The 113,842-nt window shown below is 67.2% G+C and carries 96 protein-coding genes, 1 tRNA gene and 1 pseudogene (2 of these 98 only partly in view); 47 read left to right on the forward strand and 51 right to left on the reverse strand.

Annotated features, from left to right (window positions below):
• Positions 1-2,292: the 5' portion of an aminomethyl-transferring glycine dehydrogenase gene (gene gcvP / locus DLM85_RS08845; protein ID WP_111477747.1), read on the reverse strand. 636 nt of this gene lie to the left of the window's left edge; only the first 2,292 of its 2,928 coding nucleotides appear in the window; it begins with the start codon at positions 2,290-2,292; the stop codon falls past the left edge of the window.
• Positions 2,293-2,619: 327 nt separating this feature from the next.
• Between gcvP and DLM85_RS08850 the strand changes: the two genes are divergently transcribed.
• From DLM85_RS08850 to DLM85_RS08865, 4 genes are all read left to right on the forward strand, one after another.
• Positions 2,620-2,928, forward strand: a complete 309-nt coding sequence (locus DLM85_RS08850; RefSeq protein WP_111477748.1) for a hypothetical protein — start codon at positions 2,620-2,622, stop codon at positions 2,926-2,928.
• Positions 2,929-2,944: 16 nt separating this feature from the next.
• On the forward strand, positions 2,945-3,913 hold the full coding sequence (locus DLM85_RS08855) for a DUF6745 domain-containing protein (RefSeq protein ID WP_111477749.1): 969 nt from the start codon (positions 2,945-2,947) through the stop codon (positions 3,911-3,913).
• 337 nt (positions 3,914-4,250) lie between these two features.
• Positions 4,251-6,101, forward strand: coding sequence for a vWA domain-containing protein (locus tag DLM85_RS08860; protein WP_111477750.1), 1,851 nt, complete (start codon positions 4,251-4,253; stop codon positions 6,099-6,101).
• Positions 6,102-6,340: 239 nt separating this feature from the next.
• A complete protein-coding gene (locus tag DLM85_RS08865) occupies positions 6,341-7,570 on the forward strand; it encodes an NAD(P)-dependent oxidoreductase (protein WP_111477751.1) in 1,230 nt (409 codons plus the stop codon).
• A gap of 82 nt (positions 7,571-7,652) precedes the next feature.
• Here DLM85_RS08865 and DLM85_RS08870 read toward each other — a convergent pair whose 3' ends face one another.
• The 4 genes from DLM85_RS08870 to DLM85_RS08885 form a co-directional block, all read right to left on the reverse strand.
• Entirely contained in the window at positions 7,653-8,492 is an 840-nt protein-coding gene (locus tag DLM85_RS08870; RefSeq protein ID WP_111477752.1) for a DUF1206 domain-containing protein, read from the reverse strand.
• 50 nt (positions 8,493-8,542) lie between these two features.
• The gene (locus DLM85_RS08875; RefSeq protein ID WP_111477753.1) at positions 8,543-9,121 is read right to left on the reverse strand and encodes a DNA-binding protein; all 579 of its coding nucleotides are present in this window, start codon (positions 9,119-9,121) and stop codon (positions 8,543-8,545) included.
• Between the two features lie 127 nt (positions 9,122-9,248).
• Complete coding sequence (locus tag DLM85_RS08880; protein WP_111477754.1) at positions 9,249-9,467, reverse strand: CsbD family protein; 219 nt, start codon at positions 9,465-9,467, stop codon at positions 9,249-9,251.
• Between the two features lie 81 nt (positions 9,468-9,548).
• Positions 9,549-10,157 (reverse strand): hypothetical protein, encoded by a 609-nt coding sequence (locus DLM85_RS08885; RefSeq protein WP_111477755.1) that lies wholly within the window; start codon positions 10,155-10,157, stop codon positions 9,549-9,551.
• Positions 10,158-10,364: 207 nt separating this feature from the next.
• On the opposite strand from DLM85_RS08885, the gene DLM85_RS08890 reads away from it, so the two are divergent.
• On the forward strand, positions 10,365-11,918 hold the full coding sequence (locus DLM85_RS08890; protein ID WP_111477756.1) for a hypothetical protein: 1,554 nt from the start codon (positions 10,365-10,367) through the stop codon (positions 11,916-11,918).
• Between the two features lie 60 nt (positions 11,919-11,978).
• On the opposite strand, the gene DLM85_RS08895 is transcribed toward DLM85_RS08890, so the two are convergent.
• Positions 11,979-12,269 (reverse strand): hypothetical protein, encoded by a 291-nt coding sequence (locus DLM85_RS08895; RefSeq protein ID WP_111477757.1) that lies wholly within the window; start codon positions 12,267-12,269, stop codon positions 11,979-11,981.
• Between the two features lie 160 nt (positions 12,270-12,429).
• Here DLM85_RS08895 and DLM85_RS08900 point away from each other — a divergent pair, with 160 nt between their 5' ends.
• Positions 12,430-12,831 carry a DUF6799 domain-containing protein gene (locus DLM85_RS08900; protein ID WP_111477758.1) on the forward strand — a complete coding sequence of 134 codons (402 nt, stop codon included), beginning with the start codon at positions 12,430-12,432 and terminating at the stop codon, positions 12,829-12,831.
• Positions 12,832-12,854: 23 nt separating this feature from the next.
• Here the strand turns inward: DLM85_RS08900 and DLM85_RS08905 are convergent, their stop codons facing one another.
• A complete protein-coding gene (locus DLM85_RS08905) occupies positions 12,855-14,894 on the reverse strand; it encodes a WG repeat-containing protein (protein WP_111477759.1) in 2,040 nt (679 codons plus the stop codon).
• 141 nt (positions 14,895-15,035) lie between these two features.
• On the opposite strand from DLM85_RS08905, the gene DLM85_RS08910 reads away from it, so the two are divergent.
• Entirely contained in the window at positions 15,036-15,437 is a 402-nt protein-coding gene (locus DLM85_RS08910) for a hypothetical protein (protein ID WP_111477760.1), read from the forward strand.
• Between the two features lie 92 nt (positions 15,438-15,529).
• Positions 15,530-16,540 (forward strand): hypothetical protein, encoded by a 1,011-nt coding sequence (locus tag DLM85_RS08915; protein ID WP_111477761.1) that lies wholly within the window; start codon positions 15,530-15,532, stop codon positions 16,538-16,540.
• 211 nt (positions 16,541-16,751) lie between these two features.
• Here the strand turns inward: DLM85_RS08915 and DLM85_RS25040 are convergent, their stop codons facing one another.
• Complete coding sequence (locus tag DLM85_RS25040; protein ID WP_133256980.1) at positions 16,752-17,282, reverse strand: RlpA-like double-psi beta-barrel domain-containing protein; 531 nt, start codon at positions 17,280-17,282, stop codon at positions 16,752-16,754.
• Between the two features lie 381 nt (positions 17,283-17,663).
• Between DLM85_RS25040 and DLM85_RS08925 the strand changes: the two genes are divergently transcribed.
• The 9 genes from DLM85_RS08925 to DLM85_RS08965 all read left to right on the forward strand — a co-directional run bounded on the left by DLM85_RS08925 (position 17,664) and on the right by DLM85_RS08965 (position 28,163).
• Positions 17,664-18,851, forward strand: coding sequence for an SMP-30/gluconolactonase/LRE family protein (locus DLM85_RS08925; protein WP_111477763.1), 1,188 nt, complete (start codon positions 17,664-17,666; stop codon positions 18,849-18,851).
• A 231-nt stretch (positions 18,852-19,082) separates the two neighbouring features.
• Entirely contained in the window at positions 19,083-21,935 is a 2,853-nt protein-coding gene (locus DLM85_RS08930; RefSeq protein ID WP_111477764.1) for a 2-oxoglutarate dehydrogenase E1 component, read from the forward strand.
• A gap of 162 nt (positions 21,936-22,097) precedes the next feature.
• On the forward strand, positions 22,098-23,762 hold the full coding sequence (gene odhB / locus DLM85_RS08935; RefSeq protein ID WP_111477765.1) for a 2-oxoglutarate dehydrogenase complex dihydrolipoyllysine-residue succinyltransferase: 1,665 nt from the start codon (positions 22,098-22,100) through the stop codon (positions 23,760-23,762).
• A 426-nt stretch (positions 23,763-24,188) separates the two neighbouring features.
• Entirely contained in the window at positions 24,189-24,899 is a 711-nt protein-coding gene (locus DLM85_RS08940; protein ID WP_111477766.1) for a Crp/Fnr family transcriptional regulator, read from the forward strand.
• Between the two features lie 397 nt (positions 24,900-25,296).
• Entirely contained in the window at positions 25,297-25,677 is a 381-nt protein-coding gene (locus DLM85_RS08945) for a hypothetical protein (protein WP_111477767.1), read from the forward strand.
• Between the two features lie 232 nt (positions 25,678-25,909).
• On the forward strand, positions 25,910-26,344 hold the full coding sequence (locus tag DLM85_RS08950) for a hypothetical protein (protein WP_111477768.1): 435 nt from the start codon (positions 25,910-25,912) through the stop codon (positions 26,342-26,344).
• A gap of 79 nt (positions 26,345-26,423) precedes the next feature.
• Positions 26,424-27,092 (forward strand): carboxypeptidase-like regulatory domain-containing protein, encoded by a 669-nt coding sequence (locus DLM85_RS08955; protein WP_111477769.1) that lies wholly within the window; start codon positions 26,424-26,426, stop codon positions 27,090-27,092.
• A 38-nt stretch (positions 27,093-27,130) separates the two neighbouring features.
• Positions 27,131-27,559 (forward strand): hypothetical protein, encoded by a 429-nt coding sequence (locus DLM85_RS08960; protein ID WP_243635905.1) that lies wholly within the window; start codon positions 27,131-27,133, stop codon positions 27,557-27,559.
• A gap of 151 nt (positions 27,560-27,710) precedes the next feature.
• A complete protein-coding gene (locus tag DLM85_RS08965) occupies positions 27,711-28,163 on the forward strand; it encodes a hypothetical protein (RefSeq protein ID WP_111477770.1) in 453 nt (150 codons plus the stop codon).
• Positions 28,164-28,262: 99 nt separating this feature from the next.
• Here DLM85_RS08965 and DLM85_RS08970 read toward each other — a convergent pair whose 3' ends face one another.
• The gene (locus DLM85_RS08970) at positions 28,263-28,667 is read right to left on the reverse strand and encodes a group III truncated hemoglobin (RefSeq protein ID WP_133256981.1); all 405 of its coding nucleotides are present in this window, start codon (positions 28,665-28,667) and stop codon (positions 28,263-28,265) included.
• Between the two features lie 221 nt (positions 28,668-28,888).
• Entirely contained in the window at positions 28,889-31,639 is a 2,751-nt protein-coding gene (locus DLM85_RS08975; RefSeq protein WP_111477772.1) for an MGH1-like glycoside hydrolase domain-containing protein, read from the reverse strand.
• Between the two features lie 155 nt (positions 31,640-31,794).
• Here DLM85_RS08975 and DLM85_RS08980 point away from each other — a divergent pair, with 155 nt between their 5' ends.
• A complete protein-coding gene (locus DLM85_RS08980) occupies positions 31,795-32,283 on the forward strand; it encodes a DUF4126 family protein (protein WP_111477773.1) in 489 nt (162 codons plus the stop codon).
• Positions 32,284-32,380: 97 nt separating this feature from the next.
• On the opposite strand, the gene DLM85_RS08985 is transcribed toward DLM85_RS08980, so the two are convergent.
• The 3 genes from DLM85_RS08985 to DLM85_RS08995 all read right to left on the reverse strand — a co-directional run bounded on the left by DLM85_RS08985 (position 32,381) and on the right by DLM85_RS08995 (position 35,461).
• Positions 32,381-33,157: a LytR/AlgR family response regulator transcription factor gene (locus tag DLM85_RS08985; RefSeq protein ID WP_111477774.1), complete on the reverse strand. Its 777-nt coding sequence runs from the start codon at positions 33,155-33,157 to the stop codon at positions 32,381-32,383.
• Between the two features lie 3 nt (positions 33,158-33,160).
• Complete coding sequence (locus tag DLM85_RS08990; RefSeq protein ID WP_133256982.1) at positions 33,161-34,189, reverse strand: sensor histidine kinase; 1,029 nt, start codon at positions 34,187-34,189, stop codon at positions 33,161-33,163.
• 309 nt (positions 34,190-34,498) lie between these two features.
• Complete coding sequence (locus DLM85_RS08995) at positions 34,499-35,461, reverse strand: EamA family transporter (RefSeq protein WP_111477776.1); 963 nt, start codon at positions 35,459-35,461, stop codon at positions 34,499-34,501.
• A 301-nt stretch (positions 35,462-35,762) separates the two neighbouring features.
• Here DLM85_RS08995 and DLM85_RS09000 point away from each other — a divergent pair, with 301 nt between their 5' ends.
• The 4 genes from DLM85_RS09000 to lpdA all read left to right on the forward strand — a co-directional run bounded on the left by DLM85_RS09000 (position 35,763) and on the right by lpdA (position 42,512).
• Positions 35,763-36,551, forward strand: a complete 789-nt coding sequence (locus DLM85_RS09000; protein ID WP_111477777.1) for an SDR family oxidoreductase — start codon at positions 35,763-35,765, stop codon at positions 36,549-36,551.
• A 184-nt stretch (positions 36,552-36,735) separates the two neighbouring features.
• On the forward strand, positions 36,736-38,415 hold the full coding sequence (locus tag DLM85_RS09005; RefSeq protein WP_111477778.1) for a M1 family metallopeptidase: 1,680 nt from the start codon (positions 36,736-36,738) through the stop codon (positions 38,413-38,415).
• Positions 38,416-38,521: 106 nt separating this feature from the next.
• Entirely contained in the window at positions 38,522-40,978 is a 2,457-nt protein-coding gene (locus DLM85_RS09010) for a T9SS type A sorting domain-containing protein (RefSeq protein ID WP_111477779.1), read from the forward strand.
• Positions 40,979-41,105: 127 nt separating this feature from the next.
• A complete protein-coding gene (gene lpdA / locus DLM85_RS09015) occupies positions 41,106-42,512 on the forward strand; it encodes a dihydrolipoyl dehydrogenase (protein WP_111477780.1) in 1,407 nt (468 codons plus the stop codon).
• A 90-nt stretch (positions 42,513-42,602) separates the two neighbouring features.
• Here lpdA and DLM85_RS25045 read toward each other — a convergent pair whose 3' ends face one another.
• Both DLM85_RS25045 and DLM85_RS09020 read right to left on the reverse strand, forming a co-directional pair.
• Positions 42,603-43,160, reverse strand: coding sequence for a hypothetical protein (locus DLM85_RS25045; RefSeq protein ID WP_133256983.1), 558 nt, complete (start codon positions 43,158-43,160; stop codon positions 42,603-42,605).
• Between the two features lie 373 nt (positions 43,161-43,533).
• The gene (locus DLM85_RS09020; RefSeq protein WP_111477781.1) at positions 43,534-44,382 is read right to left on the reverse strand and encodes a DUF5694 domain-containing protein; all 849 of its coding nucleotides are present in this window, start codon (positions 44,380-44,382) and stop codon (positions 43,534-43,536) included.
• Positions 44,383-44,559: 177 nt separating this feature from the next.
• On the opposite strand from DLM85_RS09020, the pseudogene DLM85_RS25945 reads away from it, so the two are divergent.
• The 5 genes and pseudogenes from DLM85_RS25945 to DLM85_RS25425 all read left to right on the forward strand — a co-directional run.
• Positions 44,560-44,652 (forward strand): annotated as a pseudogene (locus tag DLM85_RS25945) (hypothetical protein); the annotation flags it as partial.
• 195 nt (positions 44,653-44,847) lie between these two features.
• Positions 44,848-45,279 (forward strand): hypothetical protein, encoded by a 432-nt coding sequence (locus DLM85_RS09030; RefSeq protein WP_111477783.1) that lies wholly within the window; start codon positions 44,848-44,850, stop codon positions 45,277-45,279.
• A 114-nt stretch (positions 45,280-45,393) separates the two neighbouring features.
• Positions 45,394-45,795: a hypothetical protein gene (locus DLM85_RS09035; RefSeq protein ID WP_111477784.1), complete on the forward strand. Its 402-nt coding sequence runs from the start codon at positions 45,394-45,396 to the stop codon at positions 45,793-45,795.
• A 144-nt stretch (positions 45,796-45,939) separates the two neighbouring features.
• On the forward strand, positions 45,940-46,173 hold the full coding sequence (locus tag DLM85_RS09040) for a hypothetical protein (protein ID WP_111477785.1): 234 nt from the start codon (positions 45,940-45,942) through the stop codon (positions 46,171-46,173).
• A gap of 334 nt (positions 46,174-46,507) precedes the next feature.
• The gene (locus DLM85_RS25425; protein ID WP_165822070.1) at positions 46,508-46,669 is read left to right on the forward strand and encodes a hypothetical protein; all 162 of its coding nucleotides are present in this window, start codon (positions 46,508-46,510) and stop codon (positions 46,667-46,669) included.
• Positions 46,670-46,744: 75 nt separating this feature from the next.
• On the opposite strand, the gene DLM85_RS09045 is transcribed toward DLM85_RS25425, so the two are convergent.
• The 6 genes from DLM85_RS09045 to DLM85_RS09070 form a co-directional block, all read right to left on the reverse strand.
• Positions 46,745-47,350, reverse strand: coding sequence for a hypothetical protein (locus tag DLM85_RS09045; protein ID WP_111477786.1), 606 nt, complete (start codon positions 47,348-47,350; stop codon positions 46,745-46,747).
• Between the two features lie 224 nt (positions 47,351-47,574).
• Positions 47,575-48,147, reverse strand: coding sequence for a dihydrofolate reductase family protein (locus tag DLM85_RS09050; protein ID WP_111477787.1), 573 nt, complete (start codon positions 48,145-48,147; stop codon positions 47,575-47,577).
• A gap of 76 nt (positions 48,148-48,223) precedes the next feature.
• Positions 48,224-48,664 (reverse strand): VOC family protein, encoded by a 441-nt coding sequence (locus DLM85_RS09055; RefSeq protein ID WP_111477788.1) that lies wholly within the window; start codon positions 48,662-48,664, stop codon positions 48,224-48,226.
• Positions 48,665-48,980: 316 nt separating this feature from the next.
• A complete protein-coding gene (gene rlmF, locus DLM85_RS09060; RefSeq protein WP_111477789.1) occupies positions 48,981-49,967 on the reverse strand; it encodes a 23S rRNA (adenine(1618)-N(6))-methyltransferase RlmF in 987 nt (328 codons plus the stop codon).
• A 172-nt stretch (positions 49,968-50,139) separates the two neighbouring features.
• The gene (locus DLM85_RS09065) at positions 50,140-50,997 is read right to left on the reverse strand and encodes a DUF922 domain-containing protein (RefSeq protein ID WP_111477790.1); all 858 of its coding nucleotides are present in this window, start codon (positions 50,995-50,997) and stop codon (positions 50,140-50,142) included.
• A 421-nt stretch (positions 50,998-51,418) separates the two neighbouring features.
• Complete coding sequence (locus tag DLM85_RS09070; RefSeq protein WP_111477791.1) at positions 51,419-53,650, reverse strand: beta-1,3-glucanase family protein; 2,232 nt, start codon at positions 53,648-53,650, stop codon at positions 51,419-51,421.
• A 514-nt stretch (positions 53,651-54,164) separates the two neighbouring features.
• Here DLM85_RS09070 and DLM85_RS09075 point away from each other — a divergent pair.
• On the forward strand, positions 54,165-54,710 hold the full coding sequence (locus DLM85_RS09075) for a DUF1697 domain-containing protein (protein ID WP_111477792.1): 546 nt from the start codon (positions 54,165-54,167) through the stop codon (positions 54,708-54,710).
• A 181-nt stretch (positions 54,711-54,891) separates the two neighbouring features.
• On the opposite strand, the gene DLM85_RS09080 is transcribed toward DLM85_RS09075, so the two are convergent.
• Complete coding sequence (locus DLM85_RS09080; protein WP_111477793.1) at positions 54,892-55,404, reverse strand: cold-shock protein; 513 nt, start codon at positions 55,402-55,404, stop codon at positions 54,892-54,894.
• A 152-nt stretch (positions 55,405-55,556) separates the two neighbouring features.
• Here DLM85_RS09080 and DLM85_RS09085 point away from each other — a divergent pair, with 152 nt between their 5' ends.
• On the forward strand, positions 55,557-57,602 hold the full coding sequence (locus tag DLM85_RS09085; protein WP_111477794.1) for an amidohydrolase family protein: 2,046 nt from the start codon (positions 55,557-55,559) through the stop codon (positions 57,600-57,602).
• Between the two features lie 61 nt (positions 57,603-57,663).
• Here the strand turns inward: DLM85_RS09085 and DLM85_RS09090 are convergent, their stop codons facing one another.
• From DLM85_RS09090 to DLM85_RS09095, 3 genes are all read right to left on the reverse strand, one after another.
• Positions 57,664-58,575 carry a DUF3037 domain-containing protein gene (locus tag DLM85_RS09090; protein ID WP_111477795.1) on the reverse strand — a complete coding sequence of 304 codons (912 nt, stop codon included), beginning with the start codon at positions 58,573-58,575 and terminating at the stop codon, positions 57,664-57,666.
• Positions 58,572-59,411, reverse strand: a complete 840-nt coding sequence (locus tag DLM85_RS26340; RefSeq protein WP_424321691.1) for a HipA family kinase — start codon at positions 59,409-59,411, stop codon at positions 58,572-58,574. Before DLM85_RS26340 ends, DLM85_RS09090 begins: the two co-directional genes overlap by 4 nt.
• 281 nt (positions 59,412-59,692) lie before the next feature.
• Complete coding sequence (locus DLM85_RS09095; RefSeq protein ID WP_111477796.1) at positions 59,693-60,610, reverse strand: carboxypeptidase-like regulatory domain-containing protein; 918 nt, start codon at positions 60,608-60,610, stop codon at positions 59,693-59,695.
• Between the two features lie 558 nt (positions 60,611-61,168).
• On the opposite strand from DLM85_RS09095, the gene DLM85_RS26190 reads away from it, so the two are divergent.
• Entirely contained in the window at positions 61,169-64,276 is a 3,108-nt protein-coding gene (locus DLM85_RS26190) for an SBBP repeat-containing protein (RefSeq protein WP_111477797.1), read from the forward strand.
• An 87-nt stretch (positions 64,277-64,363) separates the two neighbouring features.
• On the opposite strand, the gene DLM85_RS09105 is transcribed toward DLM85_RS26190, so the two are convergent.
• The 7 genes from DLM85_RS09105 to DLM85_RS09135 form a co-directional block, all read right to left on the reverse strand.
• Positions 64,364-64,909, reverse strand: coding sequence for a GNAT family N-acetyltransferase (locus DLM85_RS09105; RefSeq protein WP_111478045.1), 546 nt, complete (start codon positions 64,907-64,909; stop codon positions 64,364-64,366).
• Between the two features lie 80 nt (positions 64,910-64,989).
• The gene (locus tag DLM85_RS09110) at positions 64,990-66,477 is read right to left on the reverse strand and encodes a TPM domain-containing protein (RefSeq protein ID WP_111477798.1); all 1,488 of its coding nucleotides are present in this window, start codon (positions 66,475-66,477) and stop codon (positions 64,990-64,992) included.
• A gap of 129 nt (positions 66,478-66,606) precedes the next feature.
• Positions 66,607-67,203 (reverse strand): pseudouridine synthase, encoded by a 597-nt coding sequence (locus DLM85_RS09115; RefSeq protein WP_111477799.1) that lies wholly within the window; start codon positions 67,201-67,203, stop codon positions 66,607-66,609.
• Positions 67,204-67,227: 24 nt separating this feature from the next.
• Positions 67,228-68,499: a porin family protein gene (locus DLM85_RS09120; protein ID WP_111477800.1), complete on the reverse strand. Its 1,272-nt coding sequence runs from the start codon at positions 68,497-68,499 to the stop codon at positions 67,228-67,230.
• 129 nt (positions 68,500-68,628) lie between these two features.
• Entirely contained in the window at positions 68,629-70,266 is a 1,638-nt protein-coding gene (locus DLM85_RS09125) for a hypothetical protein (RefSeq protein WP_133256984.1), read from the reverse strand.
• Between the two features lie 212 nt (positions 70,267-70,478).
• Positions 70,479-71,150, reverse strand: a complete 672-nt coding sequence (locus tag DLM85_RS09130; RefSeq protein ID WP_111477802.1) for a head GIN domain-containing protein — start codon at positions 71,148-71,150, stop codon at positions 70,479-70,481.
• Between the two features lie 286 nt (positions 71,151-71,436).
• A complete protein-coding gene (locus DLM85_RS09135) occupies positions 71,437-72,771 on the reverse strand; it encodes an alpha/beta fold hydrolase (protein WP_165822071.1) in 1,335 nt (444 codons plus the stop codon).
• A gap of 169 nt (positions 72,772-72,940) precedes the next feature.
• Here DLM85_RS09135 and DLM85_RS25050 point away from each other — a divergent pair, with 169 nt between their 5' ends.
• Both DLM85_RS25050 and DLM85_RS09145 read left to right on the forward strand, forming a co-directional pair.
• Positions 72,941-74,191 carry a S41 family peptidase gene (locus DLM85_RS25050; RefSeq protein WP_165822072.1) on the forward strand — a complete coding sequence of 417 codons (1,251 nt, stop codon included), beginning with the start codon at positions 72,941-72,943 and terminating at the stop codon, positions 74,189-74,191.
• Positions 74,192-74,290: 99 nt separating this feature from the next.
• Positions 74,291-75,154: an SDR family oxidoreductase gene (locus DLM85_RS09145; RefSeq protein ID WP_111477804.1), complete on the forward strand. Its 864-nt coding sequence runs from the start codon at positions 74,291-74,293 to the stop codon at positions 75,152-75,154.
• A 230-nt stretch (positions 75,155-75,384) separates the two neighbouring features.
• Here DLM85_RS09145 and DLM85_RS09150 read toward each other — a convergent pair whose 3' ends face one another.
• Positions 75,385-75,888, reverse strand: coding sequence for a GNAT family N-acetyltransferase (locus DLM85_RS09150; protein ID WP_111477805.1), 504 nt, complete (start codon positions 75,886-75,888; stop codon positions 75,385-75,387).
• 183 nt (positions 75,889-76,071) lie between these two features.
• On the opposite strand from DLM85_RS09150, the gene DLM85_RS09155 reads away from it, so the two are divergent.
• Positions 76,072-77,526 (forward strand): pectate lyase family protein, encoded by a 1,455-nt coding sequence (locus DLM85_RS09155; protein ID WP_243635907.1) that lies wholly within the window; start codon positions 76,072-76,074, stop codon positions 77,524-77,526.
• Between the two features lie 212 nt (positions 77,527-77,738).
• Here DLM85_RS09155 and DLM85_RS26195 read toward each other — a convergent pair whose 3' ends face one another.
• Positions 77,739-77,867 carry a hypothetical protein gene (locus DLM85_RS26195; RefSeq protein WP_279387743.1) on the reverse strand — a complete coding sequence of 43 codons (129 nt, stop codon included), beginning with the start codon at positions 77,865-77,867 and terminating at the stop codon, positions 77,739-77,741.
• A gap of 216 nt (positions 77,868-78,083) precedes the next feature.
• Here DLM85_RS26195 and DLM85_RS09160 point away from each other — a divergent pair, with 216 nt between their 5' ends.
• Entirely contained in the window at positions 78,084-78,737 is a 654-nt protein-coding gene (locus DLM85_RS09160; protein ID WP_111477807.1) for a T-complex 10 C-terminal domain-containing protein, read from the forward strand.
• A 513-nt stretch (positions 78,738-79,250) separates the two neighbouring features.
• Here the strand turns inward: DLM85_RS09160 and DLM85_RS09165 are convergent.
• Together DLM85_RS09165 and DLM85_RS25430 are read right to left on the reverse strand one after the other, a co-directional pair.
• A complete protein-coding gene (locus tag DLM85_RS09165; protein WP_111477808.1) occupies positions 79,251-80,429 on the reverse strand; it encodes an MFS transporter in 1,179 nt (392 codons plus the stop codon).
• Between the two features lie 207 nt (positions 80,430-80,636).
• A complete protein-coding gene (locus DLM85_RS25430; RefSeq protein WP_111477809.1) occupies positions 80,637-81,788 on the reverse strand; it encodes a hypothetical protein in 1,152 nt (383 codons plus the stop codon).
• A gap of 263 nt (positions 81,789-82,051) precedes the next feature.
• On the opposite strand from DLM85_RS25430, the gene DLM85_RS09175 reads away from it, so the two are divergent.
• Positions 82,052-83,785, forward strand: a complete 1,734-nt coding sequence (locus DLM85_RS09175; RefSeq protein WP_111477810.1) for a T9SS type A sorting domain-containing protein — start codon at positions 82,052-82,054, stop codon at positions 83,783-83,785.
• Between the two features lie 117 nt (positions 83,786-83,902).
• Here DLM85_RS09175 and DLM85_RS09180 read toward each other — a convergent pair whose 3' ends face one another.
• Both DLM85_RS09180 and DLM85_RS09185 read right to left on the reverse strand, forming a co-directional pair.
• On the reverse strand, positions 83,903-84,331 hold the full coding sequence (locus tag DLM85_RS09180; RefSeq protein ID WP_111477811.1) for an STAS/SEC14 domain-containing protein: 429 nt from the start codon (positions 84,329-84,331) through the stop codon (positions 83,903-83,905).
• A 331-nt stretch (positions 84,332-84,662) separates the two neighbouring features.
• Entirely contained in the window at positions 84,663-85,196 is a 534-nt protein-coding gene (locus DLM85_RS09185) for a GNAT family N-acetyltransferase (RefSeq protein WP_111477812.1), read from the reverse strand.
• 203 nt (positions 85,197-85,399) lie between these two features.
• Between DLM85_RS09185 and DLM85_RS09190 the strand changes: the two genes are divergently transcribed.
• From DLM85_RS09190 to DLM85_RS09200, 3 genes are all read left to right on the forward strand, one after another.
• Entirely contained in the window at positions 85,400-86,836 is a 1,437-nt protein-coding gene (locus DLM85_RS09190; protein WP_111477813.1) for an aldehyde dehydrogenase family protein, read from the forward strand.
• A gap of 309 nt (positions 86,837-87,145) precedes the next feature.
• Positions 87,146-89,215: a GMC family oxidoreductase gene (locus DLM85_RS09195; protein WP_111477814.1), complete on the forward strand. Its 2,070-nt coding sequence runs from the start codon at positions 87,146-87,148 to the stop codon at positions 89,213-89,215.
• A gap of 95 nt (positions 89,216-89,310) precedes the next feature.
• Positions 89,311-90,399, forward strand: coding sequence for a flavin-containing monooxygenase (locus DLM85_RS09200; protein ID WP_111477815.1), 1,089 nt, complete (start codon positions 89,311-89,313; stop codon positions 90,397-90,399).
• Between the two features lie 334 nt (positions 90,400-90,733).
• Here DLM85_RS09200 and DLM85_RS09205 read toward each other — a convergent pair whose 3' ends face one another.
• The gene (locus tag DLM85_RS09205) at positions 90,734-91,114 is read right to left on the reverse strand and encodes a T9SS type A sorting domain-containing protein (protein WP_111477816.1); all 381 of its coding nucleotides are present in this window, start codon (positions 91,112-91,114) and stop codon (positions 90,734-90,736) included.
• Positions 91,115-91,311: 197 nt separating this feature from the next.
• Between DLM85_RS09205 and DLM85_RS09210 the strand changes: the two genes are divergently transcribed.
• The 4 genes from DLM85_RS09210 to DLM85_RS09225 all read left to right on the forward strand — a co-directional run bounded on the left by DLM85_RS09210 (position 91,312) and on the right by DLM85_RS09225 (position 95,214).
• Entirely contained in the window at positions 91,312-92,454 is a 1,143-nt protein-coding gene (locus DLM85_RS09210; protein WP_243635908.1) for an NAD(P)/FAD-dependent oxidoreductase, read from the forward strand.
• Positions 92,455-92,750: 296 nt separating this feature from the next.
• Positions 92,751-93,866 carry a type III polyketide synthase gene (locus DLM85_RS09215; RefSeq protein ID WP_111477817.1) on the forward strand — a complete coding sequence of 372 codons (1,116 nt, stop codon included), beginning with the start codon at positions 92,751-92,753 and terminating at the stop codon, positions 93,864-93,866.
• Between the two features lie 114 nt (positions 93,867-93,980).
• Entirely contained in the window at positions 93,981-94,703 is a 723-nt protein-coding gene (locus tag DLM85_RS09220) for a methyltransferase domain-containing protein (RefSeq protein WP_243635909.1), read from the forward strand.
• 31 nt (positions 94,704-94,734) lie between these two features.
• Entirely contained in the window at positions 94,735-95,214 is a 480-nt protein-coding gene (locus DLM85_RS09225) for an OmpA family protein (protein ID WP_111477818.1), read from the forward strand.
• A gap of 10 nt (positions 95,215-95,224) precedes the next feature.
• Here DLM85_RS09225 and DLM85_RS09230 read toward each other — a convergent pair whose 3' ends face one another.
• The 3 genes from DLM85_RS09230 to DLM85_RS09240 form a co-directional block, all read right to left on the reverse strand.
• The gene (locus DLM85_RS09230; protein ID WP_111478049.1) at positions 95,225-96,127 is read right to left on the reverse strand and encodes a histone deacetylase family protein; all 903 of its coding nucleotides are present in this window, start codon (positions 96,125-96,127) and stop codon (positions 95,225-95,227) included.
• Positions 96,128-96,197: 70 nt separating this feature from the next.
• Entirely contained in the window at positions 96,198-96,596 is a 399-nt protein-coding gene (locus DLM85_RS09235) for a hypothetical protein (protein WP_111477819.1), read from the reverse strand.
• 78 nt (positions 96,597-96,674) lie between these two features.
• Entirely contained in the window at positions 96,675-96,947 is a 273-nt protein-coding gene (locus DLM85_RS09240) for a hypothetical protein (protein WP_111477820.1), read from the reverse strand.
• Positions 96,948-97,202: 255 nt separating this feature from the next.
• Here DLM85_RS09240 and DLM85_RS09245 point away from each other — a divergent pair, with 255 nt between their 5' ends.
• Complete coding sequence (locus tag DLM85_RS09245; protein ID WP_111477821.1) at positions 97,203-98,537, forward strand: RICIN domain-containing protein; 1,335 nt, start codon at positions 97,203-97,205, stop codon at positions 98,535-98,537.
• A gap of 48 nt (positions 98,538-98,585) precedes the next feature.
• A complete protein-coding gene (locus DLM85_RS09250) occupies positions 98,586-100,280 on the forward strand; it encodes a T9SS type A sorting domain-containing protein (protein ID WP_111477822.1) in 1,695 nt (564 codons plus the stop codon).
• A 317-nt stretch (positions 100,281-100,597) separates the two neighbouring features.
• Here the strand turns inward: DLM85_RS09250 and DLM85_RS09255 are convergent.
• Positions 100,598-100,672 (reverse strand) — tRNA-Val (locus tag DLM85_RS09255).
• Between the two features lie 196 nt (positions 100,673-100,868).
• Here DLM85_RS09255 and DLM85_RS09260 point away from each other — a divergent pair.
• Both DLM85_RS09260 and DLM85_RS09265 read left to right on the forward strand, forming a co-directional pair.
• Positions 100,869-101,570 carry a porin family protein gene (locus DLM85_RS09260; protein WP_111477823.1) on the forward strand — a complete coding sequence of 234 codons (702 nt, stop codon included), beginning with the start codon at positions 100,869-100,871 and terminating at the stop codon, positions 101,568-101,570.
• A 126-nt stretch (positions 101,571-101,696) separates the two neighbouring features.
• The gene (locus DLM85_RS09265) at positions 101,697-102,206 is read left to right on the forward strand and encodes a DUF6992 family protein (RefSeq protein WP_111477824.1); all 510 of its coding nucleotides are present in this window, start codon (positions 101,697-101,699) and stop codon (positions 102,204-102,206) included.
• 82 nt (positions 102,207-102,288) lie between these two features.
• On the opposite strand, the gene DLM85_RS09270 is transcribed toward DLM85_RS09265, so the two are convergent.
• The 7 genes from DLM85_RS09270 to DLM85_RS09300 all read right to left on the reverse strand — a co-directional run bounded on the left by DLM85_RS09270 (position 102,289) and on the right by DLM85_RS09300 (position 110,854).
• The gene (locus DLM85_RS09270) at positions 102,289-102,843 is read right to left on the reverse strand and encodes a type 1 glutamine amidotransferase domain-containing protein (protein WP_111477825.1); all 555 of its coding nucleotides are present in this window, start codon (positions 102,841-102,843) and stop codon (positions 102,289-102,291) included.
• A 118-nt stretch (positions 102,844-102,961) separates the two neighbouring features.
• The gene (locus tag DLM85_RS09275; protein ID WP_111477826.1) at positions 102,962-103,495 is read right to left on the reverse strand and encodes an acyl-CoA thioesterase; all 534 of its coding nucleotides are present in this window, start codon (positions 103,493-103,495) and stop codon (positions 102,962-102,964) included.
• A 78-nt stretch (positions 103,496-103,573) separates the two neighbouring features.
• Positions 103,574-104,113, reverse strand: a complete 540-nt coding sequence (locus DLM85_RS09280; protein ID WP_111477827.1) for a hypothetical protein — start codon at positions 104,111-104,113, stop codon at positions 103,574-103,576.
• A gap of 122 nt (positions 104,114-104,235) precedes the next feature.
• Positions 104,236-105,354, reverse strand: coding sequence for a DUF3616 domain-containing protein (locus DLM85_RS09285; RefSeq protein WP_111477828.1), 1,119 nt, complete (start codon positions 105,352-105,354; stop codon positions 104,236-104,238).
• 13 nt (positions 105,355-105,367) lie between these two features.
• Positions 105,368-105,793: a hypothetical protein gene (locus DLM85_RS25435; RefSeq protein WP_165822073.1), complete on the reverse strand. Its 426-nt coding sequence runs from the start codon at positions 105,791-105,793 to the stop codon at positions 105,368-105,370.
• Positions 105,794-105,864: 71 nt separating this feature from the next.
• On the reverse strand, positions 105,865-109,455 hold the full coding sequence (locus DLM85_RS09295) for a PAS domain-containing protein (RefSeq protein WP_111477829.1): 3,591 nt from the start codon (positions 109,453-109,455) through the stop codon (positions 105,865-105,867).
• A 37-nt stretch (positions 109,456-109,492) separates the two neighbouring features.
• Positions 109,493-110,854, reverse strand: coding sequence for a sigma-54-dependent transcriptional regulator (locus tag DLM85_RS09300; RefSeq protein WP_111477830.1), 1,362 nt, complete (start codon positions 110,852-110,854; stop codon positions 109,493-109,495).
• Between the two features lie 321 nt (positions 110,855-111,175).
• Between DLM85_RS09300 and DLM85_RS09305 the strand changes: the two genes are divergently transcribed.
• Positions 111,176-113,341, forward strand: coding sequence for a T9SS type A sorting domain-containing protein (locus DLM85_RS09305; RefSeq protein WP_111477831.1), 2,166 nt, complete (start codon positions 111,176-111,178; stop codon positions 113,339-113,341).
• Positions 113,342-113,489: 148 nt separating this feature from the next.
• Here the strand turns inward: DLM85_RS09305 and DLM85_RS09310 are convergent, their stop codons facing one another.
• Positions 113,490-113,842, reverse strand: the end of a protein-coding gene (locus DLM85_RS09310; RefSeq protein ID WP_133256986.1) for a hypothetical protein. 1,324 nt of this gene lie beyond the right edge of the window; only the last 353 of its 1,677 coding nucleotides appear in the window; its start codon lies beyond the right edge, outside the window — the gene reads right to left on this strand; it ends in the stop codon at positions 113,490-113,492.

A 113,842-nucleotide genomic window follows, 5' to 3' on the forward strand; every position in this document is an offset into this window, starting at 1 on the left:
CAGGATGCTGGCCGAGCCCCAGGGCGCGGCCGACACGGCCCCGCCCGAGCGGCCGTCGGCATCCACCACCACGTGGCCGGGCAGGTAGGGCGCTAGGTCGGCCACCACACCGATGGGGCCCACGCCGGGGCCGCCGCCGCCGTGCGGGATGCAGAAGGTCTTGTGCAGGTTCAGGTGGCACACGTCGGCGCCGATGTTGGCGGGCGAAGTCAGGCCCACCTGGGCGTTCATGTTGGCGCCGTCCATGTACACGCGGCCGCCGTGCTCGTGAATCAGCTGGCAGATGTCGATGATGCTTTCCTCGTACACGCCGTGCGTCGAGGGGTAGGTCACCATCAGGCAGCTCAGGTTGGCCGAGTGCTTTTCGGCCTTTTCCTTGAGGTCGTCGAGGTCGATTTCGCCCTGCTCGGTGCTCTTTACCACCACGATGTTCATGCCGCACATGGCCGCCGAGGCGGGGTTGGTGCCGTGGGCCGAGGCCGGAATCAGCGCCACGTTGCGGTGAAAGTCGCCGCGGGCTTCGTGATAGGCCTTAATCACCAGCAGACCGGCGTATTCGCCCTGGGCGCCCGAGTTGGGCTGCAGGCTCACCGCGTCGAAGCCGGTTACCTCGCACAGCCAGGCTTCCAGGTCCTTGAAGATTTCGGCGTAGCCCTGGGCCTGCTCACGCGGGGCGAAGGGGTGCAGTTGACCGATTTCGGGCCAGGTCACCGGAATCATCTCGGCGGTGGCGTTGAGCTTCATGGTGCAGGAGCCCAGCGAAATCATGGAGTGCGCAAGGCTCAGGTCCTTGTTTTCCAGCTGCTTCATGTAGCGCAGCAGCTCGTGCTCGGCGTGGTGGGTGTTGAACACCGGGTGCGTGAGAAACTCCGAGGTGCGAATCAGCGACTTCGGCCAGTTCAGCTCCAGATCGGCCGGGGCCTCTACCAGTTCGGCCGCGGCCGGGGCGGGCTTGCCCAGCACCTTGGCGAAGGCGCGCAGGATGTCGGCCACGTCTTCGGCTTCGGCTTTCTCGTGCAGCGAAATGCCCACGCTGCTCTCCCCGAAGTAGCGCAGGTTGATGCCGTTGGCTTCCAGCTCCGTCTTCAGGGCCTGTCTCAGCTCAGCGCTTTCCAGCGCGAGGCTCACCGTGTCGAAGTAGTGCTCAGCGTTCAGCTCCAGGCCCAGCTCCTGCAGGCCGGTGGCCAGCTGGCGGGTGAGCAGGTGCACGTTCGAGGCAATCTGGGTGAGGCGCTGCGGGCCGTGATACACGGCGTACATGCCGGCAATGACCGACAGCAGCACCTGCGCGGTGCAGATGTTGCTGGTAGCCTTCTCGCGGCGGATGTGCTGCTCGCGGGTCTGCAGGGCCATGCGGTAAGCCTTGTTGCCGGCCGCGTCGACGCTCTGGCCGATGATGCGGCCGGGAATCACGCGCTTGTAGGCATCCTTGGTGGCCAGGAAGCCGGCGTGCGGGCCGCCGTAGCCCAGCGGCACCCCGAAGCGCTGCGAGTTGCCCACCACCGCGTCGGCGCCCATTTCGCCGGGGGGCGTGAGCAGGGTGAGGGCGAGCAAATCGGCGGCCACGGCTACCATAATGCCGTTGGCGTGGGCCTGGGTGATGAAGTCGGTGTAGTCGAACACCTCGCCGTCGGCGGCGGGGTACTGCACGATGGCGCCGAACAGGGCTTCGTCGGCGAGGTCGGCCGTGCGGTGGTCCCCCACGACCAGCTCGATGCCCAGCGGCGTGGCGCGGGTGCGCAGCACGTCGATGGTCTGGGGCAGCACCTGCTCGGAAACGAAAAACTTGGTGGCGTTTTTCTTCTTGGTCAGGCCGTGGAACATGTGCAGAGCCTCGGCGGCGGCGGTGCCCTCGTCGAGCAGGCTGGCGTTGGCAATTTCCAGACCCGTCAGATCAATTACCATCGTCTGGTAGTTGATCAGGGCTTCGAGGCGGCCTTGGGCAATTTCGGCCTGGTAGGGCGTGTAAGCCGTGTACCAGCCGGGGTTTTCCATGATGTTGCGCAGAATCACCGGGGGCAGCTGCGTGTCGTGGTACCCGAGGCCGATAAAGGAGCGGAACACCTTGTTCTGGCCGGCAATCTGCTTGAACTTATGCAAAAACTGCCGCTCGGTGAGGGCGGCAGGCAGGTTCAGCTCGTGCTTCAGGCGGATGCGGGCCGGCACGGTTTCGTTGATGAGCTGGTCGACCGATTCGACGCCGATGGTGCGCAGCATCTCGGCCACGGCCGCCGCGTCGGGACCGTTGTGGCGGTCAACAAACACGTCGGCGGGCTTGAAGGACAACTTCATATGGGAAACGGATGGGTTGGCGGGAAATGGGCCCGTGGGTGACGGGCCCGACAAAGGTAGGCCGAAAAGGCTTCATGCTTAAACCATTCTGGCGGCAAAAAGTGCAGCGACTCTGCACTTCTATGGAGCGATTCGGCTAATGACTTCTACTAATGAAAATAGTAACGGCAAGGGTGATTATTATATGCTGTAAATCAATATTATAGATAGGTCAGGGTACAGGGCATAACCTTTTGCTAAAATTTATAGTAAATTAGGGTGTTGTTAGGGGGCAGAAGCTCTCTTGAGGACTGCATTAGGGCTGATAACCAACCAAATTTTTTAGCAATGAACACTCCGCTCTACCGCCACGGCGACGTCCTAATTGGGGCCGTGGCCGCTCTACCCGCCGGGGCCGTACCTCAGTCCGGCCTCATCCTCGCCCACGGCGAAGCCACCGGCCACGCCCACCGCATCCGCGAAGCCGGGGCGGCCCGGCTGTTCAATCACGGCCGCCTGGTTTACTTGCAGGTAACCGCGGCTGCGGCCACGCTGATCCACGAAGAGCACCGCCCCATCACGCTACCCACCGGCGTGTACCGCGTATGGCAACAGCGGGAGTACTCGCCCGACGCCATCCGCACGGTGGTCGACTAACCCAAACGCCTCTGCCATGTTCCGCATCACCGCCCGCGGCCGCCAGACCGCCCGCCCCGCCACTGCCACGCCGCCCACGCTGCCGCCCGCCGCGCCCGCGCTGCCGGTAGCTATGGAGCCGCAGCCAGCCTTCCTGCGGCCCCCGGTAGCACCGGCAGGCAGTGCGGAGGCGCCGTTGGTTGTGGGCCCCGACCAGGTGCGGGCCCTGCTGCTGGCGGGCCGGATGCCGGCGGCGCTGGTGGTGAGCGGGCCGGTGCGGCTGCGCGGCGAAGCGCGGCTGCGTGAGCTGCCCCGCTCGCTGGAATGCACCCAGCTCGACGTGCGCGACTGCCCCAACCTGGACCTGCTGCCCGAGCGCCTGCGTGCCGTGAACGTGCGGGCCTCGGGTACGGCCGTGCGCGAAATCGACGGCGACTGGCTGGTGCGGGAACACCTCGACCTGAGCAACAACCCGCGCCTGAACCGGCTGCCGGAGCGCCTCACCGCCCGCTCGCTCGACGTGCGCAACTGCCCGCAGCTGCGCCAGTTGCCCGCCGGGCTGCACCTTACGCACTGGCTGGAAGTGGCCGGCAGCGGCCTCAGCGGGCTGCCGGCCGGCCTGCGCGTGCCCCTGCGCTGGCAGGGCACTTCGGTGGACGAGCGCACCGCCTTCCGCCCCGACGAGCTACGCGCCATCGACCTGCTGCAGGTGCGCAACGTGACGCACCGCCGGGTGCTCATCGACCGCATGGGCCTGGAGCGGTTTGTGCAGGAGCTGGGCGGGCTGGTGCTCGACCGCGACCGGGACGCGGGCGGGGAGCGGCAGCTGCTGAGCGTGCCCCTCACCGACGACGAGCCCATTCACGCCCTGAAGGTGAGTTGCCCTTCCACGGGCCACCACTACGTGCTGCGCGTGCCGCCGCACATCCGTACCTGCCGCCGCGCCGCCGCCTGGCTGGCCGGCTTCGACAACGAGCAGGACTACCGACCGCTCATCGAAACCTGAGCGGGTCGGCATGATTTAGCGCGGGCCTGGCTGCACCGACCTTCGGTTTCGCCCGCCTCCGCTCGTTCGATATTGTAGAGCGGTAGTCCGTCTGACGAGAAATTACTATCGGGCGGACGCGGGCTGCGTAGCCAAGCCCGCGCTACAACTGCGGCCAGCTCCCGGCGTCAGGCCGCTTCGCAACGTGATTTATATAGTAATAGCGCTATTTCCTGCGGAATACCGTTCTTGGCCGCGCTACGGTCGGGCTTAACCCCCGACCCGGTCGTTCGTACGTGAAAACTACGCCGCCCCGCCGCGGGCGGCTGCGCCTCTTTTCCACCCCAACACCTTGCCCATGCAGATTACCCAGCAACCCGCGCAGGCCGTGCTGCTCGAAAACACGGCCGACTCCACCAGCCTGCTGCTGAGCTTCCGCGAAGACGTGCCCAACCCCCAGCGCCGCCCCCTGAACGTGGCCCTGGTGCTGGACCGCAGCGGCTCGATGGCCGGCGTGCCCCTGCGCTACGCCCAGCAGGCCGCCGCCAACTTCGTCGACCGCCTGCAGCCCGAGGACCGGCTGAGCATCGTGGTGTACGACGACCAGGTAGACACCCTGCTCGATGCCCAGCTCGTCACCGACAAGGAGGCCATCAAGCGCATCATCGGCGGCATCCGGGCCGGCGGCCTCACCAACCTGAGCGGCGGCTGGCTGCGCGGCTGCGAGCTGGTGGCCCGGCACCTGACCGACAACCAAGTGAACCGCGTGCTGCTGCTCACCGACGGGCAGGCCAACGCGGGCATCACGCAGTCGAAAGTGCTCATCAGCACCGCGGCGAAGAAGGCGGAGGAAGGCATTTCGACCACCACGCTGGGCTTCGGGGAGCATTTCGAGGAGGACTTGCTGATCGGGATGGCCCGGGCTGCCGGCGGCAACTTCTACTTTATTCAGTCGCCCGACGACGCGGCGGAAGTGTTTGCCGCCGAGCTGGACAGCCTCAAGGCCGTGGCCGCCCAGAACCTGACCGTCACGCTGGCGCCCCTGGCCGGCGTGAAAATCGACGATGTGCTGAGCCTGGCCCGCACCGAGCCCCAGGCCGACGGCCAGCTGCTGGTGCGCCTCGGCGACGTGTTCGAAAACGAGGACAAGCTACTGGGCTTGCAGCTGAGCATCCCGGCCCTAAAAGCCGGCCCGCACGACCTGCTGAAAGTCAGCTACCGGGCCGACGTGGTTCGCAACGGGGCGGTGGAGGCCGTCAGCGGGGAGTACACGGTGCAGGTGACGGCCGGCGCCATCGAGGCCGTGGCCGCCGCCGCCGACAGCCGCGTGACGCTCGACCTGGCCCTGCTGCGCATCGGGCGCGACAAGGAGCGGGCCGTGGACTTGGCCGACGCCGGCCAGCACGCCGAGGCCGAAGCCCTGCTGCGCCAGGTTATTGCCGACCTGACCGCTGCTGGTCTGCACGAGCACTTCGACATTGCCGAGGAAATCGACCAGCTCACGCACTACGCCGAGCGCATTGCCAAGCGCCACCTCGACAACGCCAGCCGCAAGGAGCTGCGCGACCAGGCTTTCCAGGGCCGCCAGTCGCGGCAGGCGCTGGCGGGCCGGGGCGTGAGCGTGGACGCCGCCGCCTACGCCCTGCCGGTGGTAACCGACGCGGCCGGCGGCGGCGTGGAGCTGGTGTGCTTCCGCGAAGGCGGCAAGCTGCGCATGAAGGTGATGAGCGACGGGTACGCCGACCTGAACGTGCAGTTTCCCCGCGACCTGCGCGCCGAGGGCGCCCACTATTTGGTGGAGTCGCTGGAAACCAGCCAGGACGGGACCTTCTACCGCGCCAAGGGCACCATCACCCGCCTCGTGCGCCCCGGCGAAACCGACCCGCTGGCCGGCCGCTCGGCCGGGGGCAGCGGCCGCAGCCGCTCCAGCAGCGCCTCCGCCGCGGTGGCGCGCACGCCCAAAACGCTGGCCGACCTGCAGGAAACCGACACGGTGGGCGGTGGCATTCTGGTGCAGGTGGTGAAGGATAAAAGCAAGCTGCGCGCCCGCGTCGTCAGCGACGGATTCGAGCCGGACTGGAACATGCGCTTCCCCCGCGACATCCGCCAGGAAAACACGCTCTACGTGGTCGACCACGTGAACACCGCCCCCGACGGCAAGTCCTACATTGCCAGCGGCGACATCAAGCGCTTCGTGCAGCCGGTGTGAGCAGGGTTGTCATGTCGAGCGAAGCGAGACATCCGGGTGAAAACGTCAGGCGTCCTGGCCCAGATGTCTCGCTTCGCTCGACATGACAGTTCTTCATGGATCGGTATACCCAAAAGGCCCCGCCCGACTCGGTGGGGCCTTTTTCCTGTGCTACCATTCGGTTAAGGTCGGACCTCGGCCAACCTGCTCCGGGCAAAAATTCTAGTTTTGTCTTTCCCCACTCCGACTCTGCATTCCCCATGACTACCCTCAAGCTCGGCCTGATCCGCGAAGGCAAGATTCCCGTCGACCGGCGCGTGCCGCTCACTCCCAAAAAGTGCGCGGAAGTGCAGCAAACCTGGCCGCAGGTGCAGGTGGTGGTGCAAAGCAGCGACATTCGTAGCTACGCAGACCAGGAATACCGCGACCTGGGCCTGCGGGTGCAGCCCGACGTGGCCGACTGCGACATCCTGCTCGGGGTGAAGGAAGTGCCCGTGGAGCAGCTGATTGCGAATAAGACGTACATGTTCTTCTCGCACACCATCAAAAAGCAGCCGGCCAACCGCAAGCTGCTGCGGGCCGTGCTCCAGAAGAACATCACGCTCATCGACTACGAGGTGCTGACCAACGCCCGCGAGGAGCGCATCGTGGCCTTCGGCTACTGGGCCGGGGTGGTGGGCGCCTACAACGGCCTGCTCACCTACGGCCGCAAGCACGGCCTGTTCCAGCTCAAGCCCGCCTACCTCTGCACCGACCTCGACGACATGCAGGAGGAATACTTCAAGGTGAAGGCCCTGCCGCCCATCAAGATGGCCGTGACGGGTTCGGGCCGCGTAGCCCAGGGCGCCCTGCAGGTGCTCGATAAGATGGGCATCCGGCGGGTGAGCGTGTACGACTACCTCTACCACGACTTCGCGGAGCCCGTGTACACCCAGCTGCGCTCCTCCGACTACAACGCCCGCAAGGACGGCCGCGTGTGGGACACGCCCGACTTCCACCACCACCCGGAGGAGTATATGTCGACGTTCGACCGGTACCTGCCGGTGACGGACCTGCTCATCGCCTGCGCCTACTGGGACCCGAAGGCCCCCCGGCTCTTCACCGAGGACGACACGCGCCGGCCCAACTTCCGCATCAACACCATTGCCGATGTGACCTGCGACATCGACGGCTCCATCCCCGTCACCAAGCGCAGCACGAGCATCCCCGACCCGGCCTTCGACTACAACCCGCGCACCGGCGAGCTGGAGGCGGCGTACTCGCATCCGCTGAACCTGACCGTCATGGCCGTGGACAACCTGCCCTGCGAGCTGCCGCGCAACGCCTCGCGGGACTTCGGCCGCCAGCTCATCGACAACGTGTTTCCCCACCTCTTCGGCCCCGACCCGGACGGCATCATCGAGCGGGCCACCATTGCCCGCGCCGGCCAGCTGACCCCGCGCTACGCGTACCTGCGCGACTACGTGGGCGCGGACGTGCTGGCGCTGTAGGGGAAGAGGGTATGGGGGTAGGAGGGTATGAGTTACCGAGCACAACTCATACCCTCCCACCCCCATACCCTCTTACCTTATCTTATACTCCGCGCAGAATCGGGTACTTGGCCCGCACCAGCATGTAGAGGCCGTAGGCCACCAGCCCCAGCGCCACGATGAGCAGCGGGGCCCGGCCGATGGAGGCCAGGAAGTCAAACGCGCCCTCGGTGCCTTCGGCTTCGTTGGCGTTGGCGTGGCGGGCGGCCTGCACCAGGAAATAGCCCAGAATGCCCCACACAATGCCCCGGGCCGTGTAGCCGAGCTGGCCCACGCGGTACACGAGGCGCTGCTGCGCGGCCGGCAGCTGGCTGTGGTTGACGTGTTTGGCAAACGAGCCCGAATAAGCCCGAATTAGCTGGTATACGCCCACGCCGATGACGAACAGCCCGACGGCGCCCACCAGCCACTGCCCGTAGGGCTGGGCCAGCAGCGTAGCCACGAAGGTCTGGCGGGTGTCGCCGCCCCCGGCCGCGGCGCTGGTGTTTTCGAAGGCGGCCTTGCCAGCCACGAAGGCCAGCGCCGCGTAGCCCAGGGCCGAGCCCGCGTAGCCGAGGCGAGTGGCAATACCCTTGGCGCTGTTGCCCTTGCCCTCGGTGTCGCGGATGGCCTGTACGAAGCGCCACACCACGTAGCCGGCCAGCCCGAAGGCCACCAGGCCCAGCAGCCAGCGGCCCAGCGGCATGGCCTGAATGGTTTGCAGCACCTGCTGCTTGTCGGCGGTGCGGCCGCCGCTGACGTTGGTGGCGGCCATGACGGCCAATGCACCCAGGATACCGTACACCACGCCCTTGGCCGCGAAGCCGAAGCGCGCCAACGCGCGCAGGCCGTCGGACGGAGAGGTGGGCAGATGCGCCGGAATAGAAGAGGAAAGCGTTGCCATGGAAACGAAGGAGCTAGGTTGGTCCTTCCGGCATACGCAAACCGCGGCCTTTATGGCTGAGCGGGCCGCGGCGCGTGGCCCAGCACCCCGCCGGGGCGGTACAGCCGGGCGCCCCGGGCCAGCAGCGGCTGATTCTCGGGCAAATCGAGCGTCAGGATGGGCTTTTCGCGGATGGTGTCGGAGCGCAGCAGCCGCTCCAGGTTGCCGCCGGGCGCCAGGTAGGGAATAAAGAACTGGTCGGCCAGATCGGCGATGAGCAGGTTGCGGATGTCGGCCGTGTCCTGGGTGACGGAGTGCACGCCGGGCTCGAAAGGCGTGACGAACAGCAGCTGGCCGGCCGCAATGTCGGCCTCGTACTCAAAGCGGGTGCCGGGCTGAATGCCCCGCCCCAGGGCGTAAATTACCGGCTGCCAGTGGCCCTGCAGCAGGTAGCGCAGCACGGCCTGCTCCAGGCGCGAGTGAAAGCCGGAGACGACGCAGTGCCCGCGGTAGCGCTGTTCCATGGCCCACAGAAACGTCGGCCGCTCAATGGCCGCGGGGTAGTCGCGGGAGCAGAAAAAGGCGGTTTTGGGGAGCTTAAACAGGGCTTTGTTGCCCAGGGTATAGAGCTCGGCGGAATCAATGCGCATGAGGTACCGGATAGCCGGAGGAATATACGCGTCGGGTGGGCAGGGCGCACCGCGCCGGATGAAAAAAACGCCCCGCAGCACGGGCTACGGGGCGTTGCAACGGGTTGTCGGTGACGACGAACCGCGCTTAGAACGTACGGCGGAACCAGTTCTTGATGTCGTCGATGGTTTCGCCGGTGCGCTCCTGCAGGCGGCCGAACCACTCGTCCTGGCGGCCTTCCTCGTAGGTCAGGTCGTCGTCGGTGAGCTGGCCCCACTTCTGCTTGGTCTGGCCCTTGATTTCGTTCCAGTTGCTGCGGGCGCGCAGTTCGGTTGCGTCGTCGATGTTATTGTTGTTCAGATCCATGGTTGGTGTGGTGTTTTGGGGTGAGGAAAGATGGTAGCCGGTGTACGCAATGGTCGAGCTGGGGGTTGTGGCCGGCCGGGCTCAGCCCCCGAAGCTGATGCCCCCGCTGAATAGGGCAACCAGGGCCACGGTCACGGCCACCATTGCCGTAGTGGCACCCACGCCCCAGCCCACCAGCGCCCGGCTCACCTTTTTGTTGCTGGCCTTGCGCACGTAGCCGCGCTGGTAGTCGGCGTCGCGCAGCAGCTGGGGCCGCGGGGCACTGGCCCGGATTCGTTCCGGGCTCGGCCCGACGGCCCCCAGCACCGCCACGCCGCCCAGCGGCAGCAGCACGGCCGGGTTGGCGGTGACGATAAACGCCGGCGGCGTGACAAAGCCCGCCCCGAAGCTGCCCCAGAAGATGGCCCTCGACGGGCGAAAATGCCGCTTGGCGTCGGCGCGGCCCCGCTGCTCCCGCGCCGCTGCCGATAACCGCTGCAGGGCTGCCAGGGCGGTGTCGGGGGCGCTCAGGGCCACCCGCGGCGTATCGGGTAAAGCCGCCGCGGCGACCAACGCCGCGGGCGGCGACGGGACGGCGGCGGCCGGCAGCGCCGCGACGACGGACGTTGCCGTGACGGTAGAATCGGGGGGGGCTTGGGCGCCGGCCAGCAGCGGCAGGCTCAGCAGCAGGAAGGAAAGCCGAAGATGCATGGATACGGGAGGGCTGATTACCATTGGGAAGCTACCGGGGCCGGAGCGGCTTCGGGCGCCGAAATGCCCGGTAGTCTGACTTTTCAGCAAAGTGTTTTTTCGTACTGAATGGTTGTCTGGCTCACATTTATATGTGGTGGCAGGGACATCAGGTTTTTTCGCCCCGCTTGCCTTCGGGCGGCCGCAATGCCGTAGTTTGGCAGTGTCATGGACGACTTACGCACCACCCTCGCCACCTTCTCGCCCGACGACCGGAAGGAATTCCTGCGCTTTCTGCAGCGTCAGCGCCGCAAAGAGAAGGGCCGCAAAGACGCGCAGCTCTGCGAACTGCTCTGGCACAAGCAGGAGTACAGCACCGCCGAGCTGCTGGCCAAGCTCTACCCACCCGCCGAGCCCAACGCCACCGCCTACTACGCCCTGCGCAAGCGTCTGCTGCGGCAAGTCACCGATTTCCTGCTCCTGAAGCAACGCGACCAGGACCTGACGGCCGCCAGCACCGTGCGCGGGCAGCTCAGTCTGGCCCAGTACCTCTTCGACGCGGGCATTCCGCGCCTGGCCTGGGCCACCCTGCGCAAGGCCGAAAAGCTGGCCAGCCAGAACGAGCAATACGAGCTGCTCAACACGGTGTACAACCTGCAGATCGAGCACGCCCACGGGGAGCACGCCGAGCCGCTGGAGGAAATCATCCGGCGCCGCAACCGCAACAAGCCCGCCGCCGAGGAAGAGGAGCGCGCCGCCATTGCCTACAGCCTGATGCGCGCCCGCCTGCGCCAGGCCCGCACCCAGGGCCGCTCGGGCGGCGTGGTGGCCTTCGACCAGATCATGCACGATATCCTGCGCGAGTACGACCTGCAGGACGCTTTCGGCCGCCGCCCCTCGCTGCTCTACCGCCTGCTCTCCATTGCCCGCTCGGCCATGCTGGTGCGCCGCGACTTCGCCTCCTTCGAGCCCTTCGTGCGGCGCTGCTACCACCTGATGGAGAAACGCCACGGCTTCCAGCCCGCCCACCGCGAGTACCAGCTCGGCCTGCTCTACATGATTGCCCACGCGCAGTACCGCAACCGTCGCTTCCCCGAGTCGGTGGAGTCGCTGCAGCAGCTGCGCGGCCTCATCGAAAGCGGCCCGCGCAGCCACTACAACGAGTTTTACCCCCGCTACATCTTCCTGCTGGCCGCCAACCTGGCCTTCCTGCGCCGCAACGCCGAGAGCATTCAGCTGGTGGAGGAGCTGCTGCGCACCCACGCCCTTACCCCCCGCGACCAGCTCACCGCCCGCCTCGGCCTGGGCTTCCATTACTTCGCCGAGGGCCAGTACCAGCGCACGGCCCACACCCTGCTCACCATCGGCCGCTCCGACCACTGGTGCGAGGAAACCATGGGCGTGGAGTGGCTGCTCAATAAAAACCTGGGCGAGCTGCTGACCCAGCTGGAAATGGGCAACCCCGACGTGGCCACCCACCGCCTGCGCGCCGTGGAGCGCCTCGTGCGCGACCGGTTCGGGCCCGACGGCGGCGCCTACCGCTACGTGCTCAGCTACCTGGCCCTGGTGCGCGACATCCTCGACGACCCGGCCGTGGCCAGCCGCCCGGCCTTTGCCGCCCGCGTGGCCGAAATGCCGCGCTTCCTGCCCCTGGAGCGCGAAGACCTGCAGGCGCTAAGCTTCTACGCCTGGCTGCGCGCCCGCATGATGGGCCGCCCCTACTACGACGTGCTGATGGAGCTGACCGCGGCCCAGCCGCCCGCCCTGCCGGTGTCCGCCTAACGAAAAAAGCCCGCTCCTGATTCAGGAGCGGGCTTTTTTTGGGAGCTGATGCGCGGCAGGCTACTGCTTCGGCGTCTCTTCCACCACGCCGTTGGCGGGCTGGTTTTTCACCACGGCCGTGTCGCCTTTCTCGGGGGTAGCCACGTCGTTGGCGCCTTCCTTGATTTCGGCAGCGGCGTTGTCAGCAGCACCTTCCACGGCGTTGCCGGCGGCGTCTACGTTGGCAGCGGCATCGTTGGTAGCGCTTTCAGCGGTAGCTTCGGCGTTGTCCTGGGTTTTTTCGCTGCACGAAGTGGTAGCAAAGGCGGCGAAAGCGGCTACGGCCAGCAGGGTCTTGAAGGTCATTTTCATGGTTGTAGGTTGTTTTGGTGGATTGGATGGTGCTTAATGCCGCCGCCCGGCAGAAGGTAACCCAAGCCGCCAACGGCGCCGCCGCGCACTGCGTACAACCCCGGTTCCGCCACCGGCCACTTTCCTCTGCTCAATGCGCGCCCTTTTTTCCTGCCCGTTGATGTTCCTGCTGCTCAGCCTAAGCATCGGCAGCGCCCGGGCCCAGGCCGACGACGGCTTTCTGCGCCGCAACGGCACCACGTACCTCGTGCGGCACGGCCAGCTGCGCCCGCTCACCCGCGAAATTCACCTGCCCAACGGCCGCACTGTCACCCCGGAGGGCTTCGTGCTCGGCGCCGACGGTGGCCGCCGCCAGCTGGCCGAGGGCCAGGGCTGCGACCTGCGCGGCAACCCCGTCGGGAGCCGGCAGCAGCCCGACGGCCGCTGGGCGCTGGCAGCCCCGGTGGCCGCCCGCCCGGTGGGGCACGCGGCCTACGCGCCGGCGCGCCGGGTGCCGCCGGGCCAGCTCAAGAAGTGGTGGAAGCAGCTCGGCAAAAAACACGGGCGCAAGCACGACGACTGACCCCAGCCCCGGACCCTGCCGCGCTATTCGGCTATTTCTTCCCCCTCGCCGTCGATGACGAAGCGGCGGCCGTTCTGCTGCACCCGGGCCCGGCCGTCGGCGAAATCCGTGGCCTGCTCGTAGCGGCCGAACGTGGCGGCCTGCGTCGTGTCGGCCAGCTGGCCGGGGCTGATAAAGGTGTAGGCGCCGCCGGTGCGCACGCGGGCCAGCCCGTCGCGAAAGGGGTAGGCTTCCTGAAACACCCGCGGATGCGCGGGCACGCCGGCATCGGGGCCGCTGATGTAAAACCAGCCGCGCTGGTCGAGCACCGGCGCGTAGCCCTCGGCAAAGTCGTAGGCATTATAGAAATAGTGGCTGAACTCGCGCCCGTCCGCGTCGACGAAGGTGTACAGGTCGCCGATGCGCACGCGGGCGTAGCCGTCGGCGTAGCTGTTCATGGCATCGTAAGCCGGGGGCACCACCTCCTGCCCGTCGGCCGTCACGGCCCCGAAGGCGCCGTCGCGCTCCACCACCGCCCGCTCGTCCTGAAACGGCTGCACCGAGGCGTACTGCGCCGGCACCACCGGCTCGCCGCGCCGCGCGAAGCCCCAGCGCCCGTCGGCCTGGTACGGCTCGGGCGGTGGCCCCTTAAACACCTGCGTGCCCAGCCACAGCATCAGGCCCAGCCCCAGCCCGCCGCCCAGCGCCAGCCACAGCCAGTGGTCGGAGGCGGGCAGGTGCCGCCGCACCGGCCCGAGCAAGGGCCGCGCCACGCTACGCACCCAGTGCAGCCCGCCACGCAGCCGTTCCCCCAGCGCCGGCTCAGTCGCCGGGCGAGTAGGAGGGGGGCCGACGGGCGGTACCGCTGCGGCCGGCGCAGGAGCCGGCCGTGGGTTTGCCGGCGGCGAAGCCGCGGCTGCCGCCACCGTGGCCGCCGCGGCGGGTCTGGTCGTCGGTTCGGGTTCCGCAGCGCGGGCCGGATTCGGCGGTGGAGCGCTCGGACTGGCTGCCGGGGCGGCTGCGGGGGCCTGGAGCCGCTGAATCAGCTGTTCCAGCGCGTTGATTTTCGCGTCGAGGTCCTGGTTGCGGCGCTGCCACTCGGCCTGGGCGGTCTGCAGGCGGGCGTCTTCGGCGGCCTGGGCCCGGCTTTCGGCGGCCAGACGGGCTTGCAGCTCGGCCGCGTTGGGGGCGGCCTGCTGCTGGGCCTGGGTTAGCTCGGCGCGCAGCTGGGCCATGCTTTGCTCACGGGCCGCTTCCCGGGCTTCGATGGCCTGCAGCTGCTCGTTCAGCTGGCGCTGCAGGGCGGCCTGCTGCTCTTCCAGCGCGTGCTTCTGGTCTTCGCTGCGGGCGGCCAGGGCGTAGGTGTCGGGCGGCAGCTCGTCCACGTCTTCGGCTCCGAGCCAGCGCCAGAGCTGCCGGGCGGTGTTGTGCACCACCGAGCCCAGCGTGGCCGACGTTTCGTCATCGGCGCCCGAAAGTGCGGGCGCCGGGCCGGCCAGCACGTCGGGCAGGACCGTGGCCAGATGCTGAATGTCGGCCGCGGTCAGCTCGATTTCGGGCGTGGCCAGCTGGGCCAGGCGGCGGGGCAGGCGGGCCAGCTCGGGCAGCAGCTGCAGCTGCCGGGCCTCGGGCGCGGCGGCCATGCTGGCTTCCACGTCGGGCCCGAAGCGCAGCGGACCGTTGGTCAGCCACAGGCCCGTCACGAAGCGCGGGTTTACCGCCTCCGGCGGGAGCATGGGTTCCAGGAAGGCCAGCACGTCCGGGCTTAGCTGCGCGAAGGACTGGTAAGGGTTGAGGGCTCGGTCGGGCAGCACAACGGGCGTGCCGGCCAGCGTCCAGGGCTGCGCGGTGAACGAGGAAATGCGCAGCTCGCCGCCCGCGCCGGGGTGCAGCAGCAGCAGGGTGAGGCTGTGCGGGCGCACCAGCACGGCATCGGCCACGCGGCCATCGGGCAGCGGCAGCGGGCCGGCCAGCAGCGCCGGGGCATCGGCGGGCAGGCCGCTGCGCAGCGCCTCGCGGACGGCTTCGAAGAGGTGCTGCCGGGCCGGGTCGGAAAAAGCAGTGGGCTGAAAAACGTGCAGCATGGGCAGCAAAGCGAGTGGATGGCTCCGCCGCGCACCACCGTGGTACGGGCCGGGGCCGCCGCCCTCAACTTTTTGGAATCAGGCCAAGTATACGCAAGCAGCTCCCGCGCTTGTTCGCCTGACTTTTCACAACCTCGCCTCATGGATTCGCTAACGCCCACTCCCGCCCACACGCCCGATTTTCAGGTTCCGCTGGAAGTAACTGACGGTCAGCACTCGGCCCTCATCGACGACACGCTGGCCCTGCTCAGCGACGGGGCGCCCACCCAGGCCAATCAGTACGGGCTGACCGAAATTGACCGGTGGGCCGAGGTGCTGCGCGCCAGCGAAAAGCCTGGCCTGGCCAAAATCATCCGGGAGCTGCAGAGCCTGCGCGAGCAGCTGACCAGCAATGACGCCGACCCGCACGCCGTGGCCGAAACCCTGGCCACGTTGGGCGCCGAAACCGGCAAAGTGGCCGACGAAGCCTCGGCCGGCTACGGCCCGCCGCTGGCCCAGCTCGGCAAGCTGCTCATCAAGCTCGGCTCTTCGCTTTCGCGCTAAGCCCAAACCCCGCGGCCCCGCCGCCGGTTATACGCTGCCCGCCGCACCGAACGTACTGTTTGGCTGCGGCGGGCAGCGTATTTTTGCACCTTATGGCAGCTCTTTCCTCGCCCGACCTCACGCTCTACGACCCCTTCGCCCGCATGCAGCTGGTGGCCCCGGCCTGCTTTCTGTGCGGCACCCCCGTCGACCCGGCCCGCGACAACGTGCCGGTGTTTGCCCCTTGGCTTACCCAGCGCTACCAGCTGGCCGACAAGGAAATCCGCCTGCTCGACCAGAGCACCAGCACCTTTCGGGAGCTGACGATTCCGTGCTGCCCGCGCTGCCACCACGCGCACGTCGACGCGCTGGAAGCCCGCGTCGAGGCTGCTACTGCCGAAGACCCCGCCGGCCTGCGGGAGCTGGACGAGCAGACGCTGTTTTTGTGGCTGGGCAAGATGTTCTACGGCATCTTCGTCAACGAGCTGGCCCGGGAGCAGGAGCCGCTGATCAAGCCGCGCTACCCGCTGGCCGAAAACCGCACGCTGTTCAGCCGCTTCCGCTCGTTTTTCCAGGTGCTGCAGGCCCTGCGCGTGCCCATGCACTACGACGACTTCGTGCCCGGCTCCCTGTTCATTCTCGACGTCGACCTCGGCCCCGACGAGCCCGCCTTCGCCTACGAAGACGACCTGGCTACCATGGTGTTCAGCGTCCGGCTGGGCCGAGTGGTGGTCATCGGCTGCCTGCTCGACAACGACATGCTGCGCCACGTGATGCAGCGCGTGTACGACGACGCCCTCAGCCGCCCCCTGCACCCGGTGCAACTAGCTGAATTCAAGGCCCGCGTGTACTACGGGGCCTACCTGCTCAGCGCCATTCCCGAGTTCTTCCCGCGCCCCGTCAAGCCCGGCGACACGGTGCTGGTGATGGATACCTTTCTCGACGACGTGACCGGCTCGGTCTTCAGCCCCTGGGACAACATGGCCTACGCCCAGACGCTGGAAGAGCTGTGGCTGCCCTGGCAGATCAGCTTGCGCGACATCCTGCAGAACCCGCGCGAGCCGCTCAGCTACCTCTACGACGCCGACGGCCAGCCCCGTACGCTGACTACCTTCCCGCTATAGGCAAATTAATGCCAAAACCAACAAGGGCCTTCCTCCGCGAACGATGCGCGGAAGAAGGCCCTGTTTTGTTGCGGTTAGCTCGTAAAAAACGGACTATGAGCTTGCGGCAAGGTGGTACTTTCCGCTACCAGAGGTAGCGAAAGGTCACGCGCCAACGGGCAGCGGCTGCGTAGCGGCTGGCTGGTCAGCGAAGAAAGAAAAGCTAGGCTGCTTAACCGGCCTGCCACTCCGGCTGGGGAGCGGGGCGGGCGGGTACCGGCGTCAGGCGCACGTTGTGCCACATATCGGACAAGTGCGCTTCTTTAGCTCCCACGAGCACGTCGAAGCAGTGCTTGTGGCGCCGGGCCATGGTATCGTGGATAATGTATACGCCGTCGAGCTGCGGCGAAATGCCGCTTATACGCACCGAGTCGCCGTAATTGAAGGGGCCGCCCCAGTGTTTCAGCAGGTCGCGCGAAAGGGCGGCCCAGCGGCTTTTGTGGGTTTGATGGGGCGAAATGCGGGAGTTGTCGGCCGTGACGAACGGTTCGTCATCGGTTTGCCCGGCTACGGCCATATAAACGGTGGCCGTTACGTGGTAAGTCGGTAGCTTTTTGGGTGGATGATAAGCTACCGCCTGGGGGGCTGGCGCGGGCTTCACTGCGGCCACACGCGGCGCCAGGTGCGCGGTGGGCAAGTGCCGGGGAACGGAAGGAGTGGGGGTGGGCAGGAACAGGTACAGCAGAAACAGCGCTATAGACATGACGTTTGGGTTCGTGCACGCCCTCTTTCACCTGGGGCGGTTAAGGTCCGGCCGTCACGCGGTCGGGAATCATATGAATGAAGGAGGCCCGAATGGACCTGACTTACCGGGGTCAGAGTTGGTTAAGGTAGCTAATTACTGTTTTTAAGCAATAGTTTTTATGGTATAAATTATATAAAAGCCGTTTTGGCGCAGCCAGCGAGCAAAAAGAAGTCGTTAAACGGCCGGTCAACCGAAAGGTTAGTGACGAGCTATCCGAGCAGGCAGAAGGGCGCAAACCTTCGTCCAACGTGGCACTAAAACGTCCGTAGTAATGGGCGCTGCTGGCCCGACCGGGCCGCGGCCAAGCTACTTTCTACCAGAACCAAACACCGCTTGCTTATGCAATGCTTCGCTGCCTTCAGCCGGGTTTCACTGGCGCCCCTGCTATTCACCGCCGCGCTGGCCGGCTGCAGCTCCGGGGGCGACAAAGGTACGACATCTAACCCAAACGCGCCGGCCGACTCCACCGCTGCCGCCGCGGCCGCCCCCGAAGCCCCGGCCGATTCGCCGCTGCAACTAGTTGGGGAGCTGCGCGAACCGCAGTTCGTGGGCGTAGCCGTGCTGCCCGATCAGCGGGTGCTGCTAGTCTCCCCGCGCTGGGACTACAATCCCGTGGCGCCCATTGCCATCCTCGGCCCCGACAACTCCGTGCAGCCCTATCCCGACGCCAAGTGGTGCACCTGGAACGACTCGGTGCGCACTGAGCCCGAAAAGCATTGGATCAGCCCGCAGGCCGCCACCGTCGACCGCAGCGGCATGCTCTGGGTGCTGGACCCCGCCGCGCCCGGCCTGAAGTACACCGTGCCCGGCGGCCCCAAGCTGGTCAAAATTGACCCCAAGACCAATCAAGTGGTGCAAACCATTCGGTTCGACCAGTCGGTGGCCCCGCGCAAGTCCTATCTGAACGACGTGCGCATTGACTTGGACAACAACTACGCCTATATCACCGAATCCAGCCAGGGCGGCCTCGTGGTGGTCGATTTGAAAACGCAGAAGGCGCGGCGGGTACTGACCAGTCACCCGTCGGTGAAGGCTGAGGACATCCGCCTGAACGTGGAGGGCAACCCCATGCTCGACCCCATGGGCAAGCCCGCCAAGCTGCACTCCGACGGTATTGCCCTCAGCCGCGACAACAAGCACCTCTACTACCACGCCGTGACGGGCTACACCCTCTACCGCATCCCGACGGCCGCCCTGCGCAATGTCGCGCTCAGCGAAGCGCAACTGGGCGCGCAGGTGGAAAACCTGGGCAAGACACCGGCCTGCGACGGGCTGGAAATCGACGCCAACAACAACGTCTATATCACGGCCATCGAGCAGAACGCGGTAGTGCGCCGCACGCCCGACGGCAAGATCGAGACACTGGCCAAGGACCCGCGCCTGCAGTGGCCCGACACCTACTTCCTGACGCCCGATAACACGCTCTACGTCACGGCTTCGGCTATTCACAAGACGCCGACCTGGAACAAGGGGGTGGGTAAGCAGAACCAGCCCTACCGCCTGTTCAAGATGCAGCTGCCCAAATAGGCATACTCCAACCCGGTACTGCCAACGGCCCGCTCAACTTTGGGCGGGCCGTTGCGTTAGCTAAAATTCTTTTCTTGCAGATTACTGCTGCCTTAAAGCGGTTTGGCTAACAATCGGCATTGTTGGGGTGTTGTATTATGTGTTGAAAGACAGATCTATTCGTGTATGCGAATGTAGATTTGTGCTTGGCTGAATAGGCCTTACATTTGCTTTCCCACCATAGCCGTTTACATGGACGCATACTCCTATATCGCCAACGCGCATGGCGACTACATCGACCAGCTGTACCAGGCCTACAAGGCCGATCCGGAATCGGTAGACTTCGGCTGGCGCAAGTTTTTTGAGGGCTTCGACTTCTCGCAGACCTACCCCGAAGACGGCGCCGAGCAAGCCACCGGCACCGGCGTACTGACCAAATCGGCCTCTACGCTGGGCACGACGGCCATCAGCTCGTCGGATTCGGTATCGGCCGACAAGGAAACGGCCGTGCGTAACCTCATCCATGCTTACCGCAGCCGCGGCCACCTGGTGGCCCGCACCAACCCGGTGCGCGAGCGGAAAGACCGGCAGGCCCGCTTGAGCCTGGCCGACTTCGGCCTAAGCGACGCCGACCTGGACACGAGCTTCAAGAACGGTGAGCTGCTGGGCCTCGGTGGCAACGCCAAGCTGCGCGACATCATCGACGCGCTGCAGAAGATTTACACCCGGACCATCGGGTTCGAGTACATGTACATCCGCGACCCGCAGGTGCTCGACTGGTTCCGCACCAAGGTGGAGAAAGACTCGCTGAGCTTCAACCCCGGTGTGGAGTACAAAAAGCGCATCCTAAGCAAGCTCAACGAGGCGGTGGTCTTCGAGAACTTCCTGCACACGAAGTTTTTGGGCCAGAAGCGCTTCTCGCTGGAAGGCGGCGAGACGACCATTCCCGCGCTGGACGCCATCATTCAGAAGGGCGCCGAGCTGGGCGTGGAGGAAGTCATGATCGGCATGGCCCACCGCGGCCGCCTGAACGTGCTGGCCAACATCATGGGCAAGACCTACGAGCAGATCTTCTCGGAATTCGAGGGGACGGCCGTACCGGACCTGACCATGGGCGACGGCGACGTGAAGTACCACATGGGCTACTCGTCGGAAGTGGACGCGGCCGGTGGCAAGAAAGTGAACCTGAAGCTGGCCCCGAACCCCTCCCACCTGGAGGCGGTGAACCCGGTGGTGGAAGGCTTCGTGCGCGCCAAGCTGGACCACCAGTACGCCGGCGACTTCAAGAAAATCATGCCCATCCTGATTCACGGCGACGCCGCCGTGGCCGGGCAGGGCATTGGGTACGAGGTGACGCAGATGTCGCAGCTGGAAGGCTACAAGACCGGTGGCACCCTGCACTTCGTCATCAACAACCAGGTGGGCTTCACCACCGATTTTGAGGACGCCCGCTCGTCGATTTACTCGACCGATCTGGCCAAAATCATCGACGCGCCGGTGGTTCACGTGAACGGCGACGACCCCGAGGCCGTCGTGTTTGCGGTGCAGCTGGCCACCGAGTACCGCCAGCAGTTCCACGCCGATATCTTCATTGATATGGTGTGCTACCGCCGCCACGGCCACAACGAGTCGGACGAGCCGAAATTCACCCAGCCGGCGCTCTACAACATCATCTCGAAGCACCAGAACCCGCGCGAGGTGTACAACGCGACGCTGGTGCAGCGCGGCGACGTGGACAAGGAGCTGGCCAACCAGATGGACCGCGAGTTCCGCGACCTGCTGCAGGCCCGCCTCGACCTGGTGAAGCAGCAGCCGCTGCCTTATAAGTACCAGCCGCTGGAAAACGAGTGGCGCAGCCTGCGTCGCTCCACCAACGAGGACTTCACGAAGTCGCCCGAGACGGGTATCAGCGAGGAAGTGGTGCAGAAAGTGGCCAAGGCCCTGACCAGCATTCCGGAAGGCTTCAAGCCCATCAAGCAGATCGAAAACCTGCTGAAGGAGCGCAACAAGATGTTCTTCGAGACGCGGGTGCTCAACTGGGCCGCCGGCGAACAGCTGGCCTACGGCTCCTTGCTGCTCGAAAACCACATCGTGCGCGTGAGCGGGCAGGACGTGCAGCGCGGCACCTTCTCGCACCGCCACGCCGTGCTCCACGACGCCGTTACCTCGGCCCCATACACCCCGCTGAACCACATCGAGGAGAAGCAGCCGGAGCAGCTGGCCATCTACAACTCGCTGCTGAGCGAGTATGCGGTGCTCGGCTTCGAGTTCGGCTACGCCATGGCCAACCCCACGGCGCTGGTTATCTGGGAAGCGCAGTTCGGCGACTTCGCCAACGGCGCCCAGACGATGATTGACCAGTTCATTGCCTCTTCGGAAAGCAAGTGGCAGCGCATGAACGGCCTGGTGATGCAGCTGCCCCACGGCTACGAAGGCCAGGGCCCGGAGCACTCCAACGCCCGCCCCGAGCGGTTCCTGCAGCTGGCGGCCGAAAACAACATGGTGGTGGCCAACATCACCACGCCGGCCAACTTCTTCCATTTGCTGCGCCGGCAGCTGGTGTGGTCGTTCCGCAAGCCCTGCGTGGTGATGTCGCCGAAGTCCCTGCTGCGCCACCCGCTGTGCGTGTCGCCGGTGGAGGAATTCACCTCGGGCAACTTCCGCGAAGTGCTCGGCGACACCTACGCCGACGCCAAGAAGGTGAAGCGCGTGCTGCTGTGCTCGGGCAAGGTATACTTCGATCTGCTCGAAGAGCAAACCAAGTCGGAGCGCAAGGACGTGGCCATCGTGCGCCTGGAGCAGCTGCACCCCTTCCCGCAGACCCAACTGGCCGAGGAGTTGAAGAAGTACCCGAAAGCCGAGCTGATCTGGGTGCAGGAAGAGCCCGAAAACATGGGCTACTGGAACTTCATGCTCCGCTACCTGCGCCGCGAGCTGGCCGATGTGGTAGCCCGCAAGCCCTCCGCTTCGCCCGCCACCGGCTACAACAAGGTGCACGTGCAGGAGCAGAAACAGATTGTGGCCCGCGCCTTCGAGCTGCCGACGTCTGCCGTGGCCGATAAGAACATCAAAGCCACGGCCGAAGTAGCCAAAAAGCAGGATTAGCAGTAGCGCGAACTTTCAGTTCGCGTAATCCAGAACGATAACCGCTCAACCGTCAGTCGTTCAGGGCTACGCGAACTAAAAGTTGACTACGTCGACCTTCGGTTCGCGCTACATTCCGCTTTCTAAATTCCCACCATCGACATCATTCCCACCAGCTAGTACATGGCTCTGGAAATCAAAATACCCGCCGTCGGCGAATCCATCACCGAAGTCACCATCGCCAAGTGGCTCAAGAAAGACGGCGAGGCCGTAAAGCGCGACGAAGTCATTGCCGAGCTGGAATCGGACAAGGCCACGTTTGAGCTGCCCGCCGAGGGCGACGGCACGCTGAAAATCCGCGTGGCCGAGGGCGAAACCATCGGCATCGGTACCGTCATTGCCGAAATCGGCGGCGACGGCGCGGCGGCTGCGGCTCCCGCAGCTGAGGCCCCGAAAGCCGAAGCTCCTAAGGCCGACCCCGTCAGCCAGGGCGAGGAGAACCCTAAGGCCAGCGACCAGGCCGGCTACGGCGGCACGCCCGCCGGCGGCGCGGCTTCGGGCACCCCGGCGGCACCGGCCGCCGCTCCGGCTGCCGGTGGCAGCGGCGAAACCAAGGAAATGAAGATTCCGGCCGTGGGCGAGTCCATCACCGAGGTGACGGTAGCCAAGTGGCTGAAGCCCGACGGCGCCCAGGTGGCCCAGGACGAGGTTATTGCCGAGCTGGAATCGGACAAGGCCACGTTTGAGCTGCCCTCCGAAGCCGCCGGTATCCTGCGCCACGTAGCTAAAGAAGGCGAAACCATCGGCATCGGCGCCGTTATTGCCCGCATCGAAGGCGCGGGTGCCGGTGCTCCGGCGGCTGTCCCCGCGGCGGCTCCGGCCCAGGCTGCGGCGGCCGCTCCGGCTGCCCAGGCGGCCACCAGCAGCTCGACTACCTACGCTTCGGGCGTGCCTTCGCCGGCTGCCGGCAAGATTCTCGACGAGAAAGGCATCAACGCGGGCGGCGTGCAGGGCACGGGCCGCGACGGGCGCATCACCAAGGAAGACGCGCTGAAGGCTCAGCCGCAACCGGCCGCCGCGCCAGCTGCTCCGGCCGCTAAGCCCGCGGCTGCGCCGGCCGCTCAAGAGGCTCCGGCCGCCGGTGGCAGCCGCAACCAGCGCCGGGAGCGGATGTCGAACCTGCGCAAGACGGTGGCCCGCCGCCTGGTGTCGGTGAAAAACGAAACGGCCATGCTCACCACCTTCAACGAGGTGAACATGCAGCCCATCATGGACCTGCGCAACAAGTTCAAGGACAAGTTCAAGGAGAAGAAGGGCGTGGGCCTGGGCTTCATGTCGTTCTTCACCAAGGCCGTGTGCGTGGCCCTGCAGGAGTGGCCGGCCGTGAATGCCCAGATCGACGGCACCGACATCGTCTACAACGACTTCTGCGACGTGAGCATCGCCGTATCGGCCCCGAAAGGGCTGGTGGTGCCGGTGATTCGCAACGCCGAGCAGCTCAGCTTCGACGGCATCGAGAAGGAAATTGCCCGCCTCGCCGGCCTGGCCCGCGACAACAAGCTCACCATTGAGCAGATGACCGGCGGCACGTTCACCATCACCAACGGCGGCGTGTTCGGCTCGATGATGAGCACCCCGATCATCAACGCCCCGCAGTCGGCCATCCTGGGCATGCACAACATCGTGCAGCGCCCCATCGCCGAAAACGGGCAGGTGGTCATCCGCCCGATGATGTACCTGGCGCTGAGCTACGACCACCGCATCATCGACGGCCGCGAGTCGGTGTCGTTCCTGGTGCGCGTGAAGGAGCTGCTCGAAGACCCGATGCGCCTGCTGCTGGGCGTGTAAGCGCGGCAGTACGATACGATAACCGGCCCCGTTCTCCAGCGAGAACGGGGCCGGTTGCATTTTGTGGGGGCCAGGGTAAGTCCGCTGGCGTCTCAAGTTGTCCGGTTTTGGGAACGGCTGAATCCGTATTTGCACCGTTATGGGAATGGGCAGCAGGCGTCGGGCGAAAGCAGGAACATAGTTGCGGGTTTTTTTGCGGGTTATAATCCGGTTAAAGGCCAGACTGTCAGAGTAGTATTGATTGCCGGTGCGAAGAGTTGGCACGGGTGCCAGGGCCCGGCCGCAAAATTGTATACCGCCGGGCGTCAGCAAGCATTTTTACCCAGTGAGGCGGAGCGCTGACTGCCACCTACCCACCCTTATTAGAAGTCGGTAGCCGGGAGCAACCAGCTTGCCCCGGGTTACGGCTGATGATGCCACCTATTGATGAAACAAGTACCCTCCCTCGCGCCCACCAACTGCCAGGATTGCCCGCGCCGGCAGCAGTCCTTGCTGGGCTGCTGCCAGCTGGCCGAGCTGAACTTAGTGTCGACCACCAAAACCTTTCAGACCTACCAGAAAGGGCAGGTGATTTTCCGCGAAGGCAGCCGGCTCAATAGCCTCTACTGCATCTTCGAGGGCAAGGTGAAGATGACCAAGACCGGCGGCGACGGCAAAGCCCAGATCATGCGCTTCACCCGCGAGGGCGACACCATGGGCTTCCGCGCCCTGATGAGCGACGCGCCCTACGCCTGCTCGGCCGTGGCCCTGGAAGACTGCGTGGTGTGCATGGTGCCCCGCACCGACGTACTGAGTTTGATGGAGCAGAACACGCAGTTTACCCGCGCCCTGCTGCGCCACCTCACCGACTCGCTCAACGAAACCGAAACGCGCATGCTGCACATGACCTACAAGCCCGTGCGCGAGCGGCTGGCCGGGGCCCTGCTGCTGCTGCACCGCACCTTCTGCCTCGACTCCGGCAACTGCGCCATTCCCATCTCGCGCGAGGATCTGGCCTCGCTCATCGGCACGGCTACCGAAACGGCCAGCCGACTGGTGTCGGAGTTCAAGGAGGAAGGTCTGATTGCCACCAAGGGCAGCAAAATCACCATTCTGAACGCCGCCACGCTGACGCAGATTTCGACGCAGTACGATTAAGCGTCGTCGACGGATGGAGCTGATTCGCCGCCGCTGAATGCACTTGAGGATCAAGGCCAACGGGCGCTCCGGAAACGGGGCGCCCGTTGGCGTTTGGGCAAACCCGACAACTACGTAAGTAGGATTATTTTGGATTCGGGGCTGAGCTGTTATTGATGAGAATCAAAAACTAAATTGACGGCGGTCATTTTTTTAGGTGGCTGTTTGCAGGAGTTTTGTAAAAGCAAATCGGCTGATTGATAGGTGGTTCACGCCGGGTGTAAAGCTCGCTTGCGGCAAAGGAGCGCAGCCAGCGCCGCAAGCAGCTTACCCGGTTACCACCCAGTCTTAAAGCTTGAAAAAAATTGGATTTGCAAAAGTTGACTTTACAAACCCTCACATAAACAGTTCTCTCCCCATGGCTTACTCAGTAAACAACCCCGCCGGCAAAATCGTCCAGAACGTCATCGACGAGCTGCCCACCCTGATGGCTATTGCCGTGGTGGACGTAACCTCGGGCATGTCGCTGGCCTCGCACACCAACTCGCCCAACATCAACCCCGACACCGCCGCTGCCTACAACACGGAAGTGGTGAAGCAGAAGCAGAAGGCCATGTCGGCCCTGAAGCTGACCGGCGAAACCATCGAGGACATCCTCATCACGCTCTCGAACCAGCTGCACCTGATCAAGCTGAACAACACGGGCAACAAGTTCATCTACCTGGTGGTGAACCAGCGCGACACCAACCTGGCCATTGCCCGCGAAGTGCTGCGCAGCCACTCCTCGGCCCTCAACTAATACCACCGGTGCGGCGGCCGGTGCCTGCGCAGGGCCGACCGCGCATCGTGGCGCGCTCCGAATACCCCTCCTGACTACTTCCAGCTCACATAACTGCCGCACTACCGGCGGCGACGCTCGGGTAGCCCGCGGTGGCTGATGCTCCTCAGCCGCGGCGGGCTACCCGGTAGCGCTTGCCCGGTGTGCCGGTGGCCCGAATGACCGCCCCGCCCGGGGCCGAACGCGAGGCTGCATGAACATTCCCTTTCTCCAGAAGCTAACCGGCCCGCCGCTGCACCAGGTGGTAGGCGCCGGCCCCGCCAGCGCCGCGCGCAGTGCCGCCGAAAGCGTGCTGCACCGCGTGCTGGGCGGCTTGCCCGAAGTGCTGGCCGCCGCGGTGGTGCGCATCGAGGGCGGGCAGCTGCTGGCCAGCTACACCACCGCCCGCGAGCTGAACCCCGGCAAGGTGGCCGGCTTCAACGCCGAAGTGGTGCGGCAGCAGCGGCTGGCCCTGGCCGCCCTGGGCCAGCCCGACGAGGCGCTGGAGGACATTCTCATTACGCTGCGCACCCAGCTGCACCTGCTGCGCGTGCTGGCCGATGGCCGGCGCGTGCTCTACGTGGCCGTGGACTGCCGCGACACCAACCTGGGCATTGCCCGCGACGTGCTGCGCACCTGCGAAGCCTGAGCCGCCCGGCGGTGGGTGGAGCGGGTGGACGCCGCAGTCAGATACTGTATTCTACCCTTTCTCCATTCCAATTTCTCACATGAGACTAACCGCTTCTCCCTTCGATCCGCAAACGGGCGACCTGCTGCCCGTGTACCGCGACGCCTACCTGCGCGGTGATTTGAGCCCGGCTTCGGCCCGCGCCGTGGAGGCCTACCTGCGCCGCGACGCCGACCAGGCCCACGACACGCTCACCCGCTGGCACCAGATTCAGCCCGAGGCCGAGGTGGCCGCGCCGGGCTGGGTGCGTCGCCAGATTCAGCACATTCAGGCCGAGCCGGTGCGCTTCCGCCGCCGCGCTGCCGGGCTGGTAAGCTGCGCCGCCCTGGTGGGCGGGATGGTGTTTGCCGGCACCAACCTGCCCAACAACAACCTGCCGACCGACAACCTGCCCACGGCCGAAACCGTCGAGCTGGTGGCCCCGGCCGCCGACGCCGCCAGCGCCATTCGGATGGTGACGGTGAAAGGCCGCATCCTGGGTCAGGATGGTCAGCCCCTGGTGGGCGCTACCGTGTTGCAGAAGGGCACGCGCTTCGGCGTGAGCACCGATGCCTCGGGCAGCTACGCCATGCGCGTGCCGGCCGGCCAGCAGACGCTGGTGTACGGCTACGGCGGCTACCACGACCAGGAGCTGCAGGTGCAGAACGCGGCCCCGGCCAACGTCACCCTGTCGCCCCGCGCCAAGCAGCGCCGCTGGTTTCTTTTCTAGCCCGCCGCTGCGACGCGCCCGGGCCTAACGCTTACTCCGTGAAACCCAAGTCGTATCGTAAGAAAACCGCTACCAAACATGCCCGCGTGGCCGCCCTGCAGGCGGAAGCCACGGCCGGCGAGGTAGTGCAGCAGGTGCTGGCCGCGTTGCCCGAGCTGCTGGCCGTGGCCGTGGTGGATGCCCGCACGGGCACCAGCCTGGCCGCCCATTCCAACTCCGCCGACATTGCCCCGGCCACCGCCGCGGCCTTCAACGCGGAAGTGGTGCGCCAGAAGCAGAAGGCCCTGACGGCCCTCAACCTCATCGACGAGCACATCGAGGACATCCTGATTTCGCTCTCGAATCAGCTGCACCTGATGCGTCTGGCCGACGGGGGGCGCAAGTTCATTTACCTCGCCGTCAGCGCCCACGATACCAACCTGGCCACGGCCCGGGAGGTGCTGCGGGTGCAGGCCGGCACGCTCTAGTCTCATGGCGCGGCGCCCCAACCCGCCGCGCTCCTTTTTCCCTGCTCCGGCGGCCCCGCCGCCCCGCGCCCACGACGCGCTCAGCCCCGGATTTGGGTAGACCGGGCGTTGGGCGCGTCGTTTTGGCGTTGGGCGCGCCGTAGCTTCGTGCGTGCTACAAATCGAATCCAACACCAGCGTATCCAAAGGCGGCTGTTATGTGGTGGCCAGCATATTCGGCCTGCTTGCCCTGAGTATGCTCCGGCAACATGATTTCCACCAGCAGCCCGCTCAGGGGTGGCAGTATTTGCTATTGATTGTGCTCTGTGGCGTGGTGCCGCCGCTGGCGTATGCCTCAACCCTGAAACGCTACCGATTGACCATTGATGACGATGAGCTGTTGTTGGAGCAGGTAGCGGGGCCGGTGCTGGTACTGCAGCCGATGAGGACGCTGCTGCGGTGGAGAGTGTTCAGAACTCAAGGCCGCTACAGTGTCGGCGAGACGCTGTACTTACGCTTCCGCCAAGGCGACGCCGTGCATATTAACTCCATGGAATATGCGCGCTTTGAGGAAATAGTCGCGCTGCTGCGGGCTCGTTACGCCGGCAAACAGCAGGAGGAGTGAGGTGCCTGGATAATCAGCCAACGACGCGTGAAGACAAAAAAATAGCGGCGCGCTGGTGGGACAGCGCGCCGCTACTGGTTTAAGAGTTGGTCGGGCCGGTTACGAAACCGTCAGCGTGGGGTTGCGGGTCGGGAACGAGGCGTCGAGCAGGGCGCCCAGGTTCAGGACTTTGCGGCGGGCTTCTTCGGCTTTGGGGCCGGCGAAGTTTTCGCGCACGGCGGCGTCGAACAGGGTTTGCCAGCGGCGGCAGTTGGGGCCTTCCAGCGGCAGGCCCAGGTCGCGGGCGGCGGCAGACTGGCGGCCGGTTTTGGGCCCGAAGAGGGCAGCGCTCCAGAAGTTGTAGAGCGTGAAGAGGTGATGCGGCCAGTGTACGCGGGCCACCGCGTTGAAAGCGGGGCTGAGCACTTCATCCTGGTTGACCTTCTCGCAGAACGTGTCGACGAGCGTTTTCACGTCGGCTTCCCGCGTGATGTCGGTAAGAGCAGAGGCTGGAGCGTTTGCCATAGAGCGAATGAGCTGGGGACCGGGATACGGCCGCGGTGAGGAACAGGTTGGGCTAAGATAGCGCAATCGATTGCACGGCCAAATGATTGTTGTCATTTATCCTTGATTATCAGGGGTAATTGCAAAGAAACAAATCGGGCGCGAAGCGAATAACCGGTACACAAAAACGGCCCGACCAGGGCAGTCGGGCCGTTTTCGGAGCGGGGGCGGGCAGGCGGCGCCTAGCGGATGCGCGTGAGGCGCAGCTGGTCCAGCATGGCCTGATTCACCGCGCCGTTCATGTTCTCGTTGCTCGGCTCCAGGGTCAGCTCGAAGGTGTAGACGCCCTCGCTCAGGGTGGCAAACACGGGGTTGGTGTAGCCCCAGTCCGACCACTCATCCACCCCGCGCTGGGGCAGCACCACCGTGCCGATGGCCCGGCCGTCGGCCTTCAGCGTGCGGAGCGCGCACTTGTTGCTGGTGTTGATGGGCCCGTTGCCGTTGGCGTAGCGGAAATCCAGCGCGTAGAGGCCGCCCGCGGGCACCACCACCTGCAGCTTCAGGCGCGGGTTGCGCGTCGGGCTGATTTCGACGAAGCCCTTGCCGGTGAAGCCTTTGTAGGGCAGCCGGGCCGCCGGCGCAAACGCCTCCATCTGGTAGATGCGCTCAAACTTAGCCGCCCCCACCGGCAGCGGCTCCGAGGCGAAGCTCTCGTAGCCCTGCGCATCCACGGCCACCACCTGGTACTCGGCATAGGCGGTAGCGGCGCCGGTGGCGAAGCTGGCCTCGGTGGTGCGGCCCGCAAACTCGCCGTTGCGCAGCACCAAATAGGCCTTGGCGCCCTCCACCGCGGCCCAGCTGAGCTGCCCGCTCTGGTAGCGCACGGCCGGCGTCATGGGGGCCACGTGGTGGGCCACCTTGTGCTGGCCGGCGGCCGGCGGCACCTGCCCCGCCAGCTCGATGCGGATGCTGTGGCGGCCGCTGAGGTTGGCGGGCACGGTGGCGTTGGGCAGCGGCTGGCCGTCGAGCGTGATGGTGCTGATGCGGTTGCCGTAGCCCGTCATTTCGATGTCGAGGGTGGCCCAGCGGTGGCGGAAGCCGGTGAGGCGGCGCGTGCCCTGCAGCGCCCGCGGCACGAAGGGCCGGAACACCAGCCCATCGGCCTGCCAGTCCATGCCGAACAGGCCGCGGTACACCAGCCCCAGCGTGCCCGAGAGGCTCCAGAGCATCACCGAGCTGTTGACCTGCGTGCCGGCGAAGTCGCCGTCGGAGGCCACAAAGTTTTCCTTGTTGGTCAGAAACAGCGCCGCCGGGCGGGCCACGGCCATCAGGCTTTCCAGGTAGGCTTCTTCATTGCCGGCCTTGGCGGCGGCCAGGCCCCAGTAGCTCTGCACGAAGGGCCACACGGCGTTGTTGTGGTAGGGCGGAATGCCCGGCGTCTGCGGGTAGATGCACGGAATGCCGTAGTCCATCACCGGCGTGTTGGCCACCACCGAGCGGCTGCGCTCCGAGTCGGCCACGCCGAAGAGCACCGCCAGCGCCTCGCCCAGGGCCTCGCTGCGCGGCGAGAGAATGGAGGCCATGCGGCCGTAGCGGTACTGGCCGTAGTAGCCCTTGTCGTTTTGCCAGAGGTAGTCGTTGAGGCCCTGCCGGATGCTGGCGGCCTGCTGCCGGTGCCGGGCCCCGACCTCCTCCTGGCCCAGGCGCTCGGCCATCAGCGCCAGCACCTGGTTGGCCTGGTAATGCACGGCGTTGGTGCCCAGGTTCAGCGACTGGTAGATGTCGACCGGCTGCATCCACTTCGGGTAGGTCTGCTCGCGCCAGTCCAGGAACGACGACTCCCCGCGCATCAGCCCGCTGCTCGGGTCCAGGGCGTTGCGCAGGTCGTCTTCGAGGGAGTTTTTGATGATGGGGTAGACCCGGCGCAGCCACACCTCGTCGCCGGTGGATTTGTAGACTTCCCAGGCCGCCACGGCCCAGATCATGCGGTCGGTGGAAACGGGGTAGGCCCCGCCGGTGCCCGTGTCCTGAATGATGCGGCCCCCGGGCGTGACCTTGCGCAGCAGGCTGTTCATGGCCACCTTGGGCTGCAGCGCGGCCTGGGCCAGGATGATGGAGTAGCTGATGTCGCGCGTCCATACGCCGGCCCACGACTCGCCGGTGCGGAAGGTGCTGTCGGGCTCCACGGCGCGGCGGGCTTCTTCCAGGGCCAGATTATAGAGCGCGTCGAAGAGCGGGTACTCCGACTGGTACTGGGGCAGGTCGGCCACATCGAGGCGGGCTTGCCACTGCCGGGCGGTGGTTTTCTGGTCGGCGTGGGCGTTCAGCACCACGGTGGTTTCGTAGATGCCGTCCCCGTCGGGGTCGGTCAGCGCCAGCCCGGGCTTGTTGATGAGGTTGTCGAAGTCCCAGCTCAGCGGGGCCGTATTGCCGGCCACCAGCACGTGCTTCAGGTCCTGCTGGTACAGCTTCTGCCCGTTGTAGAGCGAATAGTAGCCCTGCTTTTTGAATGCGGCCAGCACCGGGCGCAGGTCCAGCCGAATCCTGAGCGGCGTGTTGGGTGCCAGGTAGGCGTTGGCCGGCACCGGCGTGCGGTCCACGTACTGCTGGCCGAACACGATGAGCGGCGTTTCCAGCCCCGCGGCCCCGGCGCGCGGCAGGGCCACGAACACGTGGTCCTGGCCGGGCGGCATTTCGTTGTCCTTGCCGTTGAGGCTGAACTTAAAGCTCACCTGCGGGCTCTGGAAGGCGTTGGCCGGGCTCTGGTAATTCGAGGTCAGCTCGGTGCGCGAGCGGGCGCGGGCCACGTGCGGGCCCTGCACCACGGAGTCGCGGTATACGGTGTAGGCCGCCGATTGCCACACGGGGCCGGCCGGGGCAGGGGGCGGGGTGGTGGCGGCGGGTTGGGTAGTCGATTTCGGCATCTGGCAGGAGCCCGCCACGAGCAGCGGCACCAGCAGCAGGCGCGGCGGGAAAAACGGACGACAAAGCATAAACAAGCGGCGCAAAAATGCTGCCGTGAAGCTACGCAACGCGGCGGGCTCCGGCCACGGCGCCCGCCGCGGCGGCCCTGCATCGGCCGCGGCCCCACCCTGCAGCCCCCGGCGCCGTAAGCGTACCCGGCAGTTCATTTATCCGCCTTCTCGCTATGGCTTCTTCTCCCTTCTGGCAAACCCTCGGCCTCGGCGCCGTGGCTGGTATGCGTTCCATGACGGCCCCGGCCCTGCTCAGCAGCGCCCTGCGCCACCACCCCTCGGGCCGCCTGGCCCATTCGGCCCTGGGCTGGCTGCAGACGCCTGCCGCCGCCAACGCCCTGAAAGCCCTGGCCGGCGCCGAAATGGCCAGCGACAAACTGCCCAACATGCCCGACCGCACCGCCCCGCCCGTACTGGCCGGCCGCGCCCTGTCGGGCGCCCTCATCGGGGCGGTGCTCTACAAAACCAACCGCGGCAGCCTGCTCAAGGGCGCCGTGGTGGGCAGCCTGGGCGCCGTGGCCGGCTCCTTCGCCGCCCTCTACCTGCGCAAGCTCGCCACCCAGCGCACCCCGCTGAAAGAGCCCTGGGCGGGCCTGGTGGAAGACGTGCTGACCGTGGCCACCGGCAAAGCCGTGCTCGGCCGCCACCAGCCCGGGCACTGATGGGTAGTTTGGGAGGGTAGGAGTTAGATGGGTAGCTCTTTCAACTCATACCCTTTTTAACTCATACCCTCATACCCTCCTAAACTCCTACCCCATCTTACCCTTCCAGCCAGCGGCGGAACTCGGGCGTTTGGGCGGTGCTGGTGGTCAGCGTCACGTCGGGCAGGGGGCGCAGCTTCACCAGCAGGCGGTTGTTGAAGTAGGGCTCCACCTTTTCCACGAAGCCGATGTTGACCAGCTCCGAGCGGTTGAGGCGCCCGAACCGGTTCGGGTCGAGCTGGCGCTCCAGCTCGGTGAGCGTGCCGCTGAGCGGGTAGCGCGTGCCCTGCCGGTCGACGGCAAACACTACGCCCTCGTCGGCCTGCAGGTACACCACGTCTTCCACCGGCAGGATGTAGAGGCTGTTGCGCTGGCGCACCGAGAAGCGCTGCCGGTAGGCCGGGGCGGCGGGGCGCAGGGCCTGGCCGAGCTGGGCCAGCACTTCGGGGCTCAGGCCGCCGGCCGCCGGAGCCAGGCTGCGGCGCAGCTGCTGGTACTTGTCGAGGGCGTGGGCCACCTGCTCGGCGGTGAAGGGCTTGAGCAGGTAGGCAATGCCGTTGCCGTGGAACGCGGGCAGCAGAAACTGGTCGTAGGCCGTCACGAAGATGATCGGGCAGGTCACCGCTACCTGTTGATAAAGCGCAAACACGTTGCCGTCGAGCAGCTCGATGTCGGAGAAAATCAAGTCGGGCATGGGGTTATCGGCAAACCAGGCCAGGCCCTTGGCAATGCTGCGCACCACCTGCACCACCTGCGCGGTGGGGTCGTGCGCGCTCAGGTACTGCATCAGCTGCCGCGCCGACAGCTCTTCGTCTTCGATGACGAGCACATTCATGGGCTAAGACGCAATAAGGGCTGCGGGCTGCGCCGGCAGCAGCGGCACCGTCACGGTAAAAAACGCGTCGCGCTGCACCAGCAGCTCCTCATCAGCCAGCAGGCGGTACCGCTCGCGCAGGTTGCGCAGCCCCGTGCCCATCGAGTCGGCCGGGGTGTGCTTGGGGGCCACGCGGTTGCGCACGGTCAGGGCGCCGGAGTGCACGTCCAGGGTCACCAGCAGGGGCACGTCGTCGCCCCCGCGGTTGTGCTTGACCGCGTTTTCGATGAGCACCTGCAGCGTGCCGGGCACCACCAGCCGCTGGTGCAGCGTGGCCTGGGGCGCGTGCAGGGTAATTTGGAAGTCGTAGGCCCGCCCGAAGCGGTGGCGCAGCAGGTAGATGTATTCTTCGGCGAAGCGCAGCTCCTCGGTTAGCGGCACCAGGTCCACGTCGCGGTGCCGGATCAGGTAGCGGTACAGCGAGGAAAAGCAGCTCAGGAAGTGGCTGGCCTCCTCGCGGTCCTGCTGAATGAGGGCGTAGAGGATGTTGAGGTTGTTGAACAGGAAGTGCGGGTCGATCTGGGCGCGCAGGGTTTTCAGCTCGCTTTCGGCCTGGGCCTTCTGCACCCGCAGCAGCCGGTGCTGGGCGTCGAAGTAGCTTTTGCCCATCATCAGCACGCCCAGCACGCCGTAGCTCTGGGCGTGGTGCATGATGGCCCAAAGCAGCCGCCGAAAGGAAAACGGACCGAAGTTGTGCAGGATCAGGTCGTAGCCGAAAAAGTACAGCAGCCCGCTGCCGACGGCAAAGCCCACAAACGCGAGCAGGCCGCGGAGCCACCCCCGGCCCCGGGCCAGGTGCCGCAAAATGACGAACACCAGCGCGTACACGGCCGCCGTGTCGAGCAGGATGTTGTAGAGAATGGCCGGCACGGCCTGCTGCCAGCTGAACTGCACCACGTACCCGTAGCCGATGATGGGGGCCGCCAGCAGCCAGTACACCGCCATGACGCGGTAATCGGAGGCGCGCAGGCGGTTGGCGGCAAACAAGGGCACGGAAAAGCAGGCGAGGAAAACCGGGCCGCGGCAGGGCGGGGCCGTTCAGCCCAAAAATACACGCTATCGGCCGGGCGGCGGGCGCTGCCCCGAATCCTGCCGGAACAACCCGGCCAAAGCCCGCGACACCTCTTGCACAGTGTCAGGCTTTGGCCGGAGAGGTAACCAGTAATTGTGTGGGTAGCGAAATAGCGTTGTACGATTGGTAAGGCAAAGATGCGCCGCCCGGCCGCGGCGCCCCGGCCCAAACCGGCGAAGGCGCCGAAAATTCGCACGAACCCCGATAAATCGGGCACGAGCCGGGCGGGCCTAGCGCCGGGCCGGCTCGGCCGCCGCGGCCGCCGCAGCCGACTGGCGCCGCCCGCCGAGCACCACCAGCATCACCGCCAGCACGATGAGGGCCGCTCCGCCGCCCATCTGCGCGTTCAGCGGCTCGCCGCCCACGGCCTGGCCCAGCAGCACGGCCACCACCGGGTTGACGAAGGCGTAGGTGCCCGCCAGGGCCGGCTCCACGGTGCGCAGCAGCCAGATGTAGGCCGAAAACGCTATCCACGAGCCAAACACCACCAGGTAGCTGAAGGCCACCCAGGGCTGCCAGCCGATGCCGTCGAGGTGAAACGCGGCCGCCTCGCCGTGCAGCAGCCCGGCCAGCAGCAGAAACACCCCGCCGCAGAGCATCTGCATGCCCACGCCCAGGAAGGGCGAACCGCCCACCGGCTTTTTCTTCGACACCAACGAGCCCACCGACCACATAAACGAGGCGCCCAGCACGATGGCCACGCCCAGCGCCGGGTGCCCCGGGATGAGCACCGGCGCCGCCGGGCGGGTGCTGGCCAGCAGGTACAGCCCGCCCACGCCCAGCGCCAGCCCCGCCGCCACGGTGGCCGTGGGCCGGGGCGACACCCCGCTCAGCCAGCCCAGCACGGCCAGAAACATCGGGACCGAGGCCACCAGCAGGGCGGCCAGGCCCGAGGGAATGTACTGCTGCGAGAAGGTGGTGCCGCCGTTGCCGAACAGCAGCAGGCAGAAGCCCACCACCGCGGCGCGCCCCCAGTCCTGCCGGGTGGGGCCGGGGCCGCCGCTCAGCCGCACGGCCGCGTACTGCACGCTGCCCGCCACCAGAAAGCGGACGCCGGAGAGCAGCAGCGGCGGCCAGGCCGTCAGCGCCGTTTTGGTGGCCAGGTAAGTGGAACCCCAGATCAGGTAAATAGCCAGCAGTGCCGCGCCAATGAGCAGGGGCGCGGGGCGGGCAGGAGCGGAAGCAACGGACATAAACGGATTCAACAGCGCAACGGCGCGCCAACCAGCGGCGCAGCCTTCTACGAGGCCGCAAACCTACTGGACGCCCCGGCGGCATCCAACCCGGATCTTGCGGCAGCGTGTCGGGTGGCTGGCATTGGGAGCAAAGCGCGGCCCCCGCGGAAGGCGTAGCCAGTCGGCCCCGGCCAACGAGCCGACCAACCTAGAGGAAAGATTGCCGCGCTTCGCTCGCAATGACAGCGGGGTGAGCCGTTGCCGCTGCCCAGGTCCGCTGCTGCGCCGCCGCAGCCCGCCGGTCGCGTACCTTGGGGGCATGAGCTTTCGGAACCAGGTGGTGTGGGTAACGGGCGCTTCCGCCGGCATCGGGGAGGCCCTGGCACGGGCGTTTGCGCAGGCGGGTGCCCGCCTCGTCCTGTCGGCCCGCAACGAGGCCGAGCTGCAGCGCGTGGCCGCTGCCTGCGCCCCGGCCGAAACATTGGTCGTGCCGCTGGACCTGGCCGATGCCGCCAGCCTACCCGCCAAGGTGCCGCTGGTGCTGGCCCGCTACGGCCGCCTCGACGTGCTGGTGAACAACGGCGGCGTGAGCCAGCGCAGCCTGGCCCTGGAAACCGCCCTCGACGTGGACCGCCGCCTGATGGAGGTCAACTACTTCGGCACGGTGGCGCTGAGCAAGGCCGTGCTGCCGCTGCTGCTGCGGCAGGGCAGCGGGCGCATCGTCACCATCAGCTCGCTGGTGGGCCGGTTCGGCACGCCCTACCGCTCGGCCTACGCGGCCAGCAAGCACGCCCTGCACGGCTTTTTCGACTCGCTGCGGGCCGAGCTGCACGGCTCCGGCGTGGGCATCAGCCTCATTTGCCCGGGCTTTATCCGCACCGCTGTGTCGGTGAATGCGCTGACGGGCGACGGCCGCGCCCTCGGCACCATGGACGAGGCCACCGCGAACGGGCTGGCGCCGGCCGAATTTGCCCGCCGGGCGCTGCCCCTTATTGCCCGGGGCGAAAACGAAGCCTACATTGGCGGCCGGGAAACCCTGGGCGTGTATCTGAAGCGCTTCGCCCCGGGCCTGTTTGCCTGGCTGCTCACGCGGGCCCGCGTGCGGTAGGCAGACGCGGACTTAGGTAGCCTGGTTTACCGACTTGATTTCCGAATCTGGTATACCTGGTTACTTTCCTGCCTCAGTTGTGATAATTCGCCTGGGCAGGCTGGTATGGCCCCTGGGCGGCCCCGAATCGGGAGAATCCGGGGCCCTGGCGCAGCCCGGCGGCTGAGGCGGTGTATTTTTCGCCATGCGTTTTCCATTTGCTTTTTCCGCACGCCGGGTGGCCGTAGGCGCCGCGGTGCTGCTGGCGCTGCCGCGCCTCGGCGCCGCCCAGTTGCTGCAAGCCAAGCCCGCCTTCACCCGCGCCGATTCGTTGCGCGGCTCGCTCACGCCGCTGCGCAGCTGCTACGACCTCAACTACTACCACCTCGACGTCCGGCTCGATATCGGCCAGAAGGCCATCAGCGGCTCCAACCTGTTCCGCTTCACGGCCACCCAGGACTTCACCCGCCTGCAGTTCGACCTCTTCGCCAACCTCCGGGTGGAGCGCGTGGTGTACCAGGGCCAGAGCCTGCCCTTCACCCGGGAGGCCAACGCGGTGTTCGTCACGTTTCCGCGGCCCATCCGGCAGGGTGTGCGCGACGAATTCACGGTGTATTACTCTGGGCAGCCCACCGTGGCCCAGCACGCGCCCTGGGACGGCGGCTTCGTCTTCACCGAGCACGGCGCCGGGCAGCCCTGGGTGGCCACGGCCTGCCAGGGCGTGGGCGCCAGCATCTGGTGGCCCTGCAAGGACCACCAGGCCGACGAGCCCGACTCGATGCTGATCAGCGTGACCGTGCCCAAGGGCCTGCAGGACGTGTCGAACGGGCGCCTGCGTAAAATCACGCCGCTCAAGGGCGGCCTCACGCGCTTCGACTGGGCCGTCTCGAACCCCATCAACAACTACGACGTGGCCCTGAACGTGACCAACTTTGCGCATTTCAGCGACGCGTACCAGGGCGAAAAGGGCCGGCTGACGCTGGACTACTGGGTACTGCCCGAAAACGTGGCCAAGGCCAAAAAGCAGTTCGGGGCCAACGTGAAGCCCATGCTCAAGTCCTTGGAGTCGTGGTTCGGGCCGTACCCGTTCTACCAGGACGGCTACAAGCTGGTGGAGGCGCCGCACCTGGGCATGGAGCACCAGAGCGCCGTGGCCTACGGCAACAAGTACCTCAACGGCTACCTCGGCAACGACCGTTCCGCCACCGGCTGGGGCGACAAGTGGGACTTTATCATCATCCACGAAAGCGGCCACGAGTGGTTCGGCAACAACATCACCAGCCAGGACATTGCCGACATGTGGATTCACGAGTCGTTTACCACCTACTCAGAAAGCCTCTTCACCGAAAGTCTGTTCGGTCCGGCGGCGGGCCGGGAGTACGTGCACGGCCAGCGCCGCAACATTCGCAACGACGCGCCCATCATCGGGCCCTACGGCGTAAACCGCGAGGGCTCGGGCGACATGTACGACAAGGGCGCCAACCTGCTCAACATGGTGCGCACCGTCGTCGACGACGACCGGAAGTGGCGCCAGATGCTGCGCGGCCTCAACCAGCAGTTCTACCACCAGACCGTGACGACCGAGCAGGTGGTGGCCTACCTCAACCAGCAGAGCGGCCGCGACCTGACCCGGGTATTCGACCAGTACCTGCGCCACGCCGGCCTGCCGACGCTGGAAATCCGCTTCGATCAGGGCCGCCCCGTGGCCCGCTGGATTGCCGACGTGCGCGGCTTCGACCTGCCGGTGCGCCTGCGGGCCAGGGGCGGCGAGTGGCGCCTGGTGCAGCCCACCACCACGTTTCAGCCCCTCGACCTGCCCGGCCTGAGCAAGGACAACCTGGAAGTCGACACGTTCAACTACTACATCGGGGTGCTGGTGGAGTAGGGCGGGCAAAGCAGCCAGCCGGGCTGGAAAAAAACGATTCGGGAAGCCTGGGGGCCTGCAAACGAGCCGCCTCTGGGCTTTATCCTTCCAGAGTCATTCAATCGATATGGGAAAATTATTACCCCTGTTGGCGGTGGTACTGGCTACCACCGCCTCGGCCCAGACACTGGACCGCACGTTTCAACCCGTGGGCGTGTATGCCCCCGCGGGCATTCAGTACGCCCTGCAGCTTACGGATGGGTCGCGGGTGTTTGCCGGCGGCATCATCCGGGGCGAAGGCCAGCCCGTCGGCGGCCTGTTTCGCTACACGCCCGCCGGGCAGCCCGACAACACGTTCAATGCCAACGCCCGCGTGAGCATCGCGCAGGCGCAGGGCGGTGATTTTATGCAGCTGGCCGAGGCGCCGGGCGGCAAGCTGGTGGTCATGTTCTGGGCCAGCATCATCCGGCTGAACGCCGACGGCACCCGCGACCAGGGCTTCCCGACGCTCAGCATCGGCAGCTACGCCCCCGTCCTGCTGCGCACCCTGCTGGTGCAGCCCGATGGCAAAATCGTGGTCGGCGGCGCGTTTACGCAGGTGGGCAGCCGCCCGCTCAGGCGCCTGGCCCGGTTTCTGGCCGATGGCACCGAGGACGTGGCCTTTACCACCGCGCTGGGCACCGGCTTCGACGCGGGCGACATCACGGTGCTGGCCCGGCAGCCCGACGGCAAGCTGCTGGTCGGCGGCTCGTTCGGGGCCGTCAACGGGCAGGCGCGGCCGGGACTGGTGCGCCTGGAAGCCAGCGGCGCCCCCGACAATAGCTTCGGGCCCCCGATCAAGCCAGCCGCTGAAGTAGGCTACCTGGCCGTGCAGCCCGACGGCAACATCCTGGCCGCCTCGGGGCCCAACTACTCGGGCGGCCTGCTGACGGGCGGCAGCGCCGAGTTGGTGCGCCTGACCGCCGCCGGCCAGCCCGATGCCACCTTTGTCACCACGCTACGGCCCAGAGGCGGCACGTTCGGGCACACGGGCGTGGTGGGCGTGCAGGCCGACGGGCGCATCGTATTCCAGGGCGGCACCGGCCCCAACGCCTTCGTCACCCGCCTGCTCGCCAACGGGACGGCAGACCCCGCCTGGACGCAACCGGCTTATAATCCAGTATCGGCCGCGGTAAACGCGGGGTCGGTGCAGCTGCTGCCCACCGGGCAGGTGCTGCTGGGCGGCAGTCTGCCCCAGTTTGGCGCCGCCTGGGAACGGCGCGCCAACGTGACCCTGCTCAACGCCGACGGCAGCTACAACGCCGCCTTCGCCCCGCACCTGCTGACCCTGGGGCAGATCAACGATGCGGTGGTGCAGCCCGACGGCCGCATTCTGATTGCCGGTACCTTCTCCGAGCTGAACGACCGGCCGGCCCTGGGCCTGGCCCGCCTGTTGCCCACCGGCGCCGTCGACACGGTATTCACCAACCGCAGCCGCCTGTACGGCAGCGGCACCCTCACCGGCATCGAAGGCTACCGGGTAGCCCTGCAGGCCGACGGCAACGTGCTGGTGGCCGGCAATTTCAACCAGGTGAACGGGCAGGCGCGGCCGAGCCTGGCCCGCCTGCTGCCTGGTGGGGGCCTCGACAATAGCTTCGCGCCTTCCGTGACGGGGCCCTCCGGCCAGTGGATAGGGCTGGTGGTGCAGCCCGATGGCCGCATCCTCGCCTCGGGGCTCCCCAACAACCTGATGCGGCTGCGGCCCACCGGCGCGCCGGACGCTTCCTTCGCGCCGGCCGTGAGCTACTGGACGGAAATGCCCGATCCGCTGCTGCTGCCCGATGGCACAATGCTGGTGGTGGACAATACGCTGACGGTGCGCAAGCTGCAAGCCACCGGGGCCAACGACCCCGCGTTCGGGGGCATTCCGGGCAGCGGCGCGGCGGGTACCTTCTACGTCCGCACGCTGGTGCGCTACCCCGATGGCCGTCTGCTGGCTGGCGGCTACGGCCTGCCGCCCGGCGGCTCGGGCAACGCCGCCGTGGCCCGGTTCTCGGCCACCGGCGCCCCCGATGCCTCGTTCACCGCCACGCTCCCGGCCAATTCGGCCCCGATTTCGCAGCTAGTGCTGCAGCCCGATGGGAAAGTGCTGGCCCTGCAGGGCGAAACCGGCACCACGCTGCGCCTGCTGCCCGGCGGCCAGCCCGACCCCAGCTACGACCCCGCCCGGCTGCCGCAGTACAACACCCGCAAACTGGTGCTGCAGCCCGACGGGGCGCTGCTGGCAGTGGGTGCCTTCGAGCACCAGGGCTACTTCAGCATTGCCCGCTACACCGGCCTCGTGACGGCGACGAACACGGCCCGGACGCTGCCCCGGCCCGCCGTGTGGCCCAACCCGACCCGCGGACAGCTGCACCTGCGGCCGAACGCGCCCGCCCGCACGATTACCCTGCTGGACTTGGCCGGGCGCGTGGTGCAGACGCAGGCCGCCACGGCCGCGGCTGAGCAGACGCTGGACGTGCGCCAGCAGCCCGCTGGGGCGTACCTGCTGCGCGTGGAGTACGCCCAGGGCGCAACGGCCACGCAGCGCGTGGTGGTGGAGTAAGAATGGGGCAGGAGGGTGTGGGGGTGGGAGTTCAGGAGGTTTTAAACCAACAACTCCTAAACTCCTACCCTCACACCCTCCTACCCCTTACCTTTGCCCGCAGCGCTTCATCAACCCGATTTTCAGCATGAACCAATACGACGTTACCGTCATCGGCTCCGGCCCCGGCGGCTACGTGGCGGCCATCCGCTGCGCCCAGCTCGGCTTCAAAACGGCCATCATCGAGAAATACGACACGCTCGGCGGTACCTGCCTGAACGTGGGCTGCATTCCCTCGAAGGCCCTACTCGACAGCACCGAGCACTTCCACAATGCCGGCCACACCTTCAAGGAGCACGGCATCGAGCTGAGCGACCTGCAGATCAACATGAACCAGCTCATCGACCGCAAAAACGGGGTGGTGAAGGCCAATGTCGACGGCATCCAGTTCCTGATGAAGAAAAACAAAATCGACGTCATCAAGGGCGTCGGTTCGTTTGTCGACGCCACCCACATCAGCATCACCCCGCGCGAAGGCGGCGAGGCCCAGCAGATCGAAACGAAGAACGTCATCATTGCCACCGGCTCCAAGCCCACGGTGCTGCCGTTCATCGCCCAGGACAAGGAGCGCATCATCACCAGCACCGAGGCCCTGAACATCCGCGAAGTGCCCAAGCACATGATTGTCATCGGCGGTGGCGTCATCGGCCTGGAAATGGCCTCCGTGTACGCCCGCCTCGGCGCCAAGGTGTCGGTGGTGGAGTTCATGGACTCGCTCATCCCGACCATGGACCGCGGCCTGGGCAAGGAGCTCAAGCGCATCCTGGGCAAAATCGGCATCGAGTTCTTCCTCTCGCACAAAGTCACCGGCGCCACCCGCGAGGGCGACACCGTGACCGTGACGGCTACCAACCCCAAGGGCGAGGAAGTGAAGTTTGAGGGCGACTACTGCCTGGTGGCCGTGGGCCGCGTGCCCTACACCGCGGGCCTGAACCTGGAAGCCGCCGGCGTGCAGATGGAAGAGCGCGGCCGCATCAAGGTCGATGAGCACCTGCAAACCAACGTGCCCGGCATCTACGCCATCGGCGACGTGATTCGCGGCGCCATGCTGGCCCACAAGGCCGAAGAAGAAGGCGTGTTCGTGGCCGAGCGCATTGCCGGCCAGAAGCCGCACGTGAACTACCTGCTCATCCCCGGCGTGGTGTACACCTGGCCCGAAGTGGCCGGCGTGGGCTACACCGAAGAGCAGCTCAAGGAGCAGGGCAAAGCCTACAAAACCGGCTCCTTCCCCTTCCGCGCCTCGGGCCGCGCCCGCGCCAGCATGGACCTCGACGGCTTCGTGAAGGTGCTGGCCGACAAGGAAACCGACGAAATCCTGGGCGTGCACATGATCGGCCCGCGCATCGCCGACCTGATTGCCGAAGCCGTGACGGCCATGGAATTCCGCGCCTCCGCCGAGGACGTGGCCCGCATGAGCCACGCCCACCCCACCTACGCCGAAGCCATGAAGGAAGCCTGCCTGGCCGCCACGGAGAACCGGGCGATTCATATGTAATTCCTCCGGCTGAAAAGCAAAACGCAAAAGCGGCTGAAGCTCCCCGAGCTTCAGCCGCTTTTGCGTTTTGCTAATTCCTGAATTAGAGGGCTAGCCCGCCCGTGTCGGAGCCTCAAATTCTACCTCAATACTATGTACAGCCTTTTTCTTCCATGTTTTGCTGAGCGAGGGCGTAACGGGAGATAATTCGTATTCAGCACCAGCATCCGTCGTCTTTTCAATCGTAAAACTCACTTTTACCTTAAACCCGGTTGATGTCACGGTTTTATTGTCAATGGCAGATAATTCTTTGTAAGAATTCATAATTGCTTTGACCAGAGCATCTTTTACCGGGGTCGGAGTGAGGGCGCTTTTGTGATTTAAGGCGAAAGTATAAGTCACCTCGCTTGATTCGGCCTTGCTCCATTTTCGGCCAAACTTGAATAGGAGAATCTGCACTCCCGCTCCATTTTCTCTGGTATTTTCGGTTTCAAGCGTTACGCTTACTTTTTTGGGAACCGGAAAAGATTCTTGAAGTTGTATTTCCTGCAACGCCTCCGTCACTTCTTTGAGGATGCTGTTCACCGGGGCTGACTTTTGCTGGGCCTGAGCACTGACACTCGCTAGGATTGCGGCGAACAGCAGAAGGGGGCGTAAATGTTTTTTCATGGCGAGAGTGGGTTGTTGAAATAGAAGCAAGGTTTTACACAAACCCCGCTCGCCACAACGTGGCGGGCGGGGCTCCTTTCCAGCAGCAAGGCCGAAGCTTACGCCCGCAACTTAGCCCGGTGCGAGGCAATACCGGCTTTAATGGTAGTGAGCAGCGCCACCTAGGCAGCGTTTTGCTCGTTGGCCACGTCGGCGAGGCACTCCTTGAGGCCGGTGGCTTGGCGGGCGCGCTTCTGCAGGCGTTTTTTCTGCACGTTCAGCGCCGCCAGCGCGTCGGTGGGGTTTCGCGGGTGGCCTCGGCAAGGGCGGCGGCCAGGATGGATTCGGCGGTGGTGGTTTTGGCGTTGACCACGGCCAGCGGCCGGTAGAGCGGCTACTTTTTCAGCACGTCTTTTGGCTCGCGCAGTTTAAAGCGCTTGTCCGACTGCACGAACTCGCGCATCATGGCCGCGTGGCCGGCGCCCACCAGCACGAGCACCCGGTCGTCGGTGGGGGCGGTGAGCTTCTGCACCAAGGCGTACATGTACAGGTTGCGCCGGTACCACTCCGACACCAGGTAGGCACCCGCGAAGTTATCGGGGCTGCCGGCGCGGTTGAACAGCTCGAGGTAGGAGCCTTTGTTGATGGCCAGGCTTTGCGGCGAGTTGAAGTCGAGCAGCAACTGCGTGAGGGTAAGCGTTTCGAGTTTCTGGTTCTGCTCGGCCGTTATGGCCTGGAACAGGTCGTTCATTTGTTTCTGCAGGTCCTCCTGCCGGGCCGCTTGCATGGCTTTCTGCACGCTGTCAAACGGGAAAGCCGTTCTGGTGTAATCCAGCGCATGGATGCGGGGGAGGCCAGCCTTTTTGCCAGCCCGGAAAGCCAGCTGGAATATCTCGTTCCTGAGGTAGAAGTTCTGGCTCTTCGCGGGGTATTTGCCCTTCACGTAGCCCTCAAACTTGCCGCCGAGGTAGGCTTGGTAGAGCTCGTCCAGTTCGGGCTGGGCGTCGTAGGACCATTCCACGAATATCTTTTTGGGCTGAAAGGCCTTGATGTTGTCCGTTATGGCTTCTAGCTCGGCCTGCGGCTTGGCGGCCATTACATCGAAGGTTTTGGTCTTGACGATGTCGGCGCCGGGGTTGTGAAAGTGGAAGGTGCCCAGCAGCAGCAGCTCGGCGGGCTTGCTTTGGGCGGTGGCCCCGAGGCCCAGCAGCAGGCCGCTAATCAGGAGCAGAAGGTGTTTCATAGCGTTGAGCAACAGCAGGCCGCAAGGTAGAGCCACTTTGGCAGGTATTTGATTGCCAGTAGGTCGCATGATGATGTGGTTCAACACTCGGTGCCGCCGACGCGCATGGCCGCGCTGGTGGTCGAACCTCACCACCTGGGAGTCAGAGTTGCCAGGACTGGACTTGGTGTGATTGTCGCCAACACGGACTTCGACGGCTTCGTGAAGGTGCTGGCCGACCAGGAAGCCGACGAAATTCTGGGCGTACACATGGTCGGCCCGCGCGCATCACCGAAGCCGTGACGGCCACCGCGCCTCTGACGAGGACGGGCCCGCAGGAGCGCTTGTTCTGTGCGGGGCGGTACAGCGGCCAGATGGTCCCACGCGTTGAGCAGCCAGCCCGGCTAACCCCGCACCTCGTCCTACTATCCTTACTTTGCCGGAACGCCTTCCGGTTGGCCGGATGGTTTTTCCCGCCTCCGCCGTATGCCCGCTCCCGACCCGCTCCACTTCGCCAACGCCGCCGCCACGGTGCAGGCCGACCCCGAGGGCTTCGCGCTGATGCGCTGGCAGCCCGGCCCGCGCCACCTCGCCGACTACCAGGAGGCCCTGAACGCGCTGCTGCGCATCATCCGCAGCCTGGGCACGGGCAAGGCCCTGGTGGATTTGCGACGGATGGCGCCGCTGAGTGCCGCGGAGCAGCAGTGGGTGGCCGCGCACTGGCTGCCGCGGGCCGTGGTGCAGGGCAACTACCGCTACGGGGCCGTGCTCGACACCCCTGCCACGGCCGCCTGGCTGCGTGAGGAAGACAAGCCCCTGCTGGCCTGGCCCCTGGCGCCCACCTACGCCCGCTTCGCCGACGAGGCGGCGGCCCGGGCCTGGCTGCGGCAGCAAATCGTGGTCGGCTCGCACATCTGAGGTGGCCCGGCGGGGCCGGGACACAACCTTCGGCCCCGCGCCTGCGAATACCGGAGTCCCGACCAGTGCCTTCGCCCCAGGCGGCGCGGTGCCGGCCCCTTACTCCGTACGGCTATGGGCAAGAAGCACAAAAAGAACAAGAAGGACAGCGTATCGGACAACCTGCTCGACGCCACGGCGCTTTCCATCAAGAAGTACCGCAAGGTCACCAACGAAATTGCCAAGCTCAGCCCCCTGCAGAAGCTGGTGGGCGGGCTGGCGGTAGCGGCGGCGGGTTATTACTACCTCAAAAACCTGCAGAACGACGACTGGCGCAACTCGCCGGTGGCGGGCCTGCTGCCGCTGCCCTGGCTGCCCGCGCCCCGGCACCCGGCCTACCGGGAAGCCGACATCGAAGACGCCGACGCGGAGCCCGTACCGACGCCGCGTCCGCACAAGGGCCATAAAGCGCGTAAACCCGGCAAGCACCCTCACGACTTCGGCAAAAAAACCGCCGCCAGTCCCGACGACGAGTAGGGCCGGGGCGCCGGCTGCCGGGTTGGAAAAGCCGGCCCATGTTAAGAATGAGCCTGGCGGCAACCTTCCGCCGGGCAGTTGCGCATACTCTCTTTCCAGCCCACGCCACCTGGGCTCCTCTTTCCACATTCAAGCACCTGCGTTATGAACAAGAAGAAAAACAAGGCCGGTAAGAAGAACAAGTCCCTGCTCAGCGGCGCGGCCAAGTCGTTGCGCAAGCTGAGCACCACGAAGAAGGTGGTGGGCGGCTCGGCCCTGCTGGCCCTGGGCCTGGGCTACCTGGCGCAGCGCCGCGGCCTCTTCGGCGCCTTCGGTAGCGGCGACACCGACGCCAACACGGGCGAAAGCCTGAGCGCTATGGAAGGGGCCAGCCTCTGACCCCCAGCCGGCGGCCAGCGGCGGCCGCACCCGGCCGCAGCCAGGGCCGCCCGGCGAAAAGCAGCCCGCGCCTGACGCCCCGCCCGCGTCGGCTGCGGGCTGTTTGTGGGCGTGGTTAGGGTGGTAGTCACCGGCTTTTGCGCCCGTTGGTCATGGGTAGTGTCGTCGGGTCGGAGCCGATTGGGCGGCGGAAAGACTGATTTGCTATAAAAAGTTCAGCCGCGCCCATATAAAATTCGCTGGAACTGATCCTTTTAGGGTAGTTCGTAGTTACAGGCATATGTCAACTCCCAACAGACGCCCCCGTGGGGCAAAAGCCGCCGAACCGGCCCCGATGGTTACCCTCTCGCACGCCGAGCACATGGAGAAGCTCCAGGCGCGCGAACAGGGCAAAACCGTGATGTACAAGCAGGACGCTTGGGGCCACATCGAAACCCGGTTTGTCCGTACCCAGAACGTAAAAGCCTGGGAAGCCAAAGGATTTGTGGTGCGTTAGCCGCCACGCTATACCGACTTGCACTAGTTGTAATTGCCCAGGGCCTTGCTCTGGGCAATTGTGTTTGGGGCCCGCCTACTGCGCCCGCGGCGGGCATTGCCGGGCCGGGCAGGCCACAAACGCCCGGGCCGGCAAACCGCCGGGCCCGTCGTCGATGCTGAACCGGACGGGCAGCGGCAGGTGGTAATAATCGGGCCGCAGCCGCGGAGCCACCACCACGACGGGCGTTTCCTGGTCGATGGGGGTGTCGCCGTAATCCTGCTCGTAGTGCAGCAGGGGAACATCCCAGGGCTTGGCGGGCGGGGGGCCGTGGCGGCGCACCCGGTAGCCGACGCGCAGGCACACCAAGCCGGCGGGGCGCACCGTGCGCCGGGCGTACCAGGCGGGGCGCTGAGTTTCGCGCAGCTCCTCCAGCCAGCCTTCCGTGATTTCGATGCTGTAGGCCCCGTAACGGACGCTGCGGGGCGTCACCAGCACGGTATCGAGCAGCACCCCGGCCGCCCGGGCTTCGGCGGCACTGGCGCAGGCCAGTATTTGGGGCTCTTCTTCATGCGCGAGGTGGCTGCCCAGCACGGCCAGGGCGTAGAGCAGGGCGCCCAGCACGTTGTAGAGGCAGAAGATACCGAAGGGCAGGGCCAGAAACCACCACAGGGGCCGGCCGGATTCAGGGGCGTTGGACATGGGCGCAGTAGTCAGCAGAAAACCTGGGCCAAAGGTGCCCGCCTGGTCGGCGCCCGCGCTTGATAAATGTCAATTTCCACTGCCGACGCCAGAAGCACGAACCGTCCCCGCAGCAAGCTGCGGGGGCGGTTCGGCGTGTGAGTATGGGGAGTGGCTTGCGGGGCTACGTCATAGGCAGAGCGTTGTAAAGAATACCGTCAGTTGCAAGGGCAGAACCGAGCTTATCAACCGCGTTTGGGTTCGTAGTGCTGCACCACGATGCCGCAGGCAAAGGTCTGGGCGCGCACCAGCGTCAGGGACTGGGCACCGGTCAGCTCGCCGAAAATGGACAGCCCGCGCCCGATGGCCACCGGGTTGACGAACAGGTGGTACTCGTCGATGAGCCCGTGGCGGATGAGGGCCGAGACGAACGTGGCGCCGCCGTAGGCAATGATGTCGCCGCCGGGCTGCTGCTTGAGCCGGGTGACTTCGGCCACCAGCTCGCCCCGGGCCAGCTCGGTGTCGGGCCAGTCGGCGTGGGTGAGCGTGCGGGTGAATACGACTTTAGGCGTGTCGGTGAACGTGCGGCCCGCCGCGGCATCGGGATTGGCATCATCGGCCGCCACCGCGGCCCAGTGTGGAATAAAGCCCTGAGCCAGCTTGCGGCCGAGCACAATACAGTCGACGGGCGCGGTCAGGGCTATGACGTACTGCTCCAGGGCGTCGTCCCAGGGGCAGGTCAGCCAGTCCATTTCGCCGTTGGGGCCGCCGATAAATCCGTCGACGGTCATCTGCACCTGCAGCTTTAGTTTTCTCATCGGGAGTAGGGGTAATTACTGGTGGTAGGGCCGGAGCCAAGTAAGGTAAGCCGACGGCATTTTCGGCCGCCGGCCGTTACGCCCGGGCTTCGGCCGGGGCAGCAGCCTCGGGCTGCTGCACGAAGCTGGGGTCCATGTAGAGGATATTCCAGAGGTGGCCGTCGAGGTCCTCGAAATTGCGGGCGTACATGAATTCCGCGCCGTGTTCATCATCCGGCAGCGACCGGGCCCCGCCACCCAGGGCCGCGTCGACGAGGCGGTCGACCTCGGTGCGGCTGTCGACCGAGAGGCAGATGATGGCTTCGTTGGCCTGGCGGGCGTCGGTAACGGCTTTCGGGGTGAACGTCTGGAAGAAGGATTCTACTAGCAGCATCACGTAGATGTCGTCGCTGACGACCATGCAGGTGGCTTTTTCGTCGGTGAACTGCGGGTTGAACTGGTAGCCGAGGCGGGTGAAAAACGCCACGGAGGCGTTCAGGTCGCGGACGGGCAGGTTGACAAAGATTTTAGTTGCCATGGTCGTGGGGTTAAGTGGTTATATGGCAAAAATACGGCGTCAAGCAGCCCTGCGGGCAGGCTGAATGCGACAACCTGCGGGGTGGTTTGCGACAAAATTTTTAGCAATTCGGGGTGCGGATTAGGGTTGATGAGTCGGCAGCCGGCGGGGCTGCCGCATCCGCGCTAGAAGGCGTGGGGATAGGGGATAAAAGAACGTCATGCTCCATCTGGTGTCCGCCTGTCGAAGCATCTCTACCGCTTCGTGTGCACGAAACCGTTCGGTAGAGATGCTTCGACTGCGCTCAGCATGACGTTCTTTTACAGCGGCCTTGCGCTTAGACGGCCGGTGCCGCCGGTGCGGCCCAGCGCTTCTGCCGCCACTGCTGCCGCTCCTCGGTGCTTAAAAACGTCCAGGCCACGAAGCGGCTCACCTTGTGGCCCTGCGCCATCGATACGGTGCGCACGTCGGTGGCCCCGAGCTTCTGCAGCGACTTGTAGAGGCCCGGCAGCGTGTCCTTTTTCGATACCAGCGTGGTAAACCAGTAGCAGTTGGGGCGCAGGTGGGCGCTTTCCTCGGCCATGCGCCAGAGAAAGGTGGCCTCGCCGCCGGGCGTCCAGAGCTCATGGGCCTGGCCGCCGAAGTTCAGCGCCGGTGCTGCCCCGCGGCCGGTGCCCAGGTTGCGCGTTTTGCGCTGGCTGGCCGCTTCGGCCTCGGCCGCCGAGGCGTGGAAGGGCGGGTTGCACAACGTCAGGTCGAAGTGCTCCGAGGGCTTCACCACGCCGCTGAAGATGTCGGTGGCGTGGGGCTGCAGGCGGATATCCACCACGCCGCTGAGGGCGCGGTTAGCCGCCACGATCTGCCGGGCCACGCGCACGGCCAGCGGGTCCACCTCGGTGCCCACGAAGCGCCAGCCGTACTCGTGGTGGCCGATGATGGGGTAGATGCAGTTGGCGCCCACGCCCACGTCGAGCACCCGGATGCCCTTGCCGCGCGGCACCGCGCCCGCGTTGTCGACGGCCAGCAGGTCGGCCAGGTAGTGCAGGTAGTCGGCGCGGCCGGGAATGGGCGGGGTGAGGTAGCCGGCCGGCACGTCCCAGTGGTCGATGCCATAAAACTGGCGCAGCAGGGCCTGGTTGAGGGCTTTCACGGCGGCCGGATCGGCAAAGTCCACGCTGGCCTCGCCGTGGGCCACCGGCGTCACGAAGGGCGCCAGCGCGGGCGAGGCCGCCACCAGCTGCGCAAAATCGTAGCGGCCGCGGTGACGGTTGCGCGGGTGCAGGCCGTCCTTATCGGCGGGGGAGGGGGCAGAAGCTGGCAGCATAGGGCGGGCGCAAAAAAGGAGGAATGAATGGCCGGCGCCGGTCCGAAAGCCGGGGCGCCGGGCGCAAAGCTAGCCAGCCCGTCGCCGAGGTGCGCGCCGTGGCCCCGGCGGGCAGCCCCGGACGGCTGCAGCCGCCGCCCCGGTGCTCCGCCGGGGCCGGCCGCGTGGGGGCTCAGACCTTGATTTTGATGCTGAGCTGCTTGGCGGCATAGGCCTGCAGGGCCCGCAGCTCCTGGTCGATGCGGGCGCGCCAGGCGGCCTGCCGGCTGCGGTCGGCGTACACCTCGCTGTCGTACTGGTCCTGCAGGGTCTGGCACTCCGTCATTACCTGCTGGTAGAGCGCGTCCTGGCGGCGCGTCAGCTCCCGGGTATCGGGCGTCTGCTCCTGAAAGCGCCTGGTCAGCTGGCGGGCGTACACCTCGCTGATGTCGAAATGCAGCTGCTCGTGGGCCAGGGTCTGCTCCGCGTCGCGGGTGCCCTTGAAGTAGGAGTTCTGGCAGTCGAAGTAGGTTTCGATGCTGAGCTGCACCGCGCCGGTGTAGAGGCGGCCGGCATAGTGGTAGCGGATGCCGCTGTTGGTGGCCGCTTCGAAGGGGCGGTTGGCCGGGCTGCCCTTGAAGTCGGCGCGCCGCAGGGGGCGCAGCGGGTGCCACAGCAGCTCCTTCTCGTAGGGCGTCACGTCGGCCACGCGCAGGGCCCGGGCGCGCAGGCGGTGGCAGGTGCTGCCCAGGGGGCTGGGCGGGCGGTGCTCGTCGATGCGCAGCACGTTGGCCCCGAGCTGCCGCGCCCGGGCGCTGGCCAGCGCCACCACGGTTTCGTACTCGCAGTCGACGGAAAGGCCCGCGTCCCTGATCTGAATGGTGCCCAGCTCCTGGGCGGGCGCCTCGAAGGGCTCGGTTGCCTTCACCACCACGAAGCCTTCCTGCTCGGGCAGGGCCTGGGCCGCGGGGGCGGTGGTTTTCACTACTACGCTCGGGGCGCAGGCCGGCAGGCTCAGGGTGAGCCAGACAGCGGCGGCAATGCGTTTCATAGAAGGATAGACGAAGACCGCGGAGCCGCGCAGAGCAGCTGAAATCAGCCCGCCCGGCCCCAGGTTGGGGTGGAGTATTCCCGCAAAGTTCGCAAAAAACCGGCAGCCCCTGCGCGGTGGGCGGCATAACCGCTACGTCAGGCTAAGCGCAGTCGAAGCGCAGGAAGGCGTAGCCAAGCAGCACTACCGCTTCGCCTGCATCCTCACCAGCCCGGGGGGCAACCTCTGGGCAATCGATGATCGGGCCACCCGCACCCGAGGCGCAACGTCGGCGCGCGAAAGGCCTCGGCTGCGCGCGACACGACGGCCTGACCAGGCTTGCGCCCCGAAAATTTCGGATGGCTCTGCTGAACCCCAGTAACATCGAAAGGGCTGCTCCACGCCGGGGCAGCCCTTTCGAAATGCTAATTGCCGCGGCGGCTTACTTCATAAAGCGACGCGTTACGGTCTGCCCACCCTTGCCCGTCACCGTCAGCGTGTACACGCCGGCCGGCAGCCTGGTCACGTCCAGCGTGCCGGCTGCCCCGAGCGCACCGCTGGCCACGGGCTGGCCGTAGTGGTTCAGGATGCGGTACTGCGCGCCGGTCAGCGGGGCATCGGTGCGCAGGTGCAGCTGGTCCACGGCCGGGTTGGGGTAGAGCACGGCCGTCTGCAGGCTGCCCGCCGGCTCGGCCTTGTCGGGCCGGGCCAGGGTGGCCGCGGCCGTTTCGCGGGCGGCGTTGCGGGTGAGGCGCACCCAGTTCAGGTTCCAGCCGCCCGACTGGGCGTAAATGCCGAAGTTGTAGGTGCCCGCGTTGAGCGTGACGGTGCGCGAGACGGTGGTCCAGGTCTGCCAGCCGCCGGTGCCGGGAATGGCGGTGTTGCCCAGCTGAATCGAGCCCGCGTTCAGATCGGCCGAGATGGTGCCGCCGCCGGCCCCGCTGGCCACCCGGTATTCGATGGTATACGAGCCGGTGGTGGGGATGCTGATGCCGTTCCACACCAGGTAGTCGCCCGCGTCCACGTAGCCCATGTTCTGGCCGCCGCCAGCGTCGGTGCAGGTTTCCACCGTCATGCCGTTGTTCACGTTGGCGGCTTCGGCCTGCAGCGTCAGGCTGAAGCCCGCCGAGGCCGCGCGCACCCGCAGCGAGGTGGCTTTGTCGTTCCAGTTGCCGGTGCCCAGCGGGTTATTTACCAGGCAGCCGTTGCCGGCGCTGCCCACGGTCAGGGCGCTGCCGCTGAAGTTGTCGTTTTCGTAGAGCACCACTTCGTAGCCGCTGTTCACCTTCAGCGAGGACACGTCGTCGTTCAGGATGCCGCGGCTCTGCAGGGCGGCCAGGTTGTAGTCGCCCACCGGCAGGGCCGTGGCGGTGCCCAGGTAGTTGCAGTCCTTATACATCGTAGCCACGCCCGCCACCGGCGGCTGCCCGATGCCCACGAAGCCCCCGAACGTGGCCACCACCTTGGTCGGCTGGGGCGTGTGCAGGGTGGAGGACTGGTCGTTCACGTCGTCGTAGGCGAAGCCGTAGCCCAGGTTATCCACGCTGATGCCGCCCTGGTGCCAGAAGCGGGCGTAGTAGTTGGCCGGCCCGGTCAGGTAGTACTGGCTGGCGTTGTACCAGTTCTGCTGGCCCGGGTTGGCGGCCGTGCTCACCACGTGGCGGTTGATGGCCGCGCACAGCTGCGACTGCACCACCAGGTCACAGTCCCCGTCGCCCACGCGGTTGTCGAGGGCGCCCTTGCCTTCCAGCACTTCCTGCGTCGTGGGCTTGCGCGCCACGATGCCCGTACGCCCCGCAAAGGCCCCCGACTGGCCCACCACCGTCAGCCGCCCGTTGCTGATGCGGCCTTTGAACACGCCCGCGTCGCCGGCGTAGAAAATCAGGTCCTCGTTCACGTACTTGTTCCAGATGGCGTCGATGTACGGGCCGAAGTAGTTCACGTAGGCCCCGCCCGTCTGAAACGGCGCCGACTTGCCCGGGCAGGTGATGGTGCCGAGCGTGGCGTTGCGCAGGCCCTGAAACTCCGTCGGGGCGAAGCTCTGGTAGGCCGCCAGGATGTCGGCGTGGCTTTTCAGCTCGCCGGCACGCTTGTAGAAGCCGTTGCCCCACAGCTCCAGGCCCATCGGGTAGTGGTAGGAGTCCACCCGCGTGGTGTTGCCGAAGAAGCCGTACTGGTTGTTGGTCAGCTCGATGAACTCGTAGCGGATGCCCTTGTTCGGGTCGTTCGGGTTTTGAAAATCCGGCGCGGCGTAGCCCGAGGGCGCCCCGGAGGCCCCAAAGAAATACAGGTACAATTGCTGGCCCTGCGCAATGAACACCCGGCAGCCCGCAATGTAGGGCAGGGTAAACGTCTTGTTCGGAATGCTGCTCAGCCGCGTGAAGCAGGCCGCGTACTTCGAGTTCTGCCCCGGCCCGGTGTTGCCGTTGTAAGTCGGCCCGGTCACGGTGTTGTACGAGGCGGCCATGGGCAGCACCTGTCCGTTGGCGGCGTTGATCCACACGTGGTTGCCGGCCCCGTCGATGCCCACGATGGCCACGTACAGGTCAGCGTCGGCGTAGGGCGAGTTGTTGGCAATGGTAAACGGAATGCTGCCCTGGGCCCGGGCGCCGAGCGGCCCGAGCAGGGCCGTGAGCAGCACAGTCAGCACTGACAAAAGGGTAATTCTTTTCATGGGGAGTTGGTTGTGGTGGGAAATGGTAGGAAGCACGCCCGATGCGCCGCAGCAGCACCGGGAAAAGCAGGCGCACACCGGCCTCCCGGCCATAGCGGCGGGGCGGTGACAGAATCGGCGGAAACGGCGGGGCAGCGGGGCGCCAACGGGGCGCCGGGGGCGGGCAAACCAGCGGCCGGCCCGGGCTGCGGCGCCTAAGCTAATGGGCTTTTACCCGGAAATAAAAATGGCGTTACGGGCCCTGGCAGCCGGCTGCAGCCGCCGCTGCACGCTTAGCGCACACGCGGCCGGGCGGCTGCCAGGCCCCGCCTTTTTCATCCGGTTCCCCGTTCTTTCTGGTCGGCGGGCGGGCCGCGGCCGCTTCGGCCGCCGGTTACGCCACACGCCCGCAGCGGATAAAAAACAATCGGCCGGGCTGATTTTTTTTGCACTTACCCCAGCCGGCTGGTACGGCTCCGGGGCCGCCGCGGCCCGGCCGCCCCGCGCGGCGGCCTTTTCCGTAGCTTGCCCGCCTATGACGACCACCTACATTGCCCTGCTGCGCGGCATCAACGTGGGCGGGCACCGCGTGAGCATGGACGCGCTGCGCCAGCACTTTGCCGCCCTCGGCCTGCAGCGCGTGCGCAGCTACATTCAGACCGGCAACGTGTTCTTCGACGCCCCCGCCGACCTCGACCGCGCCCCGCTCACGGCCCGCATCGAGCAGCACCTGCAGCAGGCCCTGGGCTACCCGGTGCCCACCTTCCTGCGCACCACCGACGAGCTGGCCCACTTGCTGGCCGGGCAGCCCTTCGGCCCCGAGCCGGCCCCCGATACCCAGCGCCGCTGCCTGATGCTGCTGGCCCAGCCCGCCCCCGCCGGCCTCGCGCTGCCGCTCCGCTCACCCCGGGGCGAGTACGAAATCGTCCACCTCACCGGGCAGGAGGCCTTCGTGGTGTGGCACCTGCAGGACGGCCGCGCGCCCTCGTCCACCGCCTTTCTCGACAAAACCCTGGGCCGGCTCACCACCACGCGCTTCGTGCACACGGCCGCCAAAATCCTGGAAGCCGCCCGGCAGTAGCCCCGGCCCCCGGCCCCCGCGCCAGAAGCGAGGGGAGCCCCGGCGGCACGGAATTTCACTGAGCGCTGCTCAGCAAACGCAAAACCGGCCCGCGGCTCCAAAGAGCGGCGGGCCGGTTTTATTGGGGGCTTGACGTCCGGCTTCTCCTGCTCCGCGGAAGCCAGGGAGCGGGAGGGGTGGCCTACTCTGCGGCGGGAGCCGCCGGGGCTGCCGGAGCGGCCGGCGGGGCCGGCGCTTCGTAGCGGCGCACGCCCGTGGCGTTCAGGCCCTTGGGGCCGCGCATCACTTCAAAGGTCACTTTGTCGCCCTCGCGCACCTTGTCGATCAGCTCGTTGATGTGCACGAAGATGCTGTCCTGGCTTTGCTGGTCTTTGATGAAGCCGTAGCCCTTGGCCGTGTTGAAGTTGGTGATGATGCCGGTGCGCACCGACGAGCCCGAGGCGTCGTCGTCGTCGCGGCGGCGGGCACCGAGCTGGATGTCGTCCAGGCTGATTTCCTCCCGCTTCTTGTTGGGGTCGGGCGGGGTGGAGGTGATGTTGCCGAACTCGTCGACGTAAGCCATCATGTCTTCCAGGTTCTGGCCTTTTTTGGCGTTGGCCTGACGCTCCTCGCGGCGGCCTTCCTTTTCCTGGCGCTTTTTCTGGCGTTTCTTCTCGTTCTCGCGTTTGTTAAATCCTTCTTGTCCTTTTGCCATGATTTAGTGCAGGGAATGAATGCTGCCGGGCCGCGTAGCAACCGCGGGCCGCCGGCAGACGGATGAAGATAGGGCAAAAAACAATTGCCACCTTGTAATAGCGCGCAAAGCCCCTCACTTTGTTCCCCGCTGCCGCCACTATCTCGCCTCCGATGAAACAAACTCTGCCCCTGCTGACTGCGCTGACCCTCAGTCTGCTGGCCGGCGCGGCCCGGGCCCAGGTGCCCGCCCTGCCCCCGCCCGCCGACAGTGCCACCTTCCTGCTGCACAAGTTTGAGCAGCGCATCGGCAAGGAAACCTACCGCCTCACCCGCTCGGCCCGGCAGCTCACCTACGACGTGCAGTTTCGCTTCGTCGACCGCGGCACGCCGGTGCCGCTGCGGGCGCGCCTCACGCTCACGCCCGGCGGCGAGCCGCTGGGCCTGGTGGCCAAGGGCAATACCTCCCGCTTTTCCACCATCAACGACTCGCTGCAGGTGCTCGACGGGGGCACGCGCCTGCGCGTCCAGCACGCCCAGGGCCAGGCTGTAACCGACCTCAAGCTCAACCCTGGCGCCGCCCACTTTCCCGCCGCCGGCTACGCGCCCGCCACCGGGCAGTGGCTGCTGCTGCGCTACTGGCAGCAGCACGGCCGCCCCGCCACGCTGCCCCTGCTGCCCACCGGCGCGGTGCGCATCCGCGAGGACGGCCACGACACGCTCAGCTTCGAGAACCGGCCCCTGGTGCTTACGCGCTACGTGCTCAAGGGCCTGGTGTGGGGCAACGAGCTGCTCTGGACCGACCCCGAGGGCCGCCTCGCCTGCATCATCACTAACGACGCCGAGGGCGACAAAATCGAGATGCTGCGCCAGCCCTACGCGGCCCTGCTGCCCACGCTCATTGCCCGCGCCGCCACCCACGGCATGCGCCTCTTCGCCGCCGAAATGGCCGCCGGCCCGGTGCCCGGCTCCGCCCCTGGCGCCGCCAAACCGGCCAACCCCGCCGTGCTGGCCATCGTCGGCGGCACCGTTATCGACGTGGTGCGGGGTATTTCGCTGCCCCGCGCCACGGTGCTGGTGGAGGGCGGCCAGATTACCCGCGTCGGGCCCGCCGACAAGGTGCGCGTGCCCCGGCAGGCCCGGGTCATTCCGGCCGAGGGCAAAACCATCGTGCCGGGCCTCTGGGATATGCACGCCCACTTTCAGCAGGCCGAATGGGGGCCGGCCTACCTGGCCGCCGGCGTCACCACCGTGCGCGACTGCGGCAACGAGTTCAGCTACATTAACGCCATCGAGCAGGCCATCAACTCGGGCCGCGGTGTGGGCCCGCGCATCCTCAAGGCCGGCATCATCGACGGGGACGGCAAGCGCCCCCTGGGCATCGTGCGGGCCAACTCGGCCGCCGAAGCCGCCCAGGTGGTGCAGCGCTACAAAGCCGCCGGCTTCCAGCAGATCAAGCTCTACAGCTCCCTGCGCCCCGAGGTGGTGCAGGCCATCTGCCAGGAAGCGCACCGGCAGGGCCTCAGCGTCACCGGCCACATCCCCGACGGCATGACGGCCCTGCAGGGCATTGCGGCGGGCATGGACCAGATCAACCACCTGCCCTTCGTGGCGCAGCTCTTCACCACCCGCCCCGACCGCACCCTGGTGCTCGACGACACCACCGCCACCCGCGTCATCGGCTTCCTGCAGCGGCACCGCACCGTCGTCGACCCCACCCTCGGCGTCTACGAACTCACCGCCCGCAGCACCCAGGACGACATCACGGCCATCGAGCCCGACTTCCAGCGCCTGCCCCAGCCTCTACAAACGCTGTTTCAGAGCATGGGCACCACCCCCGAGCGCGCCGCCCAGGCCCGGCCCATCCTCGCCAGCTTCGGCCAGCTCACCCGCCGCCTCCACGACGCGGGCATCCCCATCGTGGCCGGCACCGACATGGGCTTTCCCGGCAGCAGCCTTGCCCGCGAGCTGGAGCTCTACGTGCAGGCCGGCCTGACGCCCCTGCAGGCCCTGCAGTGCGCCACCATCACCCCCGCCCGCGTCATGCAGCAGGCGCAGCGCACGGGCTCCATCGAAGCCGGTAAGCAGGCCGACCTCGTCATCCTCGACGGCAACCCGCTGCAGCAAATCCGCAACGTCCGGCGCGTCCGGCTCGTCATCAAGGACGGCCAAGTGTACGAGCCGGCGCGCATGCGGAAGCTGGCGGATTTTGGGGGGTGAGCAAGGAACGGGCAACAAAAACGCGCGAAGCTATGGGAGCTTCGCGCGTTTTTGTTGTAGGCTAGTCTGTCTGTTCTGTTTCCTGTTGAGCAGGGTCCGTTTTAAGAAATGTCCGAGCGCCAGTTTGTTCTATTTGATCAGCAACTAACTCAGCTTCATCAGTAGGGAGAACTTTTAACATTGGTTCACCTTGAATAGCGCGCCAAAACTTATGTTTATCTGGGTCAGCGCGTTCGTCTGGTTCATCAGCTAACAAATACAAGACGTTTGATTGAGGTTTTTTGGGCTTATAATGTTCCGTCAAGCTTTTAATTGCAAATCGACATTCGCTGAAATGTTGCTGAAGAGTATCAATGCCTAACTGGTCTAGAGGCAGGCTATGAGCACCAATCAATGAGCCATTCATACCCACGCAGTCTAAGCGTAGATTGAAGAACAAATCCGGTAGCAGCTTAGGAGTAAGAACGATGTTTGTGTGAACCTGCGGTTTTACACGCTGAATTAGCGTCTTTACTGAAGCCTTGACCAATAGCCGACGCCGAGGCTGCTTTAACGGTTCAGTAGCGTCTACCAAATTCGTGTACAGTTGATTGAAAACGGCTATTGGTTCCTCACTCTCAAATATCGCTACGTTTGTTGGTGCGTCTAAGCGTACCAAGCCGTTGGAGTAGCGTGTTAAGTACTCCCAATCACTGCGGCTCATCAACCTAGTTAGGCCAGCTTTTTGATCAGTTACCAGCGCTTGGCGCCTAGCAGCAGTATCAACCTCTACACGCGCTTCCAACTGCCTTACTGCATAGCGAATGGATGCTTCTGCATGGCGTGCAAGCAACAGCGCTAGCTTCAACTTACGTGTTGAAACCCTCATTTCGTGCTGCGTACCATCGAACATTACCAACCCTACCACCACAGCTTCGCCAGATGCCGGGTTGGGCACGACGCGCAACAAGGTGTAAAAAGCAGGTGTGTTCATGACTGAGGTAAAGAAGCAAAAAAATCATCCCAGAGCAGCTCTAAGCGTCTCTGACAGAACAGAAAGTAGAATAAATGAGTTTGCTCTACTTCGCTTAAATGGAAAGGAGCGGGCAGCAAGCTACATACGTAGGCGAACTGGTGACGGCAATGGCGGATGCGAAGATAATACCCCTCCTTCAACTCGCTAGCCCATAAGAGAGGCCTCTTCTCTTTCCATTGATTTAGGACCGATCTTGCTACCGCTGCCTGAGACACATTGGTGTTAAAGCTGAAGTAGGTTTCCGTATGGTCTAGATACTGAAACGGCTGAGAAGTAAACGTGAATGCATGGTCGATAGCCCAGCATTGTAGACTGTTTCTGCCAGCTATGGGAGCTGGCGCTATGATTAAGTTGTGGTGACTGGCTCGCCGATCATCATTTGCTACCCAAGCGTCAAAAAGAGCAATCCATAGTAAGTCGTCCGGGTTCGACAGAGTCGCAAGCTCCGATAAGGTGCCTTGCTGGATAAAGTCACTACTGTCAATGGCTCCAGGTATGAGCTTCGAACCGAAAGCAGGCTGCTGCAAGTATCGCGTGGTCGATTGAGCAGCTGGTGGAAAAGTCGGAAATATTTCCGGTGGCACGGTTAGCACCGCTATATCAGGAGTAGGAATGCCCCACAGCCTGAGTAAGTAGTGGCATAACCATTCGCACTTAAGCTCATAGAGCTGGTGGCGAGCGTATTTTAGGTAGTATAGACTCCCATTTTCGGCCATTACCAATAATGGACGATGAGCTGTTTCTACTACATCGTGTACTGTCCGAACTCGGAGCGGTTCTGGTGGCCTCAGCATCTACAAACTAAGATGTCGTAACAGCTTGAAATTGCCATTGTGCACAGGGTAATATATAAATTGAAGATTGGTAAATAGCAATTCGAGCTTGCGACGTTAAATAGGAGAAGCTCCAAATATAGATTGTTATATGTCTTCAGTACATGTCTTTAGCTGTACTTTAGGTTAGTTACACATTTTGGGCTATTCAAAGTGCAGTAAAATTATTCATACCAAGTCCAAAATGAAAACAGCCGGAGCCCCGCCCAAGCGGAACCCCGGCTGCCCAAGAAACCACAGAATCAAACCGCCGCCCGCGTCACCGTCGCATCCACGCGCTTCTTCACGCCGGGCTCAATCACCACGCCCGGCAGCTCCTGCCGCGTGATGCCCGCCCCGCTGAGCGTGAGCGAATAAGTACCGGCCGGCAGCGGCAGCAGGAAGCGCCCGTCCTCGTCCGACACGGCGAAATCGTCGCGGCCCGTCGCCTGCACCAGCACCCCGGCGGCCGGTTGGCCGGCCCGGTCGGTGAGAGTGCCCCGGGCCGCTGCCTGCCCGGTGCCGCGCACTAGGCTTAGCAGGTACTCCGTCTGAAACTGCCGCGCCAGCTCCGGCTCCTTGCGGAAGATGCGCTGCGCGTCGCGGTTCATCTTCTGGTAGGCCTCGTACTGGGCCAGCAGCGCCGTTTGCTGCGTGGTGGTGCCCGCCTGCGCCGCTCCCTTCTCCTGCATAAACTGCCGCAGCAGCGTGCGCACGTCGGCCGCTTCCTCCGCCAGCTCCGCCGCGAAGGTGCCGGGCATTTCGCCCCGGTCGGCCAGCTCGGCGGCGTACTGCTGCACGTAGGCCAGGGCCGCCGCCATCAGCTGCTCCAGCGCCGTCCAGTCGTGCTTGGCCGCCGCCTCGTAGTGCCGGTAGCCGGCCGCGTCGCGCATGGCCCGGTAGGCCCCCGGCTCGGGGTTAGCTTCCTCGATGTAGCCATCGAGCAGCTGCCAGGCCGCCAAAAACTCGTCAGCCTGCGTCACCAGCCCGCCGCGGGTGCGCTCCGATGCCGCCCCGCGCGCCTGCGCCCCGGGCATCTGCTGCGCTTTTTGCAGCTCGGCCAGCGCCTTGGTGGCCAGCTCCGGCGTGTAGCCGCGCTTATAGGCCGCAAAGCGTTCCTGATGTTGTTGATACTGCTGCCACGCCAGCGGCAGCACGAGGGCCAGGTCGCCCTGTGCCATTGGTAAATTAGCCATCTTAAACAGTTGGTAAGCTAGTGGGCCCAATGCGGGTTAAGCCAAATGTAATCGGCCGCTATGCACTTCCAATAGTCCGGCTTCAATAAAAGATTAGTACAAAAAAGCCCCGTCGCCAACGTCCCGGATAGCGCCATTGTTGCCTTCCCCCGCTGCCCCGCCGCTGCGGGCCACCCGCCCCCAGCCCCACAGCCACGGCCCGGCCCGGTGCAGCGGCTTCGGCCCCGCCCGAGGGGCTTTCTGGCCCGCCCGCAGCCTTTTCAGTCGGGCCCGCGCCGCCTCTCCGGTTGCCCGCACCAGTTCCTGCCCGGCCCGAAAAGCCTCCTGCCTCGCCCGAAATCGTTCCTGCCTCGCCCGAAACGATTCCTAAACGCTACCCGAAATGTCTAATCAACCCGTTCGGGCGGCCCGCCCGCCGGCTGGGCGCCGTTGGGCGCCCGGTGCCGGCGTACTAGCTTAGCGCGGTGGGCGGGCGTGCTGCCCGGGCGGTGCCCGCCCGCTCACCTGATTAACCTTCCTGATTCTATCACCTTCACTTACCGCATGAAGCACCCCTTACCCGCTCTCCGGCTTATCATTCGCCGCGCGCCCTGGCTGCTGCTGCTCCTGCTGCTGGCCGGTAGCGCCGCCTACGCCCAGACCACGCCCGCCTTCGGCGCCGCCTGGGCCACCGGCACCGTGGCCTCGCCCTTCAACAGCCAGAGCTCCATCAACGCCACCGCCCGCGACGCGGCTGGCAACGTGTACATAGCCGGCAACTTCATCGGCACCACGGGCTTCGGCAGCCTCTCGCTCAGCAGCACCGAGCCCTACGTGTACTACGGCGCCGGCGACGCCTTCGTGGCCAAGCTCGATGCCCAGGGCAACTACCTCTGGGTGCGCAGCGCCGGCGGCCCCGACGGCGACGGCATCGGGGCCCTGGCCGTGGATGCCGCCGGCAACGCCTACGTGACGGGCGTCTTCGGCTACCGCGTCACCGGGCCCACCCCCGCCAGCGTTTCCGCCACCTTCGGCAGCACCACCCTCACCACCACCACCCCTGCCGTCGACAACAAGTTTGTGGCCAAGCTCGACGCCAACGGCACCTGGCTCTGGGCCCGCCGCATGGACACGGGCACCAGCCGTCTGGCCGTGGATGCCACCGGCAACGCCTACCTGACGGGGAGCTTCAACACGGCCACCGCCACCTTCGGCAGCACCACGCTCTCCAACGCGGGCACCGGCTCCTACGGCACCTCTGCCTTCCTGGCCAAGCTGGATGCCGCGGGCACCTGGCTCTGGGCCAAACAGGTCGGCGGCACCGGCACCAACGGGAGCCGCGACGTGGCCACCGATGCCAGCGGCAACGTCTACCTCAGCGGCTACTTTCAAAACTCGGTTACGCTGGGCAGCACCACCCTCACGGCCAGCGCGGCCGGCACGGCCTTCGTAGCCAAGCTCGACGCGGCCGGCACCTACCTCTGGGCCCGGCAGCTCGGCGCCCTGCCTTTCCTGGCTCCCGATGCCAGCGGCAACGTCTACTTGGCCGGCCAGTTTCAGAACACCCTCACGCTGGGCAGCACCACGCTCGCGGCCGGTACGGCGGGTTACACCGGCTACTCCGTCTTCCTGGGCAAGATGGACGCCGCCGGTAGCTGGCTGTGGGCCCGCGCCTCCGGCAGCAGCGGCGCCCTCAGCTACGGCTCCATCACCGGCCTCAGCGGGCTGGCCCTCGACGGCAGCGGCAACGCCTACGTGAGCGGGCAGTTCAATGGCCCGGCCATCGGCTTCGGCAGCACCACGCTCACCAATGCTTCCGAGGCCCCCGTTTATAGTGACGTCTTTGTGGCCAAGTGCGACGCCAGCGGCACCTGGCTCTGGGCCCGGCAGTCGACCGGCGCCGTATCCGAGCAGGGCGCGGGCCTCGGCGCCGATGCGGCCGGCAACGTCTGGCTGATCGGGGAGACCTACGGCGAGGCGGTCCGCCTCGGCAGCACCACCCTCACCGGCGCCAACAGCTTCAGCGTCGGCACCCGGACCGCCAGCTTCCTGGGCAAAATGGACGCCGCCGGCACCTGGCTCTGGGCCCGCGCCCCCGACAACGGCGGCAGCGGCAGCCAGTGCACCCAGTCCCTGCCCGACGGCAGCGGCAACCTCTACGTGGTCGGTTCCTTTAGCGGCACCGTTGCCTTCGGCAGCACCTCGCTCACCAGCCGCGGCACCGACGACGCCTTCGTGGCCAAGCTCGATGCCCAGGGCAACTACCTCTGGGTGCAGCAGCTCGGCACCGCCGGCCCCGACGTGGCATACGACCTGACCCGCGACGCCAGCGGCAACGTGCTGGTGACGGGCTTCTTTGCCGGTACGCTTACCCTGGGCAGCATCACGCTCACCACCACCGCGTTCGGCCACGACTCCTTCGTGGCCAAGCTCGACGCCGGCGGCACCCCGCTCTGGGCCCGCAGCATCGGTACCTATTCGTATTCCAGCGCCAACAACCCGCGCTACGGCAACTCCCTGGCCACCGACGCCAGCGGCAACGTGTGGCTGGCCGGCTACTTCAGCGGCACCGCCACCTTCGGCAGCACCTCGCTCACCGCCACTTCCGGCTACGCCCCCGATGCCTTCGTGGCCAAGCTCGACGCCAGCGGCACCTGGCTCTGGGCCCGGCAGGCCGTCGGCTCCGCCCAGGACGACGTGCGCGGCCTGGCCCTCGACGCGGCCGGCAACGCGTACCTGGTCGGCTCCACGGTCAGCAATACGCTTGGTTTCGGCGCCATTTCCCTCAGCAATACCAACCCGGGCAGCAACGGCTTCGTGACCAAAATCGACCCGGCCGGTACCTGGCTCTGGGCCCGGCAAGTGGGGGCCAACGTGGCCGACGTAGCCCTGGATGCCGCCGGCAACCTCTACGTGGCCGGCAGCTTCTTCGGCGGCCCGCTCACCCTGGGCAGCAGCACCCTCACCAACCGCGGCAGCGCGGACGTGTTCGTGGCCAAGCTCGATGCCAGCGGCAACGCCCTCTGGGCCCGCTCGGCCGGCGGCGCCGACTACGACGTGGCCCAGCGGCTGGTGCTGGCCCCCAACGGGACGCCCTGCCTGATGGGCTCATTTGCCAGTACGGCGGCTGGCTTTGGGGCGTCCTCGCTCACCGCCAACGGCATCAACGACATGTTCCTGGCCCAACTGGATGCGGCCGGAAACTGGCTCCTGGTCGCGCAGGCCGGCGGAGCGGGTAATGATTTTGGCCAGGGCCTGAGCGCCGACGCCAGCGGCAACCTGTACCTGAGCGGCTACTTCGACGGGCCGACGGCCAGCTTCGGCGCCCTCAGCCTGACCTCAGCGGCTTCGGGCAAGGAGCGCGGCTTCGTGGCGCGCCTGCCGGCCGTCGTCACCAGCCAGCGGCCGGTGGCCCGCCTGACTCCCTTGCAGCTCTACCCCAACCCCGCCGCCGGCCGCCACGTGCGCCTGCTGGCCACCGACCTGTCGGGCGCCACGGCCGAGCTGCGCGTGCTCAACAGCCTGGGCCAGCTGGTGCGCCACGAAACCCGGCCGCTGCTTGCCCGCCGCCTGGACCACACGCTGGAGCTGCCCGCGCTGCCCGCCGGTGTGTACACCGTGCAGCTGCGCACGGCCGCCGGCACGCACACCGGCCAGCTGCTGCTGAACTAACTGCGGCTGCTCCCCGAACGCCAACGGCGCCCGTTTGCACAAGGCAGGCGGGCGCCGTTGCTGTTTGCGCCGGACCTTTTTAAGCTGTTACGCCCGCTCCAGCCGCTGCAGGTCCTCGCGGCGCAGCTCCCAGAGCTTCACCGGCTGCTCGAAGTTGATGCTGCCCGGCGTGCACACGTGCTCTCGCACGAAGCGGAAACCCAGCTGGGCCAGGGTGTGGTTGGGCGCCGGGTTCAGCGCGTACGGTTCGCAATACAGCCGCTGCAGCGCGTAGGCTGCGAAAAAGCGCGGCAGCGCCAGCCGCACCAACTGCCGCCCGTAGCCCTGGCGGCGCACCGCGGCGTCCCAGAGGTGCAGGTGCATATAGGCCTGTTCGCCGGGCCGGATCTGGTTGATGTTGCAGTGGCCCACGGCCCGCCCGTCCACTTCCCAGATCAGGCAGTACGACTGCTTTTCCGGCAGCGGAGTGGCCAGTTGCTGCGCCAGCATGGCCGTCCAGCCGGCGCGGTCGGGCAGTTTGGCCAGGTCCACGCCCATGCTGGTCAGGTGGGTCGGCGGCGACGTGAGCCAGTACTCGGCAATGCGGGCAATGTCGTCAGCGCGCAAGTCGCGCACGGAAAGGGTAGGGGGCATGGGCACCAATGGCAGTCAGGCCCGCAAGAAGGCAGCTTTTCGCGACACGGCCACTGCTCGCGAACCTTCGCTCCCGCCCCTCACCAGCTGCTGCCCGCCCCGCCCCCGCCCGACGAGCCGCCCGAGCTGCTGCTGGAGGAGGAGCCGCCGGAGGAAGAGCTGCCCGATGAGGAGCTGCTCGACGACTCCGAAATGCGCGGAATGTCGTAGCGCTCCTTGGTTTCGTAGGCGCAGTGGCGGCAGCGGTGCCGGTGCCAGCCCCAGCCCGCCGAGTGGGTAGTGGCCCGCTGCATCACCTGCTGGCCCGCGTCCTGAAACGTGCGGAAGTGGCATTTCGGGCAGGGCTCGGCGTCGGTGCTCAGGTTCTGGTAATCGAGCTTGAGCGTGTGCTGGCAGGCCGCGCAGCGCCACACGTCGTAGTCCACGGACTGCAGGCGCTCCTCCACCCGCTCCCCCGGGTGCAGGTGGGCGTCGTCGTCGGTTTCGGCGAGGCGGCGCATGGGCTGGCCGCAGTGCGGGCACGCATAGGGCGCCTCGCGCAACTCCTGCATGCGGCGGCGGTGGCGGGGCCAGTACCAGGCCAGCGGCAGCGCGAAGGCGTAGGCCGTGAAGCCCAGGCCGTGGTGGGCCCGCTGCAGCAGCTGGTGCTGCTGGTGCCGCGGCAGCGCCGCCCACGCCCCGCGCCGCTGCTGCTCCACGCGCCGCAAATGCCACAGCGTGTACAGCCAGGGCGGCAGATAGCCCAAGCCCAGCAGCAGGGCCGCCCCGCGCCCCGCATCGTCGGTGAAGGGCAGGGCCAGCGCCAGCCCCACCGGCACCAGCAGCACCAGCGCCGCGGCGTAGCGGTGCGGGCTGCCCTGGGTGGTGTAGTACCACAGCAGCCCGTACAGGAGCAGCGCGGCCAGGCAGGCCACGACCCCGGCAACGATGACGAGGATATTGTCCTCCGAATCCGGCGCGCTGCCGACGTCGGTCAGCGCCAGGCCCGCGGCATCGTCGGCGGCCGCGGCGGGCCCGTCCGCCGCCAGCGAATCGGCGCCCGCCGCGGCAAACCGGCCGGTGCTGAGCTGGCGGATAACGGCCGCCACGCCCTGGCGCACGGCCTCGTCCGTCTGCCCCGCCCGCAGCGCCGGCACCATGTACTGCTGCTGAATGCGGTAGCAGATGACGTCGGGCAGCTCGGCCTCCAGCCCGTAGCCGGTTTCAAACTCCACGCGCCGCTGGTCCATCACCAGCAGGATGAGCAGGCCGTTGTCCTTGGTCTGGTCGCCGATTTTCCACCGGTTGAACAGCGCCGTGGCCGCCGTCTTGGGCACGGCCTCGCCGATGCTGCTGACCACCGCCACGTCGATGTGGGCCCGGCCGCTCTGGTCCAGGGCTTGCAGCGTGGCGTTCAAGTCCTGCACGGTGGCCGGGCTTAGCACCGCGTCGGGGTTGCTGACGTAGGTTTCGCCCAGCCGTTTGGGGTCGGGAACCCGGGTCAGGTACGCATCGGGGGCCTGCGCGGCGGCCGGTGCACCGGCGAGCAGCAGAAGCAGGAAGGCGGGCAGAAACAGCAGGCGAAGCATCGGGGAAGGGCGCAAGTCGGGCGGCAGGATCGGGCCGCAACGGGCGGCAAGATAGAGCCCCGCCGTGCCGCGGCCAATCCGGTCGCGCCTGCTTCGCTCAGCACCACTGCTGCTGCAGCCCGCGCCAGCTTATACCAGCGCCCCCAGCTCGGGCACCTCGCGCACCTCGCCCGGGGCCAGCTCGCCCAGCGCCAGCCCGCCGATGCGCACACGTACCAGCCGCAGCGTCGGGAAGCCCACGGCCGCCGTCATCTTGCGCACCTGCCGGAACTTGCCCTCCGTGAGCGTAATCGACACCCAGCAGGTGGGGCCGTGCCGGTCGTCGCGGATGCGCTTGGCGCGCGGGGCGAAGCCGGGCGCCGCCGCCAGCCGCCGGGCCTGGCAGCGGATGGTCTGGTACTTGGTTTCGCGCAGGCCGATTTCCACGCCCTGCGTGAGGCGAGCCAGCGCTTCGTCGGTTATCAGGCCGTCGAGTTGGGCGTAGTATTCCTTTTCGGTGCCGCCGTTGCGGATCTGCTCGCTCACCCGGCCGTCGGTGGTGAGCAGCAGCAGCCCCTCGCTGTCCTCGTCGAGGCGGCCGATGGCCATGACGCCGGCCGGAAAGTCGTGCAGCTCGCCCAGAAAGCGCTTTTTGCGGGCCTCCCGGGCGTCCTCGCTCCGAAACTGGCTGAGGTAGCCGAAGGGCTTGTGCAGAACGAAGTGGCGGTGCGCCGGGGTTGAGCTCATACGAAACAGAAAGCCGGCGCGGCCCTAAAACCGGAAGCCGAGCAGCAGGTACAGGCGCTTGGTGTGGCTGGATTGCTCCTGGCCGTCGAGAAAACCATTGCCGAGCTCGAAGCGGCCCTCGGCGGAAAGCCGCTTGAGGCTGCCACCCGCGCCGACGATGAGCGACTGCTCCACCTTGTCCTCGGAGCCGTAGGCCGGCGTGTCCTTGGTGGTTTCCTGGCTGTAGAAACGCACCGTCTCGTGGCGGGTGTGCACCTGCTTGACGGCGTAGCCCATCGAGATGCCACCGTGCGCAAACCAGCTGGCCGCCGCGCCCACCGGGTGGCGGTAGCGCAGCAGCGCGTTGAGCCGGGCGTAGTCGTAGTGCAGCGTCACCGTGCCGGTGGTGTAGCGGTCGGCGCTGATGGTGTTCGTGTAGCTCTGCTGGGCCTGGTAGCTGTTGTAGAACAGCTCGGGCACGATGGAGAGGTGCCGCAGGCGCCGCGGCAGCGGCAGCTCCACGAACAGGCCGCCGGCGAGCCGCCGCGAGCTGGGGAAGCGCATCGTTTCGCTGGTGCCCAGGAGCGGGTCGTTGACGGTCACGCTGACGGTGGTCTGGCTCAGGCCGGCCAGCACGCCAAACGATGCGCGGTTCTTCTCCGAGGCCTGCTGAAACGTCGGGGCCGCCTTGCCGCCGGCGCAGGCGTAGTACTCGCCAAACACCTTCTGCAGGCCGGGCGTGGTGTAGGGCACCGTGCGCAGGCGCGGGCCGATGGTGGGGCAGTCGGCCAGGTAGGTTTGCAGCTGGTCGGCAAAGCTGCGGTCGGTTACCACGCGGTTGCTTTGCTCGTTGGGAATAAACTGCTTGTGGAGCAGCAGCTCCAGCGCCCCGTCCTGCCGGATAAAGAAGTGCTCCTTGCCGTTGCGGTCCTGGTAGTAGTACAGGCTTTTGGGCCCGCTCACCAGCACCCGCACAAAGGCCTCGTCGCGGCGCATCAGCAGGGCCGGGGACTTGGGCAGCTCCCCGATCTTGTAGGGCGAGCCTTCCACCTGCACCACGGCGCTTTCGTAGCGCTCGGCGGCCACCCCGAAGCCGCGGATATCGGCCGGGCCGTAGTTTTTGGGTTCCCCCGCGGCCGGGCGGAAGTCGATGCGCGTCGGGTTCTGGTTCCACTGGCGGAAATCGACGGTGCCGCGCACGGTGTCGCCGCTGAGGCTGAGCACGTAGCCGGGCTGGTAGTTGGTCTGGGCCCGGGCCGTGAGGCTGGCCGCGCCGCTCAGCAGGAGCAGCGCCGCAAGGCGGTAAGCGTGTTGCATCGACAACGAAAAATAAGGGGGTACGGAAGCCGGAAAATGCGCCGGCGCACAACCTGCGCCGAACGAGCGGCGCTAATCAGGTTGGCAAATATACAACACAAGTGCTGAATATAATTGCATCACTTGTGATTATTCGGCGCGGCCGCTCACGCGCCGGAAGCCGCCGGGCGTGGCCTGGTAGCGCACCCCTTCGATGATGGTAATCTGGTTGTCGGGCAGCTCGCTGAGGTTGCTCAGGTCGGTGTCGAGGGTGTGCAGGCTGTAGCCGTAGCGGCGGGCCAGGGCCAGATACTTGGGGTTGATGTGGTCGGTGACGCCGCAGAGGATGATTTTGACCGGCAGCCTGGTGCCCTCCAGCAGCTTGGTGTCGCGCGGGAAGGTGTGGTTGTCGGCTACCAGGATGAGGTCCTGCGCGTCGGGCGCGAGTTGGTGGGCGCGCAGCAAGGCCTCGCAGTCGTTTTCGGGCGCGTCGCCGCCGCCGCCCGCGCTCATGGCCTCCACGACGCGCTGCCGGATGCGGGCGTAGTCGCTGCTGCGCACGTCGTAGAGGCCGCCGGTCTGGCCCAGGCGCTTCTGCTTGTCGGGCAAATCGTCGCCGTCGTTGAAGAACACAAAGGTTTTGTCGGGGCCCGCGGCGGCCAGCTGCAGCCAGATGAGCAGGTCGGCGGTGTAGGGGTACATGCTGCCGGTCACGTCGGCCACCACCGTCTGCTTCTGCCACTCGGGGTGGCGCTCGAGCACCCGCGTCACCACGTTCGGGTCGGGGTTCGGGATGGGGTCTTCCTCGGTGGCGTCGCCGGGCCGCAGCTGCCGGGCCTGGCAGCCGTCGCGCAGCAGCTTCACCCGGTGCTTGCGCATCAGCGAGTCGGGCAGGTAGAAGCCGGTGACCTTCAGGCCCTGCTGGGGGCGCAGCGGCAGCGTGAGGCGGCCCGTCACGGTGAAGGGCAGGCGCTGCTTGCCCAGCAGAAAGCCGTCGGAAAAGGCCAGGCCCTCGGCAATGGCGCCGGTCAGCTCCGCGGGGCAGGGCGGGGCGGCGGCCCCGGCCGAGTCGACGGCGGGCAGGCGCACGCTCAGCACCTTGCCCTGGCGGCTGACCTCGGCCTGAAACGTGACGGTGCGCGGCCGCCGGTCCTTCTGGGTGCAGTCGTAGGCTTTTTTGATGCGCTTGGTGAGCTTGCGCAGCTTGTCTTCCACGTGGGGGTAGCCGCAGGCCAGCGGCTTGCCCGGCGACTTGCGCACGGCCCGGATGCGCTCAATCTTTTTCTCGGTGGCGTTGAGCCGGGCCGCCAGCCGTCCGATTTCGGCCTTGGTGTCGGCCCGGGTGTAGCGTTTTTCGATGTAGAGCACGAAGCCGTGGAAGTACTGCTGGCACTCGTCAGGAGTGGTGCAGCCGGTTTGCTCGATCAGGTTCCAGGTAATGGCCGGGTCCTGCAGCAGGCCGGGCAGCCGCTCGTCGAGGTTGCGCAGGCGGTCGAGGTTGAGCTGGCGCTGGCTGAACTTGGGGTCGAAGCGGTAGGCCGAGTACACCAGGTCGACGCGCACCAGCTGCCGCTCGCGCAGGCGCAGCGCGGCCAGCTCGGGGCCCGAAAACGTGGAGGGCAAAGTCAGCAGCTGGTAGCCGCTGTCGGGCTGGTAGCGCTTCAGCTGGTAGGCGCTGAGCTGGTCGTACAGGGCTTCGATGACGCGGGTCGGCGTGGGCTGCTGGGCCCGGGCCGGCGCCGCGCCCAGCGTCAGCAAGCCGAATAACAGGAGGAGGAATGCGCGCACGGGCAAAACAGAGCTAAGGCGGGAAGCTACGAAACGTCCGGCCACCGCGCGGGCGTATGCGGCCCGCCCGCGGGCCACCCCCGATACGGCCCGAAACGCCGCAGCGGCTGAAACCCCGGCAAAGGAGCTTCAGCCGCTGCGGCGTTGTTCGTTATTTGTTGTTCGTTGTTCGTCAGGCGGCTGGTGGCTCCAGCCGCCTGACGAACAACGACCTACTTCAGCCGGGCCTTGCCCTTGTAGTGCACGTCGCTGGCGCCGGAGCTGTGCGAGTTCAGCTCCCCGTCGACGTACACGAAGGCGTCGCTGGCGCCGGAGGCTTCCACCTGGGCCTGCTGGCTTTGCAGCTCGTAGGCGCGGTAGTCGCTGGCCCCGCTCACGTGCACCTGCTGGCGCTCCACGCGGCCGGTGAGGCGGATGTCGCTGGCGCCGCTGGCGTGGGCCGTGAGCTGGCGGGCGGTGAGCTGCAGCGTCACGTCGCTGGCGCCGCTGACCTTGATGCTGAACTGCTCGGCCGAGATGGGCGAGGCGCCTTTCACGTCGCTGGCGCCGCTGACCTCAATGCCCGAGAGGCGCGGGCTGGTCACGTACACGGTCACCTTTTCGGTTTTGCCGAAGTGGAAGCTGCCCGACTTTTCGCGGTAAATCTTCAGGGTGTTGCCCTCGACCTCGGTGCGCACCTGGGCCAGTACCTCGGGCGTGGCCTCGACTTTCACTTCGGCCGGGCCCTGGCGCAGCACCACGTTGATGGCGCCGCTGGCGCGCACCTGCTCGAAGCTGCCGACGGGGCGCAGCTGGGCGCCCTCCTGGGCCAGCGCGGCCAGGGCCGAAGCACCAATAAACGTGGCCGCCAAAGCAGCGGAGCGGAGGGAGAACAGACGTTTCATAGCGTGGAAGATGGGTTACGGTGGGGTGTTCGAAGCGGTAGATGGCGGCGGCGAAACGGGCGTTGCCTGGAAGCGGGAATAATTATCAGCAAGCACCGTCCGGCAGGCTGAGCCGCGCCGCTGGGCGGGCGTAGCCCCATAACTCATACAGCAGGTTCCCAATCGGCGTAGCTGGAATGTAGCGCGGGCTGCAGCCCGCGTCCGGTTGAACGAAATCGGCCGGACGGCTGCGGGCTGAACCGCAGGTCGGCGTAGCCAAGCCCGCGCTACACCGTCCCCGAAACCGCTATAAGTCATTTCGCCGCTCGTCGAGCCAGCGCAGGATGACCGACATGAACTCGAAGTTCAGCGGCGGGTTGGGCTGCTCGTCCAGGCGCATGGCCTCCGCCATGTCGCGGGCGTGGTTGAAGTGGTGGTCGACCTCGGGCAGGAGCACGAAGCGGGCCCGGCCGGGGTGGGCGCGGTTGACCACGTCGGCAATGAGCTGGTGGTCGGAACTGTAGGAAATGTAGTCGGCCGCCCCGCGCAGGGCCAGCACGTCGGTGTCGAGCTGCTGCCAGGCGCGGGGCAGGTTCAGGGCCTGCCACTGCTGCATATACGTGTGGTGCTGCGGAAACTGCAGCAGCCCGCGCGCCGCCGGGTAGCGCGTGAGCACCTGCTCGGGCGGCTGCCGCTCGGTCAGCAGCAGGTGCAGGGCGGCGGAGTAGGTGCGCAGCAGGGCGTCGATGGAGTCGGGGGGCAGGCCGGCCAGCTGGCTCTGGTTGCGCTTGTTTTCCAGCAGGTACTCGGTGAAGGTGCGCCCGACGGTGCCGAACACCACGATGCCGCGCACGTTTTCGCCCCGGGCCACCAGCGGCGCCAGCACCCCGCCGATGCTGAAGCCGGTGATGAACACGCGCCGCGCATCGACAAAGGCCAGCTGCCGGGCAGCGGCCAGCGCGGCCCGGTAGCCGCCGGCTTCGCTCAGCAGGTCCGACTGCAGGCAGGGCGGCCCCTGACTGTCGCCCATGCCGGTTTTGTCGACGCGCAGGGTGGCGTAGCCGCGGCGCGAGAGGGAGTCGATGATGCGGCGGGTGGGCTCGGTGCGGCTCAGCGGGTTGTCGATGGAAAAGCAGCCCACGCCCTGAATGAAGAGCACCAGCGGCACCTTGCCCGCGGCCCCGCGCGGCCGCGTGACGATGGTGCGCAGGCGGCTGGGGCCGTAGCTGACGGCCCCGTAGGTGGCCTCGTAAAACGGGCTCTGCTCGGGCGGCAGCGGCCGGAACGTGAGCAGCCGCCGCCGCTGCCGGCCGTTGCGCACGAGGGTGAAGGTGGCCCGGTCGCCGGCGCGGTACTGCTTCAGCAACGCCAGAAACGGCCCCAGCTCCGGCCCCAGCACCGTCTGGTCGATTTGCCGCACCACGTCGCCGGCCCGCAGCCCGGCCGCTGCCGCCGACGAGCCCGGGCGCACGCCCAGCACCAGGACGCCGTTGCGGTCGGGCAGGCGGTGGTGGCGCCGAATGCTGTCGTCGACGGCGCGCAGGTCGATGCCCACGAACGGGCGGCGCGGCAGCGCCTGGGCGGTGGCCCGCAGCGCGGGGGCGCCGAGCAGGGCCAGCAGCAGGAAAAAGCGGGTTGGCATACGAAGGCGGCGCGGCGGAAAAGCAGCGCCGCCGCGCCGGCCGAATAGATGCCGGCGCCCCGCGCGCGTTGCAGGGCCGGCCCTCACATCTTTGGGTGAGGCCGGGGCCCGGCGGTGGCAAAGCCGCCCGCCAACGCGTAGGTTGCGGCTCGTCTCTGCCCTGGTTGTCATGAACACGCTCAAGCACTTCCTCGCCGTCGGGCTGCTGGCGCTGCCGCGGGCCGCCGCCGCCCAGGCCGCCCCGCCCGCGCTGGCCCCGGCTCAGTACCGCCAAGACGTGGCCTTCTTCTGGCAGACGGTGCACGACGACTACGCCTACTTCGACCGGAAGCAGACCGACTGGGAGCAGGTGCGCCGCCGCTACCTGCCGCAGGCCGATACCCTCCGCTCGCGCCGGGCCCTGGTGCGCCTGCTCGAAACCATGCTGGCCGAGCTCTACGACCCACACGCCACCCTCGGCACCAACCGCCCCGACTCGCCCCGCCTCGTGCCCTCCGGCAGCGACGTATACGCCGAATGGCGGGGCGACAAAGCCGTGGTGCGCGACGTGCGGCCCGGCTTTGGGGCCGCGCTGGCGGGCGTGCGGCCCGGCACCGAAATCGTGGCCGTGGACGGCGTGCCGGTGGCCCAGGCTGCCGGCGCCTACCTGCCCGCCTGCCTGAAAGCCCCCGACCCGGCCGCCCGCGCCTACGCCCTGAACGTGCTGCTGGCCGGCCGCCACCACGCCGAGCGGCGCTGGCAGCTGCGGCAGCCGGGCGCTGCCCCCATCGACGTGCGCCCCGACTACCCCCGCCCCCTGCTGGAACACATCAGCTACCCGCGCCGCCTCGAAAGCCGCCGCTACGGCCGCACGGGCTACATCCGCCTGCACAACAGCCTCGGCGACCATGCCCTCATGGCGCCCTTCGACAGCACCCTCGACGCACTGCTGGACACCCGTGCCCTGGTGCTGGACCTGCGCGATACGCCCAGCGGCGGCACTACCACCGTGGCCCGTGCCCTGCTGAGCCGCTTCGTGAGCCGCGAGCAGTACTACCAGCAGCACGAGCTGGTGGCCGAGGAGCGCGCCTACGGCGTGAAGCGCAAGTGGACGGAGCTGGTAAGCCCGCGCGGGCGGCGCTACCCCGGCCGCGTGGTGGTGCTGGCCGGGCGCTGGACGGGCAGCATGGGCGAGGGCCTCGCCATTGCCTTCGACGCGCTGCCGCAGGCCACCGTGGTGGGCACCGAGCTGGCCCGGCTGAACGGCGCCATCTACTTCTACCGCCTGCCCAACTCGGGCATCGGCTTCAGCCTGCCCGCCGAAAAGCTCTACCACATCGACGGCACCCCGCGCGAAGACTACCGCCCGAAAGTGCTGGTGCCGCCCGCCGCCCCGCCCGCCGACGCCGCGCTGGACCGGGCCCTGCAGCTGCTGAAGTAGGCCCGGGGCCCGGCCGGCCGCCGCGCCCGCCAGGCCGACCATAACCCCCGCCGCCGGCCGGCCGTTAGGCATGAGCGCACAACCAACGCTTTGCCCGCCATGTCTGATAAGCCCAGCCTCTTTCCGCCCCAGCACCAGGACCAGCAGCCCGGGCTGGAAAGCGAGATGACGCCCCAGCCCGAATACATCCGCCCGAACTACAAGGGCGCCGACAAGCTGCTCGACAAAGTGGCCCTCATCACCGGCGGCGACTCCGGCATCGGCCGGGCCGTGGCGGTGCATTTCGCCCGCGAAGGCGCCGACGTGGCCATCAGCTACATGCCCTCGGAGCAGCAGGACGCCGAGAAGGTGCAGGAACTGGTGAGCGGCCACGGCCGCCGCTGCCTGCTGCTGCCCGGCGACCTGCGCGACGCCGCCTACTGCCGCGAAATCGTGGCCCGCACCGTGCAGGAGTTCGGCCGGCTGAACGTGCTCGTCAACAACGCCGCCGAGCAGCACTGGCACGACTCGCTGCAGGAGTTGCCCGACGAGGAGCTGGAATCGGTGTTCCAGGTCAATATTCTCTCGTTTTTTCGCGTGACGCGCGCCGCCCTGGAGCACATGGGCGAGGGCGACAATATCATCAACACCTCCTCCGTCAACGCCTTTCGCGGCAACGAGCAGCTCATCGACTACAGCTCCACCAAGGGCGCCATCACGGCCTTCACCCGCTCGCTGGCCCTGCAGCTGGCCGACAAGAAAATCCGCGTCAACTCGGTGGCGCCGGGCCCGATCTGGACGCCCTTTATCCCCAGCACCGCCAGCGCCCTGAAGGTGGCCACCTTCGGCCGCGACGCCAACATGGGCCGCGCCGGCCAGCCCTCCGAAGTAGCCCCGGCCTACGTGTTCCTGGCCTCCGAAGACGGCTCGTACTTCACCGGCCAGACCCTGCACCCCAACGGCGGCGCGGTGGTAAACGCCTGACAAGCCGCCGTTGGGCGAATCCTGGGCGCGGCTGCTGTCGAGACGCATTCTGGCGTCTCGACAGCAGCCGCGCCGTTTGGGCGTCATCGTTCTGCGCTGATCCGTTTAACGCCGAAACGTTCTGCGCCGAGACGCCAGGATGCGTCTCGACAGTCGTTCATAAGCTCCCCTAACGAGTCCGCCAACGCCGCGGCCGCCTGGCAGCAGGTGGCCGCGGCGCGCTGGCATCATCAGGGCTGCGGGGCCGGCAGCCGGAAGCGCAGCCACTGGTCTTCGGTGCCGGCCGGCCGAAAGCCCGCCCGCAGCAGCACGGCCTGCGAGGCCGCGTTGGCCGCCGCGGTATACGCCTCAATCTGGCGCAGCCCCAGCGCCGCGAAGCCGAGGGCGCACAGGGCCTGCGCGGCTTCCGTCATCAGCCCCCGGCCGCGGTAGGCGGGCAGCAGCACGTAGCCGATTTCGCCCGTGCCGCCCTCGAAGCCGCGGTAGAAGCCGGCGGTGCCCACCAGCGCGCCCGTGGCAGCCAGCGTAAGGCACCAGTGCAGCAGCTTCCCGTCCCGGTAGTCCTGCTCGATCCGGGCCAGCATCCGCCGGGCTTCGGCGGGCGAGGCGGCGGGCTGGCCGCCGTAGAACGTGATGGGCCACACGGCGGCGAGGTCGGCGGCGGTGAGGGCGCGCAGGTGCAGCGAGGGCGTGCGCAGCTCGGGCAGGGCAAGGAAGGCGTCGGCGAGGCTCATGCAGCGGCGAAGAAACGCAAATCGGCGCTCGGCCCGGACCGGGCGACAACGTTGCCGACATCGATTGCGCAAATAAACGCCCGGCGGCGCTCCGGCTTTGGCCCGGTATTTCGTTAATATTCAACTTCCAGCTCCCGGGCAGCCCGACGGCCGCCCGCCGATTCCCACCCTCGTTTCCGTCCCTTGCAACACCCCCGATTTTTCCTGTTTGGCGCGCCGCGGCCGGCGCGCGCATTGGCCGTGGGCGCCGCGCTGGCCCTGCTGGCTCCCGCCGTCCCGGCTGCCGCCCAGCAGCTGGCGTTTCCGGGCGCCGAGGGCGCGGGCCGCTTTACCCGCGGCGGCCGGGGCTCGGCCACAGCGCCCACCACGGTGTTTGAGGTAACCAGCCTGCTCGACGACGGCCAGCCCGGCTCCCTGCGCCACGCCCTCACGGCCCCGGCGGCGGCGCGCACCGTGGTGTTTCGGGTGGCGGGCACCATTCACCTCGCCGCGCCGCTGACCATCGGCCGCGACAACACCACCATTGCGGGTCAGACCGCGCCCGGCGAGGGTATCTGCCTGGCCGACTACCCCGTGGGCGTGAAGGCCAACAACGTCGTCGTGCGCTTTATCCGCTGCCGCATGGGCGACAAAAACCAGAACCAGGGCATGGTCGACGGGGCGGGCGGCGACGACGCCTTCAGCAGCATCGGCAAGAAGAATCTTATCATCGACCACTGCTCCGTGAGCTGGAGCACCGACGAGGTGCTGAGCTTCTACAACGGCGACTCGCTCACGCTGCAGTGGAACCTGATCAGCGAGCCGCTGAACTACTCCTACCACTTCGAGCGGGGCGACAAGGACTTCGAGCACCACGGCTACGGCGGCATCTGGGGCGGGCAGCACGCCTCATTTCACCACAACCTGCTGGCCCACTGCAACTCGCGCACCCCGCGCTTCAACGGCAGCCGGCAGGCCAAGCAGAACGGCTGGGAAAACTGCGAGCTGCGCCACAACGTGTTCTACAACTGGGGCGAAAACAACGTGTATGGCGGCGAGGGCGGCAACTACAACGTCGTGGGCAACTACTACCGCTACGGCCCGAGCACCAAGGAAACGGTGCGCTACCGCGTGCTGAACCCCTACAAGTCGGCCACGCTGCCCTTCGGCAAGTACTACGTGGCCGGCAACTACGTCGACGGCTCGCCTGAGCGCACCGCCGACAACTGGAAGGGCGTGGACCTGCAGGGCGGCGGCGACCGGGCCCAGGCCCGCGCCGACCAGCCCTTCGACCTCGGCCCGGTGCCCGCCCAAACGGCCCAGCAGGCCTACGAGGCCGTGCTGCGCGGCGCCGGCGCCGTGCGCCCCCACCGCGACACCCTCGATGAGCGCGTGGTGCGGCAGGTACGCCAGCGCACCGGCCGCCTCGTCGATGTGCAGGGCGGCTACCCCCACGGCACGCCCTACGCCGTGTCGCAGAAGGCCTGGCCGGCGCTGAAAACCGCGCCCGCTCCCGCCGACGCCGACCACGACGGCATGCCCGACGACTGGGAAACCAAGCGCAGGCTCAACCCCCAGGACGCCGCCGACCGCGCCAAAGTGGGCACCGACGGCTACACCATGCTGGAAGCGTATCTGAACGAGCTGGCGGCGCAGTAACGAATCAGAGCCACACGAAAGCGGCCGGCCCCCGATCGGGGCCGGCCGCTTTCGTGTGGCTCTGAAAGAACTGGCCGCAGCAGTGCTACTGGTTATTTGACAAAGTAGATTTTGCGGTTGGCTGGCTTCTCGTACCGAATACGGCCTTCGCCCAACAGAATACCAAGGACTGACCAGGAGAGGAAATTCTTCTGACCACCCTCATAGTCTGACTAGAGGTTCAAATCCTTGACGACATCGGTGGACGTGACGCCTTGGGGCTTCGACTTGATATAATCAAAGATGGTGTCTTTCAGTTGTTCGAGGGCCTGCTCGGCCTGAGTGCGTAATTGGGCGGTCATTTAGGTAGAGAGAGTTGATAGATGAAGTTGGGGCAATATAGACTTGAAGAGCGTTCTAGCTGGCCCGCGGCTTGTGCCTGCAGGGGCGCGCGCAGCACTCCGCTGCAGACAGCAGCGCCTCCGCCCCCGGCAACCCCGGCCGTAGCTGCCCCGTACCTAACGCCCAACATAGCCGCCCGGCTATGCTGCATTCCCCTTCTCTGAACCCCCACGACCATGAAACGCAACATTCTGTTGCTTGCCGCGGCAGCCGGCCTTGCGCTGACCACCGCCTGCAACCAAGATAAACCCGCCGCCGTCGACGCGGCCACCACGCCCTCGGCCGATACGGCCGTGGTGGTGGACAACGACGTGAGCGGCGCCGACACCACCATCTACCAGGATCAGGCCTACCGCACCGCCGACCAGGTGGCCGCCGACCTGGGCTACCAGAACGACACGGCCCGCGTGCGCCGCCTGCGCACCACCTACTACACCCGCGCCCAGCGCATCGGCGACCTGGACGACGCTACCGACACGGCCGGCCGCACCGCCACCGTGCGCCAGATCAACACCGACACCGACACGGAGGTGCGCACCATCGTCGGCGACGACGCGAAGTACCGTACCTACGAGACCAACCGCAGCCGCTACTACGGCGACGGCAGCACCGTGACGACCACCACCACGACCACCGAAACCACGCGTCGGCCGCGCCGCCGCGGGCCGCGCATCGTGAAGTATGAGAACAAGGGCGGCGAGGTGAAAATTGTGTACTCGAACGGCACCACCGTGAAAATCGACAAGGACGGTGACCGGAAAGTGGAGTACGCCGACGGCACCAAAGTGAAACGCGACGCCGACGACGGCAAAGTGAAAATCAAAGACTAACCACGCCCTTTTCCCCTGCACACCGCGCCCCGGCTTCCTCCCTGAAGCCGGGGCGTTTGTTGTCAGCCGGGTGGGAGAAAAGCCTCGGCCATGTAGCTGCCATTCGCACAGCTTGGCCCGCGGCTTCCAGCCTATGCGGACTGCCGCGTCGCGGCCGCCGCGAAACCTGGCCAAGCAGACGTGTACGTGGCCGTCGGAAAAACTTCGGATGACCAAGCAGACGTGTGCGCGGCCGTCCGGAAAACTTAAGGTAACCAAGCAGAGGTGTGTATGGCCGTTGGAAGAATTTCGGAAGACCAGGCAGACGTGCGCAGCTTTCGGAAAACTTCGGGTGGCCGCGCACCCTTTTCGCGGGCCGTCTTCCTGATGCGAGTGGCCATTGGGGGCAAGGGCAGCGCGGTCCTGCGCCTCGGTGGGCGCTAGCATGCACGGACAGCAGCCAAACGGATTGTTGCGAAGTGGCCGGGACGGCCGGCGGAGCCTGTTGTTCGGGGGCTTTACTGCCCGCGCACCTTAGTCCGGCTGCGCCGCGTCGGCCGGGGCGGGCACCGCGCCCGGCTCGTCGCGCAGGCGGCTGACCAGCCCGAAGAGCACCAGGCCCAGCCCGGCCATCAGGGCAAAGGCCCAGCGCAGGTTGGCCGCTTCGGCCACGAAGCCCACCAGCGGCGGCACCAGCAGAAAACCGAAGTAGCCCACCGTCGACACGGCCGCAATGGCCGGGCCGCCGCTCAGCCGGGCCGAGCGCCCCGCCATGCCGAACACCAGCGGCACCACGCAGGCCACGCCCAGGCCCACCAGCGCAAAGCCCGCCGCCGCCACCAGCGGCACGGGCACGGCGGCGGCCAGCAGCAGGCCGCCGCTCATCAGCAGGCCGCTGCCGCGCAGCAGCGCCCGCACCCCAAAGCGGCTGGCCAGCGCGTCGCCCACGAAGCGGCCCGTCGTCATGGCCACCATGTACACGGCAAAGCCCACGGTGCCCACCGGGGCGTGCGCGGCCTTGGCGAAGTAAATGGCGCTCCAGTCATACATGGTGCCCTCGCAGGCCATCGAGGTGAAGGCCATAAGGCCAAACCGGAGCAGCGTCTTATCGGGCCAGGCAAAGCCGGGGCGGGCCGGCCCGCCGGTGTTGGGCGGCAGCGGCAGGGTGCCCGGAAAGAAGGCCACGGCCAGTCCCGTGAGCCCCAGGGCCACGCCCAGGAAGTGGTAGCCCGGCGCTACCTGCAGCGCCACCAGCCCCGCGCCCACGGCCGCCGCCGCAAAGCCCGCCACGCTCCACATGCCGTGAAAGGTGGCGATGATGGAACGCGGGTACAGCGCCTGCACGCCCACCGATTGGGCGTTGACGGCAATGTTGAGCAGGTTGCGCGAGGAGCCGAAGCAGAACAGCAGCACCACCAGCTGCCAGGGGTGCGCCGCGAAGCCCAGCAAGGCCAGGGCCACGTTGTAGAGCACGGCCCCCACCAGCATGATCTGCCGCGAGCTGAAGCGCTGCAAAAGCAGCCCGGTGACGGGCAGGGTCAGCATCAGCCCCGCTGGTAACGCCAGCAGCACCGAGCCCAGGGCGGCTTCGCTCAGGCCCAGGCGCTGCTGAATGGTGGGAATGCGCGAGGCCCAGGTGGAAAACCCGAAGCCCGAAACCAGGAAAAACAGCGTCACCGCCACCCGCGCCCGCGTCGCCGAATCCGTCGTCATAGTGCCCAAAAGCTGAGGTGCCCGGCAAAGGTAGCGGCGTCGACGGGGCCGCCCGCGCCTAGCGCAAACCGCCCGTGCGCAGCGCGAATTCCGGACGATTGTCGCAGAACGACTTGATGCAACAACGCTGGTTGTTCTGAATACGCCAAGCGGAGCTTGACAACGTTGACCTGCGGTTCGTGCTAATTTGTGTGGGGGCGTCGACGCCTACTTCACCCCGTACTGCCGCAGCTCGGCCTCGATGCGCGCGTTCCAGCGCTGCTGGGCGGCCTGGTTCTGGCCGTGGTTGGTTTCGGCGTCGTACTGGTCCTGCAGCTGGTTCATGGCGCGCCACGACTGCAGAAACTGGAACTGCATGCGCGCGTCGAAGTTGTCGAGGGTGAGGCTGTCGGGCGTCACCTTGCGCTTGAAGCGTTCGGCTATCAGCTGCACCAGGTCGAAGTGGCGCTGCTCGTGGTTGAGCGAGTAGGGGTGGCGGGCCGAGGGCAGCAGCCAGGAGGACGTGCGCACCACGAACACCTTGGTTTGCAGGTGCAGGTGCAGCACCCCGTCGCGGGCCTGGGCCTGGGCCGTGTAGGCGAAGCTGGGAAACACCGCCCCCACCGCCCCGTTGCGCGGGCGGGGCACGGCCAGAAAGTCATCGTAGGTGAGCGGCCGGGCGGGCGAGTAGTAGAGCGTGTCGGCGTCGGGCTGGAAGGGGTAGTTGCTGGGGTGCACCTGCAGGCGCCAGGCCAGCTTGGCGTTGGCGGCGGCTTCGCGGTTCATCCAGCCATCGAAGTACTGCAGGGCCGCCACCAGCGCCTGCCGCAGCGCCGGCTCGGCCGCGGCGTAGGGGCTGAGGAGTGGCCGTTGGTAGCGCGCCGCGCCGCTGTAGGTGGTCAGCGCGATGGTGCGGCCGTGGCGCTGCCACTCGAAGCTCAGGGCCAGGGCCAGCTTGCCGCTGGCCCAGCCCGGCGCGCCGGGGCTTTCCTGCAGGCGGCACTCGCGCAGGCGAATGGTGACGGGCCGCAGCCCCGGCCGGTGGGGCACGCTGCGGGCCACAAACTGCCGGATGGCCGCCAGCCCGCCGCCCGGCAGGTCCACGGCTTCGGGGGGCGGCGGGGGCAGGCCCGGGCGCCCGGGGGGCGGCAGCAGGTAGGCCACGGCCCGGCGTTCGGTCCGCTCGTCGAGCACGGCCGCCACGTAGAACTGCGTGGGCGTGATGGCGGCCGGCACGGGCTGCAGGGCCAGCGGGGGCGGCGCCGGGCGGCCCTGCCGGCCCAGGCCGGGCAGGGCCACCAGCAGCAGGGCCAGGCCGGCCGCGCGCCAGCCGGGCCGCGCGGCTAATTGCAGAAAAGAAAGAATCCGGGGAGCAGACAACGCAGAAACGAACGGGCGGCACTTGCCTAACATTACGGCCGCCGCTGCAAGTTCAGCCCGGGCGGCAGAGGCGGCCCAGGGCGCTGCCGCCGGCCTTGCGCCGGCAACGTTCCCGACATCGATTGCGCAAATAAAAGGCCGGGCCTGGCGGTATCCGGGCCCGGCGGGGCAGTAGTATTAGCTTGTATTTAAGCGTGTCGGCGCCAACGACACTGAGCCCCGCCGGGGCCGCCCGTTCCCTTTTTTTCGCTGCATTCCCTCGTATGACCCTACTCTCTACGCTTGTGCGCGGCGCGGCCGCCGCGCTGCTGCTGCCGGCCTCCGCCCTATACGCCCAGCAGGTAGCCTTTCCCGGGGCCGAGGGCGCCGGCAAGTTCACCACCGGCGGCCGCGGCAAAGCCACCGCCCCGACCACCGTGTTCGAGGTTACCTCGCTGTCGGACGCGGCCGGGGCGGCCACCACGCCCGGTACGCTGCGCTACGCCCTGACGCAGACGGCCGCCGCGCGCACCATCGTGTTTCGGGTGTGCGGCACGATTCACCTCACGGCGCGGCTGAACATCAACAAGGCCAATACCACCATTGCCGGCCAGACCGCGCCCGGCGAGGGTATCTGCATTGCCGACCACCCGGTGAGCATCAGCGCCAACAACCTGATCATCCGCTTTGTGCGCATCCGCCTCGGCGACCGGTTTCAGAAAATCGTCGACGCCAACGGCAACCCCGTCAACGGCTCGGGCGACGGGGACTGCCTCAGCGGCACCGGCTACAAGAACATCGTGGTCGACCACTGCACCATGAGCTGGTCCGACGACGAGGCCTTCACCGTGTACAGCGGCGACTCGACCACCCTGCAGTGGAACCTGATCAGCGAGCCGCTGAACTACTCCTACCACTTCGAAACCGGCGACACCGACTACGAGCGGCACGGCTACGGCGGCATCTGGGGCGGGCAGCACGCCTCGTTTCACCACAACCTGTTTGCCCACTGCCTGAGCCGCACGCCGCGCTTCAACGGCAGCCGCTACGTGAACCAGGTGAACTGGGAAAACTGCGACTTCCGCAACAACGTGCTCTACAACTGGGGCTCCAACAACGTGTACGGCGGCGAGGGCGCCAACTACAACGTGGTGGGCAACTACTACCGCTTCGGCCCGAGCACCAGCAGCAGCGCCCGGTTCCGCATCCTGAACCCCTACAAGCAGACCAGCGCGCCCGCGCTGCCCTACGGCAAGTATTACTTCACCGGCAACTACGTCGATGGCAGCCCCGCAGTGACCAACCGCAACTGGCTGGGCGCGGTGATGAACGGGGGCACCGCCGCCGATACCGCCCAGGCCCGCGTGACCACGCCCTTCCCGCTGATTCCGATTCCGGCGCAGTCGGCCCAGGACGCCTACGCGGCGGTGCTGCAGGGTGTGGGCTGCGTGCTGCCCGCCCGCGACACGCTCGACCAGCGCATCATTCGCAACGTCGTCAACCGCACCGGGCGCATCATCGACGTGCAGGGCGGCTACCCCCACGGCACGCCCTACAGCGTCTCGCAGAGCGCCTGGCCGGTGCTGGCCTGCGGCCCCGCCCCCGCCGACACCGACCACGACGGCATGCCCGACGCCTGGGAAGTGCAGAACGGGCTGAACCCCAACAACGCCGCCGACCGCCAGACCACGGCCCCCAACGGCTACACCAACCTGGAAAACTACCTCAACGGCCTCGTGGCCGTGGTGATGGGCAGCCGGCCCGGCCAAACCCCCGCCGCCACCCTGCAGGCCTACCCCAACCCCGCCACCGAGCAGCTGACCCTGCAGCACCCGCTGGCCGGCCGCGCCGCCCAGGTGACGGTGTACGGCTTCAACGGGCAGGTGCTGGCCCGCTACCCCGCCGCCGCCGGCCGCACCGAAACGCGCCTGCCGCTGGCCGCGCTGCCCGCCGGCAACTACCTGCTGCTCTTCGCCGACGAGCAGCTGCACCTGACGACGAAAATCGTGAAGCGCTAAGTCGGGTCAGCCGAAACGCCAAGGCCCCGCTGGAACTGCAGTTCCGGCGGGGCCTTGGCGTTTCGGCGGGAAAAACGGCCAGACGGCTTGCGGCGCGCTTCGGGCCGCTTGCTGATGCTACTTGGCGCGCTGGCCGGTCAGCCAGGTTTCGGCATCGGCGCGGTGCGGAAAGCGCCGGAACTCAACGGTGGTGGGCGCACTGGAAACCACGCCCTGGGTGGAGAGGCGGTGCACCGGGTCCTGGCCCTCCACGATGGCGCAGTGGCGGAAGCCCGCCTGCCGGATAGCCCGCGGAATCCAGTCGCCGGTAAGCCACTGCTGGGCCGCCGTCGAGAGGGGCTGGCGCTGCCCGTGAACCGAGAGGATTCGGCCCGAGCCGGTGCTCTGCAGCAGCTTCAGGGCCTGCTCGTAGAACGCCTGCAGCTCGGCCAGCCCCAGGCGGCCGGGGCCCCAGGCCAGTTCCACGTAGCCGGCCGAGTGAAAGATGACACTGCCGGCCGCGTTGCGAAAGAAAACGGTTTCCCGGTCGGGGAGCAGTGGAGACATCCGGTGGTGGGCAAAAGGGCGCGCGGCACCTGGGCACCGGCGGCAAATCAAGGATGAAGTAAGCGGCCCCGCGTAAACGTGCCCGGCACGGTGCCCGCCAGACGAATGGCGAACCGGCGGTAATCAGCGGGGCAGAGCAGGCGTAAAATTACGAAGCCGGCGCCACATCCCGAAGCGGCTGGCCGGCGGCGTAGCCGGCCATTCGGCCCGTTCTGCCGCCGCCGCCGCCGCTCGGCCCGGCCGCAGCGCGCTGATTACCGGGCGGATAGGGGCAGGGTAAAAGTAATGCACAGGGTGTGGAAAACTTTGTGCATAACTCAGTTGCTGGCAGTTACGCCGGCCGCTGCCGCTCCATGTGCAGCCAGCGCACCTGGTTGTGCGTCACCTCGCGGGCCAGCCGAAACCCGGCCTTCTCGTAGGTGCGCACGGCGCGGGTGTTGGAGGCCGCCGGCACGATGGTGCACACTTCCACGCCCAGCTGCGCGAACAGGTAGTCCATCAAGGTGGTCAGCGCGTCGGTGCCGTAGCCGCGGCTGGTGTCGGCGCTGCTGGCAATCCAGATGTCCAGCTCGGTGGAGTTGTCCAGCGGGTCGACGCCGTCGTAGTTGACCTGCCCGATCAGCCGCCCGTCGGCCAGAATGCCGAACGACTGACCTTGCGCCGGGTCGGACGGATCGAAATAGTGGGGCTGGTAGTCGCTGAACAGCTGCTCCCAGCTGGGCAGGCCGGTGTTATCGGCCGTGTTGAAGATAAACGGCGTGGCGTCGGAGCGCACGGCCCACTGGTAAAACAGGTCTTTGTCGGCGGGCGTGAGCGGGCGCAGCGTCACGCGGGCGCCCTGCAGCAACGGGGGCAAACTAGTCATGCACGAAAGCGGAGAGGAGCGGAGGTCCGCGTAAGATACGGCGCGGCGGGGCGGCTTGCGGCAACATTCGGCCTATTCGTTGCCAAGCCGGAAGCGGCGGCCCCGCCGGCCCGGCGCCCGGGCCGGCGGGCCGGCGGCCGCAGCAACACTATCCGCGCCGATTTCAGCTTACTTTAGGTTTGATTCCTGCTCCTGCTCCTGCCATGCCCACGCCCGCCCCCGCTGCCGACGCCCCCGACCTTGCCGCCCTGCTGCCCCGGCTGCGCGCCCGCAGCGAAGCCCTGCGCCGCGAATCCGCGGCCGAGCGGGCCGGCCGCCTGCAGCGCCTGCACCAGTGGATAAGCCAGAACCGCGCGGCCGTGCAGCAGGCCCTGCATCAGGATTTCGGCAAGCCCGCCACCGAAACCGACGTCACCGAGCTCTACGCCACCCAGGCCGAAATCCGCCACGCCATCCGGCACCTGAAGCGCTGGATGGCGCCCAAAAGGGTGAGTACGCCGCTGGCCCTGCTCGGCACCACCTCCTGGGTGCAATACGAGCCCAAAGGCGTGGCCCTGATCATGGCACCCTGGAACTACCCCTTTTACCTGGCCGTGGGCCCGCTGGCCTCGGCCCTGGCCGCCGGCAACTGCTGCGTGCTCAAGCCCTCCGAGCTGACGCCGGCCGTATCGGCGCTGCTGGCCCGCCTGGTGCGGGAGGTGTTCGATCCGGCCGAAGTCGTGGTGGTGGAAGGCGGCAAGGACGCGGCCACGGCCCTGCTGGCCCAGCCCTTCGACCACATCTTCTTCACCGGCTCGCCGCAGGTGGGCAAGGTGGTGATGCGCGCCGCCGCCGAGCACCTGGCCAGCGTCACGCTGGAGCTGGGCGGCAAGAGCCCGGCCATCGTCGACGCCACGGCCGACCTGCGCGACGCGGCCGAAAAGCTGGTGTGGGGCAAGTGCGTGAATGCCGGCCAGACCTGCGTGGCCCCCGATTACCTGCTGGTGCACGAGAGCGTGCAGGCCCCGCTGATCGAGGAAATCCGCGGGGTGCTGCGCCGCTTCTACGACGCCGAGGGCGCGGGTGTGGCCGCCTCCAGCTCGTTTGCGCGCATCGTCAACGGCCAGCACTTCCAGCGCCTCGCGGGCCTGCTCGAAGACGCCCAGCGGCGCGGCGCCACCGTGGCCCTGGGCGGCGGCGTCGACCAGAGCCAGTGCTTTATCGAGCCCACCGTGCTGACCGACGTGGCCCCCGACAGCGGCGTGCTGCAGGAGGAAATCTTCGGGCCGCTGCTGCCGGTGGTGCCCTTCCGCACGCTCCAGGAGGCCGCCGACTTCGTCAACGCCCGGCCCCGGCCGCTGGCGCTGTATGTGTTTGCCCGCAGCCCGGAGGCGCAGCGCTACGTGCTCGGGCGCGTGCCCGCCGGCGGGGCCTGCCTGAACGACACCATCATTCATCTGGGCCACCTGGAGCTGCCCTTCGGCGGGGCCGGCAACAGCGGCATCGGGCGGGCGCACGGGCACTACGGCTTCCTGGCCTTCTCCAACGAAAAAGCCGTGCTGCGCCAGCGCGTGGGCCAAACCGGCATCAAGCTCTTCTACCCGCCCTACACGCCCAAGGTGCAGCGCGTGGTGGATCTGCTGCTGAAATACCTGGGCTGAAACGCCCCGGCACCGTCCCTGGCCCGCGCCGGTGTCCGGCTGCAGCCCGCGCAGGGCCTGACTGGCGTCGAGGGCATTGGGGGCGGACTGGCCGACGGCCGCGCCCGGGCGCAGCTACCGCTGGTTGAGGTTGTTGTCGGCCAGGCAGCGGAGCGTCCAAGGCGCGCTTCCCAGGGCCAGCCGCCGGGCCGCTGCGGCAGAAAAAAGTAGTAGGCATGCCGAGCTTATCGACTTGAATGCGTACCTTTTCTGACCCCGACGCCCGCGCGGGGCCCCGCGCCCCGTGCTGCTGCCTTCCCCCCCGCCGCAATGAAGCTTACCGCCGCCCGGCAGCAGTTGCTGCTCGTCCTTGCCGACACGTTTATTCCCAGCCTGCCCGCCGAAACCGCCGCCGCCGCGTTCTGGCAGCGCGCCGGCTCCGCGGGCGTGCGGCTGGAGCTGCTGGTAACCGCGCTCGAAGCCCAGCCCGCCGCCCGGCAGCAGCAGTTTGCCCAGCTGCTGGCCCTGCTCGACAGCCCGCTGCTGGGGTTGAGCTGGGGCGGCCCGCCGCGGCGTTTCGGGGCCCTGAACGCGGCCCAGCGCGAAACGCTGCTGCAGCGCTGGTCGCGCAGCCCGCTGCCGCCGCTGCGGCAGGGCTTTCAGGCCCTGCGCAAGCTGCTTACGTTCCTGTTCTACGCCGACTCCACGCCCGCCGCGCCCAACCCCGCCTGGGCCGCCATCGGCTACCCCGGGCCGCTGGCCGGCGCCGAGGCCCTGGCCGATACGCCGCGCCCGCTGCCCACGCTCCGGCCCGCGCAGGACGTGCACTACAGCTGCGAGGTGCTGGTCATCGGCAGCGGGGCCGGCGGGGGCGTGGTGGCCGGCGAGCTGGCCGCTGCGGGCCACCACGTGCTGGTGCTCGAAAAAGGGCCCTACTGCCACGGCTGCGACTTCACCCAGCGCGAAGCCGACATGATCGGGCAGCTCTACGACGCGCGCGGCACCCTGGGCACCACCGACGGCGGCGTGACGCTGCTGGCCGGCTCCTGCCTGGGCGGCGGCACCACCGTCAACTGGGCCGGCTCGTTTCGCACGCCCGATTACGTGCTGCAGGAGTGGGCCCGGGAGCACGACGCGCCCCACTTCACCCAGGCCTCCTTCCAGGCCAGCCTCGACGCGGTGACGCGGGCCCTGCACGTCAACACCGACTATGCGCGCCACAACGGCCAGAACCAGGCCCTGCTCGACGGCTCGGCCCGCCTGGGCCAGCCCACCCGGCTGATTCCGCGCAACGAGCTGGGGCTGGACAGCTCTGACCGGCACTTCCGCGGCCTGGGCTTCAGCACCTTCGGCGACCAGTACGGCGTGAAGCAGGGCACGCTGAATACCTACCTGAAAACCGCCGCTGCCCACGGCGCCGACCTGCTGCCCAACACCGAAGTGACGCACCTGACCCGGCAGGGCGGCCGCGTCGCCGGGGCCGAGGCCTGGCACACCACCGCCGACGGCCGCCGCGTGCGCGTGACGGTGCAGGCCCAGCGCGTGGTGGTGGCCGGCGGGGCCGTGCAAACGCCCGCGCTGCTGCTGCGCAGCGGCCTGCGCCACCCGCACCTGGGTCAGCACCTGCATTTGCACCCCACGGTGGCCGTCACGGGCATTTATCCGGAGCTGATCGAGCCCTGGTACGGCCCCAGCATGTCGGTGGTCAACGACTCCTGTACCCGCCTCGGCGGCTCCAACTTCGGCGCCAAAATTGAGACGCCGCCCGCCCACCTCGGGCTGATGGCCATGACCCTGCCCTGGACCTCCGGCGCCGCGCACAAGCGCCTGATGCTGCAGGCCGCGCACCTGGGCTCCTTCATTGTGCTGACGCGCGACCGGGACGGCGGCCGCGTGCGCGTCGACGGGCAGGGCCAGCCGCTGATCAGCTACCGCCTCAGCCGCTTCGACCGCACCAGCATGCTGACCGCCGTGCGCGCCGCCGCCGAAATCCACGCCGCGGCCGGGGCCCACACGGTGCTGCTGCCCCACGGCACGCTGCCCACGCTACAAGTGCAGCAGGGCCGCATTCAGAACCCCGCCGTGCTCGACGGCCTGCCCGGCCTCGACTGGTCGCCCAACCGCTTCGGCCTCTACAGCGCCCACCAGATGAGCACCTGCCGCATGGGCGGCCGCCGCCAAGACCACCCCACCAGCCCCAGCGGCGAAACCTACGAGCTGCGCGGCCTCTACGTAGCCGATGGCTCGGCCTTCCCGGCCTGCAGCGGCGTCAATCCCATGCTCACCATCATGGCCCTGGCCCACCACACCGCCCAGCACCTGAAGGCCGACCTGGCCGCCGACCGCAGCAGCTACCGCCCGGCGCAGCTGGTGCAGGGCGTATCCGAGGTGCGGCAGTAGCCCGGGGCGAGGCTGCACTGCCGGGCTACTGCTGGGGCTGTTCCCGTCCGGCATCGGTTTTTCGCCGTTCCTTTGCGGCCGATCAACGCTGCGCCATGCCCCTGACCACCGCTCCCGCCCCGGCCGACTACCGCACCGATACGCTCGTCATTGGCGCGGGGCAGGCGGGGCTGGCCGCCGCCTACTACCTGCAGCGGGCGGGCGAGGCCTGCCTCCTCGTTGATGCGGCCGCGGCGGTGGGGCAGCAGTGGGCCACGCGCTACGATTCGCTGCGGCTGTTTTCGCCGGCCTGGGCCAGCGGCCTGCCGGGGCTGCCCTGGCCCGGCCCGCGCCTGCGCTACCCCGCCAAGGACGAAGCCGCCGCCTACCTGCGCCACTACGCCGCGCACTTCGACTTCGCCATTCACCTGAACCAGGCCGTGGTGCACCTCGGCCGCCCCGCCGGGGCCGACTTCGAAGCCCGCACCGCCGCCGGCACCCGCTACTGGGCCCGGCGCGTGATAGTGTGCACCGGCGGCTACGCGGCGCCCCGCGTGCCCGCCTGGGCTGCCGCGCTGCCGCCCGCCGTGGCGCAGCTGCACAGCAGCGCCTACCGCCGCCCCGCCCAGCTGTCCGGCGCGGGGCCCGTGGCCGTGGTGGGCAGCGGCAATTCGGCCCTGCAGATTGCTGCCGACCTGGCCACCACCGGCCGCCCCGTCTACGCCGCCTTCGACGAGCGCACCGGCGCCATGCCCAACAACACCCTGATGTGGGCCACCCTGGAGGCCACGGGCCTGATGCGGGCCTCGCGCCACGGCCTGCTGGGCGGCTGGATGCGGCGGCAGCCCGAGCCCGTAGTGGCCGGCGACCTGCGCCGCCTGCGCGGCTTTCCCAACGTGCGCTTCATCGGGCGGGCCCGGGGCGCCGATGGGGCCTGCCTGCAGGGCGAAGCCCACACCACGCCCGCGCTGGCGGCCGTGGTGTGGGCTACCGGCTTCCGGCCCGATTATGCCTGGATCGAGCTGCCGGCCTTCGACGCCGAGGGGCAGCCGCGGCACCACCGGGGCCTGAGCGTGGTACCGGGGCTGGCTTTCCTCGGGCTGCCCTGGCTCAACAGCCGTAGCTCGGCCCTGATGGGCGGCGCCGGCCGCGACGCTCACCGCGTGGTAACCGGCCTTTTGGGCTCCGAAACTACAATCGTCTGAAAAAAACGAAACTAGTCGTAGCCTAGTCGAGTTAAAGTGAGTACTTTGGCCAGTAGGCTTTCACTTTTTTTGTACTCTTTCATGACGCTGAATTCGCTCGCCGAACAACTGGCCGCGCTGCTGAACCGCCTCCTGGGTGGCCGCAAACCTCAGCTCCAGCCGGTCCCGGTTCGCGCTGGTCGCTAACGCCGGATTTCCTGTTCGCATCCTCAGCCCCGCCGGTTCGCCCGCGGGGCTTTTTTGCGCCCAGCCCCCGGCTGCCTACCCGCCAAACGCAGCGCGGGCGGCCTCCCCGAAGAGAAGCCGCCCGCGCCGTTGGGAGCAGTAAAGCCGGTTAGCGAATCACCAGCTTGCGCATGACGCTGTTGTTGTCTGCGTCGATTTTGATGTAATACAGGCCGCTGGCGAAGCGCCCCAGGTCGAGGGTGCGGGTGAAGCGGTTGTCCAGCTCGGTGATGGTTTCGCGGTACACCACGGTGCCAATCACGTTCAGCACGCGCAGCTCGGTCTTGCGACCCTCGAAACCAGTCACGGAAATATGCACCACGCCCGAGCTGGGATTGGGGTACACCACGATGTTTTTCTCGTCGGAGGACGCGGCGGCGCGAGGCGCGCTCTGGCGCACGGCGGGCGCCGCCGTTACGGGCAAACTGCTTTGCAGGCAGCACAGGCTAAAAGCAGTTACCAGGAAACCGTATAGTAGCTGTTTGGACATAAGGAAGCCTAAGGTGTTGAGGCGTCGGAAGTGGGAAAGGAGCTGACGGACGCCGCGTCGGAACACAAAACGTCCGCAAAAGTAACGGCTTATTCTGAAATAAGTTATCAAAATATAGTGCTTGCACAGTAGCTTTCCGACAATCGCACAATAATTCCGGCCGAATCAACGTTTTTCCTCGCTTAATCCCCGCCTGTTTGCTGACTTCTGCCGCTGCGGCCAATTGTGATATTCTAATTATTGGCGGCGGACTGGCCGGCCTCACCGCAGCCCTCGACCTGGCGGCGCGCGGCTGGGCGGTGACGGTGGTGGAGCGGCGGCATTACCCTTTCCACCGCGTCTGCGGCGAGTACGTGTCGAACGAGGTGCTGCCTTACCTGCGCCGCCTCGGCGCCGACCCGGCCCCGCTGCAGCCCGCCCGCATCGGGCGTTTTCAGCTGACGGCGCCCAGTGGCCGCAGCCTCACGGCCCCGCTCGACCTCGGCGGCTTCGGCGTGAGCCGCTACGCGCTCGATGAGTTTCTGCACCAGCGGGCCGTGGCGCGAGGCGTGCAGTTCCGGCTCGGGGCCACCGCGGCCGATGTGCAGTTCGACGCCGCGGCCGACCTGTTCCGGGTGACGCTGGCCGGCGGCGAAGGGCTGACGGCCCGCGTGGTGCTGGGCGCCTACGGCAAGCGCGCCACCCTGGACCGGCAGCTGGACCGCGCCTTTTTCCGGCAACGCTCGCCCTACGTGGGCATCAAGTACCACCTGCGGCTGGATTTTCCACGGGACCTGATTGCCCTGCACAACTTCGCTGACGGCTACGCGGGCCTCTCGGCGGTGGAAGACGGGCGCTACTGCTTCTGCTACCTTACCACCCGCGAGCAGCTGCGCCGCCACGGCAGCATTCCGGCCCTGGAAACCGAGGTGCTGGCCCGGAATCCGCACCTGCGCGCGGTGCTGACGGCGGCCGAGCGGCTGTACGCGGCGCCGGAGGTCATCAACGAAATTTCCTTCGCCCCGAAAACCTGCGTGGAGCAGCACGTGCTCATGTGCGGCGACGCGGCCGGCCTCATCGCCCCCCTCTGCGGCAACGGCATGGCCATGGCCCTGCACGGCGCCGCCCTGGCCGCCCGCCACACCGAGGCCTTTCTGCGCGGCGAGCTGACGCGCCCGGCCCTGGAAGCGGCCTACACCCGCGACTGGCACCGGCACTTCGCCGGCCGGCTGCGCGTGGGGCGCTGGGTGCAGGGCCTGTTCGGCGGGCCGCGCCTCACCGACGCGGTGGTGGGCACGTTGCGCCACGCGCCGGTCGTGGTGCAGGCGCTGATGCGCCGGACGCACGGCCGGCCCTTTTAGCGGCGGGTGAGTGGATAAACCAGAGCGTCATCCGGAGCTGCCGGTGAAGGACCTTTTTCAAGCCCTGCACGCCGTGCAGATCAATGCTTCGGCACTTTTTGCCGATAGCACCGCGCCAGCCCCAAAGCGCAGCCCGGACCCGGATGGTTGGGCGTTGGTGGCTGCGCTTTTGGGGCTGGCGCGGGTGGAGCGGGTGGGGCTGCGCTGGCGGCCCAGGATGACGGGCATTTTTGTCCGCCCCTCTGCTCATCCCAACATCTATTCATCCATTCTCCTTTTGCGTATACTGCCCCTGCATGACCACCAGCTACCTCAGCGCCATCGGCACGGCAACGCCGGCGCATCGGCTTTCCCAGCCGCAGATTGCCGAATTCATGGCCCGCGCGCATGGGATGGACGAAGCGGGCACGCGCAAGCTGCGGGCCATTTACCGGATGTCGGGCATCGGCTACCGCCACACGGTGCTGCCCGATTACGGCCGACAGGAGGGCGACTACACCTTCTTCCCGAACACCGCCGACCTGGAGCCTTTTCCCACGGTGGGGGCGCGCATGCGGGTGTACCGCCGCGAGGCGCTGCCCCTGGCCGCCGAAGCCGCGCTGGATTGCCTGCGCCAGGCCCCCGAAATTGACCCGTTGACGATAACGCACCTGGTGTCGGTGAGCTGCACGGGCATGTACGCGCCGGGCCTCGACATCGAGCTGGTGCAGCACCTGGGCCTGCGCCCCGACGTGCAGCGCACCTGCGTGAACTTCATGGGCTGCTACGCGGCCTTCAACGCACTGAAGCTGGCCGACGCCTTCTGCCGCGCCAACCCGCGCGCCCGGGTGCTGGTGGTGTGCACCGAGCTGTGCACCCTGCACTTTCAGAAGCGCACCGAAGAAGACCACCTCGTGGCCAACGCCCTGTTCGGGGACGGGGCCTCGGCGGCGCTGGTGCTGGGCCAGCCCGCCGCCGGCCGGCCCAACCTGGAGCTAGCCGCCTTCCACTGCGGCCTGGAGCCCGACGGGCAGGCCGACATGGCCTGGCACGTCAACGACTTCGGCTTCGAGATGACGCTGTCGAGCTACGTGCCGCGGCTGGTGAAGCAGGGCATCCGCAAGCTCACCGAGGGCCTGTTGCGCCACCTGCCCGTGCGCCTGCCCGACGTGCGCCACTTCGCCATTCACCCCGGCGGCCGGCGCATTCTGGAGGCCATCGAGCAGGAGCTGGGCCTCACGCCGGCCGACAACCGCCACGCCTACAAAGTGCTGCACGAAGTCGGCAACCTCTCCTCGGCTACCGTGCTCTTCGTGCTGCGCGAGCTGCAGCAGCACCTGCTCCCGGCCGACGACGGTGCCCCGGTGCTCAGCTTCGCCTTCGGCCCCGGCCTGACGCTGGAAGCCATGCTGCTGCGGGTAGCGTATGCCTAAAAGTTAGGGAGGGTATGTAGGGTAAGCGTTTAGGAGTTTCTGTCCTGACAACGCCTGAACGCCTGCCCTGCTTAACTCATACCCTCCTAAACTCCTGCCCCCATACCCTATTTCATGCCTGACTTCGCGCGGCGCTCCGATCAGGCGGAGCTGATGGACGACCTGACGCTGGCCTCGGAGGCGCTGCGGCAAAACCTCGACGAGCTGGAAATCATCAACACCCGGCTGGGCGGCTACGCGGTGGTGACCCGGGCGCTGGCGCGGCTGACGCAGCGGCGGCCGGCGCGGCCCCTGCAAATCGTGGACGTGGGCAGCGGCGGCGGCGACACCCTGCGCCACCTGGCGCGCTGGGCCCGGCGGCAGCGGCTGCCCGTCGAGCTGGTGGGCGTCGACGCCAACGCGTTCATGGTGGACTACGCGGCCCGGCGCAGCACCGACTTCGCCGAAATCAGCTTTGTGCAGCAGGATATCTTCGCCGCGGAATTTGCCCGGCGCCGGCCCGACATCATCACCAGCAGTTTGTTTTGCCACCATTTCAGCGACGAGCAGCTGGTGCAGATGCTGCGCCAGTGGCAGCAGCAGGCGCGGGTGGCCGTGGTGGTGAACGACCTGCACCGCCACCCGCTGGCCTACCACAGCATCCGCTGGCTCACACGGCTGCTGGGCGGCTCGTACCTGGTGCAGCACGACGCGCCGCTGTCGGTGCTGCGGGCCTTCCGCCGCCCCGACTGGCAGCGGCTGCTGGCCCGGGCCGGCATAGCTCAGTACGAATTGCGCTGGTGCTGGGCCTTTCGCTGGCAGCTGGTGCTGCCCGCCGCTTCCGCCGACGCGGGCTGAGCCGTACTTTTGGGTTCACCTCCGCCCCGTCATGAAATCAACCCTGCTTTTTCTGAGCCTGGCCCTGCTGGGCTTCGCGGCCTGCCAATCGGACCACAAACCCGCCGCCGCGGCCGGCAGCCCCGAGCTGCGGAGCCGGCCGACGCCCGAGGGCCTGGCCTACACGCTGCCCGCCGACCAGCTGTTTCGCGGGGCCGAGGGCGAAGTCAGCGACCAGGCCGCCGCGCGCCTGACCCCGCTGGCCGAGCAGATCCGGAAGCAGGAAGCCAAGCAGCTCATCATTCGCTGCTACACCGACGACCAGGGCGACGAGGGCAAAAACCTGGCCCTGTCGCAGAAACGGGCGCAGTCGGTGGCGGAATGGCTGCGCACCCACGGCGTGGAGGCCCCGGCCGAGCAGCAGGGCATGGGCGAAGCCAACCCCGCCGTGCCCAACGCCCAGGCCGACGGCACGCCCGACCCCGCCGGGCAGGCCCAGAACCGGCGCATCGAGGTGGTGGTGCTGAAGTAGCGCCCCGTCCTCAACCCCACAGCTCGGCGGCCACCCGGAAAGTGTTGGCGTGCGCCTCCACGATGTCGGCCACGCGCTCGGAGTAGCCGCCGCCCATGCACACCACCACCGGCAGCCGGTGGCGGTGGCACAGCTCCAGCACCAGCCGGTCGCGCTGGCGGCAGCCCTCGCGCGTGAGGCTCAGGTGCCCCAGCTTGTCGGTGGCCAGCACATCCACGCCGGCGAGGTAAAACACGAATTCGGGCTGCGCCGCGTCGAGGAGGCGCGGGAGCGTATCGGCCAGCAGGCGCAGGTACGCGGCGTCGTCGGTGCCGTCGGGCAGGGGCAGGTCCAGATCCGACTGCTCCTTGCGGGCCGGGTAGTTGCGCCCGCCGTGCATCGAGAAGGTAAACACCCGCGGCTCGTGGCGAAACAGCGCGGCCGTGCCGTTGCCCTGGTGCACGTCGAGGTCGACGATGAGCACCCTGCCGATGCCTTCGTGGCGCAGCAGGTAGTTGGCCGCCACGGCCTGGTCGTTGAGCAGGCAAAATCCCTCGCCGCGGGCGGCAAAGGCGTGGTGGGTACCGCCGGCCACGTTCAGGGCCACGCCGGTGTGGCGGGCCAGCCGGGCGCACTGCACCGTGCCGCCCAGAATGGCCACCTCGCGCTCCACCAGCTGCGCCGACCACGGAAAGCCCGTGGCGCGCTCTTCCGGCCGGGTGAGCTGGCCGTGGCGGAGGCGGTGGTAGTAGCCGGCCTCGTGGGTTTCGAGAATGTACTTCTCGGGCAGCGGGGTGGGGGCAAACAGGCTTTCCTCGGGCAGCGTGCCCTCGCGCACAAGCTGCTCGGGCAGCAGCTCGTACTTGAGCATGGGAAAGCGGTGGCCCAGCGGCAGCGGGTGGGCGTAGAGCGGTGCCCAGGCTACGGGCAGCAGGTGGGGCAGAACGGCGGGCAGGGGAAGCGTCACAACGAGCAACAACCGCAAAACCACCGCCGGGGTTGCGCTACCGCGTCAGCAGCCACTGCACGGCCGCGGGCTCGTCGTCGAAGTAGCGGTAGGTCAGGTTCAGGTCGCGGCCCTGGGTGGTGACGGCGGCCGTGGCCAGGCGGGCAAACACGTCGTGGGCCTGCAGCACGGCCCCGTAGCGGTAGCCGCCCTCGGCAACGGCCGCCGGCAGCCACTGCTGCGTCATGTGCTGCTGCTCGGAAGCCGAAAAGGGCTGCATCAGGCGCTGATCCACGAGCAACCGGCCATCGGGGCGGCGGGCCAGCAGGCGCGTGACGTGGCCCAGCAAGGCGCGCAGCTCGTCTTCGCTGCGCTGGCCGGCGAAATAAGTCAGACGGGCAAAGCCGGCCGGATCATCGCTGATGCGGCCGGCCCGGTTTTCAAAATAAAGACGCAAGGAAACGCAGGAAGTAAAGAGCCGCAAAAGTAACCGGCAATGGCCTCAAATGGTTGGCCGCGCACGGCGGCAGGCAGCTCAGTCGGGGGCCGACAGGGCGGCCCGCAGCTCCTGGTCGGCCACGGTGCAGAAGTACTCGCGGGCCATGGTCAGATCGGCCTCGGCCACGCAGTGGGCATGGGCGGGCGACTGGCTGCGCGCCGCACAGCCGCATTCGCAGATGAAAAGCAGGGTGGCGGGGGTGAGGGCCGCCGGCGTCAGGTGCGGGCGAAGCTCCTGGACGTAGTTCTGTACCCACCGGGTATAGTGGTACAGGCCCACGGCGGACCGCAGGTCATAGGGCGTTAGCATGCAGGCAACAGGTGTGTGAGGAGGGCGCGGGGTACCGGAGTACCGCGCAATATAAATCCTTGGGGGAGGATGTTGGATAATTCGGGACGGCCGGGGGCGATTATTTGGCCGGGCCGGGTCCGCGGGCCCGCAGGCCCGGCCGAAGCACCGGGGCGGACCGGCCGATAGCCTGTCACACAGCTGGGCTTTTCTTCCTTTTTCCCGCCCCACCGACCGGCGTACTTGGCGCTTCATCCTTTTTCAACCCAACACATTATGAAGCATCCGTATCCGTACCTGTTTTGCCTGCTGCTGGCCCTCTGGCTGGCACCACGCCCCGGCCACGCGCAGTTCGACCCGAACCAGCCGGTCCTGATCAGAAGCATGGGCGGCGGCCCCACGGCCCTGGTCGTGCCGCCCACGCCGAATAACGATAACATGGTGCAGGCGGGGGCGCGCGTCGACCGCCTCGTCATCGGCGGCAACGGCGTCGACGGGCTGGCCAACCAGCAGTGGTACCTCCGGCCGGTGACGAACCAACCCGGCCGGTACTGGATTGAGAACCGCAACAGCCAACAGGCGCTGCGCATGTCCAACACGGTCTATTGGGACGGCACGCAGTCGTTGCGGCAGCCGATAGAACAACAGCCCAAGTCGACGACCGACCTGAACCAGCACTGGAAGATCCAGGACGTGCCGCCTACTGATCCGGATTACCCCAGCTACTACATCATCAACGCGAGCAACGACAAGTACCTGGTGGGCCTCGGGCCGACCGGCCAGGGCACCACGGTGGAGGCGGCCAACCCCATTCTCATCGATTCGCGGTGGAAATGGTACTTCCCGGCCGTGAGCATCCCGAAGGGGCCCAAGTTCGACGGGGTGTTTACGCTCAACAACGTCAATGCCAACCAGGGCTTCCCCAACAACAGCCCGAAGGTGGCCATGCAGGTGTACCAGAAAAGCCTGTCGCCGAGCGCCCGCATCGAACAGGGCAACGACATCGGCATTGGCTCGCAGCAGTGGCAGCTGGTGGGCAACAGCATGCCCGGCCCCTTTGCCATCTACAACCGCGCCAGCGGCTTGGTGCTCCAGCTGTACATGGGCAGCATGGCCGCCGGCGCCAAGCTCGAACAGGGCCAATACCTGGCTGGGGAGGTCACCCAGCAGTGGTACCTCGATGAGGTAACGACGCCCGGGGCCGCAGCCTCCATGTACCGCATCTCGACGGGCAACGGCCGGAGCATTCAGGTGGAGGGGCAGGCCTCCATTCCCGGCGCGCGCATGGAAATCGGGGACTACATCGGCATCAATTCCCAGAAGTGGTACATCACCTTCTTCAGCCAGAACCGCGGCACCAATGCGGCGGACGCCCCGGCGGCGGCCCCGGCCCTGGCCGTGTACCCCAACCCGGCCACTGACCTGGTGACGGTCTTCTGCCCCGGCACGACGCGGCAGGCGACGCTCACGGTCACGACCCTGGAAGGCAAGCAGCTGCTGCGCCAGCCCTACACCGGTACCGTCGACGTGAAGTCGTTGCCGGCCGGGCTGTACGTGCTCACGGTGCGGGACGGGGAGCAGGTATTCCGCCAGAAATTTGCCAAGCAGTAAGCCGGTTTCGCCTGGCTTCGAACACGCGACCTGACTGGCTTACTGCTCATGAAAAGAATCCTACTGCCGGCGTTGTGCGCCGCGCTGCTGGTGCCGGGCCCGGGCAAGGCCCAGCACCGCCCGTATGCCGATCCGTACCAGGGGGCCGCCTCGCAGGAGTGGGGCGCATCCAAGAACCCGCAGGCAAAACTACCGGCGCCCGCCGGGCCGGCTGCCTCGGCGGGCAAGGTGATTGGGACGTGCAACTTTGTGGTCAACGGCGAGTTTGAGACCCAGAAAGTGACGTATCTCCAGGGCTCGGGGAGCAACATCTACAATCCGTCCGACCCCAATTCGCGGGACGAGCTGGCCTACTGGTTTTCGCCCAATCCGTGGTCACCAGACCACCTGGCAACCAATTCTCCCGTCGGGTACGATGCCAACCCCGCGTCGGCGTATGGGGGCGCGTTTATCCCGTACAACTACAATTCAGCGGCCCGAAACGGTTGTCTGGGCCTGATCAACCGCCCGGATGTGCGGTACGGCTTTTTCCCTTATTGCGAATACGCCACGGAAGTCATTGCCTCGCCGCTGCGGGGCGACAAATACTACTACGCCAGCATGCAGGTGTACAGCGGCAGCAAGTCGCAGTGGGCCACACGCCTGGGCATTGACATTGCCGTCGACAACCCTACCAACTACTACAACTACCCTACTTCCGGGGCCCGCTTCGTGGTGATGACCCCGGCCGGATGCGGCATTCGCAGCGCCGGGGTGGTGCAGGCCTCGCAATGGGAGCGGGTGTCCGGCAAGTTTCAAGGCATTGCGGGCGCCAAGTACCTGACCATCGGCAACTTCGATCCGCAGGATCAATGGCAGCTGGTAAGGCCTTCGGCATTTCTCGACATGTCCTACCATTTCATCGACCACGTGGAGGTGTACGAGATACCGGAAGCGGCCCCCGCAGGTGCCAGCACCGGTTGCACCGATGACCCCGTGGCCCTGGGGCAGGGCTGCCACATTCCCGGGGCGCAGTACGCCTGGACGGCCAGCCCCGACATCACGTTTTCGTCGACGGAGCTGCACCCGGTGGTCGACCCCGGGGTGACGACCACCTACACCCTGACGGTCACGCTACCGGACGGCTCCACGCACACCAGTGCCACCACCGTGACGGTGTGCAACGTGTCGTGCCCGCAGATGTACGCCATCGACGTTGACGATTCGGAGTACTGCGACCAGGAGCGAATCTACCTGGTTCCCCATTTCGACCCCGGCCCTTTCGACCCGAACTACGTGGGCACGTCGGGGCTGAGCTACACGGCCAGCGGCGACATCGGCGGCGGCAGCTGGGTGCAGTACTCGCCCGCTACGGGCCGGCCCAGCGTCGTCATCGTGCCGCTTTACGGCCGCGTGCAAACGTATTTCACGGTCGAAATCACCTACCACTACGCCACGGGCTGCACGGCCTCCTACACCTACACCAACGGGTGGAATTCCCAGTACTGCCAGGGCCTGCGCCCGCCCAGCGTATCGCCTAATCCAGCCGCTTCGCACCTCACCATCGAGGCCCCGCCGGCGGCGGCCGCTGCAGCCCCGGTGCAGGTACGCCTCTACAACAGCTATGGCCGTCTGGTCAGGCAAGGCACCAGCCAGGCCGGCCAGCTCAGCCTGGATGTGCAGGAGCTGCCCAACGGCATCTACTACGTGAAAGGAGGAGCGGGCAAGCAGGCGTGGTCCAAAGCCGTGGAGGTGCGGCACTGAGCAAACCTGCTGGTTGGAGTATACTCCTGCATGCCTCGCAAAGCCCCAATCGCGCCAGCGGTTGGGGCTTTTGTGGGTTAAAAAAGCTAGCGGATGAGCTGGTTTGCGGCCAATCCGGCAGGAGAGCAGGCCGTTGTGCGTCAGGCACGGTACGGCCCCGGCGGCGTGGCCTGCCGGCAGGTGGCCCTGCGGTGCAGCGGGGCCTGAGGTGTTGCGGCTCGGGCGGGCTCGGCTAGGCGCCGCCGGCTGCCCACCGCCGAAGCCGACGGGGCCATAAATGAAAAATCCCCACTGCCGAAACCGGAGTGGGGATGCTGTGAAGCGTACTGGACTCGAACCAGTGACCTCCACCGTGTCAGGGTGGCGCTCTAAACCAACTGAGCTAACGCTCCGGACGGGGTATTGCCCGAAGGCACAAACTTAATCCGGTAAGATAATGCGTTGCAAGGATTGGGTCAAGAAAATTTTTCGAAACGGGCCGGGAGGGCGTAACCCGAGGCCGCCGGGCTTAGTATAGAACCCTGCTAATGCGGCTGTAACCTCCTCAGGTCAATCAGCGGCAGCGCCTAACCCTCAAGTCTTTTCGCCATGAAGAAAATTGCACTCATCTTGTCGCTGTGCGCCCTGTGCGGCGGCAGCGCCTTCGCCCAGCGCGGCGTCGAAGGCATCCGCAAATCGTCGGACTACCAGACCACCCCGGACTCGCGCAACAACGGGTTTGGCCTGAAAGGCGGCTGGAACGCCTCCACCATTCGCGGCGCCGAAAAGAATAACTATTCCGACGTGACGGCCCGCAACAACTTCCACGCCGGGGCCTACGCGCAGTTCGGCTTCTCGCCCCAGACCTCGCTGCAGGTGGAAGCCCTCTACAGCCGCCAGGGCTACAAGGCCGGCTCCGATTTCCGCACCACCAGCGCGGGCGCCCCGAACACGGCCAAGTACGAAACGCAGCTCGACTACGTGCAGGTGCCGGTGATGTTCGTCTACAACGTGGTCGACAACGTGAGCTTCCACGTGGGGCCGCAGGTGTCGCTGCTGGTCAACGCCAAGGAAAACAAGAACTCGGTGAACCTGGCCGACCGCAACTACAGCTCGCTGGACTACGGCGCGGTGGGCGGCATCGAGGCGCGCGTCGGACCGGCCCGCATCGGGGGGCGCTACGTGCTGAGCCTGGGCGACATCTACAACGACCCGAAGATGGAAAACGGCGTGATGACGCCCGACAGCCGCATCGATAACATCAAAAACAGCGTGGTGCAGGTGTACGTGGGCTTCGGCTTCTCGCAATAGCCCCGCCCGCCGATTCAGCTTGCTGACCTCAGGAAGCCAGCCCCCGCACGGGCTGGCTTCTTTGTGCGCCGGTAGTACCTTGGCGGCCCCGGACCGCATTCCTCCCACGCTTCGCCACGCCACCCTATGCCGGCTTCCGCCACCGCCGCCCTCGATGCGCTGAACCAGCAACGTGAGCTGCTGACCCAGCAGGGCATGGGCCTGCTGGGCGCCTGGGCCCTGCTGAACCTGCTGCTGAGCGGCTGGCTGGTAGCGCGCCCCGGGCGCGGCACGGCCCGGCACCACTTCCACCTGATGAACGTGGCCTGGGGCGCCGTCAATGCGGTCATTGCCACCTGGGGTATTGTGCAGGCGCAGCCGCTGCACGCGGCGGGTCGCACCCTGGCCGCCAGCCTGCGGGCGCAGTTTGAGCTGGAAAAGCTGCTGCTGCTCAACACCGGCCTCGACGTGGCCTACCTCGCCGCCGGCGCCTGGCTGCTGGCCCGGGCGACGCGGGGCGCGGAGCCACGCCCCGAGCGGCTGCGGGGCTTCGGGCAGGCGGTACTGCTGCAGGGGGCGTTTCTGCTGGCGTTTGATGCGGGGCTGTACGGGGTGCTGCACCGCCTGGCGGGGGCGCTGCTGGCGCTGGTGCCGTGAGGTGCGGCGGGCCCCAAATAACAACCGCCCGGCCGCAGGAGCGGTCGGGCGGTTGCCTTAAAGAGTGAGGCGCTTGGGGCAATTACTTGCCGCCAATCTTCTCAATTAATGTTTGGTTAAACGCAGGCAGGTCGTTAGGGTTACGGCTGGTTACCAGGTTGCCGTCGACGACGACTTCCGCGTCTTCCCAGCGGCCGCCGGCGTTTTTGATGTCGGTTTTCAGGCTAGCCCAGCTGGTCACGTTCTTGCCGCGCAGCACGTCGGCCTCCACCAGCAGCCAGGGGCCGTGGCAGATGGCGCCCACCACCTTGCCGGCGCGCACGAAATCGGCGGCAAACTGCACGGCCTTGGGCTCGGTGCGCAGGATGTCGGGGTTCATCTGCCCGCCGGGCAGCACCAGCGCGTCGTAGTCGGCGGGTTTGGCCTCGTCCAGCGTTTTGTCGACGCTGACTTTGTCGCCCCAGTCCTTCTGGTCCCAGCCCTTGATGGAGCCGCTCTTGAGCGACACGATGTCGACCTCGGCGCCGGCATCCTTGAGGGCTTTGACGGGTTTTTCCAGCTCCGATTGCTCGAAGCCGTCGGTGGCCAGTACGGCTATGTGTTTGCCCTTCAGCGGGTCGTTACCAAAAATGCTCATGGCGGCAGGGTGTTTTGGGAGTAGGGTAGAAACGAAAACCGGAACCGCCCGCAGGGGCCGGTTCCGGTTCCGGCTTAACGGCAAATGCCGCGGCGGGGTTGTTCGGGGCGCGGCGGGCCTATTCGTCGGGGTGGCCCGCCGCCTTGCGCTGCTGCTTGAAGTGGCGGCGCAGCTCGTGCACGCGCTCATCGAAGCCGTCGGGGTCGTAGTTGATGTCCTCCACGTCGAGCTGGTCGAGCAGGTCCATCAGCGCGTCGGTGTGCTCGGCGCGCTTGCCGGTGGTCAGGCTCACGTAGGCCATTTCCGACCAGAGCAGGGCCTTCAGGCGCAGCCCGTCGGCATCGAGCATCAGCATTTCCACCACCAGGCGCGAGTTGTCGAAGTGAATCAGCTGGGTGCGAATGAGCACCTGCTCGGCGTGGTTGGCGGGCTTGAGGTAGCTCAGGTGGTGCTTGGTAATCACCCAGGCGGCCTGCTGCTCGCGGGCCAGCTGGCCCAGGTTCAGGGCGTAGTGGCGCAGCACGTGGTCCTCGCGGGCGTTGAGGAAGTAATCGAGGTAGCGGGCGTTGTTGAGGTGGCCCAGCTGGTCACAGTCCTGGAAATAGATGCGGTGGCGCGACTCGGGGGTGCGCACCAGGGCAGGCGTGGTCATAGGCGGCGGGAACAGATGCGGCCGCAAGGTACGCGAATGCACCGCGGGCGTGGCCCGGCGCGGGCGGTGGCGTTGGGGTTACCCTTTCTGGCCGGTGCACTGGCGCTGCACCGCGCGCAGGCGGCGCACCACCTCGGCCACCTCGATTTCGCTGGTGGTGTAGAGGGGCAGGGTGATGGCGTCGATGCCCGACTTGCTGCCTCCCTTGGCGGCCGGGCGGCGCAGCAGCTTCAGGTCGTAGTGGGCCGGGTCGGTGGCTTCGGCTTTCACCAGCGAGTAGCTCACGGCCCCGATTTCGCTCCAGTCCAGGCCCAGGTTCAGCTCGAACTCCACCTTGTCGTTGGTTTTGGCCGCCCAGCTGCTGCCGTTTTTGCTGTTGCTCACCGAAATGTTGAGCGAGCCGGGCTGGTCGGCCGCGCGGTACTTGCGCACGGTCTGGCGCACGCCGCACTCGGCCAGCGACACCCGCACTTCGGCCGGATCCTCCGGCTTGGGGTCGATGAGCAGGCGATTAAGCTGTTTGGTCAGGGCCTGCACCTCGGCGGCCGGGGCCTGGGCGGCGGCGCTGCCGGCGGCCAGCAGAACGAGGGCCAGGGGGGTAAGAAGCAGTTTGAACATAGCAACAAGCAGGGCCGTGCGGGTGACGCGGGGCTTCGACCTGGCACGAACAGGCGGAAACCACGGCGTCAGATGCGAACGACCCCGCGGGGGTTGCCTGCGGGGCCGCTGCCTGCCCGACTTTAATTGCCGCTCGTCGGTTTGCGCCGCTTCGGCAGGGCAAAGACGTCGGCCAGCACGGCGTCGGCGGCGGGCTTGCGGGCCGCAGTGGGCGTGTCGAATACGCAGAGCACGTGTCGCTCATCGAGCACGGCCATGCCCTCGGCGCGGTCGTGGCCGGGGCGGTGCGGCACGTCGAACAGCCGCTGCAGGCGCTCGGGGTGGTGCAGGGTGTGGGCGGCGTGCGGGCCGAGCATGTCGGGCCAGCGGTACACGGCAATGGCGCCGTCGAGGTCCATGGTGGGGCCGGCCAGCAGGTACAGGTCGCGCCCGAGCAGGCGCAGCTCGCGCAGGCCCATGCCGCCCAAGTCCAGGAAGTGCTTGTGGTAGCGGTTGGCGGTGCCCGGCAGCTTGGCCAGGTGCAGGTTGCCGTGCCGGTCGGGCTGCGGGTGCAGCTCCAGCACCACGGCCCAGCCGCGCAGCACCGGGCCGCGCAGGCCCACAAACACGCGCCCGTCGGGCGTGGCTGCCAGGCCTTCGATGTCGAAGCCGTTGTCTTTGCCGGGGATGGCGAGGAAGGGCGCCAGGTGCTCGTCGCGGCGCAGCAGGTGCAGCAGCTCGTTGGCCGCCCCGTGGGGGCGCAGGGCGGCCGCATACAGAAAGTGGCCGGGCCGCGCGGGGTCGGGGGCGGTGCGGTGCAGGGTGAAGTCGCCGGTGGCGGGGTCAGGCAGCAGGGGCACGCGGGCCAGCAGGTAGCGGTTGGCTTCGGCTTCCACCACGGCCAACTTGCCGAGCTGTTTGGGCTGGTCGGGGTGGTCGGGCTTGGGGGCTTTGCGCTTGCGGCTGTGCGAGCCGATCAGCCAGAGGTAGTGCCCGGCCTCGGCCAGACCCTCGATGTCGACTTCCTGCTCGGGGCCGCCGGGTAGCTCCAGCAGGTCGGCCAGCCGAAACGAGGCGTGCTGGCCGAACGAGCCGTCGGGCTGCCGGCGTAGGCGCTCCAGCGAGGTGCTTTCGTCGCCGGCCAGCCAGAGGTTGTCGCCCGTCAGCAGCACCGACGACAGGCCGTCGCGCACGTGCTTGCCGGCCGCGTTGTGGCTGTGCTGCGGGTCGAAGCGCAGGGCGCAGGTGTGAGTTCGGGGCATGGCCGGGGAGGGATTAGTTGGCCCGCTGCTCGCGCAGCTTCTGCTGAATCTGAGGCTTGCGCTGCTGGTACAACTGATACTGGGCCGGCGTCATGATCTGCTTGAGCTGGCCTTCGGAGGTGGTATTGATGCGGCGCAGGGCGCTGCCCAGGCCGGCCTTGTCGGTGCCGTACTTGGCCTGCGCGGCGTTGACCTGCTCCACGGTGGCGGCCAGCACCTGGCGGATGCGCTGGGTCTGGTCGTCGCGCAGCTTCAGCTCGTCGGCCATGACGGCGGCCAGGTCGCGCACGTTTTCGCGGCGGATTTCCTCGGCGGAGCGGGTTTCGGCGGCGGTGCTGGTGGCCGCGGCCTCGCGCTGGGCGCGGCGGCGGCGGGCGCAGCTAGTGGCCAGGGTAACTATCAGCAGCAGAGCCAGCAGCCAGAATCGGGGGCGCAACATAACGGAGCAGGGAGAAGGAGGTGTGGGCGTGCATACGCGAAAACGGCCGGCGGGTGGCGCCGGGGGCGGGGTTAGTCGGCCAGATACTCGTGGCTGAGCTGGGCCATTACCTGCTCCAGGGCCGCGCACACCTGCTCCGTGAGGGCGGCCAGCTGCTCCGGGGGCGGCCCCCCGGGCTGGGCGGCGGCCTCCAGCTCGCGCAGCCCGGGCAGCAGCGCGTGCAGCCCCAACCCGCCCACCGAGCTTTTCAGGAAATGTGCTTTGTCGGCCAGGCCCGGCCAGCTGTGCTCGGCTGCGTGGCGGCGCATCTGCTCGAGCACGGGCGGCGTGGTGCGCACAAACAGCCCCACCATGTGGCGCAGAAAGGTCGCGTCGGCGGCGGCGAGGCGGCGCAGCGGGGCCAGGTCGAGCGTGGGCGGGGCCTGCGGCTCGGCCGGCTCCGCCTCCTGCGGGGCCAGCAGGTGCTGCAGGGTGGTGAGCAGCCGGCTTTCCTGAAACGGCTTGGAAATGTAGCCCACAAAGCCCGCCTGCCGGCAGCGGGCAGCCTCGCCGGGCAGGGCGTGGGCCGTGAGGGCCACCACGGGCGTGCGGGCGCGCTGCGCGTCGGGGTGGGCCTGCATCCGGCGGGCGGCCGTCACGCCGTCCATGCCCGGCATCTGAATGTCCATCAGCACCGCGTCGTAGCGCTGCTGGTCGAACAGCTCCAGGGCCTGCAGGCCGTTGACGGCGGTATCCACGGTGGCGCCCCAGCCGCGCAGCAGCGTGGCGGCCAGCAGCTGGTTCACGGGGTTGTCCTCGGCCAGCAGCACCCGGCTGCCGGGCGGCAGGCCGGCGGCCGGGGCGGCATAGGCGGCCGCCGGCTCCTGCACCGTCCCGGCCTCCTCGGCCGGCGGCAGGGGCAGCTCCACGTGGAAGGTGCTGCCCTGCCCCGGGGTGCTTTCGGCCCAGAGGTGCCCGCCCAGCAGCTCGGCCAGCCCGCGGCTGATGCTCAGGCCCAGGCCCGAGCCCCCAAACTCGCGCGCAGTGCTGGCCGAGGCCTGCGTGAACGGCTCGAACATGCTGGCCAGCTGGTGCGTGGCAATGCCGATGCCCGTGTCCTGCACCGCGAGGTGAAACGTGACGGCCGCCTGCCCGTCGGCCACCCAGTGGCCGCTGAGCGTGACCCGGCCCTGGGTCGTAAACTTAATGGCGTTGCCGAGCAGGTTCAGCAGGATCTGGCGCAGGCGGTGCGGGTCGCCGAGCACCCGCACCGGCTCGGGCGCCGCGGGCAGCTCCAGCAGCAGCTGAATCTGCTTTTCGGTGGCGCGCAGCTGCAGGCTGTCGAGCGTGTCGCGCAGCAGGGCGTAGAGGTCGAAGGGAATGTACTCCAGGCGCAGCTTGCCGGCCCCCAGCTGCGCCGCCGACAGCACGTCGTTGATGACCACCAGCAGGTGGTCGGCCGACTGCCGGATCAGTGTCAGGTAGTGGGCCTGGGTAGCGTCGAGGGGGCTACGGGCCAGCAGGCCGGCCATGCCCAGGATGCCGTTGAGCGGGGTGCGCACCTCGTGGCTCATGTTGGCCAGGAATTCCTGCTTCACGCGGGCGTTTTCTTCGGCCGCTTCCTTGGCCGCGCGCAGGGCCTGCTGCACCCGCTTCAGCTCGGTGATGTTGCTGTCGACGCCGAGCACCAGCACTTCCCCGTCGCCCTGCACGAAGGGGCGCTTGATGCTGTGGAAACAGAGCACGTCGCCGTCGGCGCGGATAAAGGTTTCTTCCAGCGCCAGGTGGGTGCCGGTCTGAATGACTTCCCGGTCCTGGGCGCGGTAGCGGACCACGGTGTCGGGGTCCTGGTGCAGCGCTTCGATGGTGCGGCCGATCAGGTCTTCCACCGTCAGCCCGAACAGATCGGCCGTGGCCTGGTTGGCCAGCACGTAGCGGCCCCGGCTGTCCTTGAGGTACACCAGGTGGGGTACCGAGTCGATAACCTGCCGCACCAGGCGGCTTTGCTCGGCCGTGCGGGCGCGGGCCCGCTGCCGCTCGGCTTCGTCGTGCTTCTGCCGGGTCACGTCCTCGCCCGAGCCGATGATTTCGCGGGGGCGGCCGTCGGGGTCGCGGGCAAACACGCTCTCGCGCACCCGCAGCCAGTACACCGAGCCGTCGCGGTGGCGCAGGCGGTACTCGGTGGTGAGCAGCACGCCGTCAGCCGCCTGCTGCAAGGCTTGGTGGTGAGCCTGTACCACCGGCAGGTCGTCGGGCAGCACCATGTGGCCGAACATGTCGATGCCCAAGGCCTGTAGGTCGCTTTCGGAGTAGCCCAGCACGCTGAACACCTGCTGGTTGCAGTAGATGTTGCGGCCTTCCTGCAGGTCGTAGAGGTAGATGATGTTGGGCACCGTATCGGCCACGCGCGCCAGGAAGTGACGGCTGCGGGCCAGCTCCTCGGTGGCGCGGTGGCGCTCGGTCACGTCCTCGGCCGAGCCCACCACCTGCCGCACCCGGCCCATGTCGCCGCGGTCAAACACCGTGATTTTGATTAGTAGCCAGCGCCAGGTGCCGTCGCGGTGCTGCATCCGGATTTCGGCCTCCAGCAGGCCGCCGTCGGCCAGGGTCGGGTACTGGCCGAAGGTGTTGACAAGCAGGGGCACATCGTCGGGGTGTACGAGCGTGCGCATGGCGCCGGGCGGGAGGCGCTGCAGCTCGGTCGGCGCGTAGCCGAGCACGATTTCCGCCTGGTCGTTGCAGTAGAGCAGGCGGCGCTGCAACATGTCGTACAGGAACACCAGGGTGGGCAGCGTGTCGTTGATGCGGGCCAGCAGGTGCTGGCTGCGGCGCAGCTCGGCCTCGGCCCGGCGCCGCACGCTGATGTCGGTCAGGTACACGTTGGCCCCGCCCTGAGCCGGCAGCGGTACCACCGTCCAGATGTAAAAGTGCCCGGCCAGGGAGTACTCGGTGGTGCGGGGGCGCTGCTCGGCCACCGCATCGGCAATGTGCTGGCGCAGAAACGCGGCGGTTTCGTGGTTGGCCGGGTCGGCCAGGGCCGCGCGCACGGGCCCGGCGGCCGCGTTGGCGTAGCGCAGCTCGCCCCGCAGGTCGGCCGTCAGGATGGGGTTCGGGCTCTGCTCCGACAGCTCCGACAGCTGCTGAATGCGCCGCTGGGCGTGGTGTTGCCGGGTCACGTCCTCGTAGTTCCACAGGTGCAGCGCCACCGCCGGGCCGTGGTGCAGCGGCAGGTAGTGGCCCTGCACCACGCGCCCGTCGCGCAGGTGGAAGGTGGGCTGCCCGGCTTGGGCCGGGTCGGCAATGGCGCGGTCAACCCAGGCGGCAAAGGCCGCCGCATCGACGGGCGGATTGGCGGCGCGGGCCAGCACCGCGGCGGTGGGCAGGCCCGGCAGGGCCGCCGGCGCGTCGGGCAGGCCCAGCAGGTCGCACAGCAGCTGGTTGGCCAGGGCCACCTGCCGGGTGGGCGTTTCGGCCAGCACGGCGGTGGGCAGCGTTTGCAGCAGCAGGCTGAGCTGGGCGGCCGTGGCCGTGCGCTGCTGCTCCACTTGCTGCTGCAGGGCCGCCAGCTGGGCCTGGGCGGCGGCCAGCTGCTGCTCGGCCAGCTGGCGGGCGTGGCGGTCCTGGGCCCAGCGGCGGACGCGGACCAGTTGGTGGCGGTGGAGGCGGACGGAGTCAGGACGCATAGGCAGGGCACGGATAAGGGCGCGGCGGCGCCGCGGCTCAGCGCACCCGCACCTCGTTGTTCTGAATCATACGGTAAATCGTGGACTTGCCGATTTTCAGCACGTGGGCCACGTGCAAAATGTTGCCGTTGTGCGCGTCGAGGTGGCGCTGCACGATGCCCGCCACCTGCTCGCGCAACGACTCCTGCCCGTTGGCTTCGGCCTCGGGGTGCAGGGTATTGCGCAGCGAGAGGTCCTTGGGCGTAATGGTGTCGCCCTCGGCCAGCACGGCGGCCAGCTCCACCACGGCCTTCAGCTCACGCACGTTGCCGGGGAAAGTGTACTGCAGCACCTTCTGGCGGGCCGCCTCCGAGAAGTGCAGCAGCGGCATCGAGTTGTGCAGGCAGAACTCGCGCAGGAAGGTTTCGGCCAGCAGCAGCACGTCGGCGCCCCGCTCGCGCAGGGGCGGCAGCACGATGGGCAGGCCCAGCAGGCGGTAGTACAGGTCCTGGCGGAAGTGGCCTTCCTTTACTTCCTCGCCCAGGTCGCGGTGGGTGGCCACCATCAGGCGCGCGTCGAAGGCCACGGGTTTGGTGCCGCCCACGCGCATCAGCTCGCGCTCCTGCAGCACGCGCAGCAGCTTGGCCTGCAGGTTCAGGTCCAGCTCGGCAATTTCGTCGAGAAACAGGGTGCCGCCGTGGGCCTGCTCGAAGTAGCCCACGCGCCGCGTCACGGCCCCGGTGAAGGCACCCTTCTCGTGGCCGAACAGCTCGGACTCGATCAGGTCGCGCGGCACGGCCGCCACGTTGACGGCCACGAACGGCTGGTCGCGCCGCGGCGACTGGTAATGGATGGCCTTGGCGGCCAGCTCTTTCCCGGTGCCCGTTTCGCCGCTCAAGGATACGGTGATGCTGGTGCGGGCGGCCTTCTCGATCAGGGCCAGCAGCTCCTTGATCTTGGGGCTGGTGCCCACGATGGAGCGGGCCGGGTCGAATTTCTGGCCCACCTGCTGGCGAAGCTGGGCGTTTTCGCGGCGCAGGGCCAGCTGCTCGCCTACTTTCTGGGCGCTGAACCACAGGCGCTCGGCCGTGTCGGCTTCCTTCACGAAGTAGTCGTAGGCGCCCTTCTTGAGCATGTCGATGGCCGTGCTTACGTCTTCCTGGGCCGAAATGACGATGATGGGCACCTCCGGCAGCCGCTCGCGCAGCTGGGCCATGATCTGCTCGCCGGAGGCATCCGGCAGCGAGTAGTCAAGGGTAATCAGGTCCGGCGTTTCACTGGCTAGGTGCTTGAGGCATTCCTGCCCCGAAGCAAACTGCCGAACCGTGTAATCCGGGTTCTGCGACAGTTTATAAGCCAGCAATTCGCTGTACCAGGCGTTGTCTTCAATAATGAAAACGGTGAGGGAGGGCGAAGGCATGTGTGGGGGTGGTCGACCCGCTGCTCAGCCAAAAGCCAAAGCCGCGGGCGTGGGAATGGGTGATTCCCGGTGAGTTTGTTTTCCGACGTTGCAATAGGGGCAAAAGGGCGCGTGCCGCTAGTATAGGGCATTCCGGGCAGGCTACCAACTATTCCCAAAATGGGACTACTATTCCAGCCACAGGAAAATATTAGTTTTTGTATATAATCGTAACGTCCTGATAGTTAGGGTGTATTTTCTGATAAAGGCCTGGCGGCCATAGAATTGCCAATTGCGCTACATGCCGAACAAAAACCCGTCGGCTGATACACCTGCGCAATTATGAAACATCTTGTCTCACTGCTGACTAACGCGGTCAAATGCCTGTTGCTGGGAGTAGCAGCGGGCGTGGCCGGCCCGGCCTTGGAAGCGGCCGCGCAAACGACTCCGGTCCCGTATTATTCCAAATTTGCGACGCCCACTGCGCCGACCCAATACAGCGTGCAGCGCAACGGCGTGCTGTGCGTCGGCTGCGGCGTGGCCAACCCCGACCGGGCCGCCGACAACAGCCTCACCAACTACGCCACGGTGCAGCAGAGCGTGGGCGCCGGCAACCGCGCCGCCGTGCGGCTGAGCCTGAACGGTGCGGCCCCGGCCCTGTACCGCGTGGGCGCCGTGGTGGGCAACGGCACCGCCCTCAACGCCAGTGCCCTGGATGCCATTGTGCTGCGCTCCTACCGCAGCGGGGTGCTGCAGGAAACGCGGCTGGCCAGCGCCGCGGGCGTGACGGCCACTACCCTGGCCGACGGCCGCACCCAGCTGGACTTCATCAGCCAATACGCCGTGGACCAGCTGGAAGTGGAAGCCACCATCGTGCTGAACGTGCTCAACACGCTGGACGTGTACTACGCCTACGCCGTACCGGCCAACGTGGTGACCACCGCCACCGGCTACCTTTCGCGCTTGGCGGCGGCCACGGCCAGCGACTACGCGGCCACGGCCTCGAGTGGCCTGACCTGCCTGAACTCCGGGGTGACGAACCCGCTCAACGCCGTCACGCCCTCGCTCACCGACAACGCTACCCTGCACGTGACGGGCATTGGCTGCCAGGCGGCGCTGCAAGTGAAGCTGGAGGGCAGCGCCCCGGCGGGCTATCAGGCCGGCTTTGTGATTGGCAGCGGCGGCCTGCTGGACCTGAACGTGCTCAGCAGCCTCCAAATCAAAACGTACCAAAACGGCGTGCTGCAGGAAACCGGCTCGGCTGCCAACCTGCTCGACCTGAAGCTGCTGCCCGATGGCAAGTACCAGGTGAGCTTCCGCACCAGCCAGCCCTTCGACCACGTGGAGCTGGAGAAAACCGGCCTGCTGGGCCTGCTCGACGACCTGCAGGTGTACTACGGCTTCGGCATCGAGCCCCGGGCGTTTGAGGACCAGGAGCCCATCCTGTCGGACTTCGCGGCGGGCCAGACCGGCGGCAACTACCAGACCGGCGGTAACTGCCCCAGCTGCATCAGCAACCCGGAGCGGGCGGCCGATGCCTCGCTGAGCAACTACGCGCAGATCAACTTCCCGACCATCAGCCTGGGCGGCTCGCAGCGCCTGCGCCTGCGCGTAAACGGCGACGCCAACGCCGGCAACCGCGCCGGGGTGGCCCTGAGCTTCAACAACGGCCTGCTAAGCACCAGCCTGCTGAGCAACGTGACGCTGCGCACCTACGCGGCCGACGGGACCTTCCTGGAAAGCGCCAGCGGCAATAGCCTGCTGAGCACCGGCCTGCTGGGCGGCGGCGCGCAGGAAATCGGGTTTATGACCACCCAGGATTTTGAGTGGGTGGAAGTGGAAATCAATAACGGCATCGGGCTGGGCAGCAACGCGCAGATTTACTACGCCTTCGCCGACGACCCGGTGCAGGGCTTCCCGAGCACCATCACGCCGCCTACGGTGCTGCCGGTGGAGCTGCGCGCCTTCCAGGCCGCCGCGGCTGCCGCGGCCGTGGAGCTGAAGTGGGAAACGGCTATGGAGAAAAACAGCAGCTACTTTGCCGTGGAGCGCGCCACCGCGGCCGACGGCGGCTTTGTGGAAATCGGCCGCGTGCCGGCTGCCGGCAACAGCACCTCCCTGCGCCGCTACGCCACCCGCGACGCCGAAGCTGCCCGCCTCGCCGCCGGCCTGCTCTATTACCGCCTGCGCCAAGTCGACCACGACGGCGCGACCAGCTACTCCGACGTGCAGGCCGTGCGCTGGCAGCCCAAAGCCGCCGCCGCGCTGCTGCTCTACCCCAACCCCGCCACCGACGTGGCCAGCGTGCAGCTGAGCACCGGCCTGCCCGTCGAGGGCAGCGTGCTCTGCATCTACACCACCCGCGGCCAGCTGGTGCGCCGCCAGCCGCTGGCACCCAAGTCGGCCAGCCTCACCGTGAAAGGCCTGCCCGCCGGTCTCTACCAGGTGGTGCTGCTCGACGCCCAAGGGCAGCGCGTGGCCAACGAGCGGCTGAGCGTGGTGCGCTAAGCCGCCCGCCGACGCCCGAAAAACACCCACGGCCCGACTTCCTGCGAAGTCGGGCCGTGGCTTGTATAAGTAATAATAAGCAGGCGCTTAGCGAAGGATTGATCAGCTAACAAGAAGGGTGCAACAGGGGCGAAAAACCGAGCAAAAGCTAGCGCGTCGTGCGCAGCAGGCGCATGGCGGGCCCCCCGGAAGCGGGGCGGGCCAGGTACACGCCGGCGGGCAGGCCGGGGCGGGGCGTCCAGGTGAGGGTGGCTTCGGCACCGGGGCCGGCGGGCACGGGCAGGCGCTCCACCACGCGGCCCAACTGGTCGGTGATGAGCACCTGCGCCCCGGCCTGCTGCGGGCGCGGCAGCGAGAAGCGCACCTGCTCGGCGAAGGGGTTGGGGAAGGCGCTCAGGGCCGGCTGCTGCCGCGCCGCATGGGTGGCAGTGGGGCGGGCGGGCACGGCCCGTAGCACCAGTACAAAATTCTGGGCGCCGCGCAGGGGGCAGGCGTTGTCCA

This window comes from Hymenobacter edaphi, from assembly GCF_003258365.1.
Classification (GTDB): domain Bacteria; phylum Bacteroidota; class Bacteroidia; order Cytophagales; family Hymenobacteraceae; genus Solirubrum; species Solirubrum edaphi.

Bases quoted from the DNA above. Each gene is read 5' to 3' on its own strand.
- DLM85_RS08850 (WP_111477748.1), top strand. From the start codon at position 2,620: ATGAACACTCCGCTCTACCGCCACGGCGACGTCCTAATTGGGGCCGTG.
- DLM85_RS08855 (WP_111477749.1), top strand. From the start codon at position 2,945: ATGTTCCGCATCACCGCCCGCGGCCGCCAGACCGCCCGCCCCGCCACT.
- DLM85_RS08860 (WP_111477750.1), top strand. From the start codon at position 4,251: ATGCAGATTACCCAGCAACCCGCGCAGGCCGTGCTGCTCGAAAACACG.
- DLM85_RS08865 (WP_111477751.1), top strand. From the start codon at position 6,341: ATGACTACCCTCAAGCTCGGCCTGATCCGCGAAGGCAAGATTCCCGTC.
- DLM85_RS08870 (WP_111477752.1), bottom strand. From the start codon at position 8,492: ATGGCAACGCTTTCCTCTTCTATTCCGGCGCATCTGCCCACCTCTCCG.
- DLM85_RS08875 (WP_111477753.1), bottom strand. From the start codon at position 9,121: ATGCGCATTGATTCCGCCGAGCTCTATACCCTGGGCAACAAAGCCCTG.
- DLM85_RS08880 (WP_111477754.1), bottom strand. From the start codon at position 9,467: ATGGATCTGAACAACAATAACATCGACGACGCAACCGAACTGCGCGCC.
- DLM85_RS08885 (WP_111477755.1), bottom strand. From the start codon at position 10,157: ATGCATCTTCGGCTTTCCTTCCTGCTGCTGAGCCTGCCGCTGCTGGCC.
- DLM85_RS08890 (WP_111477756.1), top strand. From the start codon at position 10,365: ATGGACGACTTACGCACCACCCTCGCCACCTTCTCGCCCGACGACCGG.
- DLM85_RS08895 (WP_111477757.1), bottom strand. From the start codon at position 12,269: ATGAAAATGACCTTCAAGACCCTGCTGGCCGTAGCCGCTTTCGCCGCC.
- DLM85_RS08900 (WP_111477758.1), top strand. From the start codon at position 12,430: ATGTTCCTGCTGCTCAGCCTAAGCATCGGCAGCGCCCGGGCCCAGGCC.
- DLM85_RS08905 (WP_111477759.1), bottom strand. From the start codon at position 14,894: ATGCTGCACGTTTTTCAGCCCACTGCTTTTTCCGACCCGGCCCGGCAG.
- DLM85_RS08910 (WP_111477760.1), top strand. From the start codon at position 15,036: ATGGATTCGCTAACGCCCACTCCCGCCCACACGCCCGATTTTCAGGTT.
- DLM85_RS08915 (WP_111477761.1), top strand. From the start codon at position 15,530: ATGGCAGCTCTTTCCTCGCCCGACCTCACGCTCTACGACCCCTTCGCC.
- DLM85_RS25040 (WP_133256980.1), bottom strand. From the start codon at position 17,282: ATGTCTATAGCGCTGTTTCTGCTGTACCTGTTCCTGCCCACCCCCACT.
- DLM85_RS08925 (WP_111477763.1), top strand. From the start codon at position 17,664: ATGCAATGCTTCGCTGCCTTCAGCCGGGTTTCACTGGCGCCCCTGCTA.
- DLM85_RS08930 (WP_111477764.1), top strand. From the start codon at position 19,083: ATGGACGCATACTCCTATATCGCCAACGCGCATGGCGACTACATCGAC.
- odhB (WP_111477765.1), top strand. From the start codon at position 22,098: ATGGCTCTGGAAATCAAAATACCCGCCGTCGGCGAATCCATCACCGAA.
- DLM85_RS08940 (WP_111477766.1), top strand. From the start codon at position 24,189: ATGAAACAAGTACCCTCCCTCGCGCCCACCAACTGCCAGGATTGCCCG.
- DLM85_RS08945 (WP_111477767.1), top strand. From the start codon at position 25,297: ATGGCTTACTCAGTAAACAACCCCGCCGGCAAAATCGTCCAGAACGTC.
- DLM85_RS08950 (WP_111477768.1), top strand. From the start codon at position 25,910: ATGAACATTCCCTTTCTCCAGAAGCTAACCGGCCCGCCGCTGCACCAG.
- DLM85_RS08955 (WP_111477769.1), top strand. From the start codon at position 26,424: ATGAGACTAACCGCTTCTCCCTTCGATCCGCAAACGGGCGACCTGCTG.
- DLM85_RS08970 (WP_133256981.1), bottom strand. From the start codon at position 28,667: ATGGCAAACGCTCCAGCCTCTGCTCTTACCGACATCACGCGGGAAGCC.
- DLM85_RS08975 (WP_111477772.1), bottom strand. From the start codon at position 31,639: ATGCTTTGTCGTCCGTTTTTCCCGCCGCGCCTGCTGCTGGTGCCGCTG.
- DLM85_RS08980 (WP_111477773.1), top strand. From the start codon at position 31,795: ATGGCTTCTTCTCCCTTCTGGCAAACCCTCGGCCTCGGCGCCGTGGCT.
- DLM85_RS08985 (WP_111477774.1), bottom strand. From the start codon at position 33,157: ATGAATGTGCTCGTCATCGAAGACGAAGAGCTGTCGGCGCGGCAGCTG.
- DLM85_RS08995 (WP_111477776.1), bottom strand. From the start codon at position 35,461: ATGTCCGTTGCTTCCGCTCCTGCCCGCCCCGCGCCCCTGCTCATTGGC.
- DLM85_RS09000 (WP_111477777.1), top strand. From the start codon at position 35,763: ATGAGCTTTCGGAACCAGGTGGTGTGGGTAACGGGCGCTTCCGCCGGC.
- DLM85_RS09005 (WP_111477778.1), top strand. From the start codon at position 36,736: ATGCGTTTTCCATTTGCTTTTTCCGCACGCCGGGTGGCCGTAGGCGCC.
- DLM85_RS09010 (WP_111477779.1), top strand. From the start codon at position 38,522: ATGGGAAAATTATTACCCCTGTTGGCGGTGGTACTGGCTACCACCGCC.
- lpdA (WP_111477780.1), top strand. From the start codon at position 41,106: ATGAACCAATACGACGTTACCGTCATCGGCTCCGGCCCCGGCGGCTAC.
- DLM85_RS25045 (WP_133256983.1), bottom strand. From the start codon at position 43,160: ATGAAAAAACATTTACGCCCCCTTCTGCTGTTCGCCGCAATCCTAGCG.
- DLM85_RS09020 (WP_111477781.1), bottom strand. From the start codon at position 44,382: ATGAAACACCTTCTGCTCCTGATTAGCGGCCTGCTGCTGGGCCTCGGG.
- DLM85_RS09030 (WP_111477783.1), top strand. From the start codon at position 44,848: ATGCCCGCTCCCGACCCGCTCCACTTCGCCAACGCCGCCGCCACGGTG.
- DLM85_RS09035 (WP_111477784.1), top strand. From the start codon at position 45,394: ATGGGCAAGAAGCACAAAAAGAACAAGAAGGACAGCGTATCGGACAAC.
- DLM85_RS09040 (WP_111477785.1), top strand. From the start codon at position 45,940: ATGAACAAGAAGAAAAACAAGGCCGGTAAGAAGAACAAGTCCCTGCTC.
- DLM85_RS25425 (WP_165822070.1), top strand. From the start codon at position 46,508: ATGGTTACCCTCTCGCACGCCGAGCACATGGAGAAGCTCCAGGCGCGC.
- DLM85_RS09045 (WP_111477786.1), bottom strand. From the start codon at position 47,350: ATGTCCAACGCCCCTGAATCCGGCCGGCCCCTGTGGTGGTTTCTGGCC.
- DLM85_RS09050 (WP_111477787.1), bottom strand. From the start codon at position 48,147: ATGAGAAAACTAAAGCTGCAGGTGCAGATGACCGTCGACGGATTTATC.
- DLM85_RS09055 (WP_111477788.1), bottom strand. From the start codon at position 48,664: ATGGCAACTAAAATCTTTGTCAACCTGCCCGTCCGCGACCTGAACGCC.
- rlmF (WP_111477789.1), bottom strand. From the start codon at position 49,967: ATGCTGCCAGCTTCTGCCCCCTCCCCCGCCGATAAGGACGGCCTGCAC.
- DLM85_RS09065 (WP_111477790.1), bottom strand. From the start codon at position 50,997: ATGAAACGCATTGCCGCCGCTGTCTGGCTCACCCTGAGCCTGCCGGCC.
- DLM85_RS09070 (WP_111477791.1), bottom strand. From the start codon at position 53,650: ATGAAAAGAATTACCCTTTTGTCAGTGCTGACTGTGCTGCTCACGGCC.
- DLM85_RS09075 (WP_111477792.1), top strand. From the start codon at position 54,165: ATGACGACCACCTACATTGCCCTGCTGCGCGGCATCAACGTGGGCGGG.
- DLM85_RS09080 (WP_111477793.1), bottom strand. From the start codon at position 55,404: ATGGCAAAAGGACAAGAAGGATTTAACAAACGCGAGAACGAGAAGAAA.
- DLM85_RS09085 (WP_111477794.1), top strand. From the start codon at position 55,557: ATGAAACAAACTCTGCCCCTGCTGACTGCGCTGACCCTCAGTCTGCTG.
- DLM85_RS09090 (WP_111477795.1), bottom strand. From the start codon at position 58,575: ATGAACACACCTGCTTTTTACACCTTGTTGCGCGTCGTGCCCAACCCG.
- DLM85_RS26340 (WP_424321691.1), bottom strand. From the start codon at position 59,411: ATGCTGAGGCCACCAGAACCGCTCCGAGTTCGGACAGTACACGATGTA.
- DLM85_RS09095 (WP_111477796.1), bottom strand. From the start codon at position 60,610: ATGGCACAGGGCGACCTGGCCCTCGTGCTGCCGCTGGCGTGGCAGCAG.
- DLM85_RS26190 (WP_111477797.1), top strand. From the start codon at position 61,169: ATGAAGCACCCCTTACCCGCTCTCCGGCTTATCATTCGCCGCGCGCCC.
- DLM85_RS09105 (WP_111478045.1), bottom strand. From the start codon at position 64,909: ATGCCCCCTACCCTTTCCGTGCGCGACTTGCGCGCTGACGACATTGCC.
- DLM85_RS09110 (WP_111477798.1), bottom strand. From the start codon at position 66,477: ATGCTTCGCCTGCTGTTTCTGCCCGCCTTCCTGCTTCTGCTGCTCGCC.
- DLM85_RS09115 (WP_111477799.1), bottom strand. From the start codon at position 67,203: ATGAGCTCAACCCCGGCGCACCGCCACTTCGTTCTGCACAAGCCCTTC.
- DLM85_RS09120 (WP_111477800.1), bottom strand. From the start codon at position 68,499: ATGCAACACGCTTACCGCCTTGCGGCGCTGCTCCTGCTGAGCGGCGCG.
- DLM85_RS09130 (WP_111477802.1), bottom strand. From the start codon at position 71,150: ATGAAACGTCTGTTCTCCCTCCGCTCCGCTGCTTTGGCGGCCACGTTT.
- DLM85_RS09135 (WP_165822071.1), bottom strand. From the start codon at position 72,771: ATGCCAACCCGCTTTTTCCTGCTGCTGGCCCTGCTCGGCGCCCCCGCG.
- DLM85_RS25050 (WP_165822072.1), top strand. From the start codon at position 72,941: ATGAACACGCTCAAGCACTTCCTCGCCGTCGGGCTGCTGGCGCTGCCG.
- DLM85_RS09145 (WP_111477804.1), top strand. From the start codon at position 74,291: ATGTCTGATAAGCCCAGCCTCTTTCCGCCCCAGCACCAGGACCAGCAG.
- DLM85_RS09150 (WP_111477805.1), bottom strand. From the start codon at position 75,888: ATGAGCCTCGCCGACGCCTTCCTTGCCCTGCCCGAGCTGCGCACGCCC.
- DLM85_RS26195 (WP_279387743.1), bottom strand. From the start codon at position 77,867: ATGACCGCCCAATTACGCACTCAGGCCGAGCAGGCCCTCGAACAACTG.
- DLM85_RS09160 (WP_111477807.1), top strand. From the start codon at position 78,084: ATGAAACGCAACATTCTGTTGCTTGCCGCGGCAGCCGGCCTTGCGCTG.
- DLM85_RS09165 (WP_111477808.1), bottom strand. From the start codon at position 80,429: ATGACGACGGATTCGGCGACGCGGGCGCGGGTGGCGGTGACGCTGTTT.
- DLM85_RS09175 (WP_111477810.1), top strand. From the start codon at position 82,052: ATGACCCTACTCTCTACGCTTGTGCGCGGCGCGGCCGCCGCGCTGCTG.
- DLM85_RS09180 (WP_111477811.1), bottom strand. From the start codon at position 84,331: ATGTCTCCACTGCTCCCCGACCGGGAAACCGTTTTCTTTCGCAACGCG.
- DLM85_RS09185 (WP_111477812.1), bottom strand. From the start codon at position 85,196: ATGACTAGTTTGCCCCCGTTGCTGCAGGGCGCCCGCGTGACGCTGCGC.
- DLM85_RS09190 (WP_111477813.1), top strand. From the start codon at position 85,400: ATGCCCACGCCCGCCCCCGCTGCCGACGCCCCCGACCTTGCCGCCCTG.
- DLM85_RS09195 (WP_111477814.1), top strand. From the start codon at position 87,146: ATGAAGCTTACCGCCGCCCGGCAGCAGTTGCTGCTCGTCCTTGCCGAC.
- DLM85_RS09200 (WP_111477815.1), top strand. From the start codon at position 89,311: ATGCCCCTGACCACCGCTCCCGCCCCGGCCGACTACCGCACCGATACG.
- DLM85_RS09205 (WP_111477816.1), bottom strand. From the start codon at position 91,114: ATGTCCAAACAGCTACTATACGGTTTCCTGGTAACTGCTTTTAGCCTG.
- DLM85_RS09215 (WP_111477817.1), top strand. From the start codon at position 92,751: ATGACCACCAGCTACCTCAGCGCCATCGGCACGGCAACGCCGGCGCAT.
- DLM85_RS09220 (WP_243635909.1), top strand. From the start codon at position 93,981: ATGCCTGACTTCGCGCGGCGCTCCGATCAGGCGGAGCTGATGGACGAC.
- DLM85_RS09225 (WP_111477818.1), top strand. From the start codon at position 94,735: ATGAAATCAACCCTGCTTTTTCTGAGCCTGGCCCTGCTGGGCTTCGCG.
- DLM85_RS09240 (WP_111477820.1), bottom strand. From the start codon at position 96,947: ATGCTAACGCCCTATGACCTGCGGTCCGCCGTGGGCCTGTACCACTAT.
- DLM85_RS09245 (WP_111477821.1), top strand. From the start codon at position 97,203: ATGAAGCATCCGTATCCGTACCTGTTTTGCCTGCTGCTGGCCCTCTGG.
- DLM85_RS09250 (WP_111477822.1), top strand. From the start codon at position 98,586: ATGAAAAGAATCCTACTGCCGGCGTTGTGCGCCGCGCTGCTGGTGCCG.
- DLM85_RS09260 (WP_111477823.1), top strand. From the start codon at position 100,869: ATGAAGAAAATTGCACTCATCTTGTCGCTGTGCGCCCTGTGCGGCGGC.
- DLM85_RS09265 (WP_111477824.1), top strand. From the start codon at position 101,697: ATGCCGGCTTCCGCCACCGCCGCCCTCGATGCGCTGAACCAGCAACGT.
- DLM85_RS09270 (WP_111477825.1), bottom strand. From the start codon at position 102,843: ATGAGCATTTTTGGTAACGACCCGCTGAAGGGCAAACACATAGCCGTA.
- DLM85_RS09275 (WP_111477826.1), bottom strand. From the start codon at position 103,495: ATGACCACGCCTGCCCTGGTGCGCACCCCCGAGTCGCGCCACCGCATC.
- DLM85_RS09280 (WP_111477827.1), bottom strand. From the start codon at position 104,113: ATGTTCAAACTGCTTCTTACCCCCCTGGCCCTCGTTCTGCTGGCCGCC.
- DLM85_RS09285 (WP_111477828.1), bottom strand. From the start codon at position 105,354: ATGCCCCGAACTCACACCTGCGCCCTGCGCTTCGACCCGCAGCACAGC.
- DLM85_RS25435 (WP_165822073.1), bottom strand. From the start codon at position 105,793: ATGTTGCGCCCCCGATTCTGGCTGCTGGCTCTGCTGCTGATAGTTACC.
- DLM85_RS09295 (WP_111477829.1), bottom strand. From the start codon at position 109,455: ATGCGTCCTGACTCCGTCCGCCTCCACCGCCACCAACTGGTCCGCGTC.
- DLM85_RS09300 (WP_111477830.1), bottom strand. From the start codon at position 110,854: ATGCCTTCGCCCTCCCTCACCGTTTTCATTATTGAAGACAACGCCTGG.
- DLM85_RS09305 (WP_111477831.1), top strand. From the start codon at position 111,176: ATGAAACATCTTGTCTCACTGCTGACTAACGCGGTCAAATGCCTGTTG.